General features: G+C 46.4%; 131 protein-coding genes, 1 other RNA gene, 2 pseudogenes and 1 riboswitch (1 of these 135 only partly in view). Of the genes and pseudogenes, 19 read left to right on the forward strand and 115 right to left on the reverse strand.

Annotated elements, in window-relative coordinates; genetic code table 11:
* The 3 genes from yodL to BTR1S_RS21765 all read right to left on the reverse strand — a co-directional run.
* A protein-coding gene (gene yodL / locus BTR1S_RS07160; protein ID WP_006636288.1) for a shape determination protein YodL crosses the window boundary here: on the reverse strand, positions 1-85 show its 5' portion. The gene continues 236 nt to the left of window position 1, outside the view; 85 of the gene's 321 nt are visible here — the first part of the coding sequence; its start codon is at positions 83-85; its stop codon lies beyond the left edge, outside the window.
* A gap of 54 nt (positions 86-139) precedes the next feature.
* Positions 140-751, reverse strand: a complete 612-nt coding sequence (locus BTR1S_RS07165; RefSeq protein ID WP_006636289.1) for a phosphatase PAP2 family protein — start codon at positions 749-751, stop codon at positions 140-142.
* A gap of 106 nt (positions 752-857) precedes the next feature.
* Entirely contained in the window at positions 858-1,028 is a 171-nt protein-coding gene (locus BTR1S_RS21765; RefSeq protein ID WP_006636290.1) for a YozD family protein, read from the reverse strand.
* Between the two features lie 122 nt (positions 1,029-1,150).
* Here BTR1S_RS21765 and BTR1S_RS23170 point away from each other — a divergent pair, with 122 nt between their 5' ends.
* Positions 1,151-1,285 (forward strand): hypothetical protein, encoded by a 135-nt coding sequence (locus BTR1S_RS23170; RefSeq protein ID WP_006636291.1) that lies wholly within the window; start codon positions 1,151-1,153, stop codon positions 1,283-1,285.
* Here the strand turns inward: BTR1S_RS23170 and yodN are convergent.
* The 14 genes and pseudogenes from yodN to msrA all read right to left on the reverse strand — a co-directional run.
* Positions 1,278-1,958, reverse strand: a complete 681-nt coding sequence (gene yodN, locus BTR1S_RS07170) for a germination protein YodN (protein WP_029418382.1) — start codon at positions 1,956-1,958, stop codon at positions 1,278-1,280. The genes BTR1S_RS23170 and yodN overlap by 8 nt on opposite strands.
* 165 nt (positions 1,959-2,123) lie before the next feature.
* On the reverse strand, positions 2,124-2,345 hold the full coding sequence (locus tag BTR1S_RS07175) for a YozE family protein (protein ID WP_006636293.1): 222 nt from the start codon (positions 2,343-2,345) through the stop codon (positions 2,124-2,126).
* Between the two features lie 105 nt (positions 2,346-2,450).
* Positions 2,451-2,732, reverse strand: coding sequence for a YokU family protein (locus BTR1S_RS07180; RefSeq protein ID WP_006636294.1), 282 nt, complete (start codon positions 2,730-2,732; stop codon positions 2,451-2,453).
* Complete coding sequence (gene kamA, locus BTR1S_RS07185; protein WP_029418381.1) at positions 2,729-4,138, reverse strand: lysine 2,3-aminomutase; 1,410 nt, start codon at positions 4,136-4,138, stop codon at positions 2,729-2,731. Before kamA ends, BTR1S_RS07180 begins: the two co-directional genes overlap by 4 nt.
* Positions 4,139-4,268: 130 nt before the next feature.
* Positions 4,269-5,108, reverse strand: a complete 840-nt coding sequence (gene ablB / locus BTR1S_RS07190; protein WP_006636296.1) for a putative beta-lysine N-acetyltransferase — start codon at positions 5,106-5,108, stop codon at positions 4,269-4,271.
* A gap of 27 nt (positions 5,109-5,135) precedes the next feature.
* Positions 5,136-6,404, reverse strand: coding sequence for a peptidase (locus BTR1S_RS07195; protein ID WP_006636297.1), 1,269 nt, complete (start codon positions 6,402-6,404; stop codon positions 5,136-5,138).
* A 13-nt stretch (positions 6,405-6,417) separates the two neighbouring features.
* Positions 6,418-7,071, reverse strand: a complete 654-nt coding sequence (locus tag BTR1S_RS07200) for a 3-oxoacid CoA-transferase subunit B (RefSeq protein ID WP_006636298.1) — start codon at positions 7,069-7,071, stop codon at positions 6,418-6,420.
* The gene (locus BTR1S_RS07205; RefSeq protein WP_006636299.1) at positions 7,056-7,745 is read right to left on the reverse strand and encodes a CoA transferase subunit A; all 690 of its coding nucleotides are present in this window, start codon (positions 7,743-7,745) and stop codon (positions 7,056-7,058) included. Before BTR1S_RS07205 ends, BTR1S_RS07200 begins: the two co-directional genes overlap by 16 nt.
* The gene (locus tag BTR1S_RS07210) at positions 7,729-9,087 is read right to left on the reverse strand and encodes an aspartate aminotransferase family protein (protein WP_006636300.1); all 1,359 of its coding nucleotides are present in this window, start codon (positions 9,085-9,087) and stop codon (positions 7,729-7,731) included. The genes BTR1S_RS07205 and BTR1S_RS07210 overlap by 17 nt, the downstream gene beginning before the upstream one ends.
* Before the next feature lie 241 nt (positions 9,088-9,328).
* Positions 9,329-9,616 (reverse strand): MFS transporter, encoded by a 288-nt coding sequence (locus BTR1S_RS23175; protein ID WP_236835548.1) that lies wholly within the window; start codon positions 9,614-9,616, stop codon positions 9,329-9,331.
* Positions 9,617-9,979: 363 nt separating this feature from the next.
* On the reverse strand, positions 9,980-10,114 hold the full coding sequence (locus tag BTR1S_RS21770) for a YjcZ family sporulation protein (RefSeq protein WP_081605340.1): 135 nt from the start codon (positions 10,112-10,114) through the stop codon (positions 9,980-9,982).
* Between the two features lie 76 nt (positions 10,115-10,190).
* On the reverse strand, positions 10,191-10,967 hold the full coding sequence (locus BTR1S_RS07220) for a GNAT family N-acetyltransferase (protein WP_006636303.1): 777 nt from the start codon (positions 10,965-10,967) through the stop codon (positions 10,191-10,193).
* Positions 10,968-11,081: 114 nt separating this feature from the next.
* The gene (gene msrB / locus BTR1S_RS23180) at positions 11,082-11,555 is read right to left on the reverse strand and encodes a peptide-methionine (R)-S-oxide reductase MsrB (protein WP_255130986.1); all 474 of its coding nucleotides are present in this window, start codon (positions 11,553-11,555) and stop codon (positions 11,082-11,084) included.
* Positions 11,532-12,062: pseudogene (gene msrA, locus BTR1S_RS23185) on the reverse strand (peptide-methionine (S)-S-oxide reductase MsrA); the annotation flags it as partial. The pseudogene msrA and the gene msrB, both read right to left, overlap by 24 nt.
* 362 nt (positions 12,063-12,424) lie before the next feature.
* Here msrA and BTR1S_RS07230 point away from each other — a divergent pair.
* Together BTR1S_RS07230 and BTR1S_RS07235 are read left to right on the forward strand one after the other, a co-directional pair.
* Positions 12,425-12,859 carry a MarR family transcriptional regulator gene (locus tag BTR1S_RS07230; RefSeq protein WP_006636305.1) on the forward strand — a complete coding sequence of 145 codons (435 nt, stop codon included), beginning with the start codon at positions 12,425-12,427 and terminating at the stop codon, positions 12,857-12,859.
* 70 nt (positions 12,860-12,929) lie between these two features.
* Positions 12,930-13,178, forward strand: coding sequence for a hypothetical protein (locus BTR1S_RS07235; protein ID WP_006636306.1), 249 nt, complete (start codon positions 12,930-12,932; stop codon positions 13,176-13,178).
* Between the two features lie 21 nt (positions 13,179-13,199).
* Here BTR1S_RS07235 and BTR1S_RS07240 read toward each other — a convergent pair whose 3' ends face one another.
* A complete protein-coding gene (locus tag BTR1S_RS07240) occupies positions 13,200-14,552 on the reverse strand; it encodes an MATE family efflux transporter (protein ID WP_029418379.1) in 1,353 nt (450 codons plus the stop codon).
* Between the two features lie 89 nt (positions 14,553-14,641).
* On the opposite strand from BTR1S_RS07240, the gene BTR1S_RS07245 reads away from it, so the two are divergent.
* On the forward strand, positions 14,642-15,313 hold the full coding sequence (locus BTR1S_RS07245; protein ID WP_029418378.1) for a DUF4397 domain-containing protein: 672 nt from the start codon (positions 14,642-14,644) through the stop codon (positions 15,311-15,313).
* 48 nt (positions 15,314-15,361) lie between these two features.
* On the opposite strand, the gene ypmT is transcribed toward BTR1S_RS07245, so the two are convergent.
* The 7 genes from ypmT to ilvA form a co-directional block, all read right to left on the reverse strand.
* Complete coding sequence (ypmT, locus tag BTR1S_RS07250) at positions 15,362-15,553, reverse strand: protein YpmT (RefSeq protein ID WP_006636308.1); 192 nt, start codon at positions 15,551-15,553, stop codon at positions 15,362-15,364.
* A gap of 85 nt (positions 15,554-15,638) precedes the next feature.
* Positions 15,639-16,205 carry a YpmS family protein gene (locus tag BTR1S_RS07255; protein WP_034325547.1) on the reverse strand — a complete coding sequence of 189 codons (567 nt, stop codon included), beginning with the start codon at positions 16,203-16,205 and terminating at the stop codon, positions 15,639-15,641.
* A gap of 10 nt (positions 16,206-16,215) precedes the next feature.
* A complete protein-coding gene (locus BTR1S_RS07260; protein WP_029418377.1) occupies positions 16,216-16,968 on the reverse strand; it encodes an SGNH/GDSL hydrolase family protein in 753 nt (250 codons plus the stop codon).
* Between the two features lie 128 nt (positions 16,969-17,096).
* Positions 17,097-17,630, reverse strand: coding sequence for an SCO family protein (locus BTR1S_RS07265; protein WP_373870211.1), 534 nt, complete (start codon positions 17,628-17,630; stop codon positions 17,097-17,099).
* A gap of 65 nt (positions 17,631-17,695) precedes the next feature.
* On the reverse strand, positions 17,696-18,538 hold the full coding sequence (locus tag BTR1S_RS07270) for a DegV family protein (protein ID WP_029418376.1): 843 nt from the start codon (positions 18,536-18,538) through the stop codon (positions 17,696-17,698).
* Positions 18,539-18,669: 131 nt separating this feature from the next.
* Entirely contained in the window at positions 18,670-18,921 is a 252-nt protein-coding gene (locus BTR1S_RS07275; RefSeq protein WP_006636313.1) for a YpmP family protein, read from the reverse strand.
* A gap of 93 nt (positions 18,922-19,014) precedes the next feature.
* Complete coding sequence (gene ilvA / locus BTR1S_RS07280; protein WP_029418375.1) at positions 19,015-20,283, reverse strand: threonine ammonia-lyase IlvA; 1,269 nt, start codon at positions 20,281-20,283, stop codon at positions 19,015-19,017.
* Positions 20,284-20,524: 241 nt separating this feature from the next.
* Here ilvA and BTR1S_RS07285 point away from each other — a divergent pair, with 241 nt between their 5' ends.
* Both BTR1S_RS07285 and trhA read left to right on the forward strand, forming a co-directional pair.
* A complete protein-coding gene (locus tag BTR1S_RS07285) occupies positions 20,525-21,526 on the forward strand; it encodes a sigma 54-interacting transcriptional regulator (protein ID WP_006636315.1) in 1,002 nt (333 codons plus the stop codon).
* 15 nt (positions 21,527-21,541) lie between these two features.
* On the forward strand, positions 21,542-22,180 hold the full coding sequence (trhA, locus tag BTR1S_RS07290) for a PAQR family membrane homeostasis protein TrhA (protein ID WP_006636316.1): 639 nt from the start codon (positions 21,542-21,544) through the stop codon (positions 22,178-22,180).
* Positions 22,181-22,232: 52 nt separating this feature from the next.
* Here the strand turns inward: trhA and BTR1S_RS07295 are convergent, their stop codons facing one another.
* The 11 genes from BTR1S_RS07295 to BTR1S_RS07345 form a co-directional block, all read right to left on the reverse strand.
* Positions 22,233-22,853: a lysophospholipid acyltransferase family protein gene (locus BTR1S_RS07295; protein ID WP_006636317.1), complete on the reverse strand. Its 621-nt coding sequence runs from the start codon at positions 22,851-22,853 to the stop codon at positions 22,233-22,235.
* A 14-nt stretch (positions 22,854-22,867) separates the two neighbouring features.
* On the reverse strand, positions 22,868-23,356 hold the full coding sequence (locus BTR1S_RS07300; protein WP_006636318.1) for a dihydrofolate reductase: 489 nt from the start codon (positions 23,354-23,356) through the stop codon (positions 22,868-22,870).
* A 325-nt stretch (positions 23,357-23,681) separates the two neighbouring features.
* Positions 23,682-24,227, reverse strand: coding sequence for a phosphatidylglycerophosphatase A family protein (locus tag BTR1S_RS07305; protein WP_006636319.1), 546 nt, complete (start codon positions 24,225-24,227; stop codon positions 23,682-23,684).
* 16 nt (positions 24,228-24,243) lie between these two features.
* Complete coding sequence (locus BTR1S_RS07310) at positions 24,244-24,849, reverse strand: YpjP family protein (protein ID WP_006636320.1); 606 nt, start codon at positions 24,847-24,849, stop codon at positions 24,244-24,246.
* A 269-nt stretch (positions 24,850-25,118) separates the two neighbouring features.
* Positions 25,119-25,892, reverse strand: coding sequence for a class I SAM-dependent methyltransferase (locus BTR1S_RS07315; RefSeq protein WP_029418374.1), 774 nt, complete (start codon positions 25,890-25,892; stop codon positions 25,119-25,121).
* Positions 25,893-25,934: 42 nt separating this feature from the next.
* Positions 25,935-26,369: a BrxA/BrxB family bacilliredoxin gene (locus BTR1S_RS07320; RefSeq protein WP_006636322.1), complete on the reverse strand. Its 435-nt coding sequence runs from the start codon at positions 26,367-26,369 to the stop codon at positions 25,935-25,937.
* 87 nt (positions 26,370-26,456) lie between these two features.
* On the reverse strand, positions 26,457-28,133 hold the full coding sequence (ilvD, locus tag BTR1S_RS07325) for a dihydroxy-acid dehydratase (RefSeq protein WP_006636323.1): 1,677 nt from the start codon (positions 28,131-28,133) through the stop codon (positions 26,457-26,459).
* A gap of 328 nt (positions 28,134-28,461) precedes the next feature.
* A complete protein-coding gene (locus BTR1S_RS07330) occupies positions 28,462-29,601 on the reverse strand; it encodes a conserved virulence factor C family protein (protein ID WP_029418373.1) in 1,140 nt (379 codons plus the stop codon).
* A gap of 49 nt (positions 29,602-29,650) precedes the next feature.
* A complete protein-coding gene (locus BTR1S_RS07335) occupies positions 29,651-30,313 on the reverse strand; it encodes an HD domain-containing protein (protein ID WP_006636325.1) in 663 nt (220 codons plus the stop codon).
* Positions 30,301-30,780, reverse strand: a complete 480-nt coding sequence (locus BTR1S_RS07340) for a glutathione peroxidase (protein ID WP_006636326.1) — start codon at positions 30,778-30,780, stop codon at positions 30,301-30,303. The genes BTR1S_RS07335 and BTR1S_RS07340 overlap by 13 nt, the downstream gene beginning before the upstream one ends.
* 14 nt (positions 30,781-30,794) lie before the next feature.
* Positions 30,795-32,474 (reverse strand): formate--tetrahydrofolate ligase, encoded by a 1,680-nt coding sequence (locus BTR1S_RS07345; protein ID WP_006636327.1) that lies wholly within the window; start codon positions 32,472-32,474, stop codon positions 30,795-30,797.
* A gap of 149 nt (positions 32,475-32,623) precedes the next feature.
* On the opposite strand from BTR1S_RS07345, the gene metA reads away from it, so the two are divergent.
* A complete protein-coding gene (metA, locus tag BTR1S_RS07350; RefSeq protein ID WP_006636328.1) occupies positions 32,624-33,532 on the forward strand; it encodes a homoserine O-acetyltransferase MetA in 909 nt (302 codons plus the stop codon).
* 297 nt (positions 33,533-33,829) lie between these two features.
* Positions 33,830-34,981 carry a diglucosyl diacylglycerol synthase gene (locus tag BTR1S_RS07355; protein ID WP_029418371.1) on the forward strand — a complete coding sequence of 384 codons (1,152 nt, stop codon included), beginning with the start codon at positions 33,830-33,832 and terminating at the stop codon, positions 34,979-34,981.
* A 58-nt stretch (positions 34,982-35,039) separates the two neighbouring features.
* Here BTR1S_RS07355 and BTR1S_RS07360 read toward each other — a convergent pair whose 3' ends face one another.
* On the reverse strand, positions 35,040-35,729 hold the full coding sequence (locus BTR1S_RS07360; protein ID WP_006636330.1) for an AIM24 family protein: 690 nt from the start codon (positions 35,727-35,729) through the stop codon (positions 35,040-35,042).
* A 272-nt stretch (positions 35,730-36,001) separates the two neighbouring features.
* Here BTR1S_RS07360 and cspD point away from each other — a divergent pair, with 272 nt between their 5' ends.
* Positions 36,002-36,202 (forward strand): cold-shock protein CspD, encoded by a 201-nt coding sequence (cspD, locus tag BTR1S_RS07365; RefSeq protein ID WP_003153604.1) that lies wholly within the window; start codon positions 36,002-36,004, stop codon positions 36,200-36,202.
* A 60-nt stretch (positions 36,203-36,262) separates the two neighbouring features.
* On the opposite strand, the gene BTR1S_RS07370 is transcribed toward cspD, so the two are convergent.
* Positions 36,263-36,445: a hypothetical protein gene (locus BTR1S_RS07370; RefSeq protein ID WP_003182837.1), complete on the reverse strand. Its 183-nt coding sequence runs from the start codon at positions 36,443-36,445 to the stop codon at positions 36,263-36,265.
* 158 nt (positions 36,446-36,603) lie between these two features.
* Here BTR1S_RS07370 and BTR1S_RS07375 point away from each other — a divergent pair, with 158 nt between their 5' ends.
* A complete protein-coding gene (locus tag BTR1S_RS07375) occupies positions 36,604-36,870 on the forward strand; it encodes a DUF2564 family protein (protein WP_029418370.1) in 267 nt (88 codons plus the stop codon).
* A 39-nt stretch (positions 36,871-36,909) separates the two neighbouring features.
* On the opposite strand, the gene BTR1S_RS07380 is transcribed toward BTR1S_RS07375, so the two are convergent.
* Entirely contained in the window at positions 36,910-37,095 is a 186-nt protein-coding gene (locus BTR1S_RS07380) for a zinc-finger domain-containing protein (RefSeq protein ID WP_006636332.1), read from the reverse strand.
* A pseudogene (locus tag BTR1S_RS07385) lies at positions 37,088-37,769 on the reverse strand (reverse transcriptase-like protein). Before BTR1S_RS07385 ends, BTR1S_RS07380 begins: the two are co-directional and overlap by 8 nt.
* An 86-nt stretch (positions 37,770-37,855) precedes the next feature.
* Here BTR1S_RS07385 and BTR1S_RS07390 point away from each other — a divergent pair.
* From BTR1S_RS07390 to sspL, 3 genes are read left to right on the forward strand one after another with little or no spacing between them, the layout of a single operon-like run.
* A complete protein-coding gene (locus BTR1S_RS07390) occupies positions 37,856-38,557 on the forward strand; it encodes a queuosine precursor transporter (RefSeq protein ID WP_029418368.1) in 702 nt (233 codons plus the stop codon).
* Positions 38,547-38,945: a reverse transcriptase-like protein gene (locus BTR1S_RS07395; protein WP_006636335.1), complete on the forward strand. Its 399-nt coding sequence runs from the start codon at positions 38,547-38,549 to the stop codon at positions 38,943-38,945. The genes BTR1S_RS07390 and BTR1S_RS07395 overlap by 11 nt, the downstream gene beginning before the upstream one ends.
* 42 nt (positions 38,946-38,987) lie before the next feature.
* Entirely contained in the window at positions 38,988-39,125 is a 138-nt protein-coding gene (gene sspL / locus BTR1S_RS07400; RefSeq protein ID WP_006636336.1) for a small, acid-soluble spore protein L, read from the forward strand.
* 11 nt (positions 39,126-39,136) lie between these two features.
* Here the strand turns inward: sspL and BTR1S_RS07405 are convergent, their stop codons facing one another.
* From BTR1S_RS07405 to BTR1S_RS07490, 22 genes are all read right to left on the reverse strand, one after another.
* Positions 39,137-40,024, reverse strand: coding sequence for a 5'-3' exonuclease (locus tag BTR1S_RS07405; RefSeq protein ID WP_006636337.1), 888 nt, complete (start codon positions 40,022-40,024; stop codon positions 39,137-39,139).
* A gap of 93 nt (positions 40,025-40,117) precedes the next feature.
* On the reverse strand, positions 40,118-40,267 hold the full coding sequence (gene ypzF, locus BTR1S_RS22760) for a protein YpzF (RefSeq protein ID WP_006636338.1): 150 nt from the start codon (positions 40,265-40,267) through the stop codon (positions 40,118-40,120).
* A gap of 78 nt (positions 40,268-40,345) precedes the next feature.
* Positions 40,346-40,615: a YpbS family protein gene (locus BTR1S_RS07410; protein ID WP_029418367.1), complete on the reverse strand. Its 270-nt coding sequence runs from the start codon at positions 40,613-40,615 to the stop codon at positions 40,346-40,348.
* Positions 40,616-40,666: 51 nt separating this feature from the next.
* Positions 40,667-44,233, reverse strand: coding sequence for a dynamin GTPase (gene dynA, locus BTR1S_RS07415; protein ID WP_029418366.1), 3,567 nt, complete (start codon positions 44,231-44,233; stop codon positions 40,667-40,669).
* A gap of 139 nt (positions 44,234-44,372) precedes the next feature.
* Positions 44,373-44,474 carry a Fur-regulated basic protein FbpC gene (fbpC, locus tag BTR1S_RS21775; RefSeq protein ID WP_309521097.1) on the reverse strand — a complete coding sequence of 34 codons (102 nt, stop codon included), beginning with the start codon at positions 44,472-44,474 and terminating at the stop codon, positions 44,373-44,375.
* A 52-nt stretch (positions 44,475-44,526) separates the two neighbouring features.
* Positions 44,527-45,036: an isoprenylcysteine carboxyl methyltransferase family protein gene (locus BTR1S_RS07420; protein ID WP_006636342.1), complete on the reverse strand. Its 510-nt coding sequence runs from the start codon at positions 45,034-45,036 to the stop codon at positions 44,527-44,529.
* 1 nt (position 45,037) lies between these two features.
* Positions 45,038-46,141, reverse strand: coding sequence for a type III polyketide synthase (locus BTR1S_RS07425; RefSeq protein WP_029418365.1), 1,104 nt, complete (start codon positions 46,139-46,141; stop codon positions 45,038-45,040).
* 34 nt (positions 46,142-46,175) lie between these two features.
* Positions 46,176-46,727: a GNAT family N-acetyltransferase gene (locus tag BTR1S_RS07430; protein ID WP_006636344.1), complete on the reverse strand. Its 552-nt coding sequence runs from the start codon at positions 46,725-46,727 to the stop codon at positions 46,176-46,178.
* 89 nt (positions 46,728-46,816) lie between these two features.
* Positions 46,817-48,139, reverse strand: a complete 1,323-nt coding sequence (locus BTR1S_RS07435; protein WP_006636345.1) for a nucleobase:cation symporter-2 family protein — start codon at positions 48,137-48,139, stop codon at positions 46,817-46,819.
* On the reverse strand, positions 48,136-48,720 hold the full coding sequence (xpt, locus tag BTR1S_RS07440) for a xanthine phosphoribosyltransferase (protein ID WP_006636346.1): 585 nt from the start codon (positions 48,718-48,720) through the stop codon (positions 48,136-48,138). The genes BTR1S_RS07435 and xpt overlap by 4 nt, the downstream gene beginning before the upstream one ends.
* Before the next feature lie 126 nt (positions 48,721-48,846).
* Positions 48,847-48,946: riboswitch (purine riboswitch) on the reverse strand.
* Positions 48,947-49,085: 139 nt separating this feature from the next.
* The gene (locus tag BTR1S_RS07445) at positions 49,086-50,588 is read right to left on the reverse strand and encodes a carboxypeptidase M32 (protein ID WP_029418364.1); all 1,503 of its coding nucleotides are present in this window, start codon (positions 50,586-50,588) and stop codon (positions 49,086-49,088) included.
* A gap of 125 nt (positions 50,589-50,713) precedes the next feature.
* The gene (locus BTR1S_RS07450; protein WP_006636348.1) at positions 50,714-52,633 is read right to left on the reverse strand and encodes an ATP-dependent DNA helicase; all 1,920 of its coding nucleotides are present in this window, start codon (positions 52,631-52,633) and stop codon (positions 50,714-50,716) included.
* Between the two features lie 111 nt (positions 52,634-52,744).
* The gene (locus BTR1S_RS22765) at positions 52,745-52,921 is read right to left on the reverse strand and encodes a hypothetical protein (RefSeq protein WP_006636349.1); all 177 of its coding nucleotides are present in this window, start codon (positions 52,919-52,921) and stop codon (positions 52,745-52,747) included.
* A 274-nt stretch (positions 52,922-53,195) separates the two neighbouring features.
* Positions 53,196-53,873 (reverse strand): hypothetical protein, encoded by a 678-nt coding sequence (locus tag BTR1S_RS22935; RefSeq protein ID WP_029418363.1) that lies wholly within the window; start codon positions 53,871-53,873, stop codon positions 53,196-53,198.
* A 116-nt stretch (positions 53,874-53,989) separates the two neighbouring features.
* On the reverse strand, positions 53,990-55,138 hold the full coding sequence (locus BTR1S_RS07460) for a THUMP domain-containing class I SAM-dependent RNA methyltransferase (protein ID WP_006636351.1): 1,149 nt from the start codon (positions 55,136-55,138) through the stop codon (positions 53,990-53,992).
* A 96-nt stretch (positions 55,139-55,234) separates the two neighbouring features.
* Positions 55,235-55,620, reverse strand: an RNA gene (gene rnpB / locus BTR1S_RS07465) — RNase P RNA component class B.
* A gap of 52 nt (positions 55,621-55,672) precedes the next feature.
* A complete protein-coding gene (gene gpsB, locus BTR1S_RS07470) occupies positions 55,673-55,969 on the reverse strand; it encodes a cell division regulator GpsB (RefSeq protein WP_006636352.1) in 297 nt (98 codons plus the stop codon).
* A 79-nt stretch (positions 55,970-56,048) separates the two neighbouring features.
* On the reverse strand, positions 56,049-56,600 hold the full coding sequence (locus BTR1S_RS07475; protein WP_006636353.1) for an SLOG family protein: 552 nt from the start codon (positions 56,598-56,600) through the stop codon (positions 56,049-56,051).
* Positions 56,601-56,709: 109 nt separating this feature from the next.
* Entirely contained in the window at positions 56,710-56,955 is a 246-nt protein-coding gene (locus BTR1S_RS21785) for a CotD family spore coat protein (protein WP_006636354.1), read from the reverse strand.
* Positions 56,956-57,222: 267 nt separating this feature from the next.
* On the reverse strand, positions 57,223-58,512 hold the full coding sequence (locus BTR1S_RS07480; RefSeq protein WP_029418362.1) for a ribonuclease H-like domain-containing protein: 1,290 nt from the start codon (positions 58,510-58,512) through the stop codon (positions 57,223-57,225).
* Positions 58,513-58,518: 6 nt separating this feature from the next.
* Entirely contained in the window at positions 58,519-60,762 is a 2,244-nt protein-coding gene (locus BTR1S_RS07485; protein WP_051056655.1) for a DEAD/DEAH box helicase, read from the reverse strand.
* 126 nt (positions 60,763-60,888) lie between these two features.
* The gene (locus BTR1S_RS07490; RefSeq protein ID WP_006636358.1) at positions 60,889-61,395 is read right to left on the reverse strand and encodes a PTS sugar transporter subunit IIA; all 507 of its coding nucleotides are present in this window, start codon (positions 61,393-61,395) and stop codon (positions 60,889-60,891) included.
* A 173-nt stretch (positions 61,396-61,568) separates the two neighbouring features.
* Between BTR1S_RS07490 and BTR1S_RS07500 the strand changes: the two genes are divergently transcribed.
* Positions 61,569-61,988 carry an Hsp20/alpha crystallin family protein gene (locus BTR1S_RS07500; RefSeq protein WP_006636359.1) on the forward strand — a complete coding sequence of 140 codons (420 nt, stop codon included), beginning with the start codon at positions 61,569-61,571 and terminating at the stop codon, positions 61,986-61,988.
* An 18-nt stretch (positions 61,989-62,006) separates the two neighbouring features.
* Here the strand turns inward: BTR1S_RS07500 and BTR1S_RS07505 are convergent, their stop codons facing one another.
* Complete coding sequence (locus BTR1S_RS07505; RefSeq protein ID WP_006636360.1) at positions 62,007-62,450, reverse strand: YppG family protein; 444 nt, start codon at positions 62,448-62,450, stop codon at positions 62,007-62,009.
* 181 nt (positions 62,451-62,631) lie between these two features.
* Between BTR1S_RS07505 and BTR1S_RS07510 the strand changes: the two genes are divergently transcribed.
* Positions 62,632-62,832, forward strand: coding sequence for a YppF family protein (locus BTR1S_RS07510; RefSeq protein ID WP_006636361.1), 201 nt, complete (start codon positions 62,632-62,634; stop codon positions 62,830-62,832).
* A 17-nt stretch (positions 62,833-62,849) separates the two neighbouring features.
* Here the strand turns inward: BTR1S_RS07510 and BTR1S_RS07515 are convergent, their stop codons facing one another.
* Both BTR1S_RS07515 and BTR1S_RS07520 read right to left on the reverse strand, forming a co-directional pair.
* The gene (locus BTR1S_RS07515; protein ID WP_006636362.1) at positions 62,850-63,224 is read right to left on the reverse strand and encodes a YppE family protein; all 375 of its coding nucleotides are present in this window, start codon (positions 63,222-63,224) and stop codon (positions 62,850-62,852) included.
* A 64-nt stretch (positions 63,225-63,288) separates the two neighbouring features.
* Entirely contained in the window at positions 63,289-63,516 is a 228-nt protein-coding gene (locus tag BTR1S_RS07520) for a DUF5446 family protein (protein WP_006636363.1), read from the reverse strand.
* 197 nt (positions 63,517-63,713) lie between these two features.
* Here BTR1S_RS07520 and sspM point away from each other — a divergent pair, with 197 nt between their 5' ends.
* Positions 63,714-63,818 carry an acid-soluble spore protein SspM gene (gene sspM / locus BTR1S_RS07525; protein WP_006636364.1) on the forward strand — a complete coding sequence of 35 codons (105 nt, stop codon included), beginning with the start codon at positions 63,714-63,716 and terminating at the stop codon, positions 63,816-63,818.
* 24 nt (positions 63,819-63,842) lie between these two features.
* On the opposite strand, the gene BTR1S_RS07530 is transcribed toward sspM, so the two are convergent.
* Positions 63,843-64,808, reverse strand: coding sequence for a DUF2515 domain-containing protein (locus BTR1S_RS07530; protein WP_006636365.1), 966 nt, complete (start codon positions 64,806-64,808; stop codon positions 63,843-63,845).
* A gap of 53 nt (positions 64,809-64,861) precedes the next feature.
* Between BTR1S_RS07530 and recU the strand changes: the two genes are divergently transcribed.
* Together recU and BTR1S_RS07540 are read left to right on the forward strand one after the other, a co-directional pair.
* Positions 64,862-65,458, forward strand: a complete 597-nt coding sequence (gene recU, locus BTR1S_RS07535; RefSeq protein WP_006636366.1) for a Holliday junction resolvase RecU — start codon at positions 64,862-64,864, stop codon at positions 65,456-65,458.
* Between the two features lie 57 nt (positions 65,459-65,515).
* Positions 65,516-68,188, forward strand: a complete 2,673-nt coding sequence (locus BTR1S_RS07540; RefSeq protein WP_029418358.1) for a PBP1A family penicillin-binding protein — start codon at positions 65,516-65,518, stop codon at positions 68,186-68,188.
* Positions 68,189-68,221: 33 nt separating this feature from the next.
* Here BTR1S_RS07540 and BTR1S_RS07545 read toward each other — a convergent pair whose 3' ends face one another.
* The 18 genes from BTR1S_RS07545 to BTR1S_RS07625 all read right to left on the reverse strand — a co-directional run bounded on the left by BTR1S_RS07545 (position 68,222) and on the right by BTR1S_RS07625 (position 84,481).
* Positions 68,222-68,710 carry a YpoC family protein gene (locus tag BTR1S_RS07545; protein WP_006636368.1) on the reverse strand — a complete coding sequence of 163 codons (489 nt, stop codon included), beginning with the start codon at positions 68,708-68,710 and terminating at the stop codon, positions 68,222-68,224.
* Positions 68,707-69,369, reverse strand: a complete 663-nt coding sequence (nth, locus tag BTR1S_RS07550; RefSeq protein WP_006636369.1) for an endonuclease III — start codon at positions 69,367-69,369, stop codon at positions 68,707-68,709. Before nth ends, BTR1S_RS07545 begins: the two co-directional genes overlap by 4 nt.
* A gap of 17 nt (positions 69,370-69,386) precedes the next feature.
* Positions 69,387-70,082 (reverse strand): DnaD domain-containing protein, encoded by a 696-nt coding sequence (locus BTR1S_RS07555; RefSeq protein WP_006636370.1) that lies wholly within the window; start codon positions 70,080-70,082, stop codon positions 69,387-69,389.
* A 74-nt stretch (positions 70,083-70,156) separates the two neighbouring features.
* Positions 70,157-71,449, reverse strand: coding sequence for an asparagine--tRNA ligase (gene asnS, locus BTR1S_RS07560; protein ID WP_006636371.1), 1,293 nt, complete (start codon positions 71,447-71,449; stop codon positions 70,157-70,159).
* 171 nt (positions 71,450-71,620) lie between these two features.
* Positions 71,621-72,805 carry a pyridoxal phosphate-dependent aminotransferase gene (locus tag BTR1S_RS07565; RefSeq protein WP_006636372.1) on the reverse strand — a complete coding sequence of 395 codons (1,185 nt, stop codon included), beginning with the start codon at positions 72,803-72,805 and terminating at the stop codon, positions 71,621-71,623.
* A gap of 21 nt (positions 72,806-72,826) precedes the next feature.
* Positions 72,827-73,312 (reverse strand): cell wall elongation/penicillin-binding protein regulator TseB, encoded by a 486-nt coding sequence (gene tseB / locus BTR1S_RS07570; RefSeq protein ID WP_029418357.1) that lies wholly within the window; start codon positions 73,310-73,312, stop codon positions 72,827-72,829.
* 9 nt (positions 73,313-73,321) lie between these two features.
* Complete coding sequence (locus BTR1S_RS21790; RefSeq protein WP_006636374.1) at positions 73,322-73,492, reverse strand: YpmA family protein; 171 nt, start codon at positions 73,490-73,492, stop codon at positions 73,322-73,324.
* Positions 73,493-73,644: 152 nt separating this feature from the next.
* Positions 73,645-76,437, reverse strand: coding sequence for an ATP-dependent DNA helicase DinG (gene dinG / locus BTR1S_RS07575; RefSeq protein ID WP_029418356.1), 2,793 nt, complete (start codon positions 76,435-76,437; stop codon positions 73,645-73,647).
* A 141-nt stretch (positions 76,438-76,578) separates the two neighbouring features.
* On the reverse strand, positions 76,579-76,962 hold the full coding sequence (gene panD / locus BTR1S_RS07580) for an aspartate 1-decarboxylase (RefSeq protein WP_006636376.1): 384 nt from the start codon (positions 76,960-76,962) through the stop codon (positions 76,579-76,581).
* Positions 76,962-77,828, reverse strand: coding sequence for a pantoate--beta-alanine ligase (panC, locus tag BTR1S_RS07585; RefSeq protein ID WP_006636377.1), 867 nt, complete (start codon positions 77,826-77,828; stop codon positions 76,962-76,964). Before panC ends, panD begins: the two co-directional genes overlap by 1 nt.
* 2 nt (positions 77,829-77,830) lie before the next feature.
* Positions 77,831-78,664 carry a 3-methyl-2-oxobutanoate hydroxymethyltransferase gene (gene panB / locus BTR1S_RS07590; protein WP_006636378.1) on the reverse strand — a complete coding sequence of 278 codons (834 nt, stop codon included), beginning with the start codon at positions 78,662-78,664 and terminating at the stop codon, positions 77,831-77,833.
* Positions 78,665-78,898: 234 nt separating this feature from the next.
* Complete coding sequence (locus BTR1S_RS07595) at positions 78,899-79,882, reverse strand: bifunctional biotin--[acetyl-CoA-carboxylase] synthetase/biotin operon repressor (RefSeq protein ID WP_006636379.1); 984 nt, start codon at positions 79,880-79,882, stop codon at positions 78,899-78,901.
* Complete coding sequence (locus BTR1S_RS07600) at positions 79,867-81,060, reverse strand: CCA tRNA nucleotidyltransferase (protein ID WP_006636380.1); 1,194 nt, start codon at positions 81,058-81,060, stop codon at positions 79,867-79,869. Before BTR1S_RS07600 ends, BTR1S_RS07595 begins: the two co-directional genes overlap by 16 nt.
* 2 nt (positions 81,061-81,062) lie before the next feature.
* A complete protein-coding gene (gene bshA / locus BTR1S_RS07605) occupies positions 81,063-82,199 on the reverse strand; it encodes an N-acetyl-alpha-D-glucosaminyl L-malate synthase BshA (protein ID WP_006636381.1) in 1,137 nt (378 codons plus the stop codon).
* Between the two features lie 2 nt (positions 82,200-82,201).
* Entirely contained in the window at positions 82,202-82,900 is a 699-nt protein-coding gene (bshB1, locus tag BTR1S_RS07610; protein ID WP_006636382.1) for a bacillithiol biosynthesis deacetylase BshB1, read from the reverse strand.
* Positions 82,893-83,306, reverse strand: coding sequence for a methylglyoxal synthase (mgsA, locus tag BTR1S_RS07615; protein ID WP_006636383.1), 414 nt, complete (start codon positions 83,304-83,306; stop codon positions 82,893-82,895). Before mgsA ends, bshB1 begins: the two co-directional genes overlap by 8 nt.
* A gap of 21 nt (positions 83,307-83,327) precedes the next feature.
* Complete coding sequence (gene dapB / locus BTR1S_RS07620; protein WP_006636384.1) at positions 83,328-84,131, reverse strand: 4-hydroxy-tetrahydrodipicolinate reductase; 804 nt, start codon at positions 84,129-84,131, stop codon at positions 83,328-83,330.
* Between the two features lie 11 nt (positions 84,132-84,142).
* Positions 84,143-84,481 carry a nucleotide pyrophosphohydrolase gene (locus BTR1S_RS07625; protein WP_006636385.1) on the reverse strand — a complete coding sequence of 113 codons (339 nt, stop codon included), beginning with the start codon at positions 84,479-84,481 and terminating at the stop codon, positions 84,143-84,145.
* Positions 84,482-84,617: 136 nt separating this feature from the next.
* On the opposite strand from BTR1S_RS07625, the gene BTR1S_RS07630 reads away from it, so the two are divergent.
* The gene (locus BTR1S_RS07630) at positions 84,618-85,490 is read left to right on the forward strand and encodes a YitT family protein (protein ID WP_006636386.1); all 873 of its coding nucleotides are present in this window, start codon (positions 84,618-84,620) and stop codon (positions 85,488-85,490) included.
* A gap of 44 nt (positions 85,491-85,534) precedes the next feature.
* Here the strand turns inward: BTR1S_RS07630 and ypjB are convergent, their stop codons facing one another.
* The 31 genes from ypjB to BTR1S_RS07785 all read right to left on the reverse strand — a co-directional run bounded on the left by ypjB (position 85,535) and on the right by BTR1S_RS07785 (position 112,815).
* Positions 85,535-86,338 carry a sporulation protein YpjB gene (gene ypjB, locus BTR1S_RS07635; RefSeq protein WP_029418354.1) on the reverse strand — a complete coding sequence of 268 codons (804 nt, stop codon included), beginning with the start codon at positions 86,336-86,338 and terminating at the stop codon, positions 85,535-85,537.
* A 76-nt stretch (positions 86,339-86,414) separates the two neighbouring features.
* Positions 86,415-86,999, reverse strand: coding sequence for a lipoprotein heptaprenylglyceryl N-acetyltransferase LhaT (gene lhaT / locus BTR1S_RS07640; protein ID WP_029418353.1), 585 nt, complete (start codon positions 86,997-86,999; stop codon positions 86,415-86,417).
* 237 nt (positions 87,000-87,236) lie between these two features.
* Complete coding sequence (locus tag BTR1S_RS07645; RefSeq protein WP_006636389.1) at positions 87,237-88,004, reverse strand: menaquinol-cytochrome c reductase cytochrome b/c subunit; 768 nt, start codon at positions 88,002-88,004, stop codon at positions 87,237-87,239.
* Positions 88,005-88,035: 31 nt separating this feature from the next.
* Complete coding sequence (qcrB, locus tag BTR1S_RS07650) at positions 88,036-88,710, reverse strand: menaquinol-cytochrome c reductase cytochrome b subunit (protein ID WP_006636390.1); 675 nt, start codon at positions 88,708-88,710, stop codon at positions 88,036-88,038.
* Between the two features lie 2 nt (positions 88,711-88,712).
* Positions 88,713-89,219 carry a QcrA and Rieske domain-containing protein gene (locus BTR1S_RS07655; RefSeq protein WP_006636391.1) on the reverse strand — a complete coding sequence of 169 codons (507 nt, stop codon included), beginning with the start codon at positions 89,217-89,219 and terminating at the stop codon, positions 88,713-88,715.
* Positions 89,220-89,362: 143 nt separating this feature from the next.
* Entirely contained in the window at positions 89,363-89,809 is a 447-nt protein-coding gene (locus BTR1S_RS07660; protein WP_029418352.1) for a YpiF family protein, read from the reverse strand.
* A gap of 76 nt (positions 89,810-89,885) precedes the next feature.
* A complete protein-coding gene (locus tag BTR1S_RS07665; protein ID WP_006636393.1) occupies positions 89,886-90,425 on the reverse strand; it encodes a ReoY family proteolytic degradation factor in 540 nt (179 codons plus the stop codon).
* A gap of 68 nt (positions 90,426-90,493) precedes the next feature.
* Entirely contained in the window at positions 90,494-91,768 is a 1,275-nt protein-coding gene (locus BTR1S_RS07670) for a tetratricopeptide repeat protein (RefSeq protein ID WP_029418351.1), read from the reverse strand.
* A gap of 227 nt (positions 91,769-91,995) precedes the next feature.
* Positions 91,996-93,282: a 3-phosphoshikimate 1-carboxyvinyltransferase gene (gene aroA, locus BTR1S_RS07675; protein ID WP_029418350.1), complete on the reverse strand. Its 1,287-nt coding sequence runs from the start codon at positions 93,280-93,282 to the stop codon at positions 91,996-91,998.
* 10 nt (positions 93,283-93,292) lie between these two features.
* Entirely contained in the window at positions 93,293-94,408 is a 1,116-nt protein-coding gene (locus tag BTR1S_RS07680) for a prephenate dehydrogenase (RefSeq protein WP_006636396.1), read from the reverse strand.
* Positions 94,409-94,455: 47 nt separating this feature from the next.
* Complete coding sequence (gene hisC, locus BTR1S_RS07685) at positions 94,456-95,538, reverse strand: histidinol-phosphate transaminase (RefSeq protein ID WP_006636397.1); 1,083 nt, start codon at positions 95,536-95,538, stop codon at positions 94,456-94,458.
* Positions 95,539-95,550: 12 nt separating this feature from the next.
* Complete coding sequence (gene trpA / locus BTR1S_RS07690) at positions 95,551-96,354, reverse strand: tryptophan synthase subunit alpha (protein ID WP_029418349.1); 804 nt, start codon at positions 96,352-96,354, stop codon at positions 95,551-95,553.
* Entirely contained in the window at positions 96,323-97,549 is a 1,227-nt protein-coding gene (gene trpB / locus BTR1S_RS07695; protein WP_029418348.1) for a tryptophan synthase subunit beta, read from the reverse strand. Before trpB ends, trpA begins: the two co-directional genes overlap by 32 nt.
* Positions 97,530-98,186, reverse strand: a complete 657-nt coding sequence (locus tag BTR1S_RS07700) for a phosphoribosylanthranilate isomerase (protein WP_006636400.1) — start codon at positions 98,184-98,186, stop codon at positions 97,530-97,532. The genes trpB and BTR1S_RS07700 overlap by 20 nt, the downstream gene beginning before the upstream one ends.
* A complete protein-coding gene (gene trpC / locus BTR1S_RS07705) occupies positions 98,179-98,943 on the reverse strand; it encodes an indole-3-glycerol phosphate synthase TrpC (protein WP_006636401.1) in 765 nt (254 codons plus the stop codon). Before trpC ends, BTR1S_RS07700 begins: the two co-directional genes overlap by 8 nt.
* Positions 98,924-99,952, reverse strand: a complete 1,029-nt coding sequence (gene trpD, locus BTR1S_RS07710) for an anthranilate phosphoribosyltransferase (RefSeq protein ID WP_006636402.1) — start codon at positions 99,950-99,952, stop codon at positions 98,924-98,926. Before trpD ends, trpC begins: the two co-directional genes overlap by 20 nt.
* On the reverse strand, positions 99,924-101,471 hold the full coding sequence (gene trpE, locus BTR1S_RS07715; RefSeq protein ID WP_029418347.1) for an anthranilate synthase component I: 1,548 nt from the start codon (positions 101,469-101,471) through the stop codon (positions 99,924-99,926). The genes trpD and trpE overlap by 29 nt, the downstream gene beginning before the upstream one ends.
* 246 nt (positions 101,472-101,717) lie before the next feature.
* Positions 101,718-102,101 (reverse strand): chorismate mutase, encoded by a 384-nt coding sequence (gene aroH / locus BTR1S_RS07720; RefSeq protein WP_006636404.1) that lies wholly within the window; start codon positions 102,099-102,101, stop codon positions 101,718-101,720.
* Positions 102,098-103,186: a 3-dehydroquinate synthase gene (gene aroB / locus BTR1S_RS07725; protein ID WP_029418346.1), complete on the reverse strand. Its 1,089-nt coding sequence runs from the start codon at positions 103,184-103,186 to the stop codon at positions 102,098-102,100. Before aroB ends, aroH begins: the two co-directional genes overlap by 4 nt.
* Positions 103,186-104,358: a chorismate synthase gene (gene aroC, locus BTR1S_RS07730; RefSeq protein ID WP_029418345.1), complete on the reverse strand. Its 1,173-nt coding sequence runs from the start codon at positions 104,356-104,358 to the stop codon at positions 103,186-103,188. Before aroC ends, aroB begins: the two co-directional genes overlap by 1 nt.
* Before the next feature lie 71 nt (positions 104,359-104,429).
* Positions 104,430-105,197: a CheR family methyltransferase gene (locus tag BTR1S_RS07735; protein ID WP_029418344.1), complete on the reverse strand. Its 768-nt coding sequence runs from the start codon at positions 105,195-105,197 to the stop codon at positions 104,430-104,432.
* 151 nt (positions 105,198-105,348) lie between these two features.
* Positions 105,349-105,798, reverse strand: a complete 450-nt coding sequence (gene ndk / locus BTR1S_RS07740; protein ID WP_173400952.1) for a nucleoside-diphosphate kinase — start codon at positions 105,796-105,798, stop codon at positions 105,349-105,351.
* Positions 105,799-105,913: 115 nt separating this feature from the next.
* A complete protein-coding gene (gene hepT / locus BTR1S_RS07745; protein WP_006636409.1) occupies positions 105,914-106,876 on the reverse strand; it encodes a heptaprenyl diphosphate synthase component II in 963 nt (320 codons plus the stop codon).
* 29 nt (positions 106,877-106,905) lie between these two features.
* Positions 106,906-107,604 carry a demethylmenaquinone methyltransferase gene (locus tag BTR1S_RS07750; RefSeq protein WP_006636410.1) on the reverse strand — a complete coding sequence of 233 codons (699 nt, stop codon included), beginning with the start codon at positions 107,602-107,604 and terminating at the stop codon, positions 106,906-106,908.
* A gap of 5 nt (positions 107,605-107,609) precedes the next feature.
* Positions 107,610-108,386: a heptaprenyl diphosphate synthase component 1 gene (locus tag BTR1S_RS07755; protein ID WP_006636411.1), complete on the reverse strand. Its 777-nt coding sequence runs from the start codon at positions 108,384-108,386 to the stop codon at positions 107,610-107,612.
* A 133-nt stretch (positions 108,387-108,519) separates the two neighbouring features.
* Complete coding sequence (gene mtrB, locus BTR1S_RS07760) at positions 108,520-108,750, reverse strand: trp RNA-binding attenuation protein MtrB (RefSeq protein ID WP_006636412.1); 231 nt, start codon at positions 108,748-108,750, stop codon at positions 108,520-108,522.
* Between the two features lie 23 nt (positions 108,751-108,773).
* The gene (gene folE / locus BTR1S_RS07765) at positions 108,774-109,346 is read right to left on the reverse strand and encodes a GTP cyclohydrolase I FolE (RefSeq protein WP_006636413.1); all 573 of its coding nucleotides are present in this window, start codon (positions 109,344-109,346) and stop codon (positions 108,774-108,776) included.
* Positions 109,347-109,552: 206 nt separating this feature from the next.
* Entirely contained in the window at positions 109,553-109,831 is a 279-nt protein-coding gene (gene hbs / locus BTR1S_RS07770) for a non-specific DNA-binding protein Hbs (protein ID WP_003183006.1), read from the reverse strand.
* Positions 109,832-110,212: 381 nt separating this feature from the next.
* Positions 110,213-111,691 carry a stage IV sporulation protein A gene (gene spoIVA / locus BTR1S_RS07775; RefSeq protein WP_006636414.1) on the reverse strand — a complete coding sequence of 493 codons (1,479 nt, stop codon included), beginning with the start codon at positions 111,689-111,691 and terminating at the stop codon, positions 110,213-110,215.
* Positions 111,692-111,886: 195 nt separating this feature from the next.
* Positions 111,887-112,603: a YphF family lipoprotein gene (locus BTR1S_RS07780; protein ID WP_029418343.1), complete on the reverse strand. Its 717-nt coding sequence runs from the start codon at positions 112,601-112,603 to the stop codon at positions 111,887-111,889.
* 20 nt (positions 112,604-112,623) lie between these two features.
* Positions 112,624-112,815, reverse strand: coding sequence for a DUF2768 domain-containing protein (locus BTR1S_RS07785; protein ID WP_206702775.1), 192 nt, complete (start codon positions 112,813-112,815; stop codon positions 112,624-112,626).
* Positions 112,816-112,826: the final 11 nt, after the last annotated feature.

Below are 112,826 nucleotides of genomic sequence, written 5' to 3' on the forward strand. Positions count from 1 at the left end.
TCTTCTCACCAAAGCGGGGCGTTTGAAAAATCGTCACATCATAAGCTGTCAGCTTTTTTTTAAACAATTGAAACTGTAACGGCAACACGATCCCTCCCTTTTTTTATTATATTGGCGTTTCGTTTTTTGATCCCTTTGACTACTTTTGTCGAACGAGCGGGAAGTTTTCGTCAATTTTCTTGAAGATGAAAAACAGCGCCATGCCGAGGGAAAAACCGCCGATGACATCGGTCGTGTAATGAACGCCGAGATAGATGCGGCTGATTCCGATCAATGCGATCAGAATCCCGGCCAACACCGTAACAGACGTCTGATGCCTTTTAAAAAACGGCACATGCATGATAAGGACATAGACGATAAACGGATACATGGCCGCCGCATTCATCGAGTGGCCGCTCGGAAAGCTGTATGACGTTTCATGGACGAGCGGGTGAAATGCCGGCCGCTCTCTTGAAATCCAGTCTTTAAAGCCTTCATTGGCCATCCTTTCAACAATAAATAAAAGATACACGTACAATGTGGCGGCCGCCTTTTTATATACCGCCAGAACAAGCGTCAAGACAAGGATCAGCGGCAGCATGACACTGCTTGATCCTATATCGGTCACCACTTTGAATACCTGGTTCAAAAAAGGCTGTCTAACGCCCTCGACTGCCTGAAGAATGTTGGCATCAATGGATTGAATGAATGGTACACGGATAAGAACGGCCATTATGATAAAAAGAACCGCTGAAGTAATTGCTTTGTACATGAAACAGCTGCTGCCTCCTTGATATATGTTTTAACCATTTTACACTCCGCTTTCTTATGGGAGCAACGATGAAAGACCGAAGCATCATCGCTTCGATCTTTCCATCTTAATCATCTATATGCTCTTCTATCATGCATTTTTCAATCAGATAATCAAAGGTGATGTCGGCAATTTCGAACAGTTCGTCCTCGCTCGGTATGTAGCCTCTTCTTGTCAGCTCAAGATAAAAAAAATCAGCGATTTCTTCTGTATCTATCATCAGCTCAATGTCTTTCACTTTGATCGCCTCCTTATTCTGATGTATGAGCAGTCTTCCGGTTTTATAACCGGTTTGTCATAAAGTTTGTCCCCTGACATATACATGTTGTAGCAAAACAAAGCCTTAAGGGGGACGAGAAAATGATACGGAAAGCCATTGAAGCTATTGACGGAGACGGTTTTGACCTGGCCTTGGCGAAGATCTTGCGCGTGATGTCCGGACTGATTTTTTTCGGCTGTTTTCCTTATTTTTTATATGTGGTGTTTTTCAGCTGAAATATTCTTTGAGGCTCTCCAGAACAAAATCCATCATATCTTTATATTCCGCATCCTGAAACATTTCATACAATACTTTATAGTCGTTGTAAATATCCAGCAGCTCATCCACCACCACTGCGGCCATTTCACCCTCATTTTCCTGCTCCTCGCGGTCACCGGCAAAAGGCAGAAATACCTTTTCTGTGAGCGGTTCATCAAGCTCCTGTCCGGCTTCTCCCACATAGTGGACAAAAAGGAGCTGATGAACAAACTGGTCCATTTCGTATGTTCTAAGCACAAGGGTCAAATCCTCTTCCTCTGTCTCCAGCCATTCCCCGTCTTTCAGCCGGATCAGTTCGTAGATAATGTCTTCCCAGCCGTCCTCTAAATACCTCCAGATTTCGGTTCTGTGGCCGGTGATCTTAAACAATTCTTTGCCGTAGTTTTTCACATACACGACATCACCGATTAAAAATTCATATTCGATATCTAGCTTTTCTGTATCAACGATGACCCCGTCATAGTCTTTATAAAGCTGTAGAGAAGTCTCGAAATAAAGCACTTCATTATGGTTGACTTCATACAGAAAATGCTTGTCGATCTTATGAACTTTTGTCACAGTGCCGACCGTACCGTACATGACGACCACAACCACATCTCCGACTTTGTATTTAGGCGCATTTGACTTCATGTTGATTCCCCCTTGCCTTAAAGCTTCCGTCTTACGCTTATCGTATGCGCCAGGCCGTCAATTCGCATGGGCAGGCATACAAAGCGGTGACGAGTTTTCCGAAAAGCCCTTGAGCCGTGGCTGTGTGAAGTGAAAAAGCCGCAGGTGTCATAGCTGCGGCTTTTTTTATTGTTTTGTATCGGTGATATATTTTTCCCAAGCTTCATCAAATGTCGTCATTGATGATAAATAATCCCCATTGAGCTCAAGATAAGAACTGATTTCATCGTAATGATTTGATGTCTTGGGAAATCCGTGATCAAGGTATGCGTTATTGGCGAAAACGCTGATATCGTCTTTCGGCTTCGGATGACGGTATTTCATTAAATAGTGGTAAAAAGATTTCACGGCTTCCCTTCCTCTCTTCTTTTGTTGTTTTATTATACAGCCCATGGAAAAAAACACAAACGAAAAACCGTTTTCCGCAACATAAAAACCGGCCTGGGAAGCCGGTCACGAAGAGAAATCAAAGTAATTGCGCTTTAAAATCCGCTCGGTTTTCATCAGTCTGTCAAACGATACGGATGAAGGTAATTTCTTTGTATCGATCAGAAGCAGCTGGTTTTCAATATCTTCAGTGACGGAGTCTTCCTGATAGACCATCCCGCAGCTTTGACATGCGACTGCGGGCGTCTCTGTAATTTCAATCGCTTTTGTTCCGTCAGGCAGCTCCCAGTAGACGGTCGTTTGAGCATCTTCGGCTTCCGCATAGCCGCACCAGTCGCAGCGCTTCATGTGGCATGCCCCTCAGCTTCGCCCTCTTTCTTTTGCTGGGCGAGAAATTTCTTTTCTTTTAGCTCATCCCGTTTTGCTCTGCGGCTTTTCAATGTTTCATAATCAGGCCTCTCTCTATAGCTTTCCCTTCTTTTTAAACGGTTTAAGCCTTCAGGTGTATAGGAAAGGGCGCGATCCTCGAATATGGCGGAAATTCCCGTGCGTTCTTTTTCCTTCAGCACTTCAGGGTAGATTTCGCTGAAATACTCATCAGCTCTGCCGGGCACATAGTTTTCCGGCTCCGGATAAGAGGTGATGACCCCTTCAAAATTGCGGAGCACCACTTTATCGGGGCTTTGTGAAATCAGATAGTTCGGCTGAATCGCGATTTTTCCGCCCCCGCCCGGCGCATCGACGACAAACGCGGGAACAGCATATCCGCTTGTATGCCCCCGCAAGCCTTCGATGATCTCAAGCCCTTTTGAAACCGGCGCCCTGAAGTGCCCGATTCCTTCAGACAAATCGCATTGATAGATATAATACGGGCGCACCCTGATTTTCACCAAATCGTGCATCAGCTTTTTCATAATGGAAACGCTGTCATTTATGCCCGCCAAAATAACGGCCTGATTGCCGACCGGTACGCCGGCATTCACCAGCTTTTCACAGGCTTCCTTTGCCTCCTCGGTGATTTCGATGCTTGTGTTAAAATGCGTGTTCAGCCAAACGGGATGATACTTTTTTAAAATCTCGCAAAGCTTGTCGGTAATTCGCTGCGGAAACACAACCGGCGCCCTCGTCCCGATCCGGATGATTTCAACGTGCGGTATGGCGCGCAGGTTTTTCAAAATATATTCGAGAATTTGATCGTTGATTAACAGTCCGTCGCCTCCGGAGATGAGCACGTCCCTGACATCCGGGGTATCACGGATATAGCCGATCGCCTGATCAAGCTGCTTTTTGGGCACTCCCATTCCGATTTGGCCCGAAAACCTCCGTCTCGTACAGTATCTGCAATACATGGAGCACTGATTTGTGACGAGAAACAGAACCCGGTCCGGATAGCGGTGGGTTAAGCCGGGGACGGGTGAATCTTCATCTTCGTCAAGAGGATCTTCAAGGTCGTATTTTGTTTTATGCATTTCTTCAGAAATCGGAACGGACTGCATCCTGATCGGACAGCGGGGATCATCCGGATTCATCAGCGAGGCGTAATAAGGCGTAATGTTCAGAGGGATCGTTTTCGTGGAAATGCGGACCCCCTCTTCTTCTTCCTTTGTCAAATTCACGACTTTTTTTAAATCATCGAGCGTTCTGACCGTGTGGGTCAGCTGCCATATCCAATCATTCCATTTTTCGTCCGTTACATCCTTCCAAAGCTCAATCTCTTTCCAGTGTCTTTTCGGCTTGAACAGGCCGTTTGTCATTTTTCATCCCCCTATCAGCATTTTTCCTATATTACTTTCCAAGTTATGTGAACAGCAGGGAAAGTGACTCTTTATTTTGAAAACCACCCCCGAAAAACAGGTCGGTCTGCTGATCCGGATCAGGTTCCCGTCATTCAGACAGCCGGCTTAAATTTTTGCACCATATGTTCATGTTTTCGATGCTTTTGTAAATGACACAATTGTTGATGAGCCGGCCTCTGTACCGGTAGGATAAATGGTAGAGCGTGGCGTTCATCCCCATGGAAGCCGCCCTCGCAATTGAAAAAACATGAAAGATGCCCGCTTGCCTCAATTCAGTTTCAAGGGCGGAAATCAGCCGTTTTGTCAAAGAATGTCCGCGGTATGAGGGAAGAACGGCGCAGTCTGTCACTTCCGCATGCCCCAATAAATAATTGACATCAGCGCCTGCCGCGGCGACAAGCTTTTCTTGATCAAAGGCGAGATAGTAAACAGCTCCTTCTTCCATCGTCTTGTTGACATATACCGGATCAGAAACCGGCGCCGGATAAACAGGGAATACTTCTTGATAAAGCTTTGCCAGCAATGGAGCGTCTCCCGGAGCAGCCGGCCGGATCAAAAAAGGCGACAGCTTCTTTTCCTGCGGGATGGGCGAACCAAACAGCTTTCTGAGCATGTCGTCCTGCACGATCCACTCATCTGTCCTTCGTCTGCTTTCCTTCAAATAGTTGACAAGCACGGCCGCATCATGCCCGTTGTAATAACCATCAATCTGCCCTTCAGGTTCAAACACATGCTCTAACAAGCCGGCGATATCGTTTGTTTTCGCAAAGATGATGATTTTTTCAATATCATTTGCTTTTGCCATTTCCATGATGTCGCGAAAAAACGAGCAGACATTCCCTTCATAATTGATGATTCTGATTCTTTTGTTGAAGACGTCGAGATCAAGCTCGAGCCGGCAGCATTCATTTTCCCATGTTTTGATCATGTTTTCCCTCCGAAACAGACGGCCTTTTTATCTGTTATAATCACACCAATTCATAATAAAAAGGCTGATAATCTTCGCCGCCTTGATGAGCGCGTCTTTTTCGATATATTCATTGGCCTGGTGCGCCATCTTCGTTTCCCCCGGGCCGAATACGATGACAGGGGTGTTTCCCGCATGCGATAATACGCCGCCGTCTGTCGCCCATGGAGATGCCTCGATGATAGGCTGTTCACCGGCAACGGTTTGATAGGCTGCTTTCAGCGTATTCGCCAATTCGTGATCCTCAGCTAAATCGTTGGGGAGCCATCTTGCGCCAAACCATTCGATTTCGGCCGGATAATGTTTAAACCATTCATCGTGGTATTCCAGATCCTTCAGCCAGCTCTCCAGCTCAGACTGGACGTCTTCCGGGGATTCGTTCGGGGCGATGCCGCACCTTCCCTCTATTGTAACGGTGTCGGCTACTGAAGAAGGCCATGTTCCTCCTTTGATCGTCCCGATGTTAATCGGAACGGGAATCGGGATATTTTCATATAATGAATCTGTTATTCTTTTATTCCTCACCATTTCAAGCTGGCGTATGGACTGGACGACATGCATGCTTTTTTCAATCGCGCTGACCCCTTCATACCTTGTACCTCCATGCGCTGAAAGCCCCTTGACCGAAATTCTGAACCACATTGACCCCTGCTGTTTAATAAACAGTTTCATATTCGTCGGCTCCGGGATGAGGGCGCCGTCCGCGCGGTATCCCCTGACAACGGCGGCGAGGGTTCCAGCTCCCCCGCATTCTTCGTCAACAACACTTTGGAAAATGAGATCGCCTTTCAGCTTGACCCCGCATTGTTCGAGGGCCTCCATCGCCATTAAGAGGGCGGTGTTCCCCCCTTTCATATCTGTTGTGCCTCTGCCGTAGATCCTTCCTTGTTTGACAACAGGCTGAAACGGTTCAGTATCCCAGTCTTTGCGGCTTCCTTCGGGGACAACATCGATGTGGCCGTTCAGAATGAGCGATTTTCCGCCGCCTGTGCCCCGTTTTCTGGCTGCGATGTTCGGGCTTTCTTTAAAGCTCGTTCTGTCGGACTTGAACAGCGGATGCTGTTTTAATTGCTTGATGCTCGGCTCCCAGACATCAATTTCGGCGTCAAACTGCCGCAGCTTTTCCAAAACGACCGCTTGCGCGTTGAATTCGCGGCCCATTGTGCTTTTTTCTCCGACAAGTTTTTTCAACAGCCGAACCGCCTTTTTTTCATGCGAATCAATCCAGTCACACACTTTTTTCTCTATCTTTTCCATCGAATTCCTCCTCTTACGAAAACGGCAGATCGATCCGGACGCGTCCATCCGTCAGGCGCAACACATCATCAACAGATGCTTCATTCATCAGCTCCTTCAGCACAAAGCTGTTGTTTTTGATCTCGATCACGGCTTTATCAGTGATGATCATGTCAACGCAGCCCCTGGCTGTTAATGGGAGCGTGCAGCTCTCAAGAAGCTTCGGCGCTCCATGTTTATCGGTGTGGCTCATGACGACAATCACTTTTTTTGCTTTTTGCGCAAGCTCCATCGCCCCTCCCATCCCGGGAACTTTTTTCCCCGGCACAATCCAGTTGGCAAGATCGCCCGCTTGGCTGACTTGAAGCGAGCCGAGGATTGTCAAATCGATACAGCCCTTTCTGATCATCCCGAATGACATGGAGGAGTCAAAATAAGACGCTCCTTTCACAGCGGTGACCGGGTAGCCTGCCGCATTGCAAAGATTCTCATCCTCATCCCCTTTTTCAGGTGTCTTTCCGATGCCGAGCACACCGTTTTCCGATTGAATCATGACGGAAACCCCCGGCTGCAGAAAGTTTGGGACGAGTGACGGGATGCCGATCCCTAAGTTGACGATCATTCCGTTTTCCACTTCTTTAGCCGCCCGTCTGGCGATGCTCTCCCTCTCGATTACTCCCAAACCCATTTCCACGTCACCCCTCTTGTTTCGGCTACCCCTTTTACAAAAATGCCGGGTGTCACGATTTCTTCTTCGGCAAGTCCGCCGGCCGGCACGATCTCTTCAACTTCCGCATACGTTTTGTCAGCCGCCATCGCCATGAGCGGGTTCATGTTTCGGGCTGTTTTGTCATAGGTGATATTTCCCCATTCATCAGCCGTTTTTCCAGATATAAATGCCACCTCCGCAGTCAATGCCGTTTCGGCAATATACGTACGGCCATTTAAAGTGACGGTTTTCTTGTCTTCCAGCACCATCTGATTGTCAATCCCAATATCGGTCAAAATGCCGCCAAGACCGGCTCCGCCAGCGCGAATCCTTTCGGCAAGCGTTCCCTGGGGCGAAAATTTGACTTCAAGCACACCGTCTGTCATTTGTTTGCCTGCGACCGGGTTGGAGCCGATATGGGAGGCGATCAGCGTTTTGACCCGGTGATTGACGATAAGGGGCCCGATGCCGATCTCGGGAAATCCTGCATCATTGCAAATGACCGTTAAGTTTTTGACGCCTGTTTCCAAAACCGCCCTGATGAGTGACGGCGGTGAACCGACACCGCCGAATCCGCCAAACATCACAATCGCTCCATCCTTTAAACCGGAAACCGCATCTTCGATTGTCATTCGTTTATTCAAAAGCGTCATCTGCGCGCATCACCTTTTCCGCTTGTTTTTCTACCATATGGACAGAATCTCTGAATATTTGTACGAGCTCCTTCATCTCCGCTTCGGAAACCGTAAGCGGCGGTGCGATGATGACAGCGTCGCCCTCCCCTCCGTCAATTCCGGCTTGTGCCGGGTAGATGAGGAGGCCCCTTCTTTTCGCTTCGGAAATAATTCGCGCTGACAGCTCCATTGAAGCGGGAAATGGTGTTTTGCTTTTTTTATCAGAAACAAACTCAACACCCAGCAGCAATCCCTTGCCGCGAATGTCGCCGATAATCTTTGATTGTTTCATGATTCCTTCCAATTCCTTCTTCAGCCTCTCCCCTTTCACCGCGGCTTTTTTGGGCAGGTCATGCTTCACGATATAACGGAGAACCGCAAGCGCTGCAGCTGCTGAAAAAGGATTGGCGCTATAGGTATGTCCGCTCATGATGACCCCTGATCCCTTTTTGATCGTCTCCATGATGTCATCAGACAAGACGGCCGCCGCAATCGGAGAATAGCCGGCGCTCATTCCCTTGCCGAGAACAGCGATGTCCGGTGTGACGCCCCAATGCTCGATGGCCAGCATTTTCCCCGTTCTTCCCATGCCGCTCATCACTTCATCCGCAATAAACAGAATGTCATTTGCTTCACATACCTCTTTTATTTTTTTGTAATAGTGGTCAGGAGCTGTGATCGCGGCTCCCGCGGCGCCGATCACCGGCTCAGCCACAAAGCCTGCGATAAATTGCTTGCCGATTCGTTTGATCGCAAGCTCCACTTCATTTGCACACGCCTCTTTGCAAGCGAAAGGATCGAGCTCAAATGGACATCTGTAGCAGTTGGGCGCCGATGCGGCGGGATATTTGTGGAGAAGATGGGTAAATCGATAACGGCGTTCATAAAAGCCCGACAGTGAAAGAGCTCCGTTTGTAATTCCGTGGTAGCTGTTCCATCTCGAAAGAAAGATCGTTTTAGCTTGTTGTCCTTTTTCCTGCCAATATTGGACAGCGATCTTCATGGCGGTTTCCACCGCCTCAGAACCGCTGTTGACGAAGAAAGACCAATTCAGTTCCTGAGGCAGCACATCAGCCAGCAGCTCTGCAAGCTGTTCGGCCGGCTCGCTCGTAAACTGTGAACGATAGACAAAAGAAACAGCATCAAGCTGTTCTTTTAGCGGGGCTATAACCTCTGGCACACCGTGGCCAAGGTTGCAGGTAACAGCACCTGAACAGCCATCAAGATATCGTTTTCCGGATTGATCGAAAATGCAGCTTCCTTTCGCATGATGAACGACCGGATAGCGTCCATGCAGATCCGGTTTAATCAAAAATGACATGCAGCACATCCCCCCTTCCCGAAGAACAGGATTTTTCTTTACATTGTATGAAGCGGGAAATGGTGGCATTCTTTTTCATCGCCGTAATGGCGGGAGAAATTTTGTTTACAGAAGCGCTTGACCGTTTTGTTCATCCCGAAAGCAGGATCCGGCTTTCGGGCCTATCGCTGCCGACTGACAGATTTTCCCTCAAAAAATAAAAGGAATCTCTCCTTTTATCACCAGATCATTCCTATTGGCTTTACATTGAGGCTTCTTTTTCAGACGCGATCGTTCGCATCGTCGGTTTTTCCCAGAAACGAAAAGATCTGAGCATACAAAATGCGGCAAACGGCGCTGGGAGAGCGGCGATGAGAAACAGGTATTCAGGGCTGAGCACATCGGACAAAATCCCCGCCAATGCATAACCGAGCGGCATTAAGGCGCTGTTGGCCGCGAAAAAGGCGCCCAATGCCCTTCCTCTATCCTCACCTTCTGTCACCCTTTGTAAATATCCCTCAATATAAATATTCACGATTCCGCTGATCATTCCAATCAAGATCAGAATAGCGGCGCCGAGAACGACGTTCTTGATCGAGCCGAGCGGAAATATAAGCAGTCAAAAGATGAACATCAATATAGGGACAGCCGCCTTTGCATGCCCCGGCTTTGCGACAAATGATAAAAAAGAGCGGCGCCCAGCGTTCCCGCATGCCCAAAAAGACTGAAAAGCTCCCCTCTCAGCCAGGCCTGATCATTCAACAGGGATGAGCTTCATCCCACAGGGTCATTTCACATAATAAGTAAACATTTCACAACGCATATCACATCATCCCAAATATCTTTCAAAACAAAAACCTTCCGACGTATGGAAGGTTTGTAAACATGAAGTGCCGGTATCGTTTCTTTTTTCTTAGTAAACAAAAGCCGCGCCCACGATAATGAGCAAAATAAAGAGTACGACGATTAATACGAACGTGCTTCTTCCGTAAAATCCATAACCATATCCTCCATAATCACAGCAATGATGGGGGTAATGATGATGCACGGGCTATCATCCTTTCTTAAAAAGTCTTTACACCCCAGCCTATGCGGGCCAAGTTATCATTGGTTTGTGCATCTGCCTACATGGGAGAAAACAAATATTTAAAAATCGTTGTCAGATGATATTCCTTTTGAAACCCGAGCTTTTCATAAAACCATTTTGCCTTGTCGCTGCCGGAAGTGACAAGGTAGCTCGACTTCATGCCCGCCCGTTTTGATGCGGCAAGCATCTCCCTGAGCAGTTTTGTTCCATAGCCTTTGCGCTGATAAGGTTCTAAAACGGCGACTTCTTCGATTTTTGAAATTTTTTCCCGGTGGTCAACATAAAGTTCCGCACAGCCGACCGGCTCTCCCTCGTCCGAGTAGCAGACAAACAGCTGAATGATGCCTTTTTCGTAAAAAGGATACTTGCGGCGCAGTTTTTCTTTGGCAAACGCCTCATTGATGTACAATGAATCATAGGCCTGCATTACATGACAGCCGTCATGCAGCGATTCCGCCGTTCCCCATTTTGCAGAGCCAAAGCGCTGCTGCCCGGTCCATTCCGATAAGTCTATACTGTAAAACAGCTCTTCATCAAGAATATATCCGAGATCAAATAAAGCTTTTTTCATAGAAAAAGGAATATCTACGCCACATGAACTTTTCACATGAACATAACGGCGTTTTAACATCCCGGGAACACGAGTAAGCAGCGAATATAACTCGGCCAGCGGGTAATCGTCTTTTAGTTGTATGAAATGATGGGCAAACATTTGCGGCAGCTGATCATCTATGTATATATCGTATAATGATTCCGTTTGTTTGCTGCATGTCAGCAATAAATAGTTTTCTTCAGTTTGTCGTATGGATCTCATGACTGGAGCCTCTTTTCGTTTGCTGGAGGATTTTTTTGGTGCGATATAAAAAAGATGACCCTTTTATAAAAGGATCATCTTTTGCCGGGTAAATGTCAATATGTTCTTTAACCGCTACTCTTTTTCCCGTGTCCGGAATAAACCGGCATATTCCCCGTATCCTTCTTTTTCAAGATCATCTTTCGGAATAAAGCGAAGCGCTGCTGAATTGATGCAATAGCGAAGACCGTTTGGTCCGGGCCCGTCCGGAAATACGTGGCCGAGGTGTGAATCGGCCGTTTTGCTTCTGACTTCCGTCCTGATCATGCCGTGTGAGGTATCAAGCTTTTCCTCGATCTCTTCTGAATCGATCGGTTTCGTAAAGCTCGGCCAGCCGCAATGGGCATCAAATTTATCAAGTGAAGAAAACAGCGGCTCCCCGGAAACGATATCGACATAGATGCCCTCTTCCCGATGGTTCCAATATTCGTTTTGAAACGGTGGCTCTGTTCCGTTTTTTTGCGTGACCTCGTACTGCATCTGATTGAGCTGTTTCAACCGTTCTTCTTTTTGACCGCCATGCTCTTTCGACCCCCAATGCTCATGCAGAAATCCTTCACGCCCGCTGCCGATCCGGTATCTTTTATAGCGGTCCGGGTGTTTTTTGTAGTAATCCTGATGATACTCCTCAGCCGGATAGAATGGGCCGGCTTCAAGGATGTCGGTTGCAATCGGATCCTTAAATATACCGCTTTCGGCAAGCTTTTGCTTTGATTCCTCGGCGAGCTTCCGCTGTCTGTCATTATGATAAAAAATCGCCGTGCGATAGGATTCACCGCGATCGGCAAACTGTCCTCCGCTGTCTGTCGGGTCGATCTGCTGCCAGTAGAGTTCAAGCAGTTTTTCATATGGAAATACATCGGGATCAAACGTAATCTGAACGGCTTCCCTATGTCCGGTCGTATTGCTGCAGACCTCTTCATATGTCGGATTCTCCGTGTGCCCGCCCGTATATCCCGATTCCACTTTGATAATGCCGGGCTGTTCGTCAAAAGGCTTGACCATACACCAGAAACAGCCTCCTGCAAATGTGGCGAGTTCGCGCTTTTCAGCCATTTGTGCTGCCTCCTTTTCTAAAACGTGATAGGAATTATTATAACATAGCCGGCCGTTTTTCAAGCTTCTTCTGCTCATCAATCAGCCGGTAAACCACATCCGTTTTCAGCAAACAATTATGACAATTATTTGTCTTTATCTTCACAAATAGAGGGACAAACCGTCAATACTCCCGCCGTTCCTGATTTTTCCTTTGTTCAATTGATGGTCAAATGAACTAAAAATCTGCTTAAACTTTTACTTGCAAGGCAAAAATTATGGTATCATAGTGTTATCATGTTCATGAAAAATAAATTCATGCTGATTCGGTCATTCCTTTAAAAAAGAAAGCGGAATTTGCTAATTATATGGAGGGGCGAAATTTGAAAGTTAGAGAACAAATGATGTATGACATGGAAGCATTGCTTCGCACAGTATTTAAACAAATACGTGATGAGATAAATGAACTGCTCGAAAAAGAGATGTCCCGCAATGAATTTATGATCCTGCGCCTGTTAAGCGAACAGGGTCCGAAAAAAGTGACGGAGTTTGCAACGATTTTAGGAGTGTCCGCCAGCCACATCACTGCGGTTACCGATACTTTGGTCGAAAAAGGCTGGATTACGAGAGTCCGCTCCAAAGAAGACAGACGGATCATTAAAATCCACCTGACAGATGCAGGAAAAGAAATTATCAGATATTTCGAAGAAAAGAAAACGGAATATTATTTTAAACGGTTCAGCTGCTACAGCGACGAGGAGCTGAAAACATTAATCGATCTGTTCAGCAAGCTTGACAAGAAAAAAGGGCAGCACTAAAAAGAAAGGGCTTTTACATATATCGGCACCCCCATGAGCACATTAAAACCAAAAAGAGGTGCACAAGATTATGACAGCTCCTTATCTATGTCCAAACTGCAAGACGAACCGGACGAGATTCAATTTAATTGAACAAGCGCCGACCTCCGTGAAGCTTGATCCTTCTACCGGGGAAATTTTGGAAACGTATTCAGAGGACGAGCGGTCCCCTTTTCACCTTCCGTACAACGGCCCGTCAATAAAAGTGCAGTGCGGTGCCTGCGGATTAATTGAAGATGAAAAAACGTTTATCAAGCTCGCCGAATTTGATAAACACTGATATGAAAAAGCACACCCCCTTTTATACAGAAGGTGTGCTTTTTTCTTTTTCAAACAGGACGAGATCCTTCCATTTCCCAAAGCGGTAATAAAGAAACGCGGTCAGGCTGCTTAATAAAAAGCTCATGCCGATGCCAAGCGCAATGCCGTTTTCTCCGATCCAGCTGGAAAACATATATGAAAACGGATATCGGAGCGCCCAAAATGAGATGATATTCAGAATCAAAATCTGAAACATCGCCCCCGACGCCCTTACCACGCCGTTCAGGACAAAGTTAATGCCGATAAACGGATAGAAGAAGGCTATCGTTCTCAAATATTGCTCCCCAAAGCCGGCCGCTTGCACTTCTGAAATAAACAGCTTCACCGCATGGTATCCGGCAAAGAAAACGGCGGCGCTGATCGTAAGCATGAATATCATCACATAAAGAACGCCGTAGTTTGCGATTTTTTTCGTGCGCGCCATGTCCCCGCTGCCGATCGTCTGGCCCGCCATGCTGTTGACGGCCGTTCCGATCGCCATCGCGGGCAGAATGAGAAGACTGTCAATCCGCTGAACGGCTCCAAATCCGGAAACAACGCTTTCTCCAAATGAGTTGACAACGCTCATGATCGCCATTGAACCGCCGGAAATCACCACCATCTGCAATCCTGCGGGAATCCCGAGTCTTAAAATAACCGATGTTTCATAAAGCGAAGGAAGTTTTGGCAAAGCAAATGGGACAAGCCCTTTTCTCACTGTATAGACCATTCCGTAAATAAAAGCGATTCCTTGAGAAAGGACGGTGGCATAGGCCGCTCCGAAAATTCCTAAATGGAACACCGATATAAACAGCGGGTCCAAGAAAAGGTTTAAGATCACAGCGATCAGGACAAACCGCAATGGTGTTTGACTGTCGCCGACAGCCCTTAATACAGTGCTGATAAAATTATAGCCGAACAAAAAAATAATTCCAATAAAATGAATTTTTAAATAGCCTGAAGCGAAATGCATCATATTGTCAGGCGTCTGCAGAAGCGCAAGCAGCGGTTCTGCGGCGATAAACCCGATGATGCCCAGCAAAAGGCTCATCACTGTCATAATCACAACAAACGCATTGACATATGAAGCAAGGCCATGTTTGTCATCCTTCCCTTTTTGCTGGGACAGTATCGTCAGCGCTGCATTATTGATCCCCAATACAAACGACAGGACCGTAAAGAAAACTGTGCCGGACACAGCCGTCGCTCCAAGCGCTTTTGCGCCGAGCAGGTTTCCGACCCACAGGCTGTCGACGAACTGGAAGGAAATTTGCAGCAGGTTGGCAAGGATGATGGGCCCAGAGAAAAAAATCAATTGTTTTAAAACATTTCCTTCTGTAAAATCCGTTTTCATATCCTGCTCCTTTTTAGCTTTTTTCGTACTGTGACAGGTAGAGGGCAGACCTCATATTATAAAGAAAAAATAGAAAGGGGCGTATGCAGATGGGCTGCACAATACATGCCGGCCGGCGGATGTGGGCGGGGCCGCCGGGCAAACGGCAAAACCTGACCGCGCTCCCTGCTTTTCGATCCGGCGGAAGGCAGGCATTACTCAGGGTGCTTCACGCCGCTCCTGACATTGGAAATATTGATGTACTTGTCAATGGACTGCCGCTGTTTCGAAACGCAGCGTACAGAGAACTTTCTGCTTTTGCACCGGTTGCCTCCGGCCTCTCCCGAATCGACATTTTAAAGGCGAATGGAAACCGTTCTCCCCTCCTTACCGTACAATATCATCTCATGCCGGCCGGCCATTATACAGCTGGCATGACAGGAACACTGTCAAAGCCTCTGCCCATCGTGATGTCAGACAGGATGCCGGTTCCTCCTGGAGAACGCAGCATGAGATTCGTTCATCTTTCTCCTGATGCTCCCGCTCTCGATCTTGCCATCAAAAAGGGCCCTGTTCTTTTTGCCAACATCCCCTTTGCAAATGCCAGCCATTACATTTCATGTCCCTTTGAAAAAAACGAATTGGAAATACGTGCTGCCGGAACAGAAACCGTCTTGCTGAACATCCCGAAAGTCGATTTCCAATACGGTCAGTCAGTCACGTTCTATTGCACCGGATATATGAATGGAACTCCGTCTCTTGAAATATTGAAGGCTCCATGATGGGCTGCATTGAAAAAAAGAGACATGACGTCTCTTTTTTATCGGTTGCTATGATCCGTTGTTTTTTCGTTTTTTCACATCAAGCGTAAACACCATAATGCTTAAAAATAACGCGCAATAGCCGATGTTGAAATACATTTTGTCCATGTTTTCATCGAAAAAGCTGAGGGCAGCCTGTCCTGCAAAGTACAGTGAAAATAATGACGAGAGTAAACTGAAATATCGATTGATACGCTCCATACCGTCACCTCTGAATGATTAAAAAACATCGCGTCTTACAGATTAATATTTTTTATTTTCCTGTATTTTAAACGATTCGTCAACTTTATGATGATGCCGGCTGATAATAGACAAATTCTATCTGATCTTTTTCTAAATCGATGTGTTTGGCTTTTACATACATACCGTTTTTCAGCGGCATCTCTGATAAGCGGACTTGAATTTCTTTTGCGTGTGCACGGACATGAACAAAATCGGGAAGATCGTAAAACTCATCCATGTAATGTAAAACAAAGGAAATCGGAATGTCCAGTCTGCCTATAGAAAACTTTGTCACATGAAGTGCGACATCCCCGTTTTTTTCGACAGACGGGCGAAATGAAACCGTTGCATCGACCGTCGATGAAAAGGCGCGGATGGCGCCGATGACATGAACTTCATCATCGATTTCCACTTTGTAGTCAAGCTCAGATGACGTTTCTTTTTGCAAATACGAATTAATGAATGCCGCCAATGATTCTTTTGTGCTGGTGACATTCAGTTCATATCCGCTTGGAGAAGGTTCGGCCGGCTCCCTTTCTTCACTTGGAAGGAACATGAGAATCAAGGCGCCGACAATGATGGCCGCATTGACTGCCGCTAATATGAAAAATAAACTCTTCCATTTCTTCATGCTTTTCACCTTATTCTGTCGGGAGTTCTTCTTGTCTCATTTGATCGTAAACCCGCTTTGCTATTAGAGCATACCCGAATTGGTTGGGATGAAAATCATCATCAGCCATCTTTTTTTCATCACTGTATTCTTCAAATATATCTGCGATATCCGCCATTTTTGCGTTTGGAATCTTTTTCAGCTGCCTTTCAGCGCCCTGATTCCATTCCCCAACGACCTGATCGACTTCCCTCAGTTCGGAAAGGGTAAACGTAAACGGATTGTACATGCCGACATAAATCATGTCAGCCCTGCCGTTTTGCTTTCTGATTTCTGTCAAAATTTTGGCAAACCGCTGCTCAAATGCCTTTTGCTCGCTTCGGAAAGGCTGAAGCGTCAAATGGGAAAAATGTTGCCGGACGACCTTCATCAGATCGTTGCCGCCGATTGTCAGGAAGATATAGTCAGCGTCCTTCAGCCCGTCTTGCACCTTTTTTTCTTCGAGCTTTTTCAACAGATCGTCAGTCCGGTAGCCTTTCACCGCATAATTTTTCACCTTGACGGATGTCACATCACTGCTGTTTTTCAGCTTTTCGGCTATCATGCCGACATAACCCTTCCCTCCCTGATCGCCCACCCCCTCTGTCAAAGAATCTCCAACTGCGGCAATGACGATGCTCCGCTTGGGTGCGGCCGCCGTTTTTCCGGCTCCGGCGTTACCTCCGGTACAAGCGGACAGCAGACAGACAAGGGCTGCTACCACTGATATAAACCGTATGCTCAAATAACGAAGCCCCTTCCTTCTTTATAGCCTAAAAAAAAGTGTAACATGTTTTATCTCTTTTGAAAAATCATTTACGGATGCTCAAAAAGCCTGCTTTCCGGGGATAAACAGGCTTTTAAACGCTATATTCAACGATTTTCCAAAATCTTAATATCGGCGATGATCTCGCTGTACGGCGTATCTTTCGCGCCATCGTAATCTTTGACGACTTTCCCTTCCTGATCGACTAAATAAAAAGAGCTTTGGTGAATCACCTGATCTTCATTTTCCGGTTTTTTGACGATCGCCTTAAAGCTTTTGAGCGCAAACCTTTCGATCTCAGCCTGTGAGTACCCGGTTAAAAAGTCCCAGTTTTCAAAAGAAAGCGGATAGTTAGCCGCAAATTTTTTCAGCTTTTCCGGAGTATCATTCTCCGGGTCTACGCTGAATGAGACAATCCGGGCTTGAAGATTTTCTTCATCCATTTGCTTTTGCAGCTCTGCCATATGCGAGGTCATCGGCGGACAAATCGTATTACAGTTTGTAAAAATAAAGTCCGCCACCCATACTTTACCTTTTAAGCTGTCCAGGGATACTGTTTTGTTGTCTTGATTTTGAAAAGAGAAAGACTGCACATCATAATTCAACGGATCTTTAATTTTATTGGTTCCGCAGGCGCACATCAAAATGATGGCAACACCCGCAATCAACAAGCCGAAAACGTTTTTCAATCCTTTTCTCCCCTTTGTCAGTCGGTATAAAAGGAAAAACCGATCGCTCCTCTTCCCGTGTGGGTCGATATAATCGGCGTGGTGCATAAAATATCGATGTCGATCCCCGGTATATGTTCAAGCAATGAAGCCTTCAATTTATGCGCCAGATCCAATGCATCCGCATGGGCGATGCCGACCGCTTGTACGGTTTTTCCTTTTACGGACGTGAGAAATTGTCCTGTTAAATATTTAATGAGCTGAGCAGTGCTGCGGACATTTTTTTCAGGCGTATAGATGCCGTCTTCAAGCCTTGCGATCGGTTTTATTTTGAGCAGTGAACCGATCAGCGCCTTTCCCCTGCCGATCCGCCCGCCTTTGATCAAATTCTCAAGGCTGTCGATGGTCACATAAAGAGAGGTGCGGTTTCTGATGTCTTCAAGATCTTTGATAATAGCGGAAGCTGTCCACCCCTGTCCGGCAAGTGCGGCTGCTCTTAACACTTGGAAACCCAGACCTTTTGAAATGTACATGGAGTCGATGACTGTGACCTTTCCGCCAACCATGTTCGAAGCGCTTACAGCTGTTTGGAACGTCCCGCTTAATTCACTTGAAAGGTGGATGCTGATGACTTCGCTCCCATCCTCTGTGAGCTTTTCATACAGCTCGAGAAATGCTCCTAAAGGCGGTTGCGAGCTTTTCGGAAGCTCAGCTGCGGCCTCCATTTTCACAATAAATTCTTCTGATTGAATATCCAGCTGGTCTCTGTACACCTTCCCGTCAATCACTATCGAAAGCGGCAATACGGAAATACCGTATTTGCGCTTCTCTTCATCGCTTATATCCGCCGTTGAATCCGTTACAATTTTAATATTTGTCAATCTCTTTCACATCCTGTCGGTCTCAAGTGATGTATCCTGATGCTGTAAAAACGCATGAAAAATTCTTTGCCTGCCCGTTTTGCCGCCGTTTTTTCAGAGCGGTATATAGGCTGGCAAAGAATGTTTATATGCTATGCATTATGTTTCAGTTCTTCCTGCTGATAAATGGCTTGATAATCATGCCATTTTAGCGCTCTTTTTAAGTATTCCCTGAAAGAGTACACATTTTTTTTCCGTTTCGAACAGTAAAGCTTCTTCAAAAACGCTTCAAGCCTCAGCTGCGCCATGAAAAAATGGGGGTCGTCCTCCTTCAGCAAGGGTATTTCCGTCACCTTCACCTGCTGTCCATCCGATCGTTTGAACTCTAGGCTTTTGAGTAACAAAGTATCAATCCTCTTTTATTGGATATTTTCTTTATTATACATAATCCCGGGAAGCTTTGTCTGTGAATTGTACGCTCTTTTCAAAAAAATTTCTCATATCAGCAGATTGAACAGCCCTTCATCTTTATTGACTTCAAGGTAGCGGAACCCTTTTCGGTCCATCCTTGCGATCAGCGGTTCATAATCTTCCCGCTGCTTCAGTTCGATGCCGACAAGCGCGGGACCGCTGCTTTTATTATTCTTTTTTGTATACTCAAATCGCGTAATATCATCGCTGGGCCCGAGCACTTCATCCAAAAATTCGCGCAACGCCCCGGCCCTCTGCGGAAAATTTACGATGAAATAATGCTGAAGTCCTTCGTACATCATCGATCTGTCTTTGATTTCCTGCATTCTTCCGATGTCATTGTTGCCGCCGCTGATAATGCACACGACATTTTTCCCTTTGATTTCATCCCTGTAAAGATCTAAAGCGGCGATCGGCAAAGCTCCGGCCGGCTCTGCTACAATCGCGCACTGGTTATACAATTCGAGTATCGCTGTGCAGACCTTGCCTTCCGGAACGAGCAGAATATCGTCCACGACGTTTTCGAGTGTTTTGAATGTCTGTTCGCCGATTTTTTGGACGGCGGCGCCGTCGACGAATTTATCGATTTTTTGGAGTGTGACAACTTCGCCGTTTTTATTGGACTCAAACAAAGCGGGCGCCCCTTTGGGCTCGACCGCGATCAGCTTCGTTTCAGGGGACACGTTTTTCATATAGGTCCCCACTCCGGAAAGAAGGCCGCCTCCACCGACGCTCGCAAATACATAATGCGGCTCACATTCAATATCATTTAAGATTTCGACGGCGACCGTTCCCTGCCCCGCCATGACCTCAGGATCGTCAAACGGATGGATGAACGCCCGTTTTTCTTCCTCACAGCAGGCCACTGCGCTTTGATAGGCGTCATCAAACGTATCACCGGTCAGGATGATTTCAATATAGTCTTTTCCAAACAGCTCGACTTGGGAAATTTTTTGTCTCGGGGTGGTGGAAGGCATGAATATTTTGCCGTGGATGCCGAGATGCTTGCACGAAAAAGCAACCCCCTGGGCGTGGTTGCCGGCACTTGCGCAGACAATGCCGTTTTTCGTCGTTTCTTTTGAAAGCTGCTTCATTTTGTAATATGCGCCTCTCAGCTTGAATGAGCGGACAACCTGCAAATCTTCTCTTTTTAAATAAACGTTGCAATCGTACCTCTCAGACAGCCTCTCGTTTTTTTGCAGAGGGGTATGAATGACAACATCTTTTAGATTTTGGTGTGCTTTTAAAATATCTTTGACTTGGATGAGAGAGTTTTCTTTAAGCAACGGTTTCATTTATAGGATCCTTTCTTTTTAAAGCTCTATTTAATACGCCATTATATCATGAATATTCAAAAATTAAAGGGCAATTCTCTCTTATTTCAGAATATTATAGACTTTTTAGAACTTCAATGGCTTTTTCCATATATACGGCGGCTTCAAACGTTTCATTCAAAAAATTGTTTTGTAAAAAAGACTTTATTTGTTCCAATTGGGTGTTATAATAGAACCAATTGGAACCAAAAGGAGATTGACCATGATCAAAAACTTGAGCCATTCGATAACATTTGCCGACCTGATCGGTGAAGCCGATTCTTTTTTGCAGGTAAAAAACAGGGCGAGACGATTTGCGGAATCCGCACATTCGGTTTACATATCCGGGGAAACGGGAACGGGCAAAGGGCTGTTTGCAAGAGCCATCCATCACGCCTCCCCATTCGGCAATGGCCCGTTTTTGCAAATCAATTGCGGCGCTGTAAGTGAAGAAGAACTGGATGACAAGCTTTTTCATGAAGCCGGACAGACAGAGGGAACCCTGTTTCTCGATGAAGTGTGGGGCCTCTCTTTACACCTTCAGGGAAGGCTTTTGGCCGCCATTGAAAAAGGAATCGGCCTGAGGCTGATCTCATCCTCAAGCGTTCCGCTTCCGGAGCGGATTAAAAAAGGTGAGTTCCGCAAGGATTTGTACTACAGACTGAATGTACTTGATCTGCCGCTGCCTCCTCTAAGGGAGCGAAGAGGCGACATCCCCATTCTCGTGCATCATTTCCTAAAAAGCGGAGAACATGACATATATGTCGAGCCCATCGTCTGGGATGCTTTGGAGCAATACGAATTTCTCGGCAACGTAAGGGAGCTGAAAAACATGGCGGATTATATGAAAACCGTCTCAGATCAAAAAACCATTCAGCTTTATGATATTCCGCCGGTATTAAGGGGGCAGGTTGAGAAGAAAAAAACGAAGGACAAAAAAAATGCGCCTGCTTCACTGACACTGATGGAAAAAGAAGAATTCGCCTTTCTGCTGGACACGATCAAACAATTAAATGAAAAAGGAGAGCCTGCCAGCCGGAGAATCCTATCTGAACTGAGCAAGAACGGGAAGTCAGAGCTCACCCCCCAGCAGGTTCGGGGCAGATTGGACTACCTGGAAAAAAGGGAATACGTCACAAAAGGCCGCGGAAGAGCGGGAACGAAAATAACACTTGAAGGACTGCGTTTTTTAAGCTCGCTAAAAAATCATATTATTCAGGAATAGAAAGGGTGTTTTGTTTTGTACACGATTAAAGAAGAAATCGCCAATGCCATTACACACGGTCTTGGCGTCCTGCTGTCCATCCCTGCGATTGTATTTTTGGTGATTTTCGCGATCCGCTACGGTAATCCTGTCGACATCGTCAGCTTTTCCATTTTCGGCGCTTCAATGCTGTTTCTCTATATCAGTTCAACGCTCTTGCACAGCATACAGCATCAAAAAACGAAAGATATATTGGAAATTATTGACCACTCGGCTATTTATGTGTTGATCGCAGGTACTTATACTCCGCTTCTCCTCGGTCCGCTGAAAGGCACTCTCGGCTATACGATGCTTGCGGTCATCTGGTGCCTTGCCCTTTGCGGCATCGTCTTTAAAATCTTTTTCGTCAAGCGCTTTATCGTCGTCAGCACACTGATGTATCTTTTAATGGGCTGGATGGCGATCATTGCGATCAAACCGCTTTATACGGCTTTAACCGGTGAAGGTTTTGCCCTTCTCCTCTTAGGAGGAATTTTGTATTCCATCGGAACAATCTTTTACTTATGGCGGAAAATTCCCTATCACCATGCTATTTGGCACACTTTTGTTCTCGCAGGGAGCGCATCTATGTTCTTCTGCATCCTCTTCTACGTGGCGAAGGTGCCTTTTGTATAAGCAAAAAAAACCCGGGCTTCTGATGAGCCCGGGTTTTTTACGGCTTCCGGCGCTATGCCCGAAGCCGCTTATTTTCAGGGAGGTAGGCACGATGAATCGTGAGATCAAGATCAGCGGGTTTCAGCCTTTTGAAAAACGAGCCTTTTTGCATGTCTTCGATACCGGATGTTTCAATTGGAACAATAGGTACGCCGAGCCGGCTTGATAGTGATTCATAATCGATTCCGTCAGCCTCGGAAAGGATAAAGCTTTGGCCTTTACGGACGATTTCTTCGATTTGTTCAACGGCCGTATGTTCCCCGCCGTTTTTTTTGATGGCGCCCATTTTATTCAGCCATTGATGGACCAGCGGGTATCGAAATGCGCGGGGCTCCGCAAAAAAAGAAGGCGTTTTATCAAGATGGCCGAGCAAAACAGCCAAATCCGCAAGCTTAAGCTTCGGATGGACATAAAGCACGGGACCTTTCGGCGTTTTGCCGAATTGATGAATGGAAACGGTCGAACCGGTTAAACCGATGCACCCCCGCATGAATGACTTCGGCTTATCATACACAGCTTCCATCTGCTTGGCATAGGAAAGCCTCGGATCAAGCGTCTGCAGCTCATATAACAATTTGATGTGCTTTAAGAGCATATATACCGTATATATCACCAGAAAATAATAGCGAAACATAAACACCCTCCCCTCTATCCTTTTCTTTGATAAACGAGAAATTCGTAGTCATAGGGGTTTTTATCATCTTTCAAACCTTTTTGTCTTGAAACGATTTCCCACTCATCTTCGTTGAATTCCGGGAAAAAGCGGTCCCCCTCAAATGCTTCATCAATTTTTGTCATATACAGCTTGTCCGCGTGAGGAAGCAGTTCTGTATATAGTGTTGAACCGCCGATTACAAAACATTCTTCATCACTGCCTGTTGCAAACTGGACGACTTCTTCTGCAGAATGCAAAATGTCGCAGCCCGGAAAGTCCAGCTCTCGATTCGAAGTCACAACGATGTTTTTCCGGTTCGGCAAAGGCCTGCCGATTGATTCATATGTTTTTCTCCCCATGATGACGGCATGCCCGCTTGTGACGTTTTTAAAGTATTTCAAATCATTTGGCAAATGCCATGGTAAGTCGTTGTCCTTGCCGATCAGGCGGTTTTTGTCCATAGCAAAAATAAATGAGATCATGCGCATGACAGCCTCCTCTATATGTATTTCTCGTTTTTTATGGATGATCAAGATCCGCATCGTCCGGGGCAATTCAATGGGCCGATGTTGCTTCCCTGCGGGGCGTGTCGGCGTTAAGAGGCTAAGCTTCCTTGAGGTTGCGTCGGCTGATGGCAGCCTTGTCCTTGTTCCGCTTGTCTTTTTCCCGTTTTCTAACCATATGACGGCATAAATCCCGATTTCGTTTCATTTTTTTCATCCTTTTGTAGTGTATCTCGTTTGGCCTTTTGCAACAAGACATTTTTCAGAGGACGTCAAAATAAAAAAACCGCCCTTCGGCGGTTTCTCAGCTTCCCTGCACGCTCGGATGTTCGGTTTTCTCTTCCTGCTCTTCATCCTGCTGATTCTGGTGCGTGTGGGCGATGCGGCTTGCCGCTGCTGCGGCCAGCGCAGCCACGATATCATCAAGGAATGTATGGACCTCTCCCTCGGGACAATCATCAAGCTCTTTAATGATCCCGAATTTTTCTTTGTCCAGATATCCAAAGTTGGTAAGGCCGATTGACCCGTATACATTTACGATGGAAAGAGGGATGATTTCATCTATTCCGAAAAGCGGCTCATCCGTTTCAACCAAATATTGAAGCGGCTCAGGCAGGAGTTTTTTTTCTGCAAGCTGGTCGAGCGCTATGCCCGTTAAAACGGCATGGATGATTTCCCTTTTATTTAAAACTTTTTCCACATTATCAATACAAACGCTCAAAGGCAGGTCAGGATGATATTTCTCCTGCAGTTTTTGAACGATGAGCGCGATATCTTCAATGGCTACGCCGCGTTCATTGAGCATGTTTTTTGTCAAATGCACCATTTCGTTCATCGTATATTTTTTCATCTGCAATCAATCTCCTTTAATGACTCATCCAATTGGGCGGTGTATTGCGGTCCCAATAAATGCTTCCGAGATCATGGTGTTTTTGAAAGCCGTCTTCTGCACTGTGATAATGAAAATTAAACCAGTAGCCTTGTTGCGGCGGCTGGTCCCTTCGAACATGAAACCGCAAAACATCCTCGCCCGTTTTCCGGTTGTATACGTGGAAGATTTTTTCCGATTTTCCCGGCGTCGGCTGTTTGGAAATGACGAGGTCCTGGTATGCTTCATCATCTTTCAGCGTCATCAGATGGCTGACGATCGCCTCTTCGATCTTCGGCAGAACTTCTTCTCTGTATTCGTCTTCAATGACAGGCGATATTCTGTTCCCGAACTTGGCAAAAGACTGGTCTTCCGCCTTATTCAGCAGTTCCTCCGTGTAGGCGTCAAAGGAGGAGGGCTTGGGAGCCTGTTCCCCGTCAGCCAGGGATTCTTCCCGGTTTTCATAGACAGCCGTATATCCCGTCTCCTTGATATTCTGGTGCTCTGACGGCTTGTCCGCCATCAAAGCGGCGGGAGGAGATACAAGGCCGAACGTCGCAATTGTAAATAAGGCAACAAGAGCTTTTCTCATCCACATCTTCATAACCGATTAAGTTCCCTTCTGACAACATTGTTTTCTCTTATTCTATCATAAGTTGAATATTCAGTCATTCAAAACATATTGGGCACATTAGGGCAAAAGCGGCTTTTCTTTTGTTATTAAAACGTTTACAATCAAAGGAGAAAATTCCAAAATCGGGAGTGATCTTCAATGGTAGAAGGACTTTTCATCACAGCTTCTTTCATTACCCTCGCTTACTTTATCATCATGGAAATCGCAGATTAAAAAACCCAGGGGCCTGCACCCTTGGGTTATTTTTCCGGTTTCAAAACACCGTAATGAAAAAGAGCGGTTTTCCGCCGTTTGACATCAAAGCCGTATGCCGCAAATCGGGGGCTTTTCCAATGGTCTTTAAGGACAACTCTTTTTCTCGCCACGCGAAGAGCCTCCTCTAAACATCCAGAAAGCTCAAAGTTCCCGAACGCCCATTTTCTTAAAGGGGCGATGCCGTCAGATTCTTGAATCCCTTCATCAAACATGGGATCGAAGTAGACGACATCAGCTGAATCGTCATCAAGCCGGCTAAGGTATTCAAAGCTGTCGCCCGGGCGGACGCTGATTCTTTTCATCGCCTGATTCAAAACAGGGAGATCGGTCTCCCACGCCTGAAGCCCGGCCTCTACAAGGAATGCCAAAAGCGGGCTTTTTTCAATTCCGAGAACCGTTCCCCGCTCCCCGGCGGCCAAACTCGCAATGATTGAGTCCGCCCCGAGGCCGAGCGTGCCGTCGATTACCTGATCTCCAGGCTGTATGTGAGCCGCTTCGACAAACGGATCTGCCTCCCCCTTTAAAAACCGCTTGGCACGGAACATGGCCGAGTTTGGGTGGAAGAAAAACTTTTCCCCTTCCGAGTGATAAAGCTCAAAGCGCTCTTTTCCGACCACAAGGACTTCATCCTGCTCCGTTTCCATGATTTGATATATCGGTCTTTTCCTCCGCTCGGAAAATTTGGCACCGAGCGTCCGGCTGATGTTCTTTGCCGTTAATATAGTGTCTTCTGCCGGTCTGTAGCTTGTCGTCACAATCATGTTTTTCTCCGTAAAAAATGCCCTGAAAAAAAGGGCGTGTTAGCAGTGTTTTTCAAAAGCGTCTGTGATGTTTTTCATAATTTCCGTCATTTCACGGCCTTCGATTTCTTCACGCGGAATAAAATGAACGACCTCTTTTCCTTTCAGTAAAGCCATGGAAGGAGAAGAAGGCTCCAGGCCTTTAAAGTATTCCCTCATCTTTGCGGTCGCTTCACGGTCCTGTCCGGCAAACACTGTCACGGTCTGATCAGGTCCGTTCTCGCTTCCGGAGACTGCCTGAACGGCGGCTGGTCTTGCCAATCCGGCTGCACACCCGCACACTGAATTGACGACGACAAACGTCGTGCCCTCGGCAGCTTCCATGAAATTCTCAACTTCCTCTTCAGTCGTTAACTCTTTAAACCCGGCCTGCGCCAATTCCTGACGCATAGGAGCAACGAGCTGGCGCATGTATTCTTCATAAGCTGTTGACATATAAAAGCCCCCTCTATAAACCTTAACTACTGATGTAAAGGATACTACAGAGGGGGCCGAATTTCAAACATCCAAAAGTAAAAAACGTCAGATCTTCATGATTCCGCCTGTGTTGGCTGAAGTGACAAGCTTTGAATAGCGGGCGAGATACCCTGTTTTCACTTTAGGCTCAAAGCCCGGCCAGTTCGCTTTTCTTTTTTCCCATTCTTCATCGGAAATCTCAATATTCAAGATTCGTTTTTCGATATCGACCACGATATGGTCGCCGTTTTCTACAAATGCAAGAGGTCCGCCTTCAGCGGCTTCCGGCGATACATGACCGATTGAAAGTCCGCGTGATGCCCCGGAAAAACGGCCGTCTGTAATTAATGCCACCTTCGGTCCGAGTCCCATACCGACGATCTGGGAAGTCGGAGCCAGCATTTCAGGCATTCCTGGTCCGCCTTTAGGGCCTTCATACCGGATGATGACGACGTCTCCCGCTTTCACTTTCCGGTTGATGATGCCGTCGAGCGCCTCCTCCTGAGAATCGAAGACGACAGCAGGTCCTTCATGGCGGGTAATGCCGTCCTGGACGCCGCCAGTTTTGATGATCGCCCCGTCCGGCGCCAAATTGCCGAATAGCACAGCAAGCCCGCCTTGCTCTGAAAACGGCTTGTCAATCGGATGAATGACATCGTAATCCTTTACATCGCACCCCGCAATATTTTCGCCAAGCGTTTTTCCTGTTACAGTCAACGTATCCAAATGCAGGGCGCCTTCTTTTTTGGATAGCTCGTTTAGGACCGCAGATACCCCGCCTGCTTCATGCAAATCTTCGATGAACACATCTGATGCAGGCGCAAGCTTTGATAAATGAGGAACTCTCGCGGCAACCTCATTAATCCGCTCAAGCGAATAATCAACACCCGCTTCATTGGCGATTGCCAGTGTATGAAGGATCGTATTCGTCGATCCGCCGAGCGCCATGTCTAAGGCGAACGCGTTGTCAATCGCCTTTTCCGTCACGATGTCACGCGGTTTTAGATCTGATTTGATCAGCTCCATCAGCTGGCGCGCCGATTGTTTGGCGAATTCCTTTCGTTCCGGCGCCGTCGCCAAAATCGTTCCGTTGCCCGGGAGCGCGATGCCGAGCGCTTCGGATAGACAGTTCATCGAGTTGGCTGTGAACATGCCGGAACATGATCCGCAGGTTGGGCAGCCAAACTGTTCAAGCTCCTGCAATCCTTTTTCATCAATTTTGCCAGATTGATAGGCGCCTACGCCTTCAAAAACAGAGGAAAGCGAGATTTTGCGCCCGTCACTCGTCCTTCCCGCAGCCATCGGACCCCCGCTGACAAAAACGGTCGGAATATTGATCCTCATTGCCGCCATGATCATCCCCGGCGTGATTTTGTCACAGTTCGGAATACAAACCATCCCGTCAAACCAGTGAGCGGAAACGACCGTCTCCACGGAGTCCGCGATGATTTCTCGGCTCGGAAGGGAGTACCTCATTCCGATATGCCCCATTGCAATACCGTCGTCGACACCGATTGTATTAAATTCAAACGGCACTCCGCCGGCTTCCCTGATCGCCTCTTTGACGATTTTTCCAAACTCCTGCAAATGGACATGACCGGGGACGATGTCAATATATGAGTTGCAAACGGCGATAAACGGTTTGCCGAAGTCCTCTTCCTTTACCCCTGCCGCCCTCAGCAGACTGCGGTGCGGCGCTCTGTCGATCCCTTTTTTAATCATGTCACTGCGTAAACCTGTCATGATGATCCTCCTAAAATATCTTCGTTTTTATATTCTGTATTTTTAGAATATTCGTTTTGCAATACTTCTTATTACGGATTTTCAAGCTGATGGCTGTTTTGCTTTTCAATCTGAAAATCGCTCCCCATTCTATCAGAACCTCCACATTCCACTTGATTGGTACCTACTATATATATTTTCAGGCTTTTTTTCAACAATATTCGAAATATTTTTATAGAAAAAGTGATATTTTATGACAGGACACGCGATGGTGTTGAAATTGTTTGGTAGCGGATGGAACGGTCTTGATTTCTGACTGAAAAACAAAAGGCGCTGGATTCAGCGCCTTTTACCGATTTTCTTTTTTGCGGCTTTCCGTCATTTGCTTCCAGACGGATCCTTTTGCTTCTTCTCCATGTTCAATCCGTTCAATTGCCATTTTGATTTGAAGGCTGACTTCAAATTCCGGATCGTTTTCAGCCTCTTTCAACGCAGAAAGCGCGCTTTCGTCACCGACCTCATATAAAAACATCGCCGCTCTCCAGCGGACGAGCTTGCTCGGGTCCTTCAGCGCCTTTATCATCGCGGGGATGGCATCCGGATTTCCGATGTCAGAGAGGCAGTCGCCGGCCGTCCTTCTTACCGTAATGGTTTTGTCCTCAAGCGCCCGGTATAAAAGCGGGAGGACCTCAGGTGTTTCGATCATGCCCAAATAAACGACGGCCAGCCTTCTGATCGATGTTTTCGGATCATTGAGCGCTTTTTCAAGCACCGGAATGTCCTCTTCCTCCGGATCCATTTGCTCAAGGTGGGCATAGCGTTTTTGCCAATCTTCATCCTCCAGCATCTCAAGTGTGACTTTGTAAGATTTTCTTTGGACGGCTTGTTTTTCGGTTCCTTTGTCCTGAGATGCGGCGGATTCCGTTAATTTCCGGAGACGCTCCTCATCATAGGCTGCCTGGAGTTCTTCCGTTACTTCACGGCCGATTTCTGAAAAGTCGCCGAATCTGACGCCCTGTTCCTTCCATGCGCGCTCAAGCACGACATTGGATGAAGCCGTTTTCAGCTTTAAGATCGCCTCCTGAAACCGCTCCGGCAGTCCAAACCGCTCTTCGCGCTCGCCGTCAGTCAGTTTGACCTGCATCGGTATGCCGCTGAACATTTGCACGAATACTTTGACCTCGCCAAACGACTCTTTTTCCTCTGAAGCTCCGCCGTTTGCTTCGGTTTCATCCATCCCGAAGGCGGAACGAACCGCCGGCAGGATATCCTTCCAGTCAAACCTGGCATTTCGCTCCACAGCTAAAAAGTCTGCTACATGGTAGACCCCTTTTACACCATCTATATTTAACACCTGCTGAATGACAGGCGGTGCCCCTTCCGCCTGGCCTTTTTTGTAATTATTGCTTTTCCCGCCCGGCAGCTCCTCGGTTAAAATGACCTTCATTGTATTTGGACTCGGTGTCGGTTCTATCGATTTAATCTTCATCAGTTGTCCCCCTCTGTTAAAAGATCCGGGTCTTATTCTACCATAACCGTTATTCCCGATCTATCCAGGCGGCTTGTTCAGTGCAGGCACACTCGTTTTTGAGTTCGCTGAGAAAGGAACGCATCAGCTTGTGCCGGTGTTCGGCAAGCCTTCTCCCTGTTTTGGTATTCATCAGATCTTTTAGAAGAAGCAGCTTCTCATAAAAATGGCCGACCGCAGATGGGGCGTTTTTATCATGGGAGCCTTCCCGGTAGAGCAAATGCCCCTTTGCACCCGCATACATGAAAGCCCGCGCGATTCCGACGGCGCCCATGGCATCAAGACGATCGGCGTCCTGAACGGCCTGTCCTTCTAAAGAAAGCTTTTGATCCTTGTATTTTTCCCTGTCTCTGAAGGACATTTTCGTAATGATGCTAATGATGTCCTCTGCGGCTTGATTGTCAATGCCGAAGCCTGATAATTGCCGCTTCAGCGCTGAGAGCGGCATTCGATGTCGCGCCGATAGTTTCTCATCGATTAAATCGTGTACAAGGGCGGCCGCTTCTGTGATAAACAAATCCGCCCCTTCTTCTTTTGCGATCATAAGACTCAGGCGCTGCACCCGTTTGATATGAAGCCAGTCATGGCCTGTCCCTTCATCGCTAAGCTTTCCGCCGACCCATTCTGCAATCAGGCTGATCTGCTTCTTTTTCAGCTGACTCATCCCAGCCATTGTTGAATGGTATCCTCCATTTCCTTCGGATTTGTCTGCGGCGAAAAGCGCTCAACAGTCTCGCCCGTTTGATCGACGAGGAATTTTGTGAAATTCCACTTGATTGCTTTTGTTCCGAGCATTCCTTTCGCCTTGCTCGTCAAATGTGAAAACAGCGGATGGATATGTTCGCCTTTTACATCGACTTTAGCAAACATCGGGAACGTCACCCCGTAATTCATCGTACAGAATTCCTCTATGCTTTTTTCATCGCCCGGCTCCTGATTCATAAATTGGTTGGACGGAAAGCCCAAAATGACAAACCCCCGGTCTTTATATGTATCATAAAGCTCCTGAAGCTGTTTGTACTGCGGGGTGAATCCGCATTTGCTGGCTGTATTGACAATGAGAAGAACCTTCCCTTCATACGGCTTCAGGGTCGTTTCTTCACCTTTAATCGTTTTTACGCTGATATCATACATGGACATGTCCATCGCTCCTTTTAAAATAACCCTTTTGCCCTGCCGTTTTCATCCACATCCATTTGAAGCGCGGCCGGACGCTTCGGCAACCCCGGCATCGTCAAAATGCTGCCTGTCAGAGCGACGATGAAGCCGGCTCCTGCTGACGGCTTTAATTCGCGGACAGTAATGTAAAATCCATGCGGTCTCCCGGTCTTCTCTGGATCGTCTGAAAGAGAGTATTGAGTTTTCGCCACACAAACAGGCAACCCGTTCAAGCCGTTTTTTTCCAATTCGACAAGTTGCTTTTTCGCCTTTTCCGTGAATTTGACACCTTCCGCTCCATATACGATCCTGGCGATCTTCGTCAGCTTTTCCTCGATTGGGTCTGTTAATTCGTATAAATAAGAAAAGCGGTTTTCTTTTTCTTCAAGCACATTGATGACGTTTCGGGCAAGCTCGACACCGCCTTTTCCGCCCTCTTCCCAAACATTGCACACTGAAGCTGGATGGCCGTTTTCCCGGCACCAGTCAAGCACGGCTTCAAGTTCCTCCTCTCCATCCTGGACAAACCGGTTTACCGCAACGACATAAGGAAGACCGAAAGCTCTGATCGTCTCAATGTGTTTTGCAAGGTTGGCAATGCCTCTTTTTACGGCTCCCGTATCGCTGATCTTTAAATCTTGAAGCGCGACGCCGCCGTGCATCTTCAGCGCCCTTACCGTGGCGACGATCACGACCGCACCCGGAGTAAATCGGCCAGCCCTCGTTTTGATATGGAAAAACTTTTCGGCTCCTAAATCAGCGCCGAATCCCGCTTCAGTTACGACGTAATCAGCAAGCTTCGCCGCCATTTTAGTCGCGATCAGACTATTTGAGCCATGGGCGATATTGGCAAACGGCCCCCCGTGCACGAGCGCCGGCGTTCCCTCGACGGTTTGCACGAGATTCGGCTTCAGCGCGTCCTTTAAGAGAAGAGCGAGCGCTCCCTCAACTCCAAGCATTTCGACTGTCACCGGTTTTTGGTCTTTTGTGTATGCAACAATCATTGCCGCAAGTCTGTTCTTTAAATCTTTCAAATCGGAGGCAAGACATAAAACGGCCATGATTTCAGATGCGACCGTGATGTCAAACCCGTCTTCCCGCGGAAAGCCGTTTGCTTTGCCGCCCAGTCCAATGACAGTTTCCCTTAGCGCCCTGTCATTGAGATCGAGGGTCCTTTTCCAGACGATTCTTCTGATGTCAATGTTTAATTCGTTTCCGTGATGAATATGATTGTCAATGAAAGCAGCCAAAGCGTTGTTCGCGCTTGTAATCGCGTGCATATCTCCAGTAAAGTGAAGGTTGATGTCCTCCATCGGCAGAACCTGCGAATAGCCGCCTCCTGCTGCGCCGCCTTTTAAACCCATCGTCGGTCCGAGAGACGGTTCCCGCAGCGCCACAATCGACCGTTTCCCCTCCTGCCAGAGCGCCTGGCTCAGTCCGACGGTCACAGTTGACTTTCCTTCACCCGCGGGCGTCGGATTGATGGAAGTGACCAAAATAACATGTCCGTCTCGTTGATCTGCTAAACGCTCAAAAATATCTAAAGAAATTTTCGCTTTTGTGAAACCAAAGTACTCTATTTCTTCGTCATCTATACTGAGTTTCCGTGCAATTTCCGCTATCGGTTTTAATTTCTGGCTTTGAGCGATCTCAATGTCTGATAAGTGGGATTTCATATGAAGAGGAGCCTCCTTTTCGTTGATTACATGATGATTTCCATATTTTTCACACACTTCTTTTATTGTATCACAATTCACACATTGAAATATCGCCAAAAAGTTCCTATAATGAAGAAAAATCAGCGGAGAAAACCGGAGGTGGCGTGTTGCCTATCAACATTCCTATTGATTTGCCAGCAAAGCAGATTCTTGAAAGTGAAAATATTTTCGTCATGGATGAAAAACGGGCGTTCCATCAGGATATCAGGCCTTTGAACATTGTGATTCTCAATTTGATGCCGCAGAAAATCAAAACGGAGACACAGCTTCTGAGAATGCTCGGAAATTCTCCTTTGCAGGTATATTTCACTTTTTTAATACCGTCTACACACACACCAAAAAACACAGCAAGGCAGCATTTAGAACAATTTTATACAACCTTTTCTTCGATCAAGGACAAAAAATTTGACGGCATGATCATTACAGGAGCGCCGATCGAACATCTGGCATATGAAGAAGTTTCATATTGGAATGAGCTTCAGGACATTTTTGACTGGAGCAAAACAAACGTCACGTCAACGCTTCACATATGCTGGGGAGCCCAAGCCGGGCTGTTCCATCATTACGGCATTCGCAAAACAAAATTGCCGAAAAAAACGTTCGGCGTGTTCGAACACAGAATTTTAGAGAAAAATGAAAGATTGGTAAGAGGATTTGAAGAATTCTACTATGTCCCGCATTCCAGGCATACAGATATAAACATGGACGATTTAAAATCGGCGGAGGATTTAAAAGTGCTCAGCATCTCTGATGAAGCAGGCGTCTGTTTAATTGCTTCAAAAGATGAAAAACAAGTTTTTTTGACTGGACATCCTGAGTATGATACCGATACTCTTAAAGAGGAGTATGAAAGAGATCTGGCCAAAAACATGAAGATTGACCCGCCAGTGAACTATTTTAAGGATGGACCGGACGGACCGGTGCCTGTTAATCGCTGGAAAGCCCATGCCACTCTATTGTTTATGAATTGGCTGAATTACTATGTTTATCAGGAAACACCGTATGAGTGGAAATGAAATTCTCATGCTCCGGTCTGATGCAAGATGTCCGAAATATGATAAAATACAGTTGGGTTAGTCTTCCATAAAAGATTCTATACCATCGCAAACATCAGCCCCTGGCTTTTTTACGGGGGGTCAGGAAGCTCTTGGAAACCAGTGCTTTCCTGCGAATCCAAACTTTAAAAATACCTTAATTTTTGTTCTTCATTTATAATTAAATTATAATTTTATGGTATGGTATCTGTGGACATTAACTCCTGTTTTTTTACTATTTAGAGCTCTTGCTGTTTGAATTAATTGAGGTGAATATGTTTGAATACCAACAAAAATATATTAATTTTGACTGCAAATTACGGAAATGGCCATGTTCAAGTAGCCAAAACTCTTTATCAAGAGTGTGAAAGGCTTGGTTTTAAGAATGTAACTGTTTCGAATTTGTATCAAGAATCAAATCCGATTGTGTCTGACATTACGCAATATCTCTACCTGAAAAGTTTTTCAATCGGGAAACAGTTTTATCGCCTTTTTTACTATGGGGTCGATAAAATTTACAATAAAAGAAAGTTTAATATCTATTTTAAAATGGGGAATAAGCGGCTTGACCAGCTTATTAAAAAGCATCAGCCGGATATCATCATCAATACGTTTCCGATGATCGTCGTCCCTGAATACAGACGGAGAATGGGGAAAGTCATTCCGACATTCAACGTGATGACGGATTTCTGCCTTCATAAAATTTGGGTTCATGAACATATCGATAAATATTATGTGGCGACTGATTACGTGAAGGAAAAACTTCTTGAAATCGGCACCCACCCAAATAATGTAAAAATTACAGGCATTCCGATTCGCCGGCAGTTTGAAGAAGAAATGGACAAAGACGAAATTTACGCCAAGTATCAGCTGTCTCCTGATCGAAAGATTCTGCTGATCATGGCGGGCGCCCACGGGGTTCTCAAAAATGTAAAGGAACTGTGCGAATCCCTTGTGACAAAAGAAGATGTCCAAGTCGCTGTCGTTTGCGGAAAAAACACGGTATTAAAAAACTCGCTTGAAGAAATTGAAGCCGTATATCCGAATAAACTGAAAACGTTCGGCTATATCGAAAGAATTGACGAGCTGTTCAGAGTGGCCGACTGCATGATCACAAAACCGGGCGGAATCACCCTTACGGAAGCTACCGCAATCGGTGTTCCGGTTATCCTTTACAAACCTGTGCCGGGGCAGGAAAAAGAAAACGCCCTGTACTTTGAGGATAAAGGCGCTGCCATCGTGGTAAACAGGCATGAGGAGATCCTTGAGTCCGTCTCTTCCCTATTGGCGGATGAACAAAAACTAAACGAAATGAAACGGAATATTAAAAGCCTGCACTTATCCAATTCTTCAGAAGTCATCCTGACTGACATCGTCGAACAGTCTGAAATCATCATGAATAAAAAACAGGCTGTGAGAGCCCTGTCTTAAGCTGGGCTCCCGACAATTAGAAAAAACACTTGTTTTCACAAGTGTTTTTTCTTTTGCTTTATGATTCGGTATAATACACTTCTTCAAACGGCTGAACGACGACAAATCCGTTTCCGGCAAATTTCATTTGAATCGACTCCCCGCTCCCCCTGCCGATGAATGTTTTAAAAGAGACATCTGTAACAAATTCAGGCTGAAGTCCGCCTGACCAAGCAATGGTTGCGTTTGGATCGGTATATACGGGGCTTTCCGGAGAAACAAGCAGAGTAAGCGGCTCATAATGGCTTGTGATCGCTGCCATTCCCGTGCCCTCAAGCTTGACGTTAAACAGTCCGCCTGCCAGCATGCCCGAGATTTTTTTCATCAGCTTAATATCCCACTTGATTGCAGGTTCAAAGGCCAGCAGATCATTCCCGTTAACAAAAATGGCATCATTGTCTAAATTTAAAATCGATATCTTTTTTCCTTGATCGGCAAGGTAAAGTTTTCCATCCCCTTCGGCTTTCATAAGTGAAGCGCCTTCACCGCTGAACACCTTTTTCATCATCCGCCCAAGTCCGTGTTCAAACACCCCTTCCCTCTCGAATTTGATTTGCCCTCTGTAGGAAATCATTGAACCGGCTTTAGCCCAAACTTTCCCGTCTAGATTCACTTCAAGCAGGCGCGGGGTCTCAAGTTCAAACATCCCTTCCCCTTTGTCTTCCTGCTGCGTTTTTTTCACAAATTCATCAATCGAATAACGATTCATCATCCACACTCCTTATGACTGTTTACTTATATACGGAAAAGCCCTTTCCATGTTTCATTTTTTTCTTCTTCAGATAAGTTCTGAAGACTTTATGCTGAAAGCGATTTCAAAAAAATTCCTTAAAAAAGCATAAAAGTTCATTTTTTTCTCTTGACAGCTTGACGCGACTCTGTAGATAGTGTATAGTGAAACCATCATTTAGCAGAAACATCGTTAGATGATGAAAATTTTTTTTAGCACTTTGTGCTACAGTACTAGGAGGATTAAGCAATATGCAAAACGGTAAAGTAAAATGGTTTAACAATGAAAAAGGCTTCGGCTTCATCGAAGTTGAAGGCGGAGACGATGTATTCGTTCATTTCACTGCAATTGAAGGTGAAGGATACAAGTCTTTAGAAGAAGGACAAGAAGTTTCTTTTGAAATCGTTGAAGGTAATCGTGGACCTCAAGCATCTAACGTTGTGAAGCTGTAACTTTTAACAGAATGAAGAAAAAATGAGACTTCAAATAGAGGAGAGGCATATGCGCCTCTCCTATTTAATTTTCAGCTGAATTTCAATGGCCAGAATGTTTTGTTTTAGCCGTTGTTCGATTTCCTCGATATTTTTTTCCAGAGACGGACGCCCCTTTTTCGCAATATCCACCAGCTGTTCTAAATCTTTATATACCTCCACAAATGTCTTGTGCAGAACGGTTTGCAATTCATTGCTTTCCACTGTCACAGGCCCCTTTTCTATAAGATACCCAAATTAGTAATATAGACTTATATTTTTTAGGCTCAATAGTTATATCGGCTTAATTTTATTATATTTTTTCTTTTTTTGCACATAAATATAATTGTTTTCAGGAAAATAATGATGGAGGTGTATGAATGATGACATCAGAACATCACGATGCCGTTGACACGGGGTTTAATCAGCGGAGACAGCTTGAATTGGCCGTGGAAACCGCCCAGAAAACGACCGGGATGGCGACCAGACAAAAAAGCTCCACCTTATCGGAATCAGCCTACAAGTCGATTGAGGATGCCAGACGGCTCTCGCAAGCCGATGAATTATCCGCTTTGGATGAAGAATTTTTACACCAGCAGCTGGAGAGATTAAACGAATGCCAGCACCAGCTGGATGAAGCCCAGCGATAACAAAAAAACCGCATGACTGCGGTTTTTTTCATGAATGTGTCAGCTGTTATTTGTCAGCACTTCTCCATATGTGCGGAGCTTCTCTCCGACAGTGCATTTTGTAATGCAAAATGCATGGGCATACGTTTTTCCGTATTCCTTTCTGAAATGTTTTTTGATAAAACACCCTTCACAATAGGTGTCCTGCAGGTTTGTCAGTTCTTTCAAGATCTCCTTCTTATCCAAGGCTTTCATCTCCGTTATTTATCTAGTTTCGTGTGGCTTTCCACAATGGTATGCTCAAGCATTTTTTTGGCAAGCTGATCTGCTTCTTTATTGTCTTTGCGGCTGATTTGAATATAGGTCGGCGAAAGTTTTAATTTTTCAAGCTGTTTTTCAATTCGATCAAGCCATTTTGAGTGAACTGGATCATAGCACGGCCAGTTTCCTTCAAGCTGGTTTAAGACGACAAGCGAATCCCCTTTTATGATGACTGAGTTTCTGCTCGCTCCAAGATCCCTGAGCTCGTTTACTGCTTCATGGAGGGCGGCGTATTCCGCTTCATTATTTGTCGTCAGCCGAAAGCTTTTGTTTTTTCTTAATCGATATCTTTCCCCTCCGAGGGAATAATAAATCACGATCCCCAGGCCTGCCAGCTCGCTTTCCTTGTCATAGCTTCCGTCAAAAAACACCGTGATTTCATCAGGTTCATGCGCCAGTTCTTCCTTTAGCTTTTCAAGTTCCTTCAGCGTCCAGAAGCTGCCCTTTTCATCTTCAAACTCAAGCCCGCTGACATATGGACTCTGTGTGAGCCTGCGGCCGATCGCCACCGCATCTTTCACTTCGATCCATTCATCGGCGGTGAACGGGACGGATGCGGATGCGTTCATATTTATATTCATGCTTGCTCTTAGTTTCACAAAATCACCTTTATTCAAATGATGTTTTGTTATGCTATAATCAAAACGGTCTGATTACAGCTTATAGAGAAAGGAAGTACTTGTTTTTGTTTAACGAGATGTTGTGGATTAGTTTTGCAATCATTAATTTTATCATTGTTCTCTTCTTTTTTAAACGATTCGGCAAAACCGGCCTGTTTGTTTGGATCGGTTTTGCCACAGTCGCCGCCAATATCGAGGTTGCGAAAACGGTCGAGCTGTTCGGCCTGACCTCGACGCTCGGCAATATCATGTATGGCAGCGTATTTTTTGCGACAGATGTCATCAATGAAAAATATGGCAAAGAAGAAGCGAAGAAAGCCGTATCACTCGGTTTTTTCATCCTTATCAGCCTGACCGCCGTCATGCAGGGCGCCCTGCTTTTCAAGCCGCATCCTGAAGACATCGCACAGCCGGCGCTTGAGACGATCTTCGGATTTCTGCCGCGCGTTGCGCTCGGGAGCCTGCTTGCCTATATCATCAGCCAAACACTTGATGTTTATGTATATTCGGGGATCAGAAGGTTATTTCCTTCCGATCGGGCATTATGGTTTCGCAACAGCGGCAGCACCGCAGTCAGCCAGCTTCTCGATACGTTCATTTTTACGAGCGTCGCTTTTATCGGCACATATCCCCTCGACGTATGGGTGCAGATTTTTATCACTACATATGCACTAAAATTCGTTGTCGCCCTTTTTGCAGCCCCTTACGCTTATGCTGCCAAACGGATCACTCCTTTGGATGAAAGGAGCGGGAACGATGCCTGTTGAGGTCTATATTGACGGTGCAAGCGCCGGGGATCCCGGACTTTCCGGGCTCGGCATTTTCATTAAAAATGGAAGGGACTCGGAATCCTTTTCTCTTCCCGCCGGACGTTTAAGCAACCATGAAGCCGAATTTATGGCGCTGATTGAAGGAATGAAGCTTTGCGCCGACAGGCGGTATTCGATCGTTTCCTTCCGCACCGATTCTCAAATCGTCGAGCGCGCGGCGGATTCTGAATATGTCAAAAATCCGGCGTTCAAGCCTTATCTTGATGAAATTATCCGCTTAAAGGCGGCCTTTGATCTGTTCTTCATCAAGTGGATTCCCTCAAAGGAAAATCAGACGGCCGATAAGCTCGCGAAACATGCGATTTTACTGAATCCGGCAGATTAAAAACATCACGGGCTGTGCATCATAAGCTCTGAGGTGGTTGATGTGGAAAAGCAGAAGCCGGCCGGCAAAGGCCGTCTGACAGGCGGTGTCACGCCGCAGGGCGATATTGAAATGAACCGTCATACAGACCCGAAAACAGAGCTTGAAAATCGGGCAAAAAAAAGCAACACAAAGCATTAGAGAGATCGATGTTACCCGATCTCTCTTTTTGCCATTTTCATCAGCAGCGGTTCAATTCCCCTGATCTGATGAAGCTTCAGCATCTCTATAGCCCTCTCGTGTGAGAGCGTAAAATCCGCATCTTCAAGTGAGCAGGAAAGCGGAACATCGCATTTGATTTCCGCGAGAATTCTCGACAGCTTCAGGTCTTCAAGACTTTCGGTTATTTTCGTCTGCTGTCCTTTTGTCAGGAGGCTGATGTTTTCAAGCAGACGGTCAACTGTCGAATACTCCTTGATCAGCTTGTACGCCGTTTTTTCACCGATTCCTTTCACACCTGGATAATTATCGCTCGTATCCCCCATCAAAGCTTTTATATCGATCAGCGCCTTCGGCTCGATTCCCGTTTCCTCTATGAACGATTCTCTTGTATACACTTTATAATTGCCGATGCCTTTTTGCATCAAAGCGACTTGGACAGAATCCGCCAAAAGCTGAAGCAAATCCTTATCTCCTGTAACGATGGTAATGTCTGCTTCATTTCGGAAAAGCGCAGACAGCGTGCCGATGCAATCGTCGGCTTCATATCCGGCAAGGCCGATATTCAGCACGCCAAGCTCCTCCGCAGCTTCCTTCGCCAGATCAAATTGGGGAATTAATTCGAGCGGCGGCTCCCCCCGGTTTGCTTTATAATCTTTAAATAAGTCATTGCGGTACGTTTTGCTGCCCATGTCCCAGCAGCAGACGACATGGCTCGGTTCAAACACCGTCACGGCCGTCAGCAGATGCTTTAAAAATCCGTGCACTCCGTTTGTCGGAACGCCTTTGGCATTCATCATAAAATTGCGATGCACCGCTGTCGCGAAAAAAGACCGGAATAACAATGCCATTCCGTCAACAAGCAGCAACTTCTTTTTCATTCTGGAAACTCCCTTTCATACATACAATGTTCCTATTGTACCACAGGAGCCAAAATGATGAAAACAGCGCCAATAGACGCTGTTTTCATCTGCTTATTTTTGGTGGTTTTTCTTATTTGAGATCATCTTTGCGGCTTCCATCTGCGCATAAGATTCAGTAGAAAATTCGGTGTTAAAGCCGTTTTTCTTTTTGGCGTTATTGTTTCGCTGCGCATTTGCATTGCCGAGCTTTGTTCTTCCCATCGTCTTTCACCTCCACGGAAGGTTCAGATCTTATTTTTTGCATGAAGATCGAGAACCACTCGCGGAAGGATCAGCCAGCTATGCTTGCGCGTTTTTTCGGCTGACGTATTCTTCAACCATTTCCTTTGTGACAAACCGTCTTTGCGGGACGATGCCCTTTTTGGCGAGTTCGTTCATTTTCGCTGTCACCTGATTGATGCGGTCTGTTGAAAAAGGTTCTTGCCGTTCACATGTTGCGACCGCCTCTTCGATCGCTCTTTCTCTCTCCTGTTCAAGGAGGACAAACTCCTTAATAAGCTGGTGCTGTTTTTTGGAATGTGCTGTAATGGCTTCATGTACGTTTGTCATCGTCTTTATCCCTTCTTTTTTATTCAGTCTACCACGCCTGATGAAATAAGGCTATGACTCGATGTCGCGGAGCCATTCTTTTGCTGCGGCGTATGCTTTTTCAATGGTTTCTCCGTCCGTTTTGTTTACAGGTTCATGGAAATATACTTCTTTTTGTTCCGCCAGTTGGTCCATCGCGTTCTGAAAAGATTTCTCCTGGAGAACGTCTGCGTTTTTCCGGCTGCGGCTTAGAAATGTCTGCTTTTCGTGTTGAATCCATTCATCTGTTATGGACGAAAGCTTTGACGTGAGGGATTCGACCAGTCGCGCCTTTCCATTTTGCTGAAAGAATGCTTTCGGTGACTTGAATGTTTTCAACTCCTCACGAAAAACAGCTTCTTCTGCAGAGACCCCATCGGCGACCGCCCCGCCCGCTTTAGGCGGCTCCGCCTTCAAATGCACTGAAAAATACGGGTTTCCTTCAAGTTTTTGTTGAAGCGCGGCTCCCCATTGTTCATCTGCATACTTGACCATCATGTTTTCGATCCTGATGTCGAGTGCTTTCAATTCCTGCAAAAATTCAAATTCATACTCCTTCAGGACGCTTTTCAAAGCTTGTTGCAGATTTTCCTGCCAATTTCCGTTTTGCAGCCCGGGATGGATGGCGGCTTTGAACAGATCATAGGCATAAAAAGAAAGGCGCTGCCTGATATAGTAAAATTGCTCTTCAATATCCTTTTCTGTCATTTGTACAATGTACGTTCCTGCTTTCGTCTCTGCAATCGCCGAGCTTGCTGCTTCATAAACTTTTGCGATCCGCTCTTTTTCTGCTTCCGTCTCTTTTGCTGAACGGTGCAGAGAGCGGCGGAGCTGAAAAACCGTCTCGCAAAGCGTTTTGCCTTCATGTATCAACTGATCGACGGCAGCTTTCGCCAATCCGTTTTCTATAAACTCGCTAAGGTCTTTCCTGAAACGGCTGAATTCGTTGAAAGGCGCTGTTGTTCCGCTGAGCTCCTGTTTGCTTGAGACATGATAGATATGCGGATGCTTTATCCCCTCTTTGCTCAGCTCGCCACGCACATAATGTTCAACCGATTCCAGCTCTTCAGCACTTCCGGCAAGATCTGCCGCGTTTAGAATAAAGAACATTTTATCCATGCCAAATGCGTCTTTAATTAAACCGAGCTTTCGCAAAAACGACCTGTCCGCTCTTGAAAACGCATGCTGGTAATATGTTAAATAAAGCAGTGCATCGGCGTTTTTCATATATTGAAAAGCAAGTTCTGTATGACGTTTATTTATGCTGCTTGCACCAGGTGTGTCAACAATCGTGATCCCTTTATTTGTGACGGGCGTATGTAAATATACGGTGACTTCCCGCACGGCGCAAGCTGTTTCCTCATCAGCCACATATGGGTGAAGCTCTCCGGATGAAATCGTGCATACATCTTGATTGACAATATAGTGCTGAAAACGCTGATATGCTGATAGAACATGCTCTACTGCCGGACGCTCATCCTGATGCAGCTTTCCTTTTCTCAAGAGATGCTCCAGCTTTTCAGAAAATGTCGCGCCTTTTGCGCCTGACATTTTGCCATCTAAAAGCTGGTTTAGTTCTGCGGTTATTTCCTCTTCGGTTTTAAAGGCCACATCAGCCGTCCCATTTTGTTTTTCACCAGTCGGTTCTGTGATCTTATTGATGGTCGCCGTTGTCGGCGTCGGTGACGACGGAAGCACCTTTTGACCGCAGAGCGCGTTTGCAAACGATGATTTTCCCGAGCTGAAAGCGCCGAAAAGAGCTATTGTAAAGCGTCTTGAATGAAGCCGCTCTGTTTTCGCTAAAAATGCTTTCCTTTGCTTTTGGAGGACCGGAACATCCTCAAGGTCGCGGGCGAGCCGCAAAAAGCGGTCCATGTATTCAGACACACTTCTTTTGCCGATACCTCCAGATTCCGGGGTGTTGTCATCCTGATGCCGTATGCTGTCGTCAGGCTGTTTCGTTTCAAGCGGATTTTGCCATTCTTTCTTTTTGGGTTCGTACCAATCTTCTTCCGGTACATCCCCTCCTCCGTTTTCCCAATGATCCCAGAGGCGGTTCGCTTTTTCATAGGAATTCTGCTGAGCAGCGAGGCGGTAATTCAACTCAGCAAGCTTCGTTTTCCCCTCCTCATATTCGTTCTTGACCACCGTCAGCCGTTGCTCTTCCTTCCGCCTGAGAAGGTGTGTGAACTGTTCTATGAGATTCTGGGCACAAGCCTTCGCTTCTCTTCTGATGCTTTCCGCAAGCTCCTTTGTATAATTCAGTACATATTCAGAAGAAAGCGCCGCTCCGTTTTTCAGTGATTTGAGCAAATGGGGTTCACCCACTTTTGTCGCAAATTGAAGAACATCGGAAAGAAAGTCGTCGCTTTTGACCCCGAATCGATTTGCGAATGTTTTGAAAGCTTCAATGATATGCCAGTCAATTTCAGCTTGAATTCTTTTATTGATATCTCTCAGAAAAGCATCTTTTCGTCTTTGCTTCTCCTCAGCCGTTTTTGCTTTGCTGAAGAGGAATCCTTTTTTAAAGTTTTTTTCGTTCGATTCCAAATAAAATTTGGCGAGCTCCCTCATATCAAACGGCGTTAAATTTGCATTTTGAATGATCGTCTGAATCTCTTTTTTGATTTGTTCTTCCGCCTGTTTGACCATAACTGGCGATTCAGAGAGCTCCGCCTTCAAAGTCCGGACTTTTTCTGAAAGTGCGGAAGTTTCGTCTGAGAGAGACGAGTCTTCATCGCTCATCAGCATCTCGGTATGCTCGCTGATCAAGGCGATGACTTTCTGCTCCGTATATCCGCGCAATTGCTGTTCTGTCTGTTGCTGGAGCTCGGTCAGTTTCTTCCGAAGCCGATTGAATTCATTAAGCGGATGATCTGTTTCTGTAACGGATGTAAAAAAGAGATGATCCGCTTTGATTCCTTCCCTTTGAAGCATGTCGAGAACTTGTTTTTTGTAGGTCTGAAAGCCTGTTTCCGATTCATCGTGACGGTCGATTTGATTGACGATGAAATAAATATTCGGGATTTTTTCACGAATGGAGCGAAGAAAATTCACGTTTTCTTCAGAATGGACATGATTATAATGGACGACATAAAACAGCGCGTCTGCCTGATGCAGAATCGATGATGCCGAAAGGAAATGGGCATCGTCCGTAGAATCGATTCCGGGTGTATCGATGAGCACAGCATGAGGCGCAATCCCCGGAAAATCACCTTCGATTTCAACCATTTCGATCTGGCTTCCATCCTTGCAGTACGCCTGCACCTTTTCTTTATCGTAAGCGCCCTTTATAAGAGCATATTTTCCGTCTGTCGTATGAAGCGCCGTCTTCGTCTCGCCCCTGCGGACAAGCACGAGATTGGCGCTTGTCGGAATCGGGCTTGTCGGTAAAACATGTTCTTGAAGCAGCGCGTTTACCAATGAAGATTTCCCTGCCGAATAATGGCCGCACAAGGCGATATACACTTCTTTGCGGGCCCATTTTTGAATGACGGATGCAAGCTGTTCCGCCCGTTTTTCATCCCCGTTTTTCTTGAGCTCTTTGAAAACAGCTCCCGCTCTCCTCTTCAGCTCGTCTTTCGTATTAACATGTGCCATCAATCTTACCCCTTTTTGCAGTGTCGTTGAAGATGCAGTTCCTTTTCCCATTTTACACGACAATTCTGTATTTTTCTGCACCATCTAACGAAAACATGAGAAAAAGCTGCCAGGACGGCAGCTTCACAGATATATTCAATTATGCGGAGCGCTTTGAAATTCCTTTTAACACAAATCCGATCATCAGACTGTATGTACATACAGCACCAACTAAAAAAAACATTGTCATATGTTTCACCATCCTATAATGAGAATGTTTTTCACATCCATTATAAATGAAATGATAATCATTTTCAATGACATAATTTCTTCAGCGCCTGCTCCTCTTCACGGATGCGGATCATCATTAATATGGCATTCGTAACCGTAAATACAACCGCTGTCACATACGCCTGAAAAAGCAACGGAAGCAAGAACAATTCAAGCACGACGGCCAGATAATTTGGATGCTTGATCCATTGGTAAGGCCCTTTTCTGATCAGGTTCGCCCCGGGAATAACCAATATTTTCGTATTCCAGCATTCCCCAAGCGAAAAAAGCGACCAATACCGCAGGCCTTGTGTCAGCAGAAGCGCGAACCCCGTCAAAACAAGGGCCGGGAACGGCAGGATTCCGCGCTCAAAAACGGCCGCTTCACAAATGAAAGAGGCGAAAAACAGGACATGCATCGTCACGATAAATGGATAGTGGCGCTTCCCATATTCGATCGCTCCGCGTTTTTTGGCGTATATTTCATTCCGTTTGGCGACAGCCAGTTCAACAAGCCGTTGAAAGATAAAAACAAATAGAATGATCCAAAACATGTTATCCACCTGCTTTTTTCGTCCATTTCATGATGAGAAGCTCTGATGAAAAACCGGGGCCCAGCGCCCCTAAAAGGCCATGCTTTTCCGGTTCAGGAGTGACGGTCAACAAGCACTCTTTGATGACGTACATAATGGTCGCTGAAGACATATTGCCGTGCTTCGTCAAGATCCGTCTTGAACATGCAAGATGTTCTTCTGAGAAACCGAGGCTCTCCATATAAGCATCAAGTACTTTTTTGCCGCCCGGATGGGCAAGAAACACTTGAATGTCGTCCAGTCCGACGTTTTGTGCATTGAGAAAGGCTTCAACGTCTTTCTTTAAATTTGTCCTGATCAAAGACGGGATGTCCCGGGAAAACACGACTTGAAAACCGTTGTCATTGATGTTCCATCCCATGACATCTTCCGAATCTGGTAAAGTAGACGACCTAGAGCTTAACACCTCCGGCAGGATGCCAAACCGCGAGTCCTGCAAGTCGGCTTCCCTTCCGCACATTAAAACGGCGGCAATCCCGTCGCCGAATAAAGACGTTCCAATCAAATTGCTTTTCGTTTGATCATCCTTTTGAAAAGTTAAACTGCAAAGTTCTGCCGCAATCACCAGAACATAAGCTTTCGGAAAAGCGGTGCAGTATTCAAACGCCCGCGCGATTCCCGAAGCGCCTCCAGCACAGCCGAGGCCCCAGATCGGGATACGCTTCGTCTCTCGTCTGAAAGGAAGAATGTTCATCAGCTTCGCTTCAATGCTTGGGGTCGAGATGCCTGTTGACGACACAAAGAAAATCGCATCAATTTTTTCAAATGGAATCTCTCTTTTTAAAAACCGCTGATCCGCCAGACATTTTGATGCGGCTTCTGCGCTATGCCGTACTGCCATTTCAACGTATATTTGATTTTTCTCCTGAAAACTTTTTGCTTCTTTATACCATTCTATAGGCATGACAAACTGCCTTGATTGAATCTCTCCATTTTTGAATGAAGCCAGCAGTCGGTCAATGTCTCTAAAAGAATCTTTGAACATGTCTCTCGCAAACCCGGCAGCCTGTTCTTGACTGACATGGCAACGGGGGATGCTCGTTCCTGCCGATAAGAGAAAAGCCAAAGCACCACCTCTTCTCAAAAAGCGTACTCAATGCTCATGTGGAGCGCCCAAAAAAGAATGCCATCAGCACTTCATCGTCATACACACCATTCGCATATATTTGTTCTTTTTGAATTCCTTCAACGATAAATCCGTTTTTCTTATAGAGAACAAGAGCCGGTTCATTTGAAGAAAATACAGTCAGGCACAGTTTATGAAGCTGATGAAGTCTGCACCATTTCAGTGTGTAGGACATGATTTCTTTGCCGATGCCGAGCCCCTGCGCCTTGCTGTGAAGCCATGTCCTGAACAATCCGGTATGCCGCTTCATCTGGAGCTCGCCTCTGATCACCCTGGCGATGCCGCAGACCTTTCCATCGATTTCAACGGCTGCATACATATTGTCCTTTTCATTCATATCCTTGATAAAGGCGCGTTCTTCCTCAAGCGTGCGCGGCCTTTCCTTTTGGATGTACACGCCGGTGTCGATCACATCTTTCACCGCTTCGATGATGTCTCCGGCATCCGCCAGGCTGACAGGTCTAATCACGGCCTGTCCGCCGTCTTTTGTGCGGATGTGTTCAACAAGCCCATGCTCTGTTTTCATCAGATTAGCCTCCTCTTCTTACGGATAGTATGTCTGATTACAAAACAGAAAACACGTTCAAAAAAGAAAAACCCCACGATTGTGAGGTTTTAAACAGCTGATTTTTCGCTTGGTACGGCTTCTGCATGTTCCACCGGCACAGGCCGTGAAAATGGATGGATATGAAAAATCGCGTTCAATATAATTGCGGTAAAGCTTCCCGCAACAATCCCGTTCTCAGTCAATAGCTTGATGCTTTCAGGCAGATGCTGAAACATCTGCGGAACGACCGTTACACCGAGTCCGATGCCGACTGAACATGCAACTATTAAAAGGTTTTCCTGTTTTCCGAAATCAACACGGCTGAGCATTTTGATGCCGTAGGCGATCACCATGCCGAACATCGCTACCATGGCGCCGCCCAATACAGGTTTTGGAATGATTGTTGTCAGTGCGGCCGCTTTTGGAAACAGCCCCAACAAAATAAGAAATGCTCCCGCAGCTGCGATGACGCTGTTTTTTTTGACACCTGTCAATTGAACAAGGCCGACGTTTTGCGAATAAGCTGTATACGGAAAAGCATTGAAAATTCCGCCGAATAAAACGGCAAGTCCTTCCGCCCTGTACCCTTTGGCTAAATCCTTCTCCGTCAGCTGTCTGTCCGTCAAATCGCCCAACGCAAAGTAAACGCCTGTAGACTCTACCAAACTGACGATCAAGACAAGGGTCATCGTGATGATCGGAGTGACTTCAAATACCGGGGTTCCGAAATAAAAAGGATGAATCATCTGCATCCAGCCCGCCTGCTCCACTTCTGTAAAATCCACTTTTCCCACCAGGCCGGCGGCAGCCGTTCCGGCCAAAAGCCCGATCAAAATGGAAATAGATTTTAAAAATCCTTTTGTAAAGCGGTTCAACAGAACGATAACCAAAAGAACCGAAAACGCTAAAGCAAGGTTGGACAGCGCGCCGAAATCCTCGCTGTTCTCACCGCCAGCCATATTATTCATCGCTGTTGGGATCAGCGTAATTCCGATGATCGTCACAACGGAACCGGTGACCACCGGAGGGAAAAACCGGACAAGTTTCCCGAAGAAAAACGAGATCAATACAATGATCAGCCCGCCGGCGATAATGCTTCCGTAAATCGCCGGTATGCCGTATTTCGAAGCGATCGCAATCATCGGAGAAACGGCTGTGAAGGTACATCCCAAGACAACCGGCAAACCAATGCCGAAAAAGCGGTTTTTCCATACTTGCAGCAATGTGGCGATCCCGCACATCAAGATATCGGCTGATACAAGGTACGTAAGCTGCTCAGGCGTCAGCCCCAGAGCGTCCCCCACGATAAGAGGAACCATGACGGCCCCCGCATACATGGCCAACACGTGCTGAATACTTAATGAAACGGTTTTTCCGGCTGTCAGCTTCATGACCGCACCTCCTGTAAAAAGGTCACTTTGCCGCCTTTAAGAGATGCGATTCTCGCCAGGGATTCGACTCTGATTCCGAGCTCGTCAAGCTCTTTCCTGCCGTGCTGAAACGATTTTTCAATCACGATCCCGATCCCGCAGACCTTAGCTCCAGCCTGTTCAACGATGGAGACAAGGCCTTTTGCAGCTTGTCCGTTCGCTAAAAAGTCATCAATGACAAGCACGTTGTCATCCTCTGAAAGATGGCCGGCTGAAATGGCAATCGTACTTTCCGTTTTTTTCGTAAATGAGTAAACAGATGCCGTCAGCAAATTGTCGGTCAATGTGAGAGATTGGCGCTTTCTTGCAAAAACAACAGGTACGCCAAGCTTTAATCCTGCCATAACGGCCGGCGCGATTCCGGAAGACTCAATCGTTACAATCTTTGTAACCCCTTCGCCCTGAAAAAGAGAAGAAAACTCTTCACCGACAGCCAGCATAAGCTCCGGATCAATTTGATGGTTCAAAAAAGAATCGACCTTCAGCACTTCTTCAGACAGCACAGTGCCTTCTTCTTCAATTTTTCGTTTTAGCTGTTCCATGTATAACCCTCCGTTTTTGAAATGCCCCTTATTAAAAATAAAAAAGCATTGCCGGCTCGTAATAACAGTCGAGCGGGCAATGCTGAAAAAGACGAAAACCGCCTGCTTACAAGACGGCAGACATTCGTATCGTTAGCGCCCACTCATAGTCGGACATTTACGGTGCCCGGTAGAAACTTGCGTGCCATATCCACGCGATTATATGAGTGATATATTGTATCAAATTATAGCAACTTTCCGGCGAATTGGAAAGACTAAAATCAAAAAACAACGAACTCCCTGACAAATTTCCGTCCAAACGTTCGTATTTGACTGAAAATTCAGATGGCAAAAACCCCTTCCCGTGTTATGGAAAGGGGTTTCGATTACAAATACAAATTCGTGTACTTTTCTTCCAAATAGCTGATCAAATAACGGACGTTCAATTCCTCTCCTGTCGCGGCTTTCATGATCTCGAGCGGTTTTTTTCGTTTGCCGTGAATATGGACGTGATCTGTGAGCCATTTTTTGATCGGCTGAAACTCTCCGTTTTCTATCAGCTGGTCGAATGCGGGAAGATCTTCAAGCATGTTTGCCCTCAGCTGTGCGGCGTACATATATCCGAGTGCGTATGAAGGAAAGTAGCCAAAATCACCGCCTGACCAGTGGACATCCTGCAATATTCCTTTTGCATCGTCTGGAGGCGTAATACCAAGATAAGCTTCATATTTTTCATTCCACAGCTTCGGCAGGTCCTCAACCGAGACTTCGCCGCTGAATATCGCTTTTTCGATTTCATAGCGGATCATGATATGCAGCGGATATGTCAATTCATCCGCATCAATCCGGATCAAAGACGGCTTCGATTCATTCACGGCCCTGTAAAATGCTTCAGCCGTAACACCTTGAAACTGTTCCGGACTTGCTTCTTTTATTTTATGAAAATACCGCTTCCAGAAACCGGGGTGCCTGCCGATAAAGTTTTCATAAAACAAAGATTGTGATTCATGAACTCCCATTGAAGCGCCTTCTGATAAATTGGTTCCGCTCAAAGCTTCATCAATGTTTTGCTCGTATATCGCGTGTCCGCACTCATGAATCGTCCCGAACACAGCCGAACGGAAATCGGACTCGTTATATGCGGTGGTCACCCGCGCATCTCCCGGACTGATCGTGATCTGGAACGGATGAACCGTCTCATCCAGGCGGCCTGCATGAAAATCATAGCCGAGCTCGGCTAAAAAGAAATGGCATAATTCGCGCTGCCTCTCTTTTGGAAAATGCTTATTCACAAAACTCGTGTCAGGCTTCTGTGGGCTGTCGGCGATTTTTTGCACGAGCGGAACGATCGACTCCCTCAATTCGGAGAAAAGCGCGTCAAGCGTTTTGACCGTAACACCCGGTTCATATAAATCCAAAAGCGCATTATAAGGATGGCCCTCATATCCCCAGTATGTAATAAAACGCTTTTTGAAATCGATGATTTTTTCCAAGTAAGGGGAAAACAGAGAAAAATCTGATGATGTTTTTGCTTCTTCCCAGACCGATTCCGCTTTGGATGTCAGCGTCGTATATTCTTTGAATTCATCCTCAGGGATTTTACTGTTTAATTCGTATTCTTTTTTTGCTTCTTCGACCGCTTTTTGCGTATCATGCGGCAAGTTCTCTTTTTGTTCGGACAAAGCATCAAGCAGCTCTTTCATCCGCTTTGACGTCCTCATCTGAAAAACGTCTGCCGATAATTGTCCGATCGCTTCTGAACGGTATTCTTCCCCTTTTTTCGGAGCGCCCGTTCTCATATCCCAATACATCACGTTGATTGCTTGTTCATATTGGCTGATTTTCTTTAACAATTGCAAAAATTCTTTTTCATATGTATTCACACTCAACATCGATCCCCCTCTTCCTGATAATGATGCGAATTGTAATCAGACTAATGGAAATATTTACGAAAGTCAACTTTTATGCCGTTGCAACCGTATAAAAAAAGAAAAGCGGAAAACCCGCTTTTCATTTAAACATAGACCGGATCAACAGGAAGCACCGCCTCGACCTCTTTCATCACATTCCACTCTTGATCAGACACAGCGTAAATATGGATCTTGCCCCTGTCTTCGTTGGAACGGATCAAACGACCGATGCCCTGACGGAGCCTCAGCAGCATATAAGGCAGATCGACTTCGCGGAATGCGTCCTTTACACCGCTCCGCTTCGCTTCAAACACCGGATCGTACGGCGGAAAAGGAAGCGACCAAATGATGACATTTTGCAGCGAGCTGCCCGGGATGTCAAGCCCTTCCCAAAGATGTACGGAGCAAAGAACAGAATCTTCTATGTTCTGAAATTTTTCGACGATCGTACTGATTTCTTCGTCTCCTTCAAAATATACGGGGAACGGAAGGTTCTTCCCGGCGAGCTGCTGTTTAAACGCCTCCAGTTCTTCAAATGACGGGAACAGGACGAGGGTTCTTCCCCCCTCTTCTCTCATGCTGCCGACCGCCGCGCTCCCCTTCTTCTCCGCATCAGCGATTCGGTGAATGTACACATTCATCTGCTCTTCATAATCGTAAGGCGAATCAACCGTTAGCGATAAATAGTCGCGAATGCCGAGGCTTTTCGCCAAATAATCAAAAGAACCCTTTTCCGATAATGTCGCTGAAGAAAAGATAAATGGGATCGGTTTGGAAAACACTTTCTCTCCAAGGACTTCCGAGACCGTCCGCGGCATCACCACAAATGTCGATTCAAGCTCTTTCTGCTCGAGCCAGCTGATCGCATTTTTTCTATAAAGCGAAAGAGAGTAGGCCATTTGTTCAAGATATTCTTCAACCACTGTTAAAGCATACTGGTCAAGTGTATACAATTCGCCTTCGAAAACAAGCGCCTCGCCGATTTTTTCAAGCAGATCATATAGTTCTCCGGCTGCTTTTTTCACTCCGGCATCATCCTTGATGCGCAAGCGGTCCGAACCTTCGGCTTTTTCGGCATTGGCGGAAAGCAAATGAAAAAATTCATCATTGACGCGCAGCGCTTCTTCCACCAGTTCGGCAAACTCTTCTCTGATATCATTTCCCAGCAGCCGTTCAAGAAACATTTCCAGGGTCGATTGCTTCACTCTGTATGTCAGCGCTTTTTGCGCGGCAAATTCAAGCAGATGCCCTTCATCAAAGACAACAGCGCTGTGTTCGGGCAACAGCGGGAGCTGCCCTTCCCGTTTTCTCGCTTCCTCTGTCCAGATATGCTCCATATAGAAATCATGGGAGCAGATGATGAAATCCGTCGATTTCCGATAATGGTCCCTTGACAGCGTCAAGCCGCAGCGGTGTCTCATATCGCAAGTGAGGCAGTCCTGAAATGAATCATACCCGATGTCAGCCCATTCCGCGTTCGACAGTGACGGGTATTCCTTTCTGTCTCCATACGGAGAAAATGACTGCATCCCTTGTGATTCATGGACAAAGCCCGGAAGCTCCTCATAAAGGTCAAGCCATTTTTCATCATCAGAACGCTGCATCGTTTTTTCTAGCTTTTTCAGGCACAAATATTGATCATGCGATTTGCTGAGCCTTGCATCAATGGTCAGGCCCAGGTGTTCGGATATTTTATGAATATCCCCTTCTTTTTTGACCAGCTGTTCAATCAGCGTCTCATCCGCACAAGCGATGACCGCCGGTTTACCCGTATATCTGGCATAGCTGAGCGCAAACAGCAGATATACAAGCGTCTTTCCCGTTCCTACACCGGCTTCGGCAAACATGACCTTTTTTTCTTTAAATGCCCGCTCTAATTGAAAAGCCATGAATATTTGCTCATCCCGCAGATCAAAGCCCTTTTCAGGAAGAATATCGTAAAATACATCACCGATCCAATTGTTCAGTTCTTCATAAAAGTTTTTTGTTTTTGTTAATGAAAAAGGCAGACGAGATGCTGTCACCCTGCTCCAACCCCCAACTATCGAGTTTTTCAGAACTTTTATCCTATCACTATGGGTTTAGAAATTCAACAAGAAAGATTTGTGAAACGTAAAAAGGGGCAGGGCGGGCCATCATTTCCGGTAAATCGAATACGTCAAAAACGGGTGGTCTGTCGATTCCATATGGCTGATCGCGTTTTTAAGCTCTTGTTTCGCATATGTAAGCTGCTCTCCGCCATCGCTTTCCAGCTCGCTGGATGACATCTCAAGGGCTTTTTGAATCATTTGGATATGTTCGCTGCTTAACATGACATCACCTCTTTACAAATGGAATAATCCCGAGTATATGCAAAGTTTTCCGTTTTTATACAGGCTGATTTTCAAGTTGCAACCCGGCGAATTGTAAGACGAAGGCTTGGACATCTGCCTATTTTTCCTTCTTGAAGAGGATGCCACGGTATACTAGAATCCCTTTCATCCCTGCAATTGGGCTTTTCCTCTGAGAACACGATACAGACAATGTGCGTTTTATCCAACACACATACCCAGTCTATTCCATTATTTCATCATATGTTGTATGGAATTAAAAATTATATACAGAGGTGGAAAGTTTATGTACTATTATGTACCTTTTAAAAAACACGATTGGGATCATTACGGCAAGTATGAGCATGATTATGATCCTTACAAGAAGGACTACTACGAGCCTTACAAAAAGCACGATGAGCGCTGTAAAAAGGAGTACTACTACTATTGCGAGCCTAAAAAGGAGCACTATTACTACGAGCCTTGCAAGAAGGATCGCGAGTATAAGAAGGATTTCTACTACCATGAGCCTTACAAGAAGCATCACGAGTATAAGAAGGACTACTACTACTATGAGCCTTACAAGAAGCATCATGAATATAAGAAGGACTACTACTACCATGAGCCTTACAAGAAGCATCACGAGTATAAGAAGGACTACTATTACCATGAGCCTTGCAAGAAGCATCACGAGTATAAGAAGGACTATTACTACCATGAGCCTTGCAAGAAGCACCACGAGTATAAGAAGGATTATTACTACTACTGCGATCCTTGCAAGAGACATGATGAGCCATGCAAAAAAGAATACTATTACTATGAATCGCCTAAAAAGTACGATGAGTACTCTTATAAAAAGAAAAATGATTCCTGGATCTTCTAGAGAATCGATATTTTGACGCGCGGCTAACAGCCTTGGATTCCCATATGTTTTCTGCTTGTCCCCGACAGGCAAGACCCCGCTTCAACAAGCGGGGTTCCATATCAGCAGTTGATGCGATATAAAAATTTCCCCCATCACAAAAAGGACTGTCGATGTTGGTGACAGCCCTTTTGATCGGCCTAAATGTTTTAATCTTTTTTCGCTTTCGGCGGCCTTTTCCCCCAATACTGATAATAGTCTGTTTTAATAAAGCCGTTAAAGAGCTTTCGTTTCTTCGTCGCTTTTTTGCCGTAGCATTCTTCAAAGCGTTCGTTTGATGTCAGCATATACACGGACCATGTATCAAGTTCGGCAAACGCATGGCCCATATCCTTGTACATATTTTCGACTTCCTCTTTTTCTCCGAGTCGTTCGCCGTACGGCGGATTCCCGACAATGACGCCGTATTCCTCTTTGGTCGTAAAATCTTTAACCTGCATCTGCTTAAATTCGATTAAATCGGCCAGCCCCGCTTCTTCGGCATTTGCCTTTGCGATTTCGACCATACGGTGGTCGATGTCATAGCCGTAGATGGACAACGGCTGATCATAATTCGCTTTTTCTTCAACTTCCATCCGGGCTTTATTCCAGAGTTCTTTTCCGATCCATTCCCATTTTTCAGAAGCGAACTCCCTGTTAAATCCGGGAGCGATGTTTTGTCCAATGAGGGCCGCTTCAATCGGAATCGTGCCTGAACCGCAAAACGGATCAACAAACGGCCTGTCAGGCGTCCAGTTCGTCAGCAGAATGAGAGCGGCGGCAAGTGTTTCTTTTAGCGGCGCTTCCCCCTGGCCTGCCCGGTATCCCCTTTTGTGCAGTCCTGCGCCTGATGAATCGAGCGTGATGACTGCCTTGTCTTTTAAAAGCGAGATTTCAAGTTTATATTCCGGACCTGTTTCCTCAAGCCATTCGTTTTGTTTTTGATATTGTGTTTTCAGCTTTTCGGCAATCGCTTTTTTCACGATCCGCTGGCAGTCGGGAACGCTCGCGAGAACCGACTTTACCGATTTCCCCGTAACGGGAAATTTCGCATTCTCGGGGAGGAAGGCGCTCCAGTCAATGGCTTTTGTTTTTTCAAATAATTCATCAAATGTTTTCGCGGTAAATTCAGCGGCCTGAATTTTCACCCTGTCAGCCGTTCTCAGCCAAAGGTTTGCCCTGCAAATGGCAAGGGCGTCCCCTTCGAACACCACTTTTCCATTGTCAACGGTACAGTCATAGCCAAGGGCGCGAACCTCTTTGGCGACGATCGCTTCGATTCCCATCGGGGCTGTTGCAATTAATTTGAAGGTTTTCATCATATCACCTGTTTTTTATGTATGTCTTTTCATGATAAAAGCTCTCCTTTTGACGGAGAGCTTATGCATTGTCATCATAATAAATGGTTCATAACGTTCTGTAAGCCATGTTTTGTTCCCTCGTACTGCAATCGGCTTTCACCTCGTACTCAGGTGGTAATCATCTATCTACAGAGATATCTCTGTCCTTCCTTCCGTTCATTTCCGTTCAGAAGGTTCCCCTACCAAAATTTGGGTTTCTCGCTCGAGGGGTTTACCGCGTTCCACTCTCACCATTTCTAGTGAGACTTCGTCACTGTGGCACTTTCAAGGATACTCAGCCATATCCGAAAAGGACGTAGGCTTTTTTCCTGCCGTCAGCCTGAAAACAGGCTGCCCTAGCTTATGACTTCGCTAGGCACGAACACTACGGGCATCTCAGCACCGTGCGAGCATGGACTTTCCTCTACAGATGCAAACATCTGCAGCGATTACCCGAACGTTAAGACATCCACTATTATAGCCTATTTTCTTCTAAAGGGCAAGGTTTTTTCATCAATCGTATAATTTGCTTCCAAATACATGTTTTTCTAAATTGGACAGTCTTTTCAAAATATCAAAGTTGGTCGTATTTGATTGAGCAGGCTGTCTTTTGCTGGCTTCTTCCAGCTGTTTTTTCAAGTTCAGGTTTTCCTGCTGCAATTCCTCAATTTCCTCATGGAAGGCTTCGTAGTCTTTAATCACCATGTCCAGAAACTTGTCAACATCTTCCTGTTTGTAGCCTCTGACTCCTGTTTTGAACTCTTTTTCTAAAATTTCTTTAGCAGAAAGCTTCACTTTATCAGCAAGCATCTTTTTCACCTCATATCGTGAATCATCATCTTATATTTTTTCAGAAAACGTGTACAATGTCAAATTTCTCATGTGTATGTCACTCTTCAAAAAAACTGTGCTCCTCAACGGTCCATCTAAGATCATCCATCGTGATCATGTAGATCGGGAAATCGCGTTTTTCCTGGGCTTTTTTCGCTTCATTCAGCATGTAAACAGGCGATCCTTCCGTTTCTTCATCATAAAGAATCAGCAAAGCATCGGCTTTTTCAATGAAAAACCGGTTTTTCTGCTTAAATTGCGCCGGGCTTTCATAAGGCCTGTGGGTCAGGCTTTCCGTGTAATCGCTTTGGGCCAGCACCGCCTCATACTGTTCTTTGTTTTTCTCATTCCAATTCTTCTCCTGATCAAAAAACGGGGTAATGACCGCCACTTTCAGCTCCGGATATTCTTCCTGAAGGGAAAACGCCACTTCCGCCGCCCAGATTTCGGTCCCCAGCTGCCCAGAAATGAGTATCCATTCCAATCCTTCATCAAGCAAAGCGAGAATCCTGCTTTCAATCGCTTTTTTTATGTAAAAAAGCGCCGGGTCATCCTGTTTAAATATTCCGATTTCAAATGGTTTGTAGCCTGTAACAGCCAATACTTTCACTTGATCACCTGCTAAAAAATGGGGCCGTGCTCCGCCCCATTTTTTAAAATATTCTCTTTCCGTCAAAACCGGCTTGATTCATCCTCACAAAACCTCCGCAGTCCGCCTTTTAGTAGCCGCCAAATCCTGATCCTGTGTACGGGCCCGGTCCGGGACTGACGAAATGCTGATGTGTCGCCTGACTCACATTTGATTGAGTTTGCGGGTAGTAATGAACGTGTGCAAAATGTTGATGGTTGATATTCGTAGTATGCTGCGGATGAATATGCGGTACGAACGTTTTGCCGTGCGTGTGAGTATAACAGCATTGTGTAGGATGAACAATCGGCCCCACCATGTTTGGTCTGCAGTGCATGATCTGATCCCCTTTCCTAAAAGCTTATATATACACTATTAAACTATGAAGCAGGGGATGAACATGTACTAATATAAAAACCTATTTTAAAAGTAAGCCATAAAGCTTTCCTTGAAATTGGTCAAAACAAAAATGATAAATAAAACAACGACAAAAAACAAATAAAACAGCCCCTTATACATATCAACGCTCCCTTCACCACAGTCTAGCGTTATTTTACAAGAATTTTGATGTTTCTACAATTCATAACATGTTCCATTGTTATTATTAAAAAATACCGTCGGTTTTTGCGCTTGCCCGGGGAATATTTTTCCCGCATTTCCTCAACAGCCGCTGATGGCGGATGTCAAGCTGGGCCGCCTCCCTTTCCGTCGGCACAAGCTTTTTGGAGCTGCACTGGCTGAGGAGATCTTCTGTGATGTGGAGCGCGGCCGGAATATCACGCTTTTGATGTTCGTAATATTTAGCAAGCTCGATGCTTGCCCGCCAGGCTGTTTTTTCATCTGCAGCGTCCCGCAGCTTTTGCCACAGTGCAGCTGCTTTTTCAAGCATGCCCTGTTTTTTATATTGAAGCGATAAATCAAATGACGCCCGGTCGGACTGTTCAAAGGTTTTAGACTCAAGCTCTTTTAATTGAGCAGTCGCAAGTTCCGCCTCCCGGTTTGCGAGGAGCCATTTGGCCATTGCATATTTTTCATTTGCTTCCGCCGTTTTTCCGGGCGAAAGGATTTTCTTTGACAGATGGATATAAAGCGTGATCAATGAGAGGACGTCAAGCTCGTTATGGCGAAGAACGCCTTCAATTATGTCAGGACGTTCCTCCTTTAAAAAATGGAAATAGATCATCGGCGCCAAATAGCCCGGGGTATCTTCGGCTCTCTCAATGCCCAGCTCCTCTTTTTCAACCGTGCTCAAAGAGACGCGTTCGAATTTATGTTTCCACAGCCGCCGCGCGCCATGCAGCAAGTCGAAATGTCCAAAATCAGGAAGTTCCGGAAGCCTGTCGCGAATCAGCGTATGTCTCGTTTTCACCTGAGGCCAATCGAAAGCTTTGCCGTTGTAGGTGCAAAGCGATTTAATATCAACCTCGCTTAAAAAACTGTGGTAAAGCGCGACCTCATTTCCCGGTTTGGGGAGCAGATGCTGTTTGACGACAACTTTATCATCGTAAACCCTTGCATGGCCGAGCAAAAAGATCGTGTTGCCGGCACCGCCTCCAAGCCCGGTCGTTTCAGTATCAAAGAAAAAAAGCTGGCTAGGCTGATAGCCTTTGCTGGACAAGGAATGGGTTATACCGCTGTTATTCCATGCGCCGACAACGTCATGAAGCTCGGAAAACGAATACTTCCCATGGACATGCGTCAGCGGGTAGACCACTTCGCGGATCAAACAGTAGCATTCTTCGAACACATATGGTTTGACTCCGAACGCTGACCATTCTTTTTCAAATGACGGGACCTGTAGGGCTTGGGAAGGGGCGCCGCCTTCAGCGCCGCTTCTTTTTTCTTTATTTCCCAGGTGATGTTTATAGCGGTTCAGCTTTCTTTTTAAAGACATGTGATCTCAACCTTTCCAGCCATTTAAAAGGCGAAGCGCATTGTCCTTTGTCTGATTGCTTTCACCGTCGACTCCGATGCATGACGGACAGCCTGAACGGCACGGACAATTTGCAATGAGCTGATAGGCTTCACCGATAATCTCGGGCATCTGCTCATAAACTTTTTGCGATAAACCGACGCCGCCCGGATAGCGGTCATACAAAAAGATCGTCGGCTTTTCATTATGGACCGCTTTGATTTGCGGGAAGACATGCAAGTCAGACGGATCGCACATGACCTTCAGAGCGGCGACATAGCCGAGTACGTTTGCAGCGCCTAATAAAGCTTCTTCTAATTTGATGTCATTCCAATGCTGTCTTTCTTCATCATTGACTTGAACCCAGGCCGCATTTGTATGAAGCTCTTCTTCCGGAAGGTGGATCGGACCTGAGCCGATATTTTCATGTGTTTCAAATTTTATTTTTTTGAAAATGGTCGCTTTTGCCTGGACCGTCACATCACCGAATCCGAATTGTGCGGCATCTGTTTCCTTTGTTTGGTCAATTTCAAGCACTTTCAACAAAACGGCTAGGTTTGCGTCTGTATAGTAATCGACCTTGACCTCGCGGACAAACGCTTTTTTCTCTTCCCAGTCCAGCTTTTCAACCTGGTACTGAATTCCCTGGTGCAAATAAATCGCTTCATCATGCAAAAGCGTCATCGCGCTGAACCTGTCCATCTCGCCGATGACCTTTGCTTTCTCACGTTTTGACTGGTCAATGATGACGACATTCTCCTGTGAAGCTGACCTGAGACTGATGCCGTGGGCCGGAAAAGCGTCGTTCATCCAATGGTACGTCTCTCCGCTTAAATGAAGAACCCTTTCCTCCGCCAAATATTCCAGAATATCTTCTATCTCCACACCGCCAAATGAATCGGTCCGCTTAAAAGGAAGCTCAAAAGCGGCACATTTAATATGATCGACCAGAATGACAAGGTTATCCGGGTTGATCACAGCGGTTTCGGGATTTTGCTTAAAGAAATAGTCTGGATTTTGGACAATATACTGATCGAGCGGCGCCGAGCTTGCCACCATGACGATCAGCGCTTCATTGTGCCGTCTCCCGGCCCGTCCAGCCTGCTGCCACGCGCTTGAGATCGTTCCCGGATATCCGGTCATAATGCACGTTTGCAGCTGGCCGATGTCAACGCCGAGTTCAAGCGCGTTTGTGCTGACGACTCCTTTGATCTCCCCGCTGCGAAGCCCTTTTTCAATCATCCGCCGTTCAGTCGGCAAATATCCGCCTCTGTAGCCTTGAATCGCATGGGCGCCGACAATCGGCTTCATCACGTCTTGAAGGTACGTTAAAATAATTTCAACCCTCACCCTGCTTCTCGCAAAGACAATCGTTTGAATCTGATTTTTCAAAAATTCGGAAGCCAGCTTCCTGACCTCAAGCGTAGCGCTTTTTCTTATATTAAGCGCATGGTTGACAATCGGAGGATTATAAAATAAAAAGTGCTTTCTCCCCGAAGGCGCGCCATTATTTGAAATTAAATGCATCGGCTGTCCCGTCAGCGTCTCTGCAAGCTCCAAAGGATTGGCGATCGTCGCCGAAGTGCAGATGAACTGCGGCCTGCTGCCGTAAAATTCACATATGCGCAGCAGACGTCTGATGACATTTGCAACATGGCTGCCGAAAACGCCCCTGTAAACGTGAAGCTCGTCGATAACGATGTACTTCAAGTTTTCAAACAGGGAAACCCATTTTGTATGATGAGGCAGAATGGCCGAATGAAGCATATCCGGATTTGTGATCACAATATGGCCCGCTTTTCTGACCTTCTGCCTGATGGCCGGCGATGTATCGCCGTCATATGTATAGCAATTGATCGATGCGCCAATCTCCTCGATCAGTTCATTAAGCTCGCTTTTTTGATCCTGTGATAATGCCTTTGTCGGAAAAAGATATAATGCCCTTGCATCAGAGTCCTCGGTAATCCGCTGAATAACGGGCAGGTTGTAGCAAAGCGTTTTTCCCGATGCAGTCGGCGTCACAAGTGTTACATTTCTGCCGTTTGCGCTGTGCAGAAACGCTTCAGCCTGGTGGGAGTAGAGCTTTTCAATCCCTCTGCGCCGCAGCGCCTGAACGAGTTTTTCGTTCAACCGTTCCGGAAAATCTCGGTAGTCCGCATCTTTTTTTTCGATTGTATGCCAATGAACGATTTGTTTGCTGAAAGTCTGGTCTTCTTTCAGAAACTGAATCATCTCTGTCAAATTTCGTTTTTGAAACAACACTGTCACCTCTCCACTACCTATTTTAGCGAATGTCCGTTCGTTCTGAAAGAGGTGAATATCATCAAAAAAAGCAGAGAACGGCTCCCTGCTTTTTCATCACTTGACTTTCAGCTCCATAAGCTTTGTCTGGCTTTTTTTCGCCGCTCCCTCTTCATGCTTTGTGACCCGCTCCACCGCATCGCCGTTCATAATGACGATCGGAGTAACCGTGCTGCTCGCTTTTTCTTTGATCAGCTCTAGATCGCATGTAATTAAAGGGTCTCCGACTTTTACTTTGTCGCCTTCTTTGACATGGGCGGTAAAGCCTTCCCCTTCCATGCTCACCGTTTCCAGCCCGATATGGATTAAAAGCTCCACTCCGGACAATGAACGGATGCCGATGGCATGCTTCGTATGGAACAGCTGAATCACTTCCCCGTCTACAGGTGATACGATTTCGCCGCTGGAAGGCTCTACAGCCATTCCGTCACCCATCATTTTTTGAGAAAAAACGGGATCCGGCACTTTTGATAGATCGATTACTTGTCCGTCAACCGGTGAAAAAACGGTTTCTTCTTTCACTTCATCCTGTTTATGACCAATACCGAACAATTTTTTCAGCAAAGCAATTGGGCTCCTTTCAAATACGCCTCTTTATGTAGCTTTAAAAGAGGAACAATTTTAATCAAAACTACGGATTCCCCACTATTTAACCATACTTTCAAATTCCCATCAATCGATAACCATATCAATTGCCCCTGCATAAGCTGAAAGTAAAAAATCCGAGGTGACAGTGAATGGATCCAAAAGAGCATGATGATCACTCTCTCAGCAAAAAAGACGAATTTCAAGAAGCGGTTGAACAATTATTTTATGCCTCTCCTTTTCATGAAATCTTAAATTCATTTCAAAAAATCATATCTGATCAGCTGCAGCATTCAAGCATTTCGATGAACCTCACAGAAAAAAACGGAGAGCTTCAAATCGACATTACCGTCCCCGAATCGTTTCAAAATGGCGATATTATGATTGAAGCCAAGTCGCGGTATTTGCACATCGCCTTAAAAGAAGAAACAAAAGGCGGAAATTCACAATCATTTTCAAGCCTGTCAAGAACAATCCTGCTCCCATACCCCGTGCGTGAAGAAACGATGAAGACATCATGGAACCGGAACGTTCTGACCGTTTCTTTTCCGGCGCAAAAAAAGCATGAATGACGATCATCCATGCTTTTTTTATTTAAAAAACCCTATAAAACCTTTAGCAAGCGATCCCACCTGGTTGACGGCGCTCACCATTTGGCCGGCTGTATCCATCATCTTATTAAAGTCAAACTGGCCGTTCTTTTTCTTAAACTGTGACAGGAAGCCCTGAAATTGGGAAGGCTGATGGAGGTTGGGCCTTGGCAGCGGATACGGATTCGGATAAGGAAATGGCTGAACTTGCTGGACAGGCTGCTGATAGGCTGAAAATGGGGCGATCTGTTGCTGCACCGGCTGAAAAAAAGCTGGTGAAGATTGAAACCCGCTGCCTCCCGGCTGGGCATACTGGGCCTGTTCATGGCCGTAGTCATGAGGAGCAGGCTGATAAGACGGGTGCCCATGGGAATACGGGTAACCCGGATAATATAAATGCTGATCGGAATAAGGAAATCTGGTGGCGGCTCTCCTTTCTTCCATCTTTCATCTCTCCTTCTGGCGCCCTTTTTCTATCATCGTATGACATGAATGCCTATCCCGTTCCAAAGCAATTGTCACAAATTTGTCAAAAAGTGTCGAAAGATTTAATTTTTGAAAAACAGAAAAAAGTCGAATTGTTATGGTACTATATTATTACTATAGATGAGAGGGGATGCGACATTTGAACGTATCATACTTAAGAAATTGTTTTGCCGAGATGAAGCAGTACGAGACAGACTGTATGAATAAGCTGATGGATTTTGCTAAGTTTTTATACATTCAGGGGCATCTGACATTAAACGAATTTCGCACAAGTATGAAAGTTCTTGAAGCGAATGGAGCACAGCATCCTGCTTACGATTTACATGCGGACGCCAATTGACCAAAAGGAGACGCGGGCTAATCCCGGTCTCCTTTTTGTATGTCGTCTTCCATGTTTTTCAGCGTGTAAAGCACAGATTCCGTCAAATCTTTAAAACGCTTTTTATGAATTTTACAGAAATAGGACTGCATCACGATTTCATTCAGGTTTTCCTCGACTGAACGGAGCTGCTCTTCATAAATATATTTTGGATGATATTCCTTTACATAGGCCAGACTGTCGCTCAGCCAGCTTTTCACAGCCTGTTCGCATTGGTCGGCAGCCGGTTTGACAACCTTGAAGAAATCATGCTCTGCACCTTCCTCCCTGCCCTTTTGATATCGTTTATAAGCTTCATTTGCCAGGCGGATGAGTTCCCGTGTCTGAACAAGAAGAGATTGTGTATCCAACATGTTCACCTCGGGTTTATCGTACCAGACAGACCGGGTAAACACAACGAATTCGAGCTCCGTAAGGCTAAGCGGATTCCCCGTGGCGATTCATCCCCATCATCGTACTGTTTAAGCAGGATGACAGCTCATTCAGTTCTCGTTCAATGAGGTCAAGCCGTTCCTTCCATACAGCGCCTTTTTCGGCTTTTTCCCTTATGATGGCTCCGGTCAGCTTGATTTCCGCTGATTTCAGCTCTGTTTCCGTTTCCAAAAGCATTTGAAGGACAACCTCTTTTTTTACAAATCCGCTCATTTGCCTACCTCCTTTTTGATCGCTTTCTATGCTTTCTTCCTTTCAGCCGTCCATTCCTTTACGGCTGACAAAACTAGAAGGAAACCGTCAAAGAAAGTGAATTTCCCTCCGATCGGCGCCGTTTCGACAGCGCCTCCCGAAAAATTGTATGAACGGGGCTGTTTATGCAAAATCTAAAGGTCAAGGAGGTGCCTGCTGTGGAAAACAATAAAAAGAAATCCCCGGCTAAATCAAAACCGGATGCAAAACAGGCAGATCAATTGGATAAAAAATTAGGCGGACCAAACCGTCCGTCCACTTAAAAAGCAAGGGCTCCTTGCTTTTTTTCATTTCCAGCTCTTTTTCAGCCAGTTTTCCAGCGAGAACACAGCCCGCAGCTGCCGCCTTTTATGAAAATACCATTCCGTTAATTCAATCGTTTCCGGCAGCTTTTCGTCTTCAAACAACCCCTCCATATTTTCCCCGTGAAACCAATCGGTTTTTACTCCGTCTAATGAATGGGCAATGACGGGAAAGCATGTTCTCAAAAATGGCGAGGACCTGCTCATAGCCCCGGCCCAGCGCTCCATATCAAAGCGCGAACCGGTATGCGGAACATAGGTTGTGAAATGGAAGAAGAAAGGAAACAGCTCAGGCCTGAACAACAGCTGGCTTAATTGTTTGCCAAGCTTGATTCTTTCTTTTAGACTTGTAAACCGTTTGACCGACACGCCGTAAAAAACGCCTTCAACCGTCGGAAAAATCACGGTATTGAAATGAAACCATTCACATACCTGAAAAGGAATCGTGTGAAAAACATTCTTTTTAAACAGAGGATTTTGTATAATAGGAGTTTGGATAGTGTTTTGTTCATTGATAATAAGAGCATACATGAGCCGCTTCTGATCCCGCTCATGCCAAAACCGCTCCCATTCCGCTTCCATAAACGAAGAAACGCCTAAAGCGGGAAGCAAATGAAAAAGAGGCTTTTCGAACTGCTTGGACAACTGATATAAAAGAAGCTGCGGATATGCGTCGGAAAAAATAAGCCAGTTTGCCCTTTCATACGTCAGAAACAGCCATTTCTGCTGGGCATCTGATAACCCGGGCCCAAACAGGCTCCCTTTTAAATCAGTCATCGACCAGCCGGCATTCCGGGAAACAAACGATGCCAGAAGCGCCCACTTGATCTCCGGATGACGGTCGAAGTATTTTTTGTAGGCATTGGTCCGCGAGATATTATCTTTATTCAGTTTTCCGGTCAGCTCTTGAATATAGCGCGTCAGCTCCTTCCAGGAGATTGTGTTGCCCAAGTCAGGTCACTTCCGTTTGTTTCCAGATTTTTTTAAAAAGGAGGATGAAGAAAGTGATTCGCTATCCGAACGGTAAAACCTATCAGCCGAAACCAACTGCCTCATCCTTAAATAAAAAGACGTCGTACAGCAATCGCGGAATGACCCTCGAAGATGATTTGAATGAAACGAATATATATTATCTAAATCATTCCATTGCGGTCATCCATAAAAAACCGACCCCTGTGCAGATCGTACAAGTCGATTATCCGAAGCGAAGCGCCGCTGTCATAAAAGAAGCGTATTTCAAACAATCGTCAACGACAGATTACAATGGGGTTTATAAAGGGCGCTACATCGATTTTGAAGCGAAAGAAACAAAAAGCCGTACATCCTTCCCCTTGCAGAATTTCCACGACCATCAGATTAAGCATATGAAACAGGTCGTGGCGCAAGGCGGCATTTGCTTTGTTATTATATCCGCATTTGGAGAAATTTATTTTCTGGAAGCTGAAAAATTGTTTGGTTTCTGGGAAAGGAAACAGCAAAACGGCAGAAAATCGATCAGAAAAGATGAGCTTGAAGAAGCCGCTCACTCCATTTCGCTTGGATATGCGCCAAGAATTGATTATATTAAAGTTATTGACCAGTTGTATTTTTCGCCATCATAAATTATGATTTTAAAGTCATGTGAGCGGAAAGGTTTAACTACGAAAGGTTGAGATGTTATGTCAGATCAATTTAACAGCCGCCAGGAACGGCGAAGAGCCCAACAGGGCAAAAGCAGGTCTAATACTCATTCTAAACCCAAGAAAAAGAAGAAAGCCGGACTATTTAAAAAGATTCTTTTATCTATTTTGATCATCGGCGTCATCGGCTTAATTGCCGGAGGTGTCACATTTGCAGTCATGGTGGCCGACGCACCGTCCCTTGACGAAGCCAAGCTGAAAACGCCGTATTCGTCCACCATCTATGATAAAAACGGGAAAAAAATCGCGGAGCTCGGCTCGGAAAAACGGAAGTATGTGTCGATTAAAGATATACCGGATAATGTCAAAAACGCTTTCCTCGCGACAGAGGATGCCCGTTTCTACGATCACCACGGGGTTGACCCGATCCGTATCGGGGGAGCGCTTCTCGCAAACTTTGAGGGCGGATTCGGTTCAGAAGGCGGAAGTACGATCACACAGCAGGTCGTTAAAAACTCCCTTCTGTCACATGAAAAAACGCTGAAGCGAAAAGTCCAGGAAGTATGGCTGTCCCTTCAGCTTGAACGAAAATATTCAAAAGACGAAATTCTTGAAATGTATCTAAACCGGATTTATTTCTCACCGCAGGCTTATGGTGTCGGCAAAGCGGCAGAGCAGTTCTACGGAATCACCAATTTGAAGGACTTGACGGTGGAGCAGGCCGCGACGCTTGCCGGAATGCCGCAAAGCCCGAACAACTACAACCCGGTGAAACACCCTGAACAAGCCGAAAAAAGGCGGAATATCGTCTTAAGCCTGATGAACAAACACGGCTTCCTGTCAGACGCAGAATACAACAAAGCGAAAAAAGTGTCTGTGAAAAAAGGGCTTGTGTCGCCTAAACAGTATGCAAAAACAAACTCTAATAAATACAGTGACTTTGTCGAAGAAGCTGTAAAAGAAGTCGAATCTAAAGCACATGTCACACCAAGTACAGACGGACTGAAAATTTACACGACGCTTGATACAGATGCACAGAATTATGTTGATGATCTTATGGAAAGCGATTCAATTCCGTACACCGAGAAAATGCAGGCCGGTATAACACTGCTTGATACAAAAACCGGCGAAATCCGAGCGATCGGCGGCGGACGCAATCGAAATGCCGGCGATTGGAACTATGCGGTTAATGAAAAACGTCAGCCGGGTTCAACGATCAAGCCGATCCTTGACTACGGCCCTGTCATCGAAAACGAAAAGTGGTCGACATATGAGCAAATAAAAGATGAACCATATAAGTATTCCACAGGACAGGAAATTCATAACTACGACCACAGGTATAGAGATTGGATATCAATGAGAGAGGCGCTTGCCGATTCACGTAACATTCCGGCTTTAAAAGCGTTCCAGGCTGCCGGCAAGGAAAACGTCGCCAAGTTCGCAAAAGGTCTCGGTCTTTCGCTTGATTCAGATGAGATGTCTGAGGCATATGCAATCGGAGGCTTCGGAAACGGTGTCTCCACTGTTCAAATGGCGGGCGCATACAGCGCGTTCGGTAACAATGGCTACTATAATGAGCCGCATTTCGTTACAAAAGTTGAATTCAATGACGGCACAAAACTTGACCTAAAGCCTGAGTCGAAAGCTGCAATGAGCGATTACACCGCGTTTATGATGACGGATATGCTGAAAACCGCTGTTCAATCAGGAACGGGAACAGCCGCACAGGTCCCTGGCGTTACCGTAGCCGGAAAAACCGGAACAACGAACTTTGAAGAAGCCGACATTAAAAAATACGGCATCAATCCGAACGGTGCGAAAGATTCGTGGTTTGTCGGCTATACGCCGCAATATACAGCAGCCGTCTGGACCGGCAAAAAAGGCCATAATTCGCTGAGTGCGAGCGAACAGCAAATCGCCAAGATCTTGTTTAAACAGGTCATTGCCAAGGTTGACGATGGCAGCGGATCATTCAATAAGCCTGACAGCGTCGTGGAAGCGACCGTACTGAAAGGATCAAATCCGCCGGCGCTGGCAAGCAGCGGTACGCCAAGCGATAAAAAGACGACCGAGTATTTCGTGAAAGGCACACAGCCGACAACCGTTTCAAAGCAGTATGAAGAAAAAGAAGATGTAACAAAACCATCCGGCTTGAGCGCCGAGTATGATGAAGCATCGAAGAGCATTAAACTGAAGTGGTCATATTCAGGTGATGATGATGCTACATTTAAAGTCAAACAGTCGGTCGACGGAGGAGGATACAGCGAGATCCAAAACAGCAGCGCCAAAGAGGCCGTCATACCGAATGCCAAAGAAGGATCTGTCTACAGATTCCAAGTCACGGCCGTCACCGATGACAATGAAAGCGATCCGGCTTCTGTGACGCTTCAAGTCAATGCTGCCAGTGACGACGAGTCAAAAACAGATGAAGATCAGCAAAATCAAGATGACGATCAGAAGAACAAAGACGAAGATGAAGACAAAGATAAGCAAAACAACGGAAACACTGATCAGCCGGATGACCAAAAACAAAACCCTGGCGATACGGACAATAATAACCAAAATCAAAACCCGGGCAATACGGACAACAACAATGGCAGAAAAGATGAAGATCAAGATGATTCTTCAGATTCCGGCAGCCAAAAACCAGGTAATGACAAAGATCAAACAAACAATTCCGGAAACCAGACAGAAACTCAATCCGGCAATTAAAAATAAAGACCACTCACAAATTGTGAGTGGTCTTTATTTATTCATCGCGGCATATTTATAAAATTGTTTTTTCATTTCCGTAAACAGTTCATCAAGCTGGATAAAACAATGGTACTGGGTCGGCTTTAACAAGATGAATTCAAGACGTTCCGTCCAATTGATCGGCTTAACGGGAAAGTTTTTCTGAATGATCGTCTCCCATCTCAGCGTTGTGACGGGCTCTCTCATCGTCCAATGGAAGCTTGTGATCAAACAGCAGACCCCTTTTAGCATCTCGTCCCGGCTGCACCTTGATTTTCTCGTTTGAAAGACGGGAAGAAGCCCTTCTTTCGTATTCTCCCAGATTTGAAAAAGAAGCGGCACCCATTCTTGGGCATTTTCCCATGGTTTTGCCGCCCCCTCCTCCATCAACAGATCAAAAAACAGCGGATTCTCAGACAGAATGGCAAGCCTGTCATCATGTTCAGGCTTGACCTTTCTGAGCGATTGTTCATATTCATATAAAAGTGAAACGCTTGTCACGGCAGCTTCACCAGTCCTTTTTTATAGCGCTTCTGCCCTTCCCGGCACAAAGAAAACAGCGGACATTCTTCACATTTCGGCCTTTGCGCTTTGCAGTGGTAGCGTCCGAAAAAGATGAGTCTATGGTGTGTGGCTGACCACTCTGACTCAGGTATTTTTTTCATCAGCGTTTTTTCGACTTCTGTAACTGAATCTTTCCAGCGGCAAAAGCCGAGCCTTTTCGACACCCTTTCTACATGAGTGTCTACGGCAATCGCCGGTACGCCGAACGCGACGGAGACGACGACATTGGCCGTTTTTCTCCCTACGCCAGGAAGCTTGACCAATTCATCTCTGTCTCTTGGGACTTCTCCCCCATATTCTTCGATCAGCATTTTGCACAGCTTTTGAATGTTTTTCGCTTTGTTGCGGTACAGACCGATCGACTTGATGTCCTGCTGAAGCTCTTCCAGCGGAACCGCGAGATAATCCTCCGGCTTTTTATATTTTTGAAACAGCGTTTTTGTCACTTTGTTGACCAAGGCATCTGTGCATTGAGCGGAAAGCGCGACAGCGATGACGAGTTCAAACGGGTTGTCGTGAACTAATTCGCATTCCGCATCGGGAAACATGTCGCCAATCGTTTCTAAGCAAAATTCGATTTGTTTTTTCGTTAACATCTCTTCACCTTTTCACTTTAATGTTCAAGCCAATTGTAAAAAGGAACCTGCCTTGTATACTCCTTTTGCTCGCTCTGCCGGGGCGTCTTGCGCCTGAATTTTTGGCTGTAGCTTACGGCTTGTTCGACTGTTTTGATTCCGTTTTTCTTCCATTCAAAAAGAATACGGTCAATATAGCGGAAATTCAATTTTCCTGACATGACGGCTTCTTTTAGCGCCTGCTTGATCATCTGCACATCGTGGTGGTCCTGGTCAAGCCAAACGTTGAGCGTCTCGCATTCCAACGGCGACAAAGGTCTTGCAAACTCTTCTTCAAATATCGTATAAAGACTTTTTTGCTCGCCTTCATGCTGCTCCTCCCGTTTTTTCTTCTCAGCCATCTCGAGATGATCAAACAGTTTGCTCCACAAAGGTTCGAGTGAATATTTTTCAGACTTGATGCCGTGCTGGTCTTCGCATTCTTCTATATAGAGGAAGCCTTTTTGGATAAAAATCCTCAACATATCCATACATTGTTCAGTCGCTATCGACATCGTTTTGCTTAATTCTTCGGGCGTGGGAAAAAAAGATCCTTTTTCCACATGCATTTTGATGTTGAGCAGCAGCATGAACTCTGTTTCATTCAGGCCAAGCTCCCGGTAGTTCATAAAAAGCAGATTTGGAACGCTGACTGACCCCATTTCCTGCATCTTAATAAATTGCTGTTTTTTCATTTGATACACCTCTTACCTTTCAGTATATCAGGATGACTGTGAAAAAGTCTCCTGTCGCAGCAGGAGACTTTTTATTAAGGATATAAACGATTTAGCAGTCTTGGGAACGGAATCGTTTCACGGACATGCGGCGAGCCGCAGATCCAAGCAACCGTCCGCTCCAAACCGAGTCCAAAACCTGAATGCGGTACTGAACCGTATTTTCTCAGCTCGGCATACCATTTGTAAGCATCTGATTCCAATCCGTGCTCTTTCAGCCGTGATTCCAAAAGCTCAAGATCATGGATGCGTTCTGAGCCGCCGATGATCTCGCCGTAGCCTTCAGGAGCAATCAAGTCCGCGCACAGCACGACGTCTTCCCTGTCAGGCGCAGGCTGCATGTAAAACGGCTTTAAAGATGTCGGGTAATGTGTAATGAACACAGGCTTGTCATAGCTTTCGGCAATCGCCGTTTCATGAGGCGCCCCAAAATCATCGCCCCATTCAATATCATCAAAGCCTTTATCTTTTAAGAACTGAATCGCTTCATCATAAGTAATCCGCGGGAACGGCGCTTTGATCTGCTCGAGTTTGGATGTGTCTCTTCCAAGCGTCTCCAATTCGATTTTGCAGTTTTCAAGAACGCTTTGGACGACAAATGATACGTAGTTTTCCTGCACTTCAAGGTTTTCATTGAATTCAACGAAAGCCATTTCAGGCTCAATCATCCAAAACTCAATCAAATGGCGTTTTGTTTTTGATTTTTCCGCTCTAAAGGTCGGTCCGAATGAAAAGACTTTTCCTAAAGCCATCGCAGCCGCTTCCATATAGAGCTGGCCGCTTTGGGACAAATAGGCGTCTTCATCAAAATACTTCGTCGCAAAAAGCTCTGTCGTTCCTTCTGGAGCGCTGCCTGTCAAAATCGGAGGATCGACTTTGACAAAGCCTTCTTTATTGAAAAATTCGTATGTAGCCCGAATGATTTCGTTTCGGATTTTCATCGTTGCATGCTGCCGCTTGGAACGAAGCCACAGATGTCTGTGATCCATTAAAAACTCTGTTCCGTGCTCTTTAGGCGTAATCGGATAATCTTTCGCTTCATGGATGATATCAAGCGAAGTCACGGCAAGCTCAAATCCGAGAGGCGAACGCTCATCCTTTTTGACGACGCCTTTTACATACAAAGACGTTTCCTGTGTGACCGTTTTAGCGGTCTGGAAAACCTCTTCAGCCACTTCCGCTTTGACGACCACTCCCTGGATAAAGCCTGTCCCGTCTCTAAGCTGCAAAAATGCGATTTTGCCGCTTGAGCGTTTATTGGCGACCCAGGCGCCGATTGTCACTTCTTCACCAACATGCTTGTACACTTGGTTGATTGTTGTTTTCACTATCGTTTCCCTCCAAAACAAAGAAAAGGGTCTTGACCCGTTTTCTCTCTGACGTCCATAACGTATATTATACCTTTTTTAAACGGATGCGGTCAATCCGTTCCACCCTTGAATTCCGGACAGATCTTCAGCAGCATAAAAAAGCGCCCTTGAACCGGGCGCTTTTAAAACTTATTTGCTGTGATTGACTACAAAGCGGCGGATGCGTTTCACCGCTTCTTCCAACAGCGGCAGGGATGTCGCATATGACAGGCGGATATTGTCCGGTGCGCCAAATCCGGAACCCGGCACTATCGCGACTTTTTCCTCCTCGAGAAGCGCTTCAGCAAATTGGTCAACGGTTGCAAAGCCGCATGCTTCGGCTGCTTTTTTTGCATTCGGGAACAGATAAAAAGCGCCCTCAGGCTTCAGGCAGGTGAATCCCGGAATATCCAAAAGCAGTTCATATACTTTGTTCAGACGTTCTTCAAAGGCCTTTCTCATTTCTTCAACCGGCTCCTGCGGCCCGTTATAGGCGGCGATGGCGCCGTATTGAGCGACAGAAGTCGGGTTTGACGTGCTGTGGCTGGCAAGGTTTGTCATCGCTTTGATGATGGTTTGATTTCCAGCTGCATATCCGATTCTCCAGCCGGTCATGCTGTGCGATTTTGAAACCCCGTTAATGATGATCGTCTGTTCCTTCAGTTCAGGGGAAAGCTGTGCGATTGACACATGTTTTCCTCCGCCGTAAATCAGCTTTTCATAAATTTCATCAGATACGATCAAGATATTGTTGCGAAGGCACACGTCGCCGATCGCTTTAAGCTCCTCTTCCGTATACATCATCCCTGTCGGATTGCTTGGAGAATTGATGATCACGGCTTTCGTTTTTTTCGTTACTGCATTTTGGAGCTGCTCCGGAGAAATCTTAAAGCTGTTTTCCTCAAGCCCTTCCACAAATACGGGACGTCCTCCTGCAAGCTTAACTTGTTCAGGGTAGCTGACCCAATATGGAGTCGGAATAATGACTTCGTCCCCCTCATCCAGCAATACTTGAAAAAGGGTGTAAAGAGCGTGCTTCGCACCTGTACATACAATAATTTCCGACTGGCTGTATTCAATGCCCTGATCACGTTTGAACTTGTCTGCAATGCTGTCTTTAAGCGGCGCAAGACCTCCGGAAGGCGTATATTTCGTATGCCCCTCATTCATTGAGCGGACAGCCGCCTCAATGATATGCTCCGGCGTGTTAAAATCCGGCTCTCCCGCACCAAGGCCGATGACATCATGCCCTGCCGCTTTTAATTCTTTTGCTTTTGCAGTGATTGCCAATGTCGCAGACGGTGTTAATGCTGATACTCTTTTAGCTAGATTCAACTTGATTCCCCCTGTTTCGTCTTAAGGCGTAATATTTTTGTGAATTTTGCCATTTATAAAGTCTACATAACTTAAACTGTATTGCCCATCTTTATTTAAGTATGTCACTTCCCACAATAGAACATTGCCTTCCCTTGCCAGATGAACCTCCTTTAATTCAGACAAAAGGCCCTCTTCCTGAACCGCTTTGGCTGCCTGACGGCTTGAAATGCCGTCCGCCGCTTTTTTAAACATCGTTTTCTGCTTTTTGTCAGCCGACACCCATACATACATTTTTTCGCCCTTTTTGTTCTTGCCTTCGACAATGTACTGTTTTTCCTTGCCGACAAACGTTTCAACGGTGCCAACCTCTTTTAAATCCGCTTTCTTCTTCGCTGTTTCAGCAGCTTCCTGGTGGCCGCTCTCTTTCTGATCCATTGCCGTCTGGTATACATTCGCCCCGGCAAGAATTGCTGTTACAAAGATAATACCAAATATCAGAATGAAAATTAACGTTTTTTTGCCCATTTTTCTCCCCTACGTCCGATAAATAGTAAAAATCGCCTGTTTTTGATCGTCTTCATCAAGAGCGAGACCGAACATTAAATCATCGCGTTTCAGCGTCCTGTTTAATAAATCGACGATTTTATACAGATCTTCTGAATGCTGAACAGTCACTGTAGAAAGAATTTCAATTTTGCTATCCATTATCAAATACCTCCGCACAAAACAATAATTGTTATTCATACTCTGTCTGCCATAAGCCATAATAGTTGTTACAACGGATTAAACCGTTTATATAAACAGCCAAAAAATAAAACCTTAATCCACACCATGCCAAGAGCCGCTTGAAGCGGCTTTTATGCATTCAGCCCTGAAATATAGGCTTCGAGTTCAAGGAAATCCGGCTCTTCTACTAAAGCGGGAGGCAAAGCTTTCATAAACACCCTGCCATAGGAAGAAGTGCGGATCCGTCGGTCAAGGATCACGACCATACCGCTATCCTCTTCAGAACGCAGCAGCCTTCCGATTCCCTGTCTAAAGGTCAAAACGGCTTCTGGAAGCGAAACAGCCTGAAACGGGCTTTCCCCCATTTTCTTCGCCCTTTCACACTTAGCCGACTCGACGGGATGATCGGGCGGCTTGAAAGGGAGCCTCGCAATGATCAGCGTTGTCAGCTCATCCCCCGGAAAGTCGACGCCTTCCCAAAAATGGTTTGTTCCGAGCAGGACGGCATGCTGGCACGATTTAAAGGCCTTCATGATCTTCACGGGGCTTCCCCCTGACACGCCCTGAGCCAATAGCTGGCACGGAAAGTCGATATCGTCTTTCAACAGCTGGTGTACGTCGCGCAGCATGTCATGTGATGTAAACAAAACGAGTACCTTGGCATTCCGCTGCTTTGAAAGCGCCTTGATATACCGGCAAACATCTTGGATATAGTCTTCGGAATGATCATTTTGGATCGGGCTGATGTCTGTCGGAATCATGATTTTCATACGCTTATCATAAGAAAAAGGCGACTCGATTTGCAAGGTTCTGGGATAAAAATCGCTTAGACCGAGCTTTTTGATCATATAGTTGAATGAGTTTTCAACGACAAGCGTTGCGGATGTGAGAACAACGCTTTTTTTCTCGGTAAAAAAGCGATCTGCCAGCATTTCGCCCGCATCCAGCGGCTGGGCATATACGGAAGCCGCGTTTTTCGCTCCTTTTGCATCGATTTCAATCCAGACGACCTCATCTTCAGCAGGTTCAAAAAATAGACGGCCGAGCTTTTTGCCGTACTCTTCGAGATATGCCAGACAGGATTGATATTCTTCAAGAAGAAACGACTGCCGGCTTGTGAAAGAGACGGTTTTTCCTGTTAATTGCTCTTTTTGATCCAAAAACAGCTGATGCATGTAAAACAGCATGGCGCACAGCCTTCTTGCACCTTCTTCAAGGCGGCTCCAAGCTCTGTTTTCACCGGTTTGAGCTACCTTATAAAGCAGACGGTTTACATCCTTTTTTGGTTTCCTCCGTTTCACAAACGCATGAACCGATGTGAAAAACACATCGCTTTCTTCAATGAGCTGGCTGAGCCATTCATCCATCTGGAAAAAAGATTCTGAAGAGATGCCGAAAGAACGGAACAGCCGTTCAGCTTTTTTGAGCAGCCCCCTTTGTTTCAAGGTGCCGAGCTGCATCAATTTCTTATGAAGCGAAACATAGTCCGCCCTTGTTCCAAACTGTTCCGCCGCTGCCCGTTCAAAGTGGTGGGCTTCATCGATAATCAATGTATCCGCATCGGCGGTGCGGCTTCTTTGATTAATTTCGTCTGTCAACAGAAGCGCATGATTGGTAATGATCAGATCGGCCTTATTTGCCTTCGCTTTTGCTCTTTCATAAAAACACAGCTCTTTATACGGACGGTTTCTCTCGTAAGAACGGTCATCATGCACGATTCGTTCCCAAAGCAGCTTTCCGCCGGATGGCAGGTTGATTTCGGATAAGTCGCCAGTCTCCGTATCCGTCAGCCAGACGAGAATTTGCGCCTTGGCCAGGACGGCGTCATAGTTATCATCATCTTCGTGCAGAATATGCTCGAATTTGTGGATGCATAAATAATGGGACCGGCCTTTCAGCACCGCCGCTTTGATCGGGAATGGAAAGATCTGTTTTATAAGCGGGATATCCTGATTTAAAATCTGCTGCTGAAGCAAGGTTGTAAACGTGCTGATCACGACGGGTTTTTCGGTTTTTTTCGCATGAACGGCCGCAGGCACGAGGTAACCGAGTGTTTTGCCGATTCCCGTTGCCGCTTCGATCAGGGCATGTTCATGATTCGAAAAAGCCGTCCAGACTTCTTTCATCATTTTTGTCTGTCCGTCCCTTTTTTTAAAATGGTTCAGGGAAGAAAGGCCCCCTTCTTCCTCCCAAATAAGCGTTTCAGGCAAAGCTTCGGAACGGGACTCTTCAAAGTCTTCCGCCTGAGTATCGGGCGCTTTCATGACAAATGAACCGATTTTTATATACCCTGCTTCAAGCTCTGAACGGCCGTCTTTTTGGATGATCAGGCTGTCAAAGAGCTCCTGCGCATCGCTGATCAGATGCCATGACAGACGCCTGATCGCTTTCAGGACGGGAAGCGGCAGGCGCTTCAATCTGTCCAAGATATGTAGGAAAATCATTGCGGTCACTTCCGCATCGCTGTCTGCTCTATGCGGATTGTCATGCTTGAGCTTCAGTTCTTCGCTCAGCTCTGTCAGCTTGTAGCCGTCAAAACGGGGATAAACGATTCTGGCCAATTCCACCGTGTCGAGCACATTGCACTCAAGTCCGTCGAAGCCCGCGCGCTTCAGTTCGTGTTTGACAAACCCGAGATCAAAATGGATATTATGGGCGATAAAGCAGCTTTCATTGAGGAGCTCAAATATATCTTCTGCAATCGCCGAAAACGGCTCTTCATGTTCAACCATCTCATTTGTGATTCCCGTCAGCTGTTCAATAAATGGGGGAATAGGCTGGTTCGGGTTCACATATTTGGAGAAACGTTCGGTAATTTGTCCATTTTCAATCACAACCGCTGCAATTTGAATAATTTTGTCGCCTTTTTTCGGCGAATTCCCTGTCGTTTCCACATCAATAACTACATACCGTTGATTGTTCATTCAATGGACACCTCAATTTTGATACGTTCAACAAAAGTGTAACACGTTTTTAGAAAGTACATGAGGACAGCGGCTGAAAAAACAGGCCTCTTTTCAAAAGTTCTTCCCAAAACGACATGAAAGCCCCCAGCGGTGGGGGCTCTACAGAATGGTACGGGCCGGCTCAAACCCAAGCATTTGCTCGATTTCGTTCTTCTCGTTCAAAACGGCTACTTTCGGCTTGTGATGCTTCGCCTCTTCCTCCGTCATCATCGCGTAGGACACAATAATGACGACATCTCCTTTTTGAACGAGCCGGGCGGCCGCTCCATTGAGACAAATGACGCCGCTCCCCCTTTCACCGGGAATGATATACGTTTCCAGCCGGGCGCCGTTATTATTATTTACAATTTGCACTTTTTCATTTGCCATCATTCCGACGGCATCCAATAAATCTTCATCAATCGTCACGCTGCCGACATAGTTTAAGTTGGCCTCGGTGACTCTCGCTCTATGCAGCTTTGCGCTCATTAACGTCCGGTACATCATAGGTCCTCCTTTCGATCATCGGGAATATCGATAATTATATTATCAATTAAGCGGGCTTTGGAAAATTTGACGGCCACCGCTATAATGATTTTCCCGCTCAGCATTTCCCTGCTCTTGAGGTCGGGATATGAATAAATCTCAGCGTAATCAATGACACCGCTCGTTTTATTCAACATACCGCGCACTTCTTCCATAATGACGTCCGGATTCCGCTCTCCATCGGCTATTAGCCGGGCGCCGTGCTGAAGCGACTGATAGAGAGCGGCCGCTTCCTCGCGCTCGCTTTTTGAAAGATACACATTCCGCGAGCTTTTGGCAAGGCCGTCCTCTTCCCGCACCGTATCAACGGGAACCAGCTTGATATCCATGAAGAAATCATTGATCAAACCGTCGACCACAGCGACCTGCTGCGCATCCTTCATCCCAAAATAAACCCTTGTCGGAGACGTGAGGTTGAACAATTTGGTCAGCACTGTCGCGACACCGTCAAAATGCCCAACCCTTGAACGGCCGCACAGGACATCCGTCCTTTTTTTGACATTGACGATAACCGTAGATTCCTGCTGGTACATGTCTTCCGGGGCTGGAGTGAACAGAACGTCCACTCCGCCTCCTTCCGCAAGCTTCCGGTCTCTTTCGATATCCCTAGGATATGATTCAAAGTCTTCACCCGGACCAAATTGAAGGGGATTGACAAAAATGCTCATGACGACAATATCGTTTTCTTTTCGCGCTTTTTCTGCAAGCGCCATATGCCCTTCATGAAGAAATCCCATCGTCGGCACGAACCCGATTGTTTTTCCTTCTTTTCGATATGTTTTTGTTACACACTGCATGTCTTTTGCTGTTTTGATTTCAATCATGCTTATTTTCCTCCGTATAAGCCTTCCAGCACTTCTTGATCAATATGGAATGAATGAGAATCTTCAGGAAAGGCCCGGGTTCTGACATCGTTGGCATAGCCGGAAAGCGCCGCTTTGATCGGCGGATCAATCTGGGCATATTGTTTGACAAACTTTGGCGTCCTGCTGACGCCGTGTCCGACGACATCATGGTAAACGAGCACCTGTCCGTCTGTGTAGACCCCGGCGCCGATGCCGATGACCGGAATCGTCAATTCTTTGGAAATCCGTTCCGCCAGTCTCGCTGGAACGCATTCGAGCACAAGTGCCATCGCGCCCGCTTCTTCACAGCGCCTGCTGTCTTCAATCAGCTTTTTGGCGCTTTCTTCATCTTTTCCCTGTACTTTATAGCCTCCCAAGACACCGACAGATTGAGGGGTCAAGCCTAAATGGCTGACCACAGGTATGCCGCCTCTTGTTAAAGCTGTAATCGTTTCAAACACGCCGTCTCCGCCCTCAAGCTTCAAAGCATCTGCCCCGCTCTCCTGAACGATCTTCATGGCGTTTTTGAGTGCGTCTTCCTGTGAGCAGTGATAGGACATAAACGGCATGTCTGTGACGATAAATGTATCCTTTGCTCCCCGTTTTACGGCTTTTGTGTGGTGGATCATGTCCGCCACCGTAACCGATACAGTCGAGTCAAGGCCGAGCACGACCATTCCGAGAGAATCGCCGACTAGAATCATGTCGACTTCTGCTTGTTCGGCAAGCTTTGCCCCCGGATAGTCATAGGCCGTCAGCATGACGATCGGCTCTCCGTTCTGTTTCATGTTTAAAAAATCCAGTTTTGTCTTCATGTGTTTCTCCTCCTCTTGTTTTAGAGGAGATGAGCTGCCGTTATTTTTTTCGGACAGTAAAAAAATCTTCCGCGAAGAAGATTTCAATCGTCCATCATCGGCAAGAATCATCCCTCTGTCCCAGTCCTTTTTGGATCAAGGCAGACTGTATTGAAAAATAAAATCGTTTTGCAGGTGCAGTTCCGTCGGATACTGCCCAATCGAAGTATACCAAAAACGCCGCGTCCGTTCCAACTATGACGGATTGATTTCGATATCGGCGGAATAGATTTTTTTGATCCCGTCGCTTGTTTCCAAGAGGAGAACGCCTTCATCATCGATCCCGAGCGCCTTGCCGTGAAATGTTCCAGACAGCGTCCGCGCGGTCAATTGACGATGCAATGTGATCGCATAGCTTTCCCATAAAAGTTTAATCGGCTTGAAACCGTGTGTCAGATAATCGCTGTATCGTTTTTCAAAGGTTAACAGTATCGTCTGAATGAGGGCCGCCCTGTCGATTTTTTCGCCGCTTTCGATGCGCAGACTTGTCGCCGTTTCCTGCAACTCCCCCGGGAAATCGTCAGCATGCTGGTTGACGTTAATACCTGTGCCGACAATGACAGAGTGAACCTGATCTGCCTCAGCCTGCAATTCGGTTAAAATTCCGACCGCTTTTTTGCCGTTGATTAAAATATCGTTCGGCCATTTAATTTCGGCGACGATGCCCGTTTGCTCTTCGATCGCCTGGACGATCGCCACAGCGGCCAAAAGCGTCAGCTGCGGTGTTTTTTGCACGGGAATCTCAGGTCTTAGTATCAGGCTCATCCAGATTCCCGTTCCCTCAGGGGAGTGCCATGCCCTCGACATTCTCCCCCGTCCTTCCGTCTGTTTATCAGCTACGACGATCGTTCCTTCCGGAGCGCCGTTATTGGCCAGTTCATGAGCGATTTTCTGCGTAGAAGCCACGACATCCTGAAAATGAATGGTTTGGCCCATTTTTTCCGTTTTCAAGCCGAGCCTGATTTCATCTTCGCTGATCTTATCAGGCTTTTTTTTCATTTTATAGCCGAGCTTCCTGACCGCTTCTAACTCATACCCTGATTTCCTCAGCTCTTCAATGTGCTTCCAGACCGCCGTTCTGGAGCAGCCGAGCTCTTCACTGATTTTCTGGCCTGAGATGAATTCTCCGTCGGCCTCTGTAAACAATTGAATGAGTTTTTTTCTTAAGTTTGACTGCATGCGTCCAGCCACTCCTCTATGGCTTTTTTTTGATTGGCGAGCTCGCCCTTTAAAACGGCCAGTTCAATCTGTTTTAAATCTTCTGAGACCCATTTGCCCGGCGGCTTGTTTCTCAGATTGAGAAGGTCACCGCCCGTCACGGCGAGGTCTTTCAGACTTTTAATCGGCAGCTCCATGTAAGCTTGTCTGATTTCCGCCAACCGCCGATCGTCGATTTCGCCCTTTTCCTTCAGCATGTGAATCTTGCATGCTGAAAGAAGCGTTTCTTCACCGGCCTCATACATCGACAGCCTGTCCCATTTTTTTTCGATGGATTCGGCGACGTGAACCGCTTGTTTGATGATTTTCCCCGGGAGTTTCCATGATTTCAAAAAAGCGGGGGCATCGGCTGCATCAATGGACACCATGGAGATGAAGGCCGCCCAGATGTCTGCTCTTTTTTCAAGCTTATAAAAAGGAAAAACGCCGGCAGACCGGACGCCGTCCTTTTTGCCGGCCAGGCCGGGCAGTTCTTTGTACAGCCCGGTATCCGCCGCCATGGCAAGCGCCCGGTCAGCCGCTTTTCCTTTTAAAAGCTTTTCAAATTCAACTGTTTTGCGCTCTGTTGAAATATGCGCCAAAAGTTGGCGATTTTCACAAATCGCTGTTTTTGTCTTCCCGGAAAGCGCAAATTCAAGCTGGCTCATAAAACGGAGCGCCCGCAGCATGCGGAGGGCGTCTTCATGGAAGCGTTCCGCCGGGTCGCCGACCGTTTGAATCACCTTTTCTTTAATATCCTGCAGACCGCCGAAATAATCGATCAGCTTGCCGTCAGCATCCATCGCCATGGCGTTGATCGTTAAATCGCGGCGTTTTAAATCCTCTTTCAGCGATTTGATGAAATGAACCCCGCTCGGCCTTCTATGGTCCTCATATTCGAGTTCAGCCCGGAACGTGGTCACTTCATAAGACTCGCCATCAAAGAGAACGATGATCGTACCGTGTTCCTTGCCGACATCGATTGTCTTTGGAAAGATATTCTCGATTTCCTCAGGCGGTGCGTCTGTTGCGATGTCAATGTCCCCGACAGCGCGGTTCATATGTACGTCCCTGACGGCGCCGCCGACAAAGTAGGCCTGCCAGCCGTGTTTTTTCAGCTCATGAAGGAGGGGAAGAGCCTTAAGAAAGAGATCCTCCATTGTCACACTCCCAGTTCTATTAATTGATGATAAATATCCTCATATTGTCCGATAATGCTGCTGGAAGAAAACTGTTCCATGATGTTTTTCAGCGCCGCATCTGTAAAGCGGCGGTGCAGTGCGTCATCCGTCAACAGTTGAAGCGACTTTTCAGCAGCATCATCCACATCGCCTACATTGACCAAAAAACCGCTGATTCCGTCTTTGATGACTTCGGGGATGCCTCCGATGTTCGTTCCGATGCAGGGAACGCCGCAGGCCATGGCTTCGAGCAGAACAAGGCCGAAGCTTTCCTTTTCAGATAAAAGAAGCTTCAAATCGCTGATCGCATAAAGCTCCTCCACGCTGTCCTGCTTTCCTAAAAAAAGGACGTTATCTTCCAGGCCAAGCTGTCTGACAAGCTGGCAGATGACGGACATTTCCGGACCGTCGCCGACGAGAAGAAGCTTTGCTTTCATTTGGCTGACAATCCGGCTGAAGACATGAATGACATCCTGCACACGTTTGACCCGCCTGAAATTCGACACATGGATGATCACTTTTTCATCAGCGGAAATGCCGTACTGTTCTTTTAATACATGCCGGTCCTGCTTGATGTAAACCCGCTCGTCGACGAAATTGTAGATCGTGTCTATTTTTTTGTTCGGTTTAATTAAATCATACGTCTGAGCAGCGAGAGCCGATGATACGGCCGTCACGCGGTCGGATGATTCTATCGCGAACTTAATTAAATCCTTTAAAGACGGATCATAGCCGAGCACCGTGATATCTGTGCCATGCAGCGTCGTAACGGTTTTGATATCTCCCCCCAGCATTTGCTTCGCTAAAAACGCAGAAACCGCATGAGGCACAGCATAATGGGCATGAAGAATATCAAGCTGTTCCCGTTTGGCCACTTCCGCCATTTTGCTGGCCAATGCCAAATCATAGGGCGGATATTTAAACACGGCATATTGGTTGACTTCAACCTCATGAAAATAAATGTTGCAATATACTTTATTCAGCTTGTACGGGACACTGGACGTAATAAAATGAATTTCATGTCCTCTTTCCGCAAGCAGTTTGCCGAGTTCGGTCGCGATGATTCCCGATCCGCCGACACTCGGATAACATGTGATTCCGATTTTTAATTTTTTCATCATCAGCCCCCAAATAGATCATTGTTTAACAGAAGCGTCCGTTTTGAAAAAAAACCTTCAGCATATGTGACGCCCGCTTCTTTTCCGAGAAGTTTTTCCCTGGCTTCGACAGTTTCGATATATCCGTTTGTCAGCGGTGTTTCCACCGAATGCTCCGAGCGGCTGAACTGGCTTTTGTATGCTCTGAGAGCGGCTGTTTTTTGCTCCATCGTATCGGAAATATCGATGACAAATTCAGGTTTATGAAAGCCGTTGATCATATAGTAATACATGTTTTGCACTTTATGAGCCGGCAGATCTTCTGCATCTTGATATTTATGTATTCCGGCGGAAAAAACCGCTTCTTCGACGATCTCCGCCGCGTGTCCGTGATCCGGGTGCCGATCTTTTTGATACGGTACAAACACAAGCTTCGGTTTATACTTCCGGATAACGGTGACAGCTTCTCTGACCGCCGCTTGATTTACAAACAGGCCGCGGTCGGGAAGCGCGAGGGATACGCGCGGGCTGGCGCCCAAGATTTCGGCCGCCAGCGCCGCTTCGCTTTTTCTCGTGTCGACTGTTCCGTTTGATGACAGTTCAGCCTCTGTTAAATCGCAAATGCCAATTCGGAACCCTTTTTTACTATATTTCGCAATGGTTCCTCCCATGCCGATTTCCACATCATCGCTATGTGCACCGAACGCCAGTATATCAAGCATCTTGATCCCTGCCATGCACAAGCTTTCTAAACTCAAAAGCGCCTTCTTCAAGAGACCTGATTAAAATTTCTGCGGTCCCCATATTGGTCGCAAGCGGGATTGAATATACGTCAGATAAGCGGATCAATGCTGAAACATCAGGCTCATGCGGCTGAGCCGTTAACGGGTCTCTCAAAAAGATGACAAGATCGATTTCATTTTTCGCAATCAATGCGCCGATCTGCTGATCTCCGCCGAGCGGCCCCGATTGAAGGCGCACGATGGACAAATCAGTCGCTTCCATGATTTTCAGTCCGGTCGTTCCCGTTGCAAACAATTCATGCTTTTTTAAAATGTCTTGATAGGCCGTCGCCAGCTGAATCATATCCTGTTTTTTTCGGTCATGGGCGATTAAAGCGATTTTCAAAGCGGTTTCCCCCTTTTTGTATTAAGCGATTATATTTTCCAGGCCGTAGACAAGCTGATCAATTTTCATCACTTGTTCAACAGCCAGTTTCACACCTGACATGAAAGATGCGCGGTTATAAGAATCATGGCGGATTTTCAGCGTTTGCCCGTCTCCTCCGAACATCACTTCCTGATGGGCGATTAATCCCGGCAAGCGGACGCTGTGGAGACGGATTCCGTTTTGTTCGGCCCCTCTCGCTCCCGGCAGAATTTCCTTTTCATCGGGATGCCCCTGCTGTTTTGCTTCCCGTACAGCCGAGATCATTTCCGCCGTTTTCAAGGCTGTTCCGCTCGGGGCGTCAAGCTTTTGATCATGGTGCTGTTCAATGATTTCGACATCGGTAAAATAGTTGGCCGCCATCTGTGAAAATTTCATCATCAAGACGGCTCCAAGAGCAAAGTTTGGCGCAATGATCGCACCGATTCCTTTTTCGTCCGTCAGCTCCATCAGTTCGTTCAGATCGCTTTCCGAAAATCCGGTCGTTCCGACTACAGGACGGACTCCGTGCTCCAGCGCGATTTTCGTGTGGACTTTGCCGATTTCAGGTGTTGTCAAATCAATCAGGACATCCGGATCTGTTTCTGAAAAGCATTCGTGTATGTCTGTATATACGGCCGCTTCAGAGCGGCAGGCTAAAACCTCTGATAGTTTCTTCCTGTTATATGTACGGTCAATCGCCCCCACGAGTTCAAAATGAGCGGTGTCCTCTACAAGCTTGACCGCTTCGCTTCCCATTCTCCCCCGGGGTCCGGCTATGACAATTTTGATCGTTTCTTTTGACATATGAATCTCCTCTACTTTCCTTGTTCTTTTCGTGTCCAGCGGTCTTTGTCACGGGTGCTGAATTTCTCCATGACCATATCGTGCGCTTCATCTAATGATATATGAAGTGAATTGGCTAAACAAACTAAAACAAATAACACGTCGCCGAGTTCCTCTTCGATCTTTTTTTCCGCTTCCGTTTTTTTCTTGGGTTTTTCTCCATAGTGGTGATTGATTTCCCTCGCCAGTTCGCCGAGTTCCTCTGTCAGCCTGGCCATCATCGCAAGCGGGCTGAAATACCCTTCTTTAAACTGGCCGATATATTCATCAACCTCGCGCTGTATATCTTTCATCGTTTTTTCCTTCGTCATTCGGCAAAACCTCCTGTCATCTCTTACATGTTAGCGAATTCAAACAAGTTTGACAAATGTTTAAAACGGGTTTGCTGTTTAAAATGGGATACACTATAATATTAACGCCAGCTTATGGAAGGAAAGGGGTTTTTTTATGGCCGGAGACATCAGAATGAAAAACGTCTTGTTTATATTGGCAGGCGCCGCTATTTTTTCTTTTGGACTTGTTCATTTTAATATGCAAAACAATTTATCGGAAGGCGGTTTTACGGGAATCACCCTGCTGCTTTATTTCCTGTTTCATATCGATCCTTCCATATCCAACCTGGTTTTAAACATTCCGGTTTTTATTATCGGCTGGAAGCTGCTCGGCAGAACGGTTTTTTTGTATACCATTCTCGGAACTGTCAGCTTGTCCGTGTTTTTATGGATATTCCAGCGCTTTCAGATCCACATGCCGCTTCAGCATGACCTTGCGCTCGCAGCGCTGTTCGCCGGGGTTTTTATCGGCACGGGGCTGGGAATCATCTTCAAATACGGCGGCACAACCGGAGGCGTCGATATTATCGTGCGGCTGATCAACAAATATTTTCATGTGCCTATGGGCAAAGCGATGTTCGTATTTGATGCCTGTGTCATTACATTATCGCTTATTTTTTACCTTTCCTATAAAGAAGCTATGTACACGCTCGTAGCCGTATTTGTCGCCTCGAAAGTAATAGACTTTATGCAGGAAGGCGGATACGCAGCAAAAGGAGCCACTATCATTTCCGATAAAAACGAACAGATTCAGCGCAAAATCATCGAAGAAATGGAGCGCGGGGTTACGATATTAAAAGGCCAGGGGTCATATACAAAAGCTGAGCGCGATGTGCTGTACTGCGTCGTCCCGAAAAATGAAGTAGTCCTTTTAAAAAATGTGATCACCTCAGTCGATCCCCATGCATTTGTTGCGGTAAGCGATGTTCACGATGTATTGGGAGAAGGCTTTACACTAGACGAAAATAAGAACCCTATTTCACGCTGATTCATTCAAAGAAAAAGAAGCCCGCGGCACGCAGAGCTTCTTTTTTATTTCGGCCAATCATTTTCCCTTTTCCTGCGCCTGTCCCCTTCTGCTTTATACTTTCTGAATCCGACATATGTCAGTGTGGAAAGGATGATGCTTCCCGTTGTCAGGATGACCCATAAAAGCGAGGGGTCTGCGTCATCTTCTTCCACTTGATTAAATACAGCTTCCAAATCCTTTTCCAGCATCGTCAGCCTTTCAAGCTTGCTGCTTTCCGTCATTTGCTGAAAGCCCCCGTCTTCGACCACTTCAATATGGCTTGAAACGCTTTTTAATTGCTTTGGCGAAACATCGATCATTAAACTTGGATATATCGTATCATACAATGATAAGAAATGATTCCATTCTTCTTGAAATGTCAAGCTGTCATCCTTTTGAACATCGGCTTTCAACGCTTTAAACGAATTCATGATCGGCTTTTTCAGCGAACCCCAAAGCGGGTCATGATCTGATTCAATGGCGTCCATCAGCATCCTGAATTGTGCGGCTGCCTTCAGCTTGTCTTTTTGCTCCGTCCCTTCGCTTTCAAGGCTTTTCAGGACATCGCGATAGCCAAGATCGACCTGGCGGATTTGCGCCCCGGTCATCACGTCTTCCGCTCCGCCGTGTTCAGCGGCTTTCAGCCTGTCTTCGAAATAATGAAGAATCTGGACAGCTTCTTCGTATTGTGCCTGCCTTGTTAATTGGAATACCGTATCGGACAGCTCGTTCAATTCCTGCAAGGCTGCCGAGTCACCGCCGGCTTTCAATGCGCCTGCAGGAAAAGCAAGCCCGATCAGCATACAAAGGATCACCTTTCGTATCATTTACGGTCCCTCCCACTCCTTCTATTACAGAGTATGAAGGGAAGGACAAGGTTAGACCAAGATTGTTGTCCAAAGCTTACAGCTTAAACGCCTTCCGGGACAGGACAAGATAATACGCCAGCCCGATCGAAGCGATGCTCAGCCAAAACGTAAAATAGCCGATCTGCGGCATATATTGATCAAGCATCGAATAATTCGGCATCATTTGAAACAGGTAATCGATGACGTCGTTATGAAGCGTCCAAATCGCGGCTGCCGCCAAATGCCAAACCTTAAAACGGTAATACGGCGCATACAGCACACCCTGCACTGCCATGGCAAAGTGCGACGCAATCAGCATATAGCCCGTCCAATGCAGACTTCCCGCCGTCACAAGCACGAGAATATTCATGACGACCGCCCAGAGCCCGTATTTGACGAGCGTAACGAGGGCGAGCGCTTCAAATAAAGCAGAATTTCGCTTTAGAAGAAAACCCAAAAGAACAAATAAAAAAAACAAAGTCGCCGTCGGGCTGTCTGGAACAAAGATCAAAAATTTTGCGGGCGTGTCCATCAGCTGAGGCAGATACCAGTAGTATCCATACACCGTCCCTAAAAAATTCACGGCCAGAAGCAAGACGAGTACCGATCTTTGCCCGAGTATGTACAAAATCCATTTCACCGCTATCAACTCACAGTCTCTTTAAATACAAAAGGCTGGCGCCTTGTCAGCTTCCCACCATTGCCGCCGGGAACGGCCTGATGAGAACGTGTTTTTAAGCCCTCATGCAGCGCGGAAAAACGAGCGCTGCAATTTTAAGAGGCCGTCGACTTTGTCGACAGCCTCAAAGGCTGACCCAGCGCCAGCTTCAGCTCTCATCAAGAGTATATCTTTCCTTGGGCATCTTGACAATATCTTTTACTTTGCAGTCGTTTCCGAAATGAATTTGGACAGTTCTTTCAGCTGTTTATCGTTTCCTTTAAACACGCCGGCAGGCATCTGCCCCTTTCCTTCCTTGGCGATTTTCGCGATCTCTTCCGGAGATAAGCCGCTATCGACGAGAGACGGTCCGGCTGCCCCGCCCTGCATGTTGTCGCCATGGCAGGAAATACAGCCTTGCTCCTGATAGATTTTATAGCCTTTAGAGCTTGTATCAATATCGGCTTCTTCCTTGATTTTCCCCTGTTCTTCGGCAGCGGCCCAATCGTGGGTGACGACGGACTGCCATGTTAAGAAAACCGTAGCTGACAGCGCGAGAAGCATCAGCCCGACGGTAACAGGACGTTTAAACGGCCTTCTGTCTGGGCCCCTGTCGAGAAACGGCGCCAATAAAAGCGATCCGAACGCGATGGCCGGTATGACAATGGCTCCGACCACCGTATATGGCCCAGCGGCATATTCGTATTTTAGCAATTGGTACAAAAATAGAAAATACCAGTCCGGCAAAGGTATGTAACCGGTATCTGTCGGATCAGCCATCCGCTCAAGCGGAGGCTCGTGAACGACGGTCAGCACAAGAAAACCGATCAGGAAAACCGCCCCGACCATCCACTCTTTCAACAGGAAGTTCGGCCAGAACGCTTCCGTTTTTCCCGGAAATTCCGAATAATCTTTTGGAATATTCGGTTTTCTCTCCGCCGGTATCCTCGAATCTCCGACAAACTTCATTCCTTTTCCCCTTTTCATGCCATCCCCTCCTTCTTTTTATGTCACTCGCTTACAGCGGCCCTGAAATTCCTTGCTTGCGAATCATAATAAAGTGTGCGGCCATGAGTCCGAACAGAGCGGCTGGCAGGAAAAAGACGTGTATGGCAAAGAAGCGCGTCAACGTCTGAGCGCCGACGATATCCGGATGACCGGCGAGCAGCGTTTTAATTTCCGGACCTATGAGCGGCGTCGCCTCAGCAATCTGCAGACCTACCTTTGTCGCAAACAGGGCTTTCATATCCCATGGCAGCAGGTAGCCTGTAAACCCTAAGCCGAGCATGACAAAGAAGATCAGCACGCCGACAATCCAGTTGAGCTCCCTCGGCTTTTTATATGCCCCCTGGAAGAAGACTCTCAGCGTGTGAAGGAACATCATCACGATGACCAGGCTTGCTCCCCAGTGGTGCATGCCCCTTACAATTTGCCCGAATGCTACTTCGTTTTGCAGATAATAAACCGATTCCCAGGCATTTTTAATGTCGGGAACATAATACATTGTTAAAAACATGCCGGAAAGCACCTGTATGACTGTTACAAAAAACGTCAATCCCCCGAAACAGTACACGAATGCCGAAAAATGGTGAGCGGGATTCACGTGTTCAGGAACTTCGTGGTCGGCAATATCTCTCCAAAGCGGCGTGATGTCCAGCCGTTCATCCACCCAGTCGTAAATTTTGTTTAGCATGATCACCCATCCTTCCTCGGCTTGGCTTTTCCTAAGTAAAGATAGCCGTTTTTAACCTCTTGCTCATAGTGATCCAGAGGAGCAAGCGGCGGAGTTCCGGGTACATTGGTACCATCCTTTTCATAAAGCCCGTAATGGCACGGACAAAAAAACCTGTTCGGATTTTTTGGATCGCTGTTCCAGTTAACCGTGCACCCCAAATGCTTGCAAACCGGAGATAAAGCTACGATTTCTCCCCCATGTTTGAAAACCCACGCCGACCGCGATTCTTCTGATTCGTACCAGGCATCCACTTGTTTGATCTTGAAGTCAAAGCGCTGCGGTTCATTTGTCAGCTCGTCAACGCTTACAACCTGAACCATGTCCTGATCCTCAGTCGGTCTTAAAACCGGATCGAGCGCGAAGCGAACCATAGGCATGAGCATTCCCGCCGCCATAAAACCGCCGACGCCTGTCAGCGTATAGTTTAGAAACTGACGTCTGGATACCCGATGTCTGTTTTCGCTCATCTTCATATCCCCCCTCAAGTCCCCAGCTACAATATAACTGAAATAGAAAAATCATGAAACTAGGACACCCTCATAATATATCAATATTTTAGGAAGGTCAACATTGCCAAAATCATTAAACTAAGGAAATGTAAGTGTTTTTATTAAGAGTTCCAATATTGTAACAAAATGTTCAATATTTGCTCAATTTGGTCATCAAGGAGCTTCTGCTTCAGTGAATCTTTCATGTGTTCGAGGGGCAGCACGGGAATCCACAGCAGTTTTTGCTCATCTTTGAGCGTTTGCTTCCAGCGCTCATCCGTCGTCAGGAACACGGTGTGCCGAAAATGCTTTTCAGCCATTTCTTTCACTGCAGCGAGATCCCGCGCCGATTTTTCATCAGCTTCCAGATATGTATAAGGAGGAAACAAATAGACGCGGCCCTTCAGCTGCCTTTCAAGCTCTTCGGCAAGCAGGACCGTAAATTCCCCTTTTGAGACGGCCGATTTAAACTGATCTCCCAGCTGGACCGATATCAGCGGAATGACCGCCGTGTCGATATACTCCTTGGCATTCAAGTAAACATCTGCATCATGCGTATTCCATTTCACATGGAGGCCCCCTTTATATGACAGCGCTTCCCTCGCTGAACAAGCCTTGCGGTTGGCAAGGCTTGTGGCGGCGGGATTATTGCAACTGACTCAGTTGTTTTGCCAGTTTTTCGAAGCTTTCTTTATCTTGGCGATCAAGCGCTTCATCTATTTCGCGAAGCAGTTTTTGTCTCTGAAAAGTCGAAATGGAGTGCTCCAAAATCTGCTCGGCGATCATTTTGTCTTTTTCATTTTCGTATAGGTCTTTCGGAATATGAGGGTTGGCTTCAAGCACTGCCGCGTATTCCGGCGAATTGTAGGCTGAGCGGAAATTCAGCTGGATAAACAGATCCTGCTGCTTATTCAGCCTGATATCATGAAATGATTTTTCTGCATCTGTCGTCATCACATTTTCTTTATAAAAACGAAAAGGCACTTCTTCGACGCAGTGGGTGGACATGATAATGCCCCTCGGGCAAAATTCGGCCTGCTCGACAAAATGTACTTTTTCCATCAACGAGTCATGGCTCATTAAATAATTTAGAATCCATACACACTCTCTACGTTTTAGCTGATAATGGTTTAAAAACCAGCGGATAAAATCTTTTTTTTCATTGACAGAAACAGGGGTCTGCATGTTATTCCCTCCTCTATCGCATCTTGTGTATTACTTTAATAATTCCACACAAACCGAGCATATCCTGCTTATTCAAAGGAATTTTCATCTTCGATTCTGAAAATCATCTCATGGACTTCCTCATTTGCGGGGTCAAGCTCAACGATTTTTTTCAATAGCGGCAAAGCTTCCTTCCGCCTTCCTTCTTCAAGCAAGAAAAGCGCGTATTCGTAAAGAAAATCCCCGTCTTCCTGATAATTCAAACATGCGGCCTCATATTCCCCGCGTGCCTTTTCATATTCTTCCAGACCGGCAAATGCCGAAGCAAGAAACCAGCTGAATTTCGGGTCATCTTCACCGTATTTGCGGACCTCTTCGACGAGATCGATGATACTCTCAAAATCTTCTTCTTCAAGATAAAGAGAAAGCAGGGTGTGAACGGCTTCAATATAGCCGGGGTCAAGGGCGAGCGCCTCTTGAAGCAGATCCTTCGCTTCAGAAGGCCTTTTTGTTTTTAAAGCCATTTTTGCGGCAGAGAGATACAGTTCTTTATTGTATTCGTCTACGCGGATTCCTTCTTTTGCTGTTTCAAATGCTTCTTCATAAAGCCCTTCTTCTTCATAGCTGTTTGCCAAAGGCTTATAAAGCGAGGAGTAGGCCGGATCGAGTTGTTTGAGCTCTGTCAATTGTTTGATCGCAGTTTTAGGATACCCCGCTTTCAAAGCGGTAAAACCAAAGCCAAACAATGTATTGGGTTCCGGATTCTCCTGGACGGCTTTTTCATACCATTCCAGCGCTTCTTCAAACTCTCCCGACGTGCTCAATGACTCGGCGAGCCTCTGGTAAACATTGACGCCCCCGATGACAGCCTCTGCACGGACCGCTTTTTTGAACTGGCTTACCGCTTTGCCGTAGGCTCCCTGGGTAAAGTAAAGCTCTCCCAAAGCAAAATCGATCACTGGCTCTTCCGGCAAAAGGGCTTTCGCTTTCAGGAGTTTCTGCTCACTGACTTCAAACAGCCCTTGCATCTGGTACAGATCAGCCATCAAAAGCAGGCTTTCCGGAAATGCCTTGTCTGTCTCCGGAATCGTTTCCAATATGCGGAGCGCTTTTTCTTCTTGATCGGTTTCGATGAGGAGCTCGGCATAAAAGCATGTCAGCTCTGTTTCTCCCGGATAAAGCTCGTGTAAGTCGCTGACGATGGCGATGGCTCTGTCGACAATCCCCCATTCGTAATACAGCTGCGCTGCTATCGCTTTGTCTTCATCATGAAGGGCAGGCTCGATATCGGCAAGCTTTTTCAATCCGCTTTCAGTGTGGCCTGCTTCAACTAATTTTATGGCTTCTTGGATCGAAGTATTCAATTCTGAACGTCCCTTTCTTTCGTCAAATCATTGCCGGTGATTCTGATCCGGCAAAATGATTTTAGTTAGTTATTATCATAATTCACCCGGGCGTCTTCCGGCAAATATGTTGCCTTCATATAGCCGCAAATAAAAGCGGATTTGCTTCTTTAAGACAAGCTATGCCGGAAACCTTCGTTTTATGTGCCCGCTTTTTAAGGGGCGAAAAAGCCTGAAGCAGAGCAGCTTCAGGCTTTTTGGGCCAGCTTTTCGATATGGTCAAAAAACGTCGGGTATGATACGCTGACAGCTTCCGGACGGGATATATCGATCGGATATTCACAGATGCAAGCGGCAATCCCGAGCATCATGCCGATACGGTGGTCACCGTGGCTTGATACAGCCACTCCGCCTGTCAAAGGTGTTTTTCCGTGAATCTTCATGCCGTCTTCAGTCGGTTCGATATGCGCGCCGAGCTTTTTCAGTTCTGATGCAACGGTATCGATGCGGTTTGTTTCCTTTACTTTCAATTCTGCTGCGTCTTTGATCACTGTCGTACCTTCCGCCTGGGTCGCAAGAAGGGCGATAATCGGAATCTCATCGATGAGCCGCGGAATCAAATCGCCCGAAATTTCCGCAGCTTTTAAGGACGCGGTCTTGATTTTCAAGTCGCCGTAAGGCTCACCGCTTCCAGTGTCTTTCGGTTCAATTTCGAGATTTGCGCCCATTTTTTCAAGGACGTCGATGATTCCCGTTCTTGTCGGATTTAAGCCGACATTTTTCAGAACGATTTCACTGTTTGGCACAAGCGATCCTGCCGCAAGGAAAAATGCCGCTGAAGAAATATCTCCGGGGACGAATACATCGGCCGCCTTTAACGTCTGCCCTCCGGCAATCGAAACAGAGGTTTCGCTTTCCTCAAGCGTAACGCCGAACATGGACAGCATCCGTTCTGTGTGGTCTCTTGATTTATGGGGCTCTGTCACCGTCGTGGTGCCGCTGGCCTGGAGCCCGGCGAGGAGGACGGCTGACTTGATTTGCGCGCTGGCAACAGGCGATTGAAAATCGATCGCAGTCAAATTTCCGCCCCGGACGGAAAGCGGCGTAAATTCGCCTCCGGCACGGCCGTCAATTTTCGCGCCCATTTGCCGAAGCGGATCTGTTACGCGCTTCATCGGGCGTTTGGCGATGCTGTCGTCTCCCGCTACCGTGGTGTGAAACGGACGTCCGGCCAAAATGCCGAGCATCAGTCTGATTGTAGTTCCGGAATTTCCGACATCCAAGAGTTCGCTTGGCTCAGACAGCTGATCCAGGCCATTCCCGTAAACCGTCACATTGCTGTTGTCCTGTTCGATTTCAACACCCATTTTTTTGAAGCAGTCGATCGTGCTCAAGCAGTCTGCTCCAGGCAAAAAGTTTTTAATCACCGTTTTCCCTTCGGCAATGGCGCCGAACATCACAGATCGATGGGAGATGGATTTGTCTCCCGGAATATGAAGTTCTCCTTGTAATGAATTGACTTTTCCTCTTTTCATGTGTTCCACCTCAATCAGCGTAAAATGTCTCATATTTGGCGCGGGTTTGAATGCATTTTTCAGCACGTTTGCGATCTTGGTCAGATTGAAAGCTGATTCTGAGAACCCCGTTTATCTCTTCTCTTGTTTCGATAATCCGGATGTTCGTAATGCTGATCTGTTCGTCGGCGAGAATCGCCGTAATTTCCGAAATGACCCCCGGATGGTCGGGGACATCGACATAAAGATCGTAAAAGGAAGGAATCGCTCCTTTCTGCCGCAATGGCAGCCCATCCCGGTATTCCTTTGCTTCCCGAAAAAATTCAAATAACCCGTCTGCATCTTCATTTTTAACAAAAGACCGGATTCTGTCCAGTTCAAGCGTCCATTCGTCAAACCGTTCTAAAATTTTTTCTTTATTATGCAAAAGAATATCCCGCCACATCGCCGGACTGCTGGAAGCGATTCTCGTGATATCGCGGAATCCTCCGGCCGCAAAACGTTTGACAAGCGGGTACTGGTCCTCGAATTTGACCGTTTGGTGAACGAGGCTGGCGGCCACAATATGCGGAAAATGGCTGATCACGCTCGTGACGGCGTCGTGCTCGTCGGGAGACATCTCCACAAATTTTGCGTTCGTCCCTTTTAACAGTTCCTTTAAAGCCGCAACCGCTTCTTTTTTAACAGACCTGGCCGGAGTCAATATATAAAATGCATTCTCAAATAACAGCTCTTTTGCAGCGGCCACGCCCGATTTATGGGAGCCTGCCATCGGATGGCCGCCTACAAACTGATACTCTTCGGGCAGGACGTTTTCCGCATGGGCGACAACCTTCTGTTTCGTGCTGCCGACATCGGTAATCAGCATTTTTTTCTTCAGGCCGGACGCGGCAATTTCATCAAGCATATGCAGCGTCTGCTCTACTGGAGCCGCTAAAATAACCGTTGTCGCTTTTTCAATGCCTTCCGCAAAAGAAGCGGCCGGTTCGTCGATGACGCCAAGCTTCTGTGCGGCTTTCACCTGCTCTTCAGATACGTCAAACCCGATGATCCGCTTTCCGGGATGCTCTTTTTTAATGGCGAGAGCAATGGAACCGCCGATTAAGCCTAATCCGGCCAATAATATCGTTTCATTCGGTTGAGTCATCTTTATCACCTATTCAATAGACTAAAGAGGTGATCTCACATCACCTCTTACAACATGCCAGCTAAAGTTTTTAAAAATCCTTCGTTTTGCTCTTTCGTTCCGACTGATATCCTGAGACAGGTAGGAAAGCCGAGAGCGTTCCCTGATCTGACGATATAGCCTTTTTCGAGCAGCGCCTGGAACAATTCGTCTGCATTTCGTTTAAGATCGATCAGGACAAAGTTTGTTTGTGAAGGATAGTAATCCAGCCCGTGCTCAGCGCAGAAATCGTAATACTGCTTAAGCCCTTCTCCGTTTTTTCTGACGCATTCTTCAATGAACGCCTGATCGCCCAGCGCGGCAAGCGCGGCAGCCTGGCCAAGCCGGTTTGTGTTAAACGGCTGTCTTGCCGGCTCGATTGACCGGATCAGCTGTTCTGAAGCGATGCCGTAGCCGACCCTTAAGGCCGCCAGACCGTACGCTTTTGAAAACGTTCTGAGGATCATCAGATTCGGGTAGCGCTTCAACAGCGGGATGGTTTCATGATAGTCTTCTGCGCTTACATATTCATAATAGGCTTCATCGACAACCACAAGGACGTGCTCAGGGACCCTTTCAATAAAACGGATCAGTTTCTGCTCCGGCTCATATGTCCCTGTCGGATTATTCGGGCTGCAGACCCAGACGACCTTAGTCTTATCATCGATTGCCTCAAGCATGGCATCAAGGTCATGGCAGCCGTTTTCAAGCAGGCCGACCTCCCGTACCTCTGCGCCTTCGATGACCGCATTGTGTTTGTATTGCGAAAATGTCGGATTGGCCATCACCGTGTTTGTGCCGGGGTCCAGCAAAGAACGGGAAATGATTTGAATGACTTCGTCTGTGCCGTTTCCTAAAATGATGTTTGTTTCATTTACACCGAGATGTCCGGCAAGCTTTGTTCTTAAAGCTGCGCTGTAGCCGTCGGGATAAAGCTGCATTTGCTGAATTTCAGTCTGGAGGGCTTCTTTTGCCGCTTCTGAACAGCCGAACGGGTTTTCGTTTGAAGCGAGCTTTACAACCGTATCCAGATTAAATTCTTTTTTGACTTCTTCAATCGGTTTGCCGGGCTGGTAAGGCTTCAACTGCTTTAACTGTTCTTTGATTTGCAACTTTCTGTCACCTCATTTTACCATGTACGATACGCTGAACGTTTTCGCGTATTCTTCAAATGTTTTTAAGGCCTGCTCTCTTGTCTCAGGACAGATGAGATCGTCTTTCAGCTCCTCGATCTTTCTGACAAGAGCGCTCCCTACGACAACGCCGTCGCACAGTTCATTCATCATCTCCACTTGTTTAGAGCTGGAAATCCCAAAGCCGACAGCGACAGGGACGGAACTCATCCCTTTCACAGATCGGACAAATGAAGAAACAGAATCAGCGAATTCATTGCGCACACCTGTCACCCCGAGCGAAGATACACAATACACAAACCCTTCGGCCTGCTGTGTGATTTTCTTGATGCGGCTTTCGCTTGTCGGTGCAACGAGGGAAATATACGTGATCCCTTGTCTTTTGCATTCCTGCTGCAAATATACGCTTTCTTCAAAAGGCAGATCCGGTATCAGAAGTCCGTCTATGTTATTTTGTCGCAGTAAAGCGAAAAAGTGATTTGTATCTAATTGTAACACAGGATTGTAATACGTAAAGAGGATAATCGGAATCTGGACGCCGTTTTTTTTCATTTCCCCGCCAAGCGTGATCGCTTTTACGATATTCATGTCATTGTTGAGAGCGCGCTTCGAAGCCCGCTGGATGACGGGACCGTCGGCCAGCGGATCAGAATACGGCACTCCGATTTCAAGAGCTGAGGCCCCGGCCACCTGAAGGGATTTTGCCAATTCGACCGACACCTCAGGCAGCGGATCGCCTGCTGTAATAAATGGAACAAATAACTTATCGGACGGCTGATTTTTCAGATTGAACATCTTTATCCACCTCTTCTTCCAATACCTTCATTAAGGTATGGACATCTTTGTCTCCCCTGCCTGAAAGGCAAACCAGAATACTTTTCTCTTTATCCATATCCTTTGCGAGTTCGAACGCTTTGGCCAAAGCATGCGCCGACTCGATCGCCGGCAGTATTCCTTCCGTCTCCGCCAGACGCTTTAAAGCCGCTACCGCTTCATCGTCTGTCACCGCTTCGTACCGGACGCGGCCGATCTGATGGAGATGGGCGTGTTCCGGTCCGACTCCCGGATAATCGAGTCCGGCTGATATAGAATATGGTTCGATAATCTGGCCGTACTCATCTTGAAGCAAATACGTCAAGGAGCCGTGGATGACCCCTTTCGTTCCTTTTGTAATGGTCGCCGCATGAAGCGCAGTGCCGGTGCCTTTTCCCGCGGCTTCAACGCCGATCAGCTCAACAGGCTCTTCAATAAATGAGCTGAACATCCCGATCGCATTGCTTCCTCCTCCGACACAGGCCATCACTTTGTCGGGAAGCTTTTGTTCCGCTTCGTAAAACTGCGCTTTCGCTTCATCGCCGATCATGCGCTGAAACTCACGGACAATATAAGGATATGGATGGGGACCGACAACTGATCCGATCATATAAAAGTGATCCTCGCAGTGCTGGACCCAGTATCGAATCGCTTCATTTGTCGCGTCTTTTAATGTTCCGTTTCCGCTTGAGACCGGAACGACTTCTGCCCCCAAAAGCTTCATGCGGAAAACGTTCAGCGACTGTCTTGCAACATCTTCCTCTCCCATAAAAACGATGCATGACATGCCGAACTTTGCAGCAACGGTTGCCGCGGCGACTCCGTGCTGGCCGGCGCCTGTTTCAGCGATGAGCTTCGTTTTCCCCATTTTCGCAGCAAGCAGGGCCTGCCCGAGTGCATTGTTGATTTTATGGGCGCCGGTATGGTTTAAATCCTCGCGCTTCAAATATATTTTGGCTCCGCCCAATTGCTTTGTCAGCTGATCGGCGAAAGTCAGGGCTGTCGGACGTCCGGAATAATCAAACAATAGTTTTTTATATTCGTCTTTAAATGAAGGGTCATCCTTTAGTTTATGAAACGCTTTTTCTATTTCTTCCAAAGGCTGCATCAATGTTTCGGGAACGAATTTCCCTCCAAAGTCGCCAAATCTGCCTTGTTCATTCGGATATGAATACATGATTGTACATCCTCTCTTCTAAAAGGTTGATGAGCTTTTCGCTTTTTTGACCTTTATCTTCGATTCCGCTTGCGAGATCAATTCCCGGAGGCTGCCAGTTTAAGAGCGCTGCTATGCTATCAGGATTGACGCCTCCTGCGATAAACAAGCGCTTCCCTTCTTTGGCCGCAGCCTCTTTGTATAAAGGGACGCTTTCCCATGAAAATGACACGCCGGTTCCTCCCCTCATCCCTTTGACAGATGAGTCGATCACAAACCCGTCTGCATATGGGGCGAAGGCTTCCATAGTTTCGACAGTTCCTCTTTCGTGATGAAGCGCCTTCCAAATCTCACAATCTGTTATGCATTTCAGCCGTTTGATGTCTTCTACCTGCTCATCGCCGTGCAACTGGATCACATCCAATGGTAGAGCTTCGGCAATCTCAGCAATGCGGCCGGCATTCTCATTGACGAAAACGCCGACAAGCTTTTTTCCTGCGGTAGCGATTTGCCCGCACCAGCTTTTTACGTCAGCTGGATTCACGGCCCGCTTGCTTTCCGCAAAAATAAAACCAAGATAGTCCGCTTTGGAACGGGCTGTCACCTTCAAATCTGCGAAAGAATGAATCCCGCAATATTTTAAGCTCGGTTTATTCATCGTTTTCTTCTCCAAACAAGGCATGGACCGCCTGCTGCTGCGACGGTTCTTTCATCAGGGATTCCCCGACGAGAACAGCTTTGGCCCCGCAGTTTTTCACAAACGACAGATCTTCGGTTTTGCCGATCCCGCTCTCGCTGACAAGAACGGCTCCTTCGGGGATCATCGCAGCGATCCGCTCCGTCTGCCTGACGGAAGTTTCAAAGGTTTTCAGATTTCGATTGTTCACGCCGATGATCTCAGGCGTAAACATGTTCAAAATACCTTCAAGCGTCTTTTCTTCATGAACTTCAACAAGCACATCCATGCCTTTTTGAACGGCCTCTTCATACAGTTCATAAAGCTTTGACGGCTCAAGCGCCTCGCCAATCAGCAGGATTGCATCCGCTCCGATGCGCCTTGATTCTTCGACCTGAATGGAATCGATGATAAAGTCTTTCCGCAAAACAGGCAGGGAAACCTTGTGTTTGATTGATGTCAAATAGGCATTTTTCCCTTGAAAAAACGGTCCATCCGTCAGAACGGACAGACAATCGGCTTTTGCCCGCTCGTACGCTTTAGCGATCTCTTCCGGCTGAAAATGTTCTTGGATCACCCCTTTTGAAGGTGAAGCTTTTTTCACTTCGGCAATCAAGGCGATAAAGCGATTCGGCGAAAGAAGCGCATCCTTGAATGAGCGCTTTGGCAGATTCGCGTCCTCCGGCAGCACGATATCCAAAAGGTCTTCCCGCTTTCTTTCAATGATTTGATTCAGCATATATCTCTTCCTCTTCCTGTTTTAATCGCTCCAGCTGTTTGAGCGCTTCTCCGCTTTTGATCGTTTCCAGAGCTGCGGCTGCGCCTTCTTTCAGGCCGGATGCCCGGCCTGAAACATACAATGCCGCGCCCGCGTTTAAGGCGGCGATGTGAAGGGCGGAATCAGAGCTGTTGTTTCGCAAAATGTTCAGGATGAGACGGCCGCTTTCTTCAGGCGTCCCAACTTGAATGTCTCTTAGCGCGCCCGGCGGCAGCCCGACGTCGGCCGGCTCAACGGTATATTCAAATCTTTGGCCGTCTTTCAGCTCTATGACGTCTGTGGGCGATGTGATCGAAAGCTCATCAAGGCCGTCGCGGCTTGAAACAAATAGCACATGCTCCGGTTCAAATGATTCCAGAGCGCCGGCCATCAGCTTCGCCTTTTCGATTGAGTATACGCCGATGACCTGGCGCTTGGTCTTCATCGGATTGCTGAGCGGACCGAGCAAGTTAAACACCGTCCGAAAGGCGAGATCTTTCCTTACCCCAGCCACATGCTTCATTGAAGAGTGATAGCTTGGCGCATATAAAAACCCCATGTTCAGCCGCTCAATGCTTCGTTTTGTTTCCTCGGGCGTCGTCTGGATGGAAACCCCGAGATATTCCAGCACATCGGCGCTGCCGCTTTTCGAGGATACTGAACGGTTGCCGTGTTTGGCGATTTTGGCACCTGCCGCCGAGGCAATAATCGCGGCTGCAGTTGAAATATTGAAGGAGGATATTCCGTCTCCTCCCGTTCCGCACGTATCGACGACATGTTCTGGGCCCTCTATTGCAAAAGCCTTCTCCCGCATCGCCCTGACAAAGCCTGTTACTTCCTCAACCGTTTCTCCGCGGTGGGCAAGAATGGAGAGCAGTCCGCCGATTTCCGCGTCGCTCAAAGAGCCGTTCATCATCAAATGCATGATCTCGTACGCTTCTGCTTCGTTCATCGTCCTTCCGTTAACGCAAGATTTCAGCAGTTCGTTCATAGCCGTCCTCCCCCTTTTCAAGAAACATCTCTTCGGCGATTTGGATCGTTTTGAGCAAAGCCCCCGCTTTATTGCACGTCTCTTCCCATTCCTTTTCGGGTACGGAGTCGGCGACGATTCCGGCGCCCGCCTGGATTGAAGCGACCCCGTCCTTGACGCTCATCGTCCGGATCGTAATACAGGAGTCAATATTGCCGTCAAATCCGATATAGGCGATACAGCCCCCATATGTTTCCCTCGGCTCGGGCTCCATCTCGTTTAAAAGCTGCATCGCCCTGATTTTGGGAGCGCCCGTCAATGTACCGGCCGGAAATGCACTCATTAAGGCATCGACCGGATGTACGCCGGCTTTTAAAGTCCCTGTCACGATCGAAATAATGTGCATGACATGGGAAAATGACACGATTTTTGTGAACTCCGGCACATTGACAGACCCGTATTCGGCCACCCTGCCGATATCATTTCTCGCCAAATCGACAAGCATATAGTGTTCCGCTTTTTCTTTTTCATCTGCCAAAAGCTCTTTCTGCAGACGTTCATCTTCAGCTTGATCAATGCCTCTTTTTCTCGTTCCGGCGATCGGATGGATTTCAAGGTGTCCGTTTTGCACATGGATCAGCCGTTCCGGCGAACTTCCGACAAGCTCCCGGTCCGGCAGCCTGATATAGTACATGTAAGGAGACGGGTTGACCATTCTCAGCACTCTGTATAATTCAAAGGAACTGACCTTTACAGGAATATCGAACCTTTGGGAAAGCACACCCTGAAAGATATCACCCGCTTTGATGTATTCTTTCAGACGTTCGACATCTTGCAAAAACTGCGGCTTCTCATATGTGGACCGGACATGTTCAAAGCTTGGCTCGTCATGACGGCCCTGCGGGAGAAAAAGCTCCTTTGCCGTTTTTCGGTCTGACAGCCTGTGTATGAGCTCTTTCAGCTCTTTTTTGGCGGCATGATAGGCCTCTGCTTTTTCGCTCTCCGTTTCCCCGCCGTTCAGCCTGACATAATGAATAAAATGCAGCTTTTTCTGTTCGTGGTCATAGGCGATCATTGTCCGGCAGACAAACAGCAGACATTTATCCATGTTTGTTTCCCCTTGGTGCGCGGGGATTGATGGTTCGATCAGAGGCATGGCATCATAGCTTAAATATCCAACCGCCCCTCCTGAAAACGGGATCTCAAGCTCAGGCGTCTTAATAAGGCATGTGCCAGACATCCATTCCAGGACTTCTTTCAACTGCGGCGCGGTGAAAAGCTTTTTCATGCCTTTTCCGCAGGCGTGGAACTGTCCGGATTCCTCCTTGATGGTCAAAAACGGATCGAGCCCGATAAAAGAATATCTCGACCATGCGGAGGAATCATCTTTGCTTTCCAGCAAATACACAATGTCGTCTTTCAGCTTCTCGACCATTTGAATGGGCGTCAGCGTATCAACGGAAAAACTTTCGATAATGGGAATTGTTTTAAAATGCGAAGCATCCTCCATAAACGAGGAAAAATCGTGTTGAACACTCATCGTTTCTCACTCCTTTTGAACAGGCGGAGGAGAATGAGGGAAAGCTTGAGAGGTAAAAATTCAGATGTAAAATTTGCGGTAAAAATAAACAAACCCAAAAGAACATCAGTCTTTTGGGTAGAATTCATAAACGTTTTGTCTCAGCTCATCTACACTCATTCTCAAACTACCCTAATCTCAATCTCAGCTTTAGTTGTAAAACCTATATACACACTCCTGTGTATTTCTAAGGTTGCTACAATCGTATTACAATTCAGTCTTTTTTGTCAATGATAAATCAGGTCTCAAAGTTACTGCATTTTCCAAATACACGTGGCGGACTTCATCCTGGCGCATTTCAGTCTGCACGGTCATCATGACCCTGATGCACTGTTTAAGGCCGTGTTCCACATCCATTTCCTGCATGCACATGACCGGGACGTGCTGCCAGCCGTCAAAGGTTCTGACGACTTTGGCAGGAAAGGCCGCATGAATATCGGAAGTGGCGGATATCAAGATCTGGACTACTTGTTCAGGTTTGATCTTGTTTTCGATGATCATTTTTTCAATCAGCTGTTTTGTTTTTGTCGTAATGTCCTTGTCCGTGTCCTGCTCTACTGTAGTCGCTCCCCGAATACCGCGAATCATCATTCGCCTCCCTCCAATCTCCACATATTCAGCCATCGTTCTATCTCTTTTGCCGTAAAGGAATGCAGTCTCACACTGCCTATCCGGTCAAGCAGGACAAATTGAATGATGCCTCCGCGCGTTTTTTTATCGTTCAGCATCCGGCTGATGAGCGCTTCTGTTGACGTATCCAGCTTCACCTCTCCCGGATAGCCGAGCTGTTTCAGCCAGCTTGTAATCTGCCTGCGGTCAAGCGGGCAATTCAGAACTTTTTCGCTGACAAACAGGGCAAACTGCATCCCCAATGCAACGGCATCACCGTGGGTGATTTTACCATATCCGTATTCTGCTTCAACAGCATGACCCAGCGTGTGGCCGAAGTTTAAATAGGCCCTGATTCCTGCCTCCCGTTCATCTTGTGAAACGATCGCAGACTTGATCGAAATGCCCTTATACACCATATCATTCAGCTGTTCATTTGTGATCGCATCTATTGATTTGATCTTGAGAAGCTCATGTAAAAACGCTTCGTCATGGATAAACGCGTGTTTGATGACTTCCGCCAGCCCTGATCTCATTTCTTTTTCAGGCAGCGTCCCAAGGCATTCCGTATCATAGACCACCGCTTTTGGCTGATGAAAAGCGCCGATTAAATTTTTGCCGAGCGGATGATTGATGGCCACCTTTCCGCCGACTGCACTGTCATGAGCAAGCAGAGTCGTCGGAAATTGAACATAATCAATGCCCCGCATAAAAGTCGAAGCCACAAATCCCGCAAGATCGCCGACAACTCCTCCGCCGAGGGCGAGGATGCAGGAAGACCGGTCAAGATGAAACTCGATCGCTTCCGTCTGCAGCTTCATGAACATATCGATCGACTTGGCTTGTTCCCCGCTTGGCACAGCCACTTTTTTAACGGGCCATTTGCTTTCGAGAAGATTGAGCAGCTCTTCTCCATAGCGTTTATCTACTTCTTCGTCGGTAATCAGAAGCAGTTTTGTCATCGGCAGGTCCAAGGATGACAGAAGCTCATCCGCGTTTTTCCTAATGCCTCCGCCGATAAAAACCGGATAAGACAGTGAAGCTGTTTCGATTTGAAGTGATTTCATTAAAAATCCCTCGCAAGTTTTCTCATCTTTTCAATGTTTTCAGCGATGCGGTCCATTTGGTCGACCCCGAATTGCTCGACGATCGCATTGGCGATTTCCCATGCCACGACTGCTTCAGCAACGACGCTCGCAGCCGGGACGGCGCATGAGTCAGAGCGCTCGATGCTGGCGCTGAAAGGTTCTTTTGTTTCAATATCGACGCTTTTCAGCGGCTTATATAAAGTCGGGATCGGTTTCATGACGCCTCTGACGACAATCGGCATCCCTGTCGTCATTCCGCCTTCGAGTCCGCCGAGGCGGTTCGTTGCCCGCGTGTATCCTTTTTCTTCATCCCAAATGATTTCGTCATGGACTTCGCTGCCGTTTTTTCGCGCGGCTTCAAAGCCGATGCCGAATTCAACACCTTTAAAGGCATTGATGCTTAAAACAGCGGCAGCCAGCTTGCTGTCAAGCTTACGGTCGTAATGAACATAGCTGCCGACGCCAACGGGAACCCCTTCGACGATGACTTCGACAATCCCGCCGATGGAATCACCGTTTGCTTTTGCTTCATCAATCGCAGCCATCATTTTTTTGCCCGCCTCTTCGTCATAGCATCTGACAGGCGACTCTTCCGTCACTTTTTTCAAATCTTCAATTGATGTGTAATTTGTATGCTCGGCCTTTACCCCGCCGATTTCCAAGACATGTCCGGCCACTCGAATGCCAAGCTGTGACAAGATCTTTTTCGCCACTGCTCCCGCCGCCACCCGGACGGTTGTTTCCCTTGCAGAAGAACGTTCAAGCACGTTTCTCATATCCCTGTGCCCGTACTTAATCGCGCCGTTTAAATCGGCGTGTCCGGGTCTTGGCCGTGAAATCTGGCGTTTCATTTCGCTTTGTTCTTCCTCTGTGATCGGTTCTGATCCCATGATTTTCGTCCAGTGGGTCCAATCTTTGTTTTCAACGACAAGGGCGATCGGAGACCCTAAAGAACGGCCGTGCCTTACGCCGCTTGTGATCCGGGCCTGATCTTTTTCAATTTGCATCCGGCGTCCGCGGCCGTAGCCTTTTTGCCGTCTCTGAAGCTCGTAATCAATGTCTTCTTTTGTGATATGAAGCCCTGCTGGGACTCCTTCAATAATTGTCGTAAGCTGCGGACCGTGAGATTCACCGGCTGTTAAATACCTCATGCTTTCGTTCTCCCTTCATCACATTAACGCTTTTAAGTAAAACTATAACACATTTTTTCGTAAAAAGTCAGCTAACTTTTTTGATAAAAGAATGTATCTGTTGATTGAAAGCCATATTTGTCGGGATTAAAGATTTGCTCTGTGCTTCCGACGAACAAAACCCCGTTCTTCTTTAAGCTTTGGCCGAACTTGCGGTAAATCGTTTCTTTCGCCTCCTCTGTAAAGTAGATCAGTACATTGCGGCATACGATAATATCAAAATCTTTTTCATAGGAGTCCGCCAATAAATTGTGCTTTTGAAAGCGGATGTTCTTCCGGATTTCATCTTTTACGGTAAAGCGGCTGCCGTTTTGTATAAAATATTGATCTTTCATCTCTTTTGGCACTTCCTGAAGCGACCTTTCCTGATAGATGCCTTCCTTGGCTTTTGCCAGCACTTTGTCATCGATGTCTGTGGCGATAATTTCATAGTCTGTCAGATATGTTTGACGGCTCAAAATCATTGACAGCGTGTACGGCTCCTCCCCCGTTGAACAAGCCGCGCTCCAGACCTTCAGTGTTTTGGACGGCTTTAATAACGGAAGAATCGTTTTTTCGAGCACATCCCATCTTTTATAGTTTCTGTAAAATTCAGAAACATTGATCGTCATTCTGTCTAACGTCTCTTGAAGAAGATGATCATCTTTTTCTAGCGCAATCGCAAATTCGCGAAAATCGCTATATCCTTTTTTTTCGTAAAGAGATGTCAGTCTCCGTTTCATTTGAGCCTCTTTATACAAAGCTAAATCTACACCTGCTATTTTTTTCCATTTATCGACGAAGAAGCTGTAATTATCCATTTTTTCTCTCCTAATCCATTCATGCTGATATGTGTATCATTATAGCTTGTTTTCATCACAATTTGTATGTTTTAAATCAAAAAACGCCCGCTTCCCGGTAAGGAGAAAGGCGTTTTTTTCCATGTAAAAAAAATCAGCTTTTCAGCTGATTTTAGTAGATCCATTGATTCATTAATTTTTCTTCTTCAATCAGTTCATTTTCATTAAAAAACAAACTGATTTCACGTGCTGCGCTTTCAGGAGAATCTGAACCGTGAATGATGTTTTTGCCGACAATCATGCCGTAGTCCCCGCGAATCGTGCCGGGCAGCGCATCTTTAGGGTTCGTCTTGCCGATCAGCTGCCTGCTTACCGCAATTGCGTCTTCGCCCTTCCATACCATTGCAAAAACAGGGCCTGACGTAATAAAGTCAACAAGCTCACCAAAAAACGGTTTTTCTTTATGCTCTTTATAATGCTCACCGGCTGTCTCCTCCGAGACGTTCATCAGCTTGGCTCCGATCAATTGTAAGCCCTTACGTTCAAATCTAGCCAAAATATCGCCGATTAGCTGGCGCTGAACGCCATCAGGTTTTACCATTACAAAGGTTTTTTCCATAATCGATTCTCCACCCCACTGTTATGTATAGGCTTTCAACACTACATCGGAAATATAACATTTTTCAAACAATTAATCAATAAAGGGTGGAGAATATTCATACTTTTGACTCATTTGTCTAAAATTTTCGCTTCCCAATGTACTTCGCAATTTGTCCCAAAGCTGTTCTTGCGCGGTTTTTCGGGAGCGTTTCAAGCAGGCGGAACGCTTTGTCCAAATACATTTCACTGACTTTAAACGATTGTTCAATGGCATCGGTTTTTTTCAGCTCTTCGATTACCGGTTTGATCTGTTCGGGAGTGGTTTCACTGTTGATCAGCTTAAGCCGCGCCTTTAATTCAGGAGATTTCAGCGCATACAGCACAGGAAGCGTCACGTTTCCCTGCAGCAAATCCCCTCCGACCGGTTTGCCGAGTTCTTTTTCGCTTGACGTAAAATCCAGAATGTCGTCGATGATTTGATAAGACATTCCGACATAATAGCCAAACCAATACAGTGTTTGATGAATGTTTTCGCCTGCTCCGGCGGCGATGGCTCCGAGCTGGCAGCTCGCCGCGATCAAAAGCGCCGTTTTCCGCTTGATCCGTCTTAAATAAGTTCTGAGGTTTTGCTCCATATTATATTTATCTTTGATTTGTTCAATTTCTCCAAGACAAACTTCAACGAGCGCCTGGGACAAAATTTCGTGCGCCTTCGGTTCGTTTATTTTGGTCATGGATTCAAGCGAGCGGGCAAACAAATAATCGCCCGTGTACATCGCAATGCGATTATCCCATTTCGCCTTAATTGTCGGCTTTCCCCTTCTCAGCTCTGCATCGTCAATGACATCATCATGAACGAGCGAAGCCATATGCATCAATTCCAATGAAACGGCGACATTTTTAATTTTGTTGATGTCGTATTCTCCGAACATGCCGCTGAGCAGGACAAACACCGGCCTGATCCGTTTGCCCCCGGCCTGCAATAAATGCAGGCTGGCTTCGCTCAGCAAAGGGTAGTCGGAGTGTACGGTCTTTTCCAACTCTTTTTCTATTAAATCAATATCCTCATTCAAAAATGAATATAACGTTGTTAATTTCATATCGATTCACCCGAGTATTTCTGTAGTCATCATCGCTTCCAGCCGACATGTGTAGCTGCTACACCGCCAGTGAACGGATGATATTGAACATTTTCTAATCCGGCCTGTTCAAATAAAGAAGCAAGCTCTTTCATACCCGGAAATTCCCTGGCGGATTCCTGGAGCCAGGAATATTCTTTGAAGCTTTTGGCAAAGAGCTTTCCGAATGCAGGCATAATAAACCGGAAATACAAATAATACAGCTGCTTGAAACCGATCATTTCCGGCTGGGACGTTTCAAGGCAGACAACCTGTCCGCCGGGCTTCACCACGCGCTTCATCTCTTTTAAAACGGCTAGATAGTCAGGGACATTGCGGAGCCCGAACCCGATGGTGACATAGTCGAATGTATTGTCCGGGAAAGGCAGCTCCATTGCATTGCCGTGAATCAATTCGATCTGGCTGTATGATTTGGTCTTTTGCTCGGCGATGCTCAGCATATTTTTGCTGAAGTCAAGACCTTTGATCTCGCCCGTTTCTCCGGCGGCCTCCGCAAGGGCGATCGTCCAGTCCGCCGTGCCGCAGCAGACATCCAGCGCTTTTGCCCCTTTCGGAACGTTCATGAGCTGCATCGTTTTATTGCGCCATTTTTTATGCTGCTTAAAGCTGATGACGGAATTCATCTGGTCATAATTTTTGTAGATTTTTTCAAACACGCCGTGCACGCGCTGTTCTTTTGACTGCTCCATGACTGTTACCCTTCTTCCACTTTCTGATGATAGGTCCGTTTTTCTGGCTTAATGGCCTTTAGGCGCTCCAAAAGCCATTTCTGAACGGCAGGCTTTTTTGCAAGGCACTGGTTAATCTGAAGCTTTGCTTTTTCATAAGCCGCGACAGTCAATTGTTCACATGAAGCCTGATCTTCCGGAAACTCCTCTTTCAAAATCGTTTCCAGCAGACGGGAATCCGTTCCCTTTTCTTCGGCAGCAAGCCGCTTATAGACTAGAAAATCATTGGCTGCGGTCTTCCAGTGAGGCAGATAAAAGTGGTCGGCAAGATGATGAAAAAGTGCAGCTTCCACTATGCTGACGCTTTTTTCAAGGCTGTTTAAGTCTTTGGCGGAATGATCATACAGCCTTATTTTGTGTTCGTTGATTTCTTTGATGGCCGCTGCCAGTGTACGAATCATATAAATATCCTTCATACCCGATAGCAGGGAATAGTACATCCCGCTGAAATAATCCCCGGCCAAAACCGTCAGCTGACGGTTTTTATAGTCGTCTTGTTTAATTAAAGCTGCGGTCGTGACTTCATCATGGGTATCAAGGGCTGTTTGAACAAGCATCGCCGTTAAAATGTAATTTTCTTTGTCGGCTTCTTTTAAATCTGTTTCATCAAACAGAGCATAAAAAAGAAACAGCTTATCCTCATCAACCTTTGGCGCTGTTAAATGCTTGGCTAAATAAGGATGTGAAAGCTTTTTATTCAGCTTGATTTTCAAATGAGATAAATGTCCGTAGATGTCTTGCAAAGATATCACCCTTGTCCCAAAATTCGCAGTTTTTCTCTCAATTGTTTATGTATCTTGAGAAAGTTTAATTATATCATAATATGATAAAAAACAGCGGCTTATGCCATCTAATCAGGGGCGGAAAACGGCCGCACTATTTTTTGGATTCGCTTCTCATCTCGCCGTAGGCCGATTGAATGAGTGCTTCCCCGCGGACTTTTATGGCTGAGGTATGCTCGGTAAACTGGCAGATCATGACTTCCCCTTTATCGAGCTTTTCAGAATGGTGAAACCTCGTATCCGTTCCTCTTGTCAGGCCAATCACGTTTACGCCGTCCTCGACGGCTTTTATCACCACAAAATCATTTGATTGATTATTGGTCATCTTCATCGCACACCTTCTCATTTTTAATCATGATGTTTAATGAGCTCCAGCACTTCGGAGCGAGCGGCTACGCTTTCCCTGAACGTTCCTCTTACAGCGGAAGTAACCGTTTTTGCACCAGGCTTTTTAACGCCCCGCATCGTCATGCACATATGCTCGGCTTCTACAACCACCATCACGCCGTGGGGCGTCAATGATTCGACAATGCTGTCTGCAATCGTCGCCGTAATCCGTTCCTGCAGCTGCGGACGCTTGGCAACCGCTTCGACAGCTCTCGCCAGCTTGCTGAGACCCGTCACCTTGCCGCCCTTCGGAATATATGCGACATGCGCTTTTCCGTAAAAAGGAACGAGGTGATGTTCACACATCGAGTAGAAAGGAATATCTTTTACGAGAACAAGCTCTTCATGGTCTTCGCCAAAAATCGTTTTAAAATGCTCCTTCGGGTCTTCATTCAGCCCGGCAAAAACTTCCGCATACATTTTTGCAACTCTTTTCGGCGTATCAAGAAGTCCTTCGCGGTTTGGGTCTTCGCCGATCGCTTCCAATATCAGCCGTACAGCTTGTTCAATCTGTTCTTTGTTGATTTCACTCATTGTTTTATATCCTCCAGAAACGCATACATTTAATTCAGATTCTAGCACATTTCAGCTTATAAAAGCAAAATGAAAGGTTTTAACCCGCAAAAAGAATGCCGCTCTGAAATACGTTTTTAAATATGAAAAGCCCCTTCTAAAAGGGGCTTTCCTGTGAAGAAACAACATGGTATGTATAAAGCGTAAAAATACGGTCTATACACACATTATTTTCCTGCTACAGCGTCTTTAAGCGCTTTACCTGGTTTGAAAGCAGGTACTTTGCTTGCAGGGATTTCGATTTCTTCACCAGTTTGAGGATTGCGTCCTTTACGAGCTGAGCGCTCACGAACCTCAAAGTTACCAAAACCGATCAATTGAATTTTTTCACCGTTTTTAAGTGCATCTAAAATTGTATCAAAAACAGAATCAACTGCTTTAGTAGCGTCTTTTTTAGATAATTCGCTTGCTTCTGCAACCGCATTGATTAGTTCTGTCTTGTTCATGCCTTTCACCTCCTCCCAAAAGGTATCAATCAATAGATTATCATCATTTCTTCACAGTTCAACCTGTTTCTATACCTGTTTGAACAGAAATTTCAAATAAATATAGAAAAGGCGTTTCACGGCTTTAGCGAAAATCCCACGTCAGAGGAACGATTGTCCAATAAAGTGAAGATTTTCTGTATGTAGATTAACACATATGAAAAGCCATATCAAGCATTTTAAAGCTATGATCCCTTATTCGTCAAGGTTTAAGCAGAATGATCCGAACAAATATTCCTGTTTTTCCTTTTTTACTCATATTCTTTCCTATATTTCCAGTTTTCTCCCCTTCTTTTTTCCAAAATAAAAAAAGACCTCCCGTATCATAAGAGGTCTCCCTTTTTATAAGATAATCGCGATTAAGCCGCCAGAACCTTCGTTTATGATCCGTTCCAGCGTTTCCTTCAGCTTGTATCTCGCGTTTTCCGGCATGAGGGACAGCTTTGCCTGAATGCCTTCTCTGACGATTGAGCTGAGGCTTCTTCCGAAAATGTCGGAATTCCAGATTGATAGCGGATCATCCTCAAAGTCCTGCATTAAATAGCGGACAAGTTCTTCGCTTTGCTTTTCCGTCCCGATGATCGGCGCGAATTCGCTTTCGACATCGACTTTAATCATATGAATCGATGGCGCCACCGCTTTCAGGCGCACTCCGAATCTTGATCCCTGCCTGATGATTTCAGGCTCATCAAGGCTCATGTCGGTCAATGCCGGAGCCGCGATCCCGTAACCGGTTTGCTTCACCATTTTCAACGCATCGGACACTTGGTCATATTCCGTCTTCGCATGGGCGAAATCCTGCATCAGCTGCAAAAGATGATCCTTTCCTCTGATTTCTACGCCGACGACTTCCCGTAAAATTTCATCATACAAATAATCGGGAGCGTACAGATCGATTTCCGCGATTCCCTGCCCCATCTCAATTCCGGCGAGGCTGGCCCGCTCGATAAAGTCAAATTCGCTGAAGTGGCCGACGACCCGATCGACATCTCTTAATCTTTTAATATCTTTGACGGTTTCTTTCACCGAATCCTGATAGTTTTGGCGCAGCCAATGATTTTCTTTCAGCACCATGACCCAGCTCGGCAGATTGACATTCACTTCAAGCACTGGAAATTCGTAAAGCGCTTCTCTCAAAACGCTGAGCACATCGGCTTCCCTCATGCTCTCAACGCTCATCGCGAGAACGGGAATATCATACTTTTCCATCAGTTCGTGTCTGAGCGCTTCTGTTTCCGGATGATACGGGCGGACTGAATTGATAACCATGATGAACGGTTTTCCGACTTCCTTTAATTCATCAATCACTCTTTCTTCAGCCTCAATATAATCCTGCCTCGGAATCTCTCCGATGGTTCCGTCGGTCGTGATCACGACGCCGATTGTCGAGTGCTCCTGAATCACTTTTCTCGTGCCGATTTCGGCCGCTTCGTGAAACGGAATCGGCTCTTCATACCAAGGGGTGTTGATCATCCTCGGTCCGTTTTCATCTTCGTATCCTTTTGCGCCAGGCACCGTGTAGCCGACACAGTCTACGAGTCTTATATTCACATCGAGTCCGTCACTGACATGAACTGACATCGCCTGATTGGGAACAAACTTCGGTTCTGTGGTCATGATAGTTTTGCCAGCGGCGCTTTGGGGGAGCTCATCCTGCGCGCGCGCCCGGTCTGCTTCATTGTTGATATTCGGGAGCACCACTAGCTCCATAAATTTTTTAATAAACGTAGATTTTCCTGTACGGACAGCTCCTACGACACCTAAGTATATATCGCCTCCTGTTCGTTCAGCGATATCCTTGAAAATATCGACCTTTTCCAAGTGATCCCCTCCCGGACTTCCAATCCTTTTCAATTTTTTACTTCTTCATCATTCAAAAACAGGACACTACATTGTATGACGTTGTCCTATTTCAATATGACAGCTCAGGGAAATTTTTTCGGCATGCATGAAAAAACCTTTCTCCTTATTGTATGCAGAGGAGAAAGGTTCATGACTAATTCTTGCAGGGCGGCTCTATTGCAAAAAAACAGGCTCCTGCTTGTCGTTCACTGTATATTTGACTGAAAATGCCGGTACAAAAGGGGTCTCCTTCCAGATGAGGTCCTGGATTTCCTCTCCTGGCTTGACGGTCTTTCCTGATTTTTTGATCAATTTGGCTAAATCCACACGGTAATCTACTTGAATTTCACCCTTTTGATCGACAAGAAGCGGAAGAGAGGTGCCGGTTAATGGACTGGCGACCGCAGGCGCATCCTTGAGCCCCAATTTTTTATAATCAAGCATAAATAAGTTCTTAGAAACGACTTTCTGATAGGGCGGATACCGGTGCTGATCTTTGTACATCTCGATCCGGAGCTTCAGCTCGCGGATCGCTTCCGACATTTTGACGTCAATCAGCTTGACGGTCGGCTTGTTCTCCACATCCACAAGAACATAGAGGTATTCGCCTCCGTTTTCATAGGAAGTGCCCGGCGGTTCAGCCAAATAGCGGGGAGACAGCCTGTTAAAATCGATAGGATATTTTTGATAGATTGGGACTGACATATCTTTTGTTTTAATCGGAAGAAGGCCTCCCGTCGCTTTCCTGAACTCATTAACCGCCGCCTGCACCTCTTTCAGCTGCTGTTCATACGGTGCGCTGTGTTGCGCCTTTCTTTCTTCAGGGTATAAACATCCGCTTAGAAACATGGCTGTGAATATAAATGTGAGCAGTACGTTGATTTTTTTCATACGAATCTTCCTTTTAAACGTTAGTCATTGACGGGACCGCTGAAGACAACGATAAAGACGATAACGCCGGAAATGAGCATGCAAGTATATGCCAGAAACGAAGTTGCGATTTTCAAAAAACGGTTTTTAAATTTATATCTGCTGATGTATATAGCAATCACCGCTAAAAACATCAGACCCATCGATCCCAAAGCAAACCACATTTTTAACATACCGAGACTCA

Origin of the sequence: Bacillus sonorensis NBRC 101234 = KCTC 13918 (assembly GCF_001592005.1) — a bacterium.
Taxonomy (GTDB): domain Bacteria; phylum Bacillota; class Bacilli; order Bacillales; family Bacillaceae; genus Bacillus; species Bacillus sonorensis.

Excerpts from the sequence above, each read along its gene's own strand:
- BTR1S_RS07165 (WP_006636289.1), bottom strand. The coding sequence starts at position 751 with ATGTACAAAGCAATTACTTCAGCGGTTCTTTTTATCATAATGGCCGTT.
- BTR1S_RS23170 (WP_006636291.1), top strand. The coding sequence starts at position 1,151 with ATGATACGGAAAGCCATTGAAGCTATTGACGGAGACGGTTTTGACCTG.
- yodN (WP_029418382.1), bottom strand. The coding sequence starts at position 1,958 with ATGAAGTCAAATGCGCCTAAATACAAAGTCGGAGATGTGGTTGTGGTC.
- BTR1S_RS07180 (WP_006636294.1), bottom strand. The coding sequence starts at position 2,732 with ATGAAGCGCTGCGACTGGTGCGGCTATGCGGAAGCCGAAGATGCTCAA.
- kamA (WP_029418381.1), bottom strand. The coding sequence starts at position 4,138 with ATGACAAACGGCCTGTTCAAGCCGAAAAGACACTGGAAAGAGATTGAG.
- ablB (WP_006636296.1), bottom strand. The coding sequence starts at position 5,108 with ATGATCAAAACATGGGAAAATGAATGCTGCCGGCTCGAGCTTGATCTC.
- BTR1S_RS07195 (WP_006636297.1), bottom strand. The coding sequence starts at position 6,404 with ATGGAAAAGATAGAGAAAAAAGTGTGTGACTGGATTGATTCGCATGAA.
- BTR1S_RS07200 (WP_006636298.1), bottom strand. The coding sequence starts at position 7,071 with ATGGGTTTGGGAGTAATCGAGAGGGAGAGCATCGCCAGACGGGCGGCT.
- BTR1S_RS07205 (WP_006636299.1), bottom strand. The coding sequence starts at position 7,745 with ATGACGCTTTTGAATAAACGAATGACAATCGAAGATGCGGTTTCCGGT.
- BTR1S_RS07210 (WP_006636300.1), bottom strand. The coding sequence starts at position 9,087 with ATGTCATTTTTGATTAAACCGGATCTGCATGGACGCTATCCGGTCGTT.
- BTR1S_RS23175 (WP_236835548.1), bottom strand. The coding sequence starts at position 9,616 with ATGATCAGCGGAATCGTGAATATTTATATTGAGGGATATTTACAAAGG.
- BTR1S_RS07220 (WP_006636303.1), bottom strand. The coding sequence starts at position 10,967 with ATGAGATCCATACGACAAACTGAAGAAAACTATTTATTGCTGACATGC.
- BTR1S_RS07235 (WP_006636306.1), top strand. The coding sequence starts at position 12,930 with ATGACAGCTCCTTATCTATGTCCAAACTGCAAGACGAACCGGACGAGA.
- BTR1S_RS07240 (WP_029418379.1), bottom strand. The coding sequence starts at position 14,552 with ATGAAAACGGATTTTACAGAAGGAAATGTTTTAAAACAATTGATTTTT.
- BTR1S_RS07245 (WP_029418378.1), top strand. The coding sequence starts at position 14,642 with ATGGGCTGCACAATACATGCCGGCCGGCGGATGTGGGCGGGGCCGCCG.
- ypmT (WP_006636308.1), bottom strand. The coding sequence starts at position 15,553 with ATGGAGCGTATCAATCGATATTTCAGTTTACTCTCGTCATTATTTTCA.
- BTR1S_RS07255 (WP_034325547.1), bottom strand. The coding sequence starts at position 16,205 with ATGAAGAAATGGAAGAGTTTATTTTTCATATTAGCGGCAGTCAATGCG.
- BTR1S_RS07265 (WP_373870211.1), bottom strand. The coding sequence starts at position 17,630 with ATGTGCGCCTGCGGAACCAATAAAATTAAAGATCCGTTGAATTATGAT.
- ilvA (WP_029418375.1), bottom strand. The coding sequence starts at position 20,283 with ATGAAACCGTTGCTTAAAGAAAACTCTCTCATCCAAGTCAAAGATATT.
- BTR1S_RS07285 (WP_006636315.1), top strand. The coding sequence starts at position 20,525 with ATGATCAAAAACTTGAGCCATTCGATAACATTTGCCGACCTGATCGGT.
- BTR1S_RS07295 (WP_006636317.1), bottom strand. The coding sequence starts at position 22,853 with ATGTTTCGCTATTATTTTCTGGTGATATATACGGTATATATGCTCTTA.
- BTR1S_RS07300 (WP_006636318.1), bottom strand. The coding sequence starts at position 23,356 with ATGATCTCATTTATTTTTGCTATGGACAAAAACCGCCTGATCGGCAAG.
- BTR1S_RS07305 (WP_006636319.1), bottom strand. The coding sequence starts at position 24,227 with ATGAAAAAATATACGATGAACGAAATGGTGCATTTGACAAAAAACATG.
- BTR1S_RS07310 (WP_006636320.1), bottom strand. The coding sequence starts at position 24,849 with ATGAAGATGTGGATGAGAAAAGCTCTTGTTGCCTTATTTACAATTGCG.
- BTR1S_RS07320 (WP_006636322.1), bottom strand. The coding sequence starts at position 26,369 with ATGTCAACAGCTTATGAAGAATACATGCGCCAGCTCGTTGCTCCTATG.
- ilvD (WP_006636323.1), bottom strand. The coding sequence starts at position 28,133 with ATGACAGGTTTACGCAGTGACATGATTAAAAAAGGGATCGACAGAGCG.
- BTR1S_RS07330 (WP_029418373.1), bottom strand. The coding sequence starts at position 29,601 with ATGAAGATTAAATCGATAGAACCGACACCGAGTCCAAATACAATGAAG.
- BTR1S_RS07335 (WP_006636325.1), bottom strand. The coding sequence starts at position 30,313 with ATGGCTGGGATGAGTCAGCTGAAAAAGAAGCAGATCAGCCTGATTGCA.
- BTR1S_RS07340 (WP_006636326.1), bottom strand. The coding sequence starts at position 30,780 with ATGTCCATGTATGATATCAGCGTAAAAACGATTAAAGGTGAAGAAACG.
- BTR1S_RS07345 (WP_006636327.1), bottom strand. The coding sequence starts at position 32,474 with ATGAAATCCCACTTATCAGACATTGAGATCGCTCAAAGCCAGAAATTA.
- BTR1S_RS07360 (WP_006636330.1), bottom strand. The coding sequence starts at position 35,729 with ATGAATCGTTATTCGATTGATGAATTTGTGAAAAAAACGCAGCAGGAA.
- cspD (WP_003153604.1), top strand. The coding sequence starts at position 36,002 with ATGCAAAACGGTAAAGTAAAATGGTTTAACAATGAAAAAGGCTTCGGC.
- BTR1S_RS07375 (WP_029418370.1), top strand. The coding sequence starts at position 36,604 with ATGACATCAGAACATCACGATGCCGTTGACACGGGGTTTAATCAGCGG.
- BTR1S_RS07395 (WP_006636335.1), top strand. The coding sequence starts at position 38,547 with ATGCCTGTTGAGGTCTATATTGACGGTGCAAGCGCCGGGGATCCCGGA.
- BTR1S_RS07405 (WP_006636337.1), bottom strand. The coding sequence starts at position 40,024 with ATGAAAAAGAAGTTGCTGCTTGTTGACGGAATGGCATTGTTATTCCGG.
- ypzF (WP_006636338.1), bottom strand. The coding sequence starts at position 40,267 with ATGGGAAGAACAAAGCTCGGCAATGCAAATGCGCAGCGAAACAATAAC.
- BTR1S_RS07410 (WP_029418367.1), bottom strand. The coding sequence starts at position 40,615 with ATGACAAACGTACATGAAGCCATTACAGCACATTCCAAAAAACAGCAC.
- dynA (WP_029418366.1), bottom strand. The coding sequence starts at position 44,233 with ATGGCACATGTTAATACGAAAGACGAGCTGAAGAGGAGAGCGGGAGCT.
- fbpC (WP_309521097.1), bottom strand. The coding sequence starts at position 44,474 with ATGGTGAAACATATGACAATGTTTTTTTTAGTTGGTGCTGTATGTACA.
- BTR1S_RS07420 (WP_006636342.1), bottom strand. The coding sequence starts at position 45,036 with ATGTTTTGGATCATTCTATTTGTTTTTATCTTTCAACGGCTTGTTGAA.
- BTR1S_RS07430 (WP_006636344.1), bottom strand. The coding sequence starts at position 46,727 with ATGAAAACAGAGCATGGGCTTGTTGAACACATCCGCACAAAAGACGGC.
- BTR1S_RS07435 (WP_006636345.1), bottom strand. The coding sequence starts at position 48,139 with ATGAAGCTGACAGCCGGAAAAACCGTTTCATTAAGTATTCAGCACGTG.
- xpt (WP_006636346.1), bottom strand. The coding sequence starts at position 48,720 with ATGGAACAGCTAAAACGAAAAATTGAAGAAGAAGGCACTGTGCTGTCT.
- BTR1S_RS22765 (WP_006636349.1), bottom strand. The coding sequence starts at position 52,921 with ATGTTAAGCAGCGAACATATCCAAATGATTCAAAAAGCCCTTGAGATG.
- BTR1S_RS07460 (WP_006636351.1), bottom strand. The coding sequence starts at position 55,138 with ATGAAAACCTTCAAATTAATTGCAACAGCCCCGATGGGAATCGAAGCG.
- gpsB (WP_006636352.1), bottom strand. The coding sequence starts at position 55,969 with ATGCTTGCTGATAAAGTGAAGCTTTCTGCTAAAGAAATTTTAGAAAAA.
- BTR1S_RS21785 (WP_006636354.1), bottom strand. The coding sequence starts at position 56,955 with ATGCACTGCAGACCAAACATGGTGGGGCCGATTGTTCATCCTACACAA.
- BTR1S_RS07480 (WP_029418362.1), bottom strand. The coding sequence starts at position 58,512 with ATGTCTTTAAAAAGAAAGCTGAACCGCTATAAACATCACCTGGGAAAT.
- BTR1S_RS07485 (WP_051056655.1), bottom strand. The coding sequence starts at position 60,762 with ATGATTCAGTTTCTGAAAGAAGACCAGACTTTCAGCAAACAAATCGTT.
- BTR1S_RS07500 (WP_006636359.1), top strand. The coding sequence starts at position 61,569 with ATGGATCCAAAAGAGCATGATGATCACTCTCTCAGCAAAAAAGACGAA.
- BTR1S_RS07505 (WP_006636360.1), bottom strand. The coding sequence starts at position 62,450 with ATGGAAGAAAGGAGAGCCGCCACCAGATTTCCTTATTCCGATCAGCAT.
- BTR1S_RS07515 (WP_006636362.1), bottom strand. The coding sequence starts at position 63,224 with ATGTTGGATACACAATCTCTTCTTGTTCAGACACGGGAACTCATCCGC.
- BTR1S_RS07520 (WP_006636363.1), bottom strand. The coding sequence starts at position 63,516 with ATGAGCGGATTTGTAAAAAAAGAGGTTGTCCTTCAAATGCTTTTGGAA.
- BTR1S_RS07540 (WP_029418358.1), top strand. The coding sequence starts at position 65,516 with ATGTCAGATCAATTTAACAGCCGCCAGGAACGGCGAAGAGCCCAACAG.
- nth (WP_006636369.1), bottom strand. The coding sequence starts at position 69,369 with ATGTTAACGAAAAAACAAATCGAATTTTGCTTAGAAACGATTGGCGAC.
- BTR1S_RS07555 (WP_006636370.1), bottom strand. The coding sequence starts at position 70,082 with ATGAAAAAACAGCAATTTATTAAGATGCAGGAAATGGGGTCAGTCAGC.
- tseB (WP_029418357.1), bottom strand. The coding sequence starts at position 73,312 with ATGGGCAAAAAAACGTTAATTTTCATTCTGATATTTGGTATTATCTTT.
- BTR1S_RS21790 (WP_006636374.1), bottom strand. The coding sequence starts at position 73,492 with ATGGATAGCAAAATTGAAATTCTTTCTACAGTGACTGTTCAGCATTCA.
- dinG (WP_029418356.1), bottom strand. The coding sequence starts at position 76,437 with ATGAACAATCAACGGTATGTAGTTATTGATGTGGAAACGACAGGGAAT.
- panD (WP_006636376.1), bottom strand. The coding sequence starts at position 76,962 with ATGTACCGGACGTTAATGAGCGCAAAGCTGCATAGAGCGAGAGTCACC.
- panC (WP_006636377.1), bottom strand. The coding sequence starts at position 77,828 with ATGATTGAAATCAAAACAGCAAAAGACATGCAGTGTGTAACAAAAACA.
- panB (WP_006636378.1), bottom strand. The coding sequence starts at position 78,664 with ATGAAGACAAAACTGGATTTTTTAAACATGAAACAGAACGGAGAGCCG.
- BTR1S_RS07595 (WP_006636379.1), bottom strand. The coding sequence starts at position 79,882 with ATGCAGTCAAACTTAAGAAAAAAACTCATTCAATTGTTTACAGAGGCC.
- BTR1S_RS07600 (WP_006636380.1), bottom strand. The coding sequence starts at position 81,060 with ATGGAGGATCTCTTTCTTAAGGCTCTTCCCCTCCTTCATGAGCTGAAA.
- bshA (WP_006636381.1), bottom strand. The coding sequence starts at position 82,199 with ATGAAAAAATTAAAAATCGGAATCACATGTTATCCGAGTGTCGGCGGA.
- bshB1 (WP_006636382.1), bottom strand. The coding sequence starts at position 82,900 with ATGCTTGATATACTGGCGTTCGGTGCACATAGCGATGATGTGGAAATC.
- dapB (WP_006636384.1), bottom strand. The coding sequence starts at position 84,131 with ATGTCAAAAGAAACGATCAAAATTGTCATAGCCGGACCCCGGGGGAGA.
- BTR1S_RS07625 (WP_006636385.1), bottom strand. The coding sequence starts at position 84,481 with ATGACGAAGGAAAAAACGATGAAAGATATACAGCGCGAGGTTGATGAA.
- BTR1S_RS07630 (WP_006636386.1), top strand. The coding sequence starts at position 84,618 with ATGGCCGGAGACATCAGAATGAAAAACGTCTTGTTTATATTGGCAGGC.
- ypjB (WP_029418354.1), bottom strand. The coding sequence starts at position 86,338 with ATGATACGAAAGGTGATCCTTTGTATGCTGATCGGGCTTGCTTTTCCT.
- BTR1S_RS07645 (WP_006636389.1), bottom strand. The coding sequence starts at position 88,004 with ATGAAAAGGGGAAAAGGAATGAAGTTTGTCGGAGATTCGAGGATACCG.
- qcrB (WP_006636390.1), bottom strand. The coding sequence starts at position 88,710 with ATGCTAAACAAAATTTACGACTGGGTGGATGAACGGCTGGACATCACG.
- BTR1S_RS07655 (WP_006636391.1), bottom strand. The coding sequence starts at position 89,219 with ATGAGCGAAAACAGACATCGGGTATCCAGACGTCAGTTTCTAAACTAT.
- BTR1S_RS07665 (WP_006636393.1), bottom strand. The coding sequence starts at position 90,425 with ATGCAGACCCCTGTTTCTGTCAATGAAAAAAAAGATTTTATCCGCTGG.
- aroA (WP_029418350.1), bottom strand. The coding sequence starts at position 93,282 with ATGAAAAGAGGAAAAGTCAATTCATTACAAGGAGAACTTCATATTCCG.
- BTR1S_RS07680 (WP_006636396.1), bottom strand. The coding sequence starts at position 94,408 with ATGACTCAACCGAATGAAACGATATTATTGGCCGGATTAGGCTTAATC.
- trpA (WP_029418349.1), bottom strand. The coding sequence starts at position 96,354 with ATGTTCAATCTGAAAAATCAGCCGTCCGATAAGTTATTTGTTCCATTT.
- trpB (WP_029418348.1), bottom strand. The coding sequence starts at position 97,549 with ATGTATTCATATCCGAATGAACAAGGCAGATTTGGCGACTTTGGAGGG.
- BTR1S_RS07700 (WP_006636400.1), bottom strand. The coding sequence starts at position 98,186 with ATGAATAAACCGAGCTTAAAATATTGCGGGATTCATTCTTTCGCAGAT.
- trpC (WP_006636401.1), bottom strand. The coding sequence starts at position 98,943 with ATGCTGAATCAAATCATTGAAAGAAAGCGGGAAGACCTTTTGGATATC.
- trpD (WP_006636402.1), bottom strand. The coding sequence starts at position 99,952 with ATGAACGAACTGCTGAAATCTTGCGTTAACGGAAGGACGATGAACGAA.
- trpE (WP_029418347.1), bottom strand. The coding sequence starts at position 101,471 with ATGAGTGTTCAACACGATTTTTCCTCGTTTATGGAGGATGCTTCGCAT.
- aroH (WP_006636404.1), bottom strand. The coding sequence starts at position 102,101 with ATGATGATTCGCGGTATTCGGGGAGCGACTACAGTAGAGCAGGACACG.
- aroB (WP_029418346.1), bottom strand. The coding sequence starts at position 103,186 with ATGAAATCACTTCAAATCGAAACAGCTTCACTGTCTTATCCGGTTTTT.
- aroC (WP_029418345.1), bottom strand. The coding sequence starts at position 104,358 with ATGAGGTATTTAACAGCCGGTGAATCTCACGGTCCGCAGCTTACGACA.
- BTR1S_RS07735 (WP_029418344.1), bottom strand. The coding sequence starts at position 105,197 with ATGGATAATTACAGCTTCTTCGTCGATAAATGGAAAAAAATAGCAGGT.
- hepT (WP_006636409.1), bottom strand. The coding sequence starts at position 106,876 with ATGAAATTAACAACGTTATATTCATTTTTGAATGAGGATATTGATTTA.
- BTR1S_RS07750 (WP_006636410.1), bottom strand. The coding sequence starts at position 107,604 with ATGGAGCAGTCAAAAGAACAGCGCGTGCACGGCGTGTTTGAAAAAATC.
- mtrB (WP_006636412.1), bottom strand. The coding sequence starts at position 108,750 with ATGACCAATAATCAATCAAATGATTTTGTGGTGATAAAAGCCGTCGAG.
- folE (WP_006636413.1), bottom strand. The coding sequence starts at position 109,346 with ATGAGTGAAATCAACAAAGAACAGATTGAACAAGCTGTACGGCTGATA.
- hbs (WP_003183006.1), bottom strand. The coding sequence starts at position 109,831 with ATGAACAAGACAGAACTAATCAATGCGGTTGCAGAAGCAAGCGAATTA.
- BTR1S_RS07780 (WP_029418343.1), bottom strand. The coding sequence starts at position 112,603 with ATGAAAAAAATCAACGTACTGCTCACATTTATATTCACAGCCATGTTT.
- BTR1S_RS07785 (WP_206702775.1), bottom strand. The coding sequence starts at position 112,815 with ATGTTAAAAATGTGGTTTGCTTTGGGATCGATGGGTCTGATGTTTTTA.